Annotated in this window: 105 protein-coding genes, 2 tRNA genes and 1 pseudogene (2 of these 108 cut by a window edge); 70 read left to right on the top strand and 38 right to left on the bottom strand. The window is 67.3% G+C overall.

Translation table 11 applies throughout. The features are described 5' to 3' along the window. The 5 genes from C3E99_RS08995 to C3E99_RS08975 all read left to right on the top strand — a co-directional run. On the top strand, positions 1-198 hold the end of the coding sequence (locus tag C3E99_RS08995; RefSeq protein WP_076075064.1) for an MFS transporter. 1,425 nt of this gene lie to the left of the window's left edge; 198 of the gene's 1,623 nt are visible here — the last part of the coding sequence; the start codon falls outside the window, past its left edge; the stop codon is at positions 196-198. Between the two features lie 88 nt (positions 199-286). Further along, positions 287-823 carry a polyhydroxyalkanoate synthesis repressor PhaR gene (phaR, locus tag C3E99_RS08990; RefSeq protein ID WP_067112679.1) on the top strand — a complete coding sequence of 179 codons (537 nt, stop codon included), beginning with the start codon at positions 287-289 and terminating at the stop codon, positions 821-823. 40 nt (positions 824-863) lie between these two features. After that, positions 864-2,390 (top strand): aminoacyl--tRNA ligase-related protein, encoded by a 1,527-nt coding sequence (locus C3E99_RS08985; RefSeq protein ID WP_076075067.1) that lies wholly within the window; start codon positions 864-866, stop codon positions 2,388-2,390. Positions 2,391-2,562: 172 nt separating this feature from the next. Continuing rightward, the gene (locus C3E99_RS08980) at positions 2,563-4,968 is read left to right on the top strand and encodes a ribonuclease R family protein (protein ID WP_104959706.1); all 2,406 of its coding nucleotides are present in this window, start codon (positions 2,563-2,565) and stop codon (positions 4,966-4,968) included. Between the two features lie 89 nt (positions 4,969-5,057). Then, complete coding sequence (locus C3E99_RS08975; RefSeq protein WP_076075070.1) at positions 5,058-7,001, top strand: CocE/NonD family hydrolase; 1,944 nt, start codon at positions 5,058-5,060, stop codon at positions 6,999-7,001. Positions 7,002-7,425: 424 nt separating this feature from the next. Here C3E99_RS08975 and C3E99_RS08970 read toward each other — a convergent pair whose 3' ends face one another. Next, entirely contained in the window at positions 7,426-7,881 is a 456-nt protein-coding gene (locus C3E99_RS08970; protein WP_067113297.1) for a universal stress protein, read from the bottom strand. A gap of 159 nt (positions 7,882-8,040) precedes the next feature. On the opposite strand from C3E99_RS08970, the gene C3E99_RS08965 reads away from it, so the two are divergent. From C3E99_RS08965 to C3E99_RS08950, 4 genes are read left to right on the top strand one after another with little or no spacing between them, the layout of a single operon-like run. Further along, positions 8,041-9,366, top strand: a complete 1,326-nt coding sequence (locus C3E99_RS08965; protein WP_104959705.1) for a pyruvate dehydrogenase complex dihydrolipoamide acetyltransferase — start codon at positions 8,041-8,043, stop codon at positions 9,364-9,366. A 1-nt stretch (position 9,367) separates the two neighbouring features. Then, positions 9,368-10,783: a dihydrolipoyl dehydrogenase gene (lpdA, locus tag C3E99_RS08960; protein WP_076075074.1), complete on the top strand. Its 1,416-nt coding sequence runs from the start codon at positions 9,368-9,370 to the stop codon at positions 10,781-10,783. A 54-nt stretch (positions 10,784-10,837) separates the two neighbouring features. Beyond that, positions 10,838-11,509 (top strand): hypothetical protein, encoded by a 672-nt coding sequence (locus C3E99_RS08955; protein ID WP_104959704.1) that lies wholly within the window; start codon positions 10,838-10,840, stop codon positions 11,507-11,509. A gap of 43 nt (positions 11,510-11,552) precedes the next feature. Continuing rightward, a complete protein-coding gene (locus tag C3E99_RS08950; protein WP_104959703.1) occupies positions 11,553-12,155 on the top strand; it encodes a phosphatase PAP2 family protein in 603 nt (200 codons plus the stop codon). Here C3E99_RS08950 and C3E99_RS08945 read toward each other — a convergent pair. After that, positions 12,145-13,014 carry a DMT family transporter gene (locus tag C3E99_RS08945; protein ID WP_104959702.1) on the bottom strand — a complete coding sequence of 290 codons (870 nt, stop codon included), beginning with the start codon at positions 13,012-13,014 and terminating at the stop codon, positions 12,145-12,147. The genes C3E99_RS08950 and C3E99_RS08945 overlap by 11 nt on opposite strands. A gap of 83 nt (positions 13,015-13,097) precedes the next feature. On the opposite strand from C3E99_RS08945, the gene C3E99_RS08940 reads away from it, so the two are divergent. The 3 genes from C3E99_RS08940 (at position 13,098) to C3E99_RS08930 (ending at position 16,124) form a co-directional block, all read left to right on the top strand. Then, positions 13,098-14,018 (top strand): aminotransferase class IV, encoded by a 921-nt coding sequence (locus C3E99_RS08940; RefSeq protein WP_076075081.1) that lies wholly within the window; start codon positions 13,098-13,100, stop codon positions 14,016-14,018. Beyond that, on the top strand, positions 14,015-14,746 hold the full coding sequence (locus C3E99_RS08935; protein ID WP_234002649.1) for a sulfotransferase: 732 nt from the start codon (positions 14,015-14,017) through the stop codon (positions 14,744-14,746). Before C3E99_RS08940 ends, C3E99_RS08935 begins: the two co-directional genes overlap by 4 nt. A 70-nt stretch (positions 14,747-14,816) precedes the next feature. Beyond that, positions 14,817-16,124, top strand: coding sequence for a Xaa-Pro dipeptidase (locus C3E99_RS08930; protein ID WP_083675071.1), 1,308 nt, complete (start codon positions 14,817-14,819; stop codon positions 16,122-16,124). A 754-nt stretch (positions 16,125-16,878) separates the two neighbouring features. Here the strand turns inward: C3E99_RS08930 and C3E99_RS08920 are convergent. The 7 genes from C3E99_RS08920 to C3E99_RS08890 all read right to left on the bottom strand — a co-directional run bounded on the left by C3E99_RS08920 (position 16,879) and on the right by C3E99_RS08890 (position 24,222). After that, entirely contained in the window at positions 16,879-17,658 is a 780-nt protein-coding gene (locus C3E99_RS08920; RefSeq protein ID WP_067113146.1) for a tyrosine-protein phosphatase, read from the bottom strand. 2 nt (positions 17,659-17,660) lie between these two features. Further along, complete coding sequence (locus C3E99_RS08915) at positions 17,661-18,464, bottom strand: crotonase/enoyl-CoA hydratase family protein (protein WP_067113149.1); 804 nt, start codon at positions 18,462-18,464, stop codon at positions 17,661-17,663. Positions 18,465-18,650: 186 nt separating this feature from the next. Continuing rightward, complete coding sequence (locus C3E99_RS08910; protein ID WP_076075087.1) at positions 18,651-19,781, bottom strand: CaiB/BaiF CoA transferase family protein; 1,131 nt, start codon at positions 19,779-19,781, stop codon at positions 18,651-18,653. A 69-nt stretch (positions 19,782-19,850) separates the two neighbouring features. Beyond that, complete coding sequence (locus C3E99_RS08905) at positions 19,851-21,101, bottom strand: acetyl-CoA C-acetyltransferase (protein ID WP_076075090.1); 1,251 nt, start codon at positions 21,099-21,101, stop codon at positions 19,851-19,853. Positions 21,102-21,129: 28 nt separating this feature from the next. Then, positions 21,130-21,912: an SDR family NAD(P)-dependent oxidoreductase gene (locus C3E99_RS08900; RefSeq protein ID WP_076075092.1), complete on the bottom strand. Its 783-nt coding sequence runs from the start codon at positions 21,910-21,912 to the stop codon at positions 21,130-21,132. Between the two features lie 13 nt (positions 21,913-21,925). Further along, entirely contained in the window at positions 21,926-23,131 is a 1,206-nt protein-coding gene (locus C3E99_RS08895) for an acyl-CoA dehydrogenase family protein (RefSeq protein WP_076075095.1), read from the bottom strand. Beyond that, positions 23,128-24,222 carry an acyl-CoA dehydrogenase family protein gene (locus C3E99_RS08890; protein WP_076075097.1) on the bottom strand — a complete coding sequence of 365 codons (1,095 nt, stop codon included), beginning with the start codon at positions 24,220-24,222 and terminating at the stop codon, positions 23,128-23,130. Before C3E99_RS08890 ends, C3E99_RS08895 begins: the two co-directional genes overlap by 4 nt. Before the next feature lie 132 nt (positions 24,223-24,354). Between C3E99_RS08890 and C3E99_RS08885 the strand changes: the two genes are divergently transcribed. The 3 genes from C3E99_RS08885 (at position 24,355) to C3E99_RS08875 (ending at position 27,487) form a co-directional block, all read left to right on the top strand. Further along, complete coding sequence (locus C3E99_RS08885) at positions 24,355-25,335, top strand: NAD(P)H-dependent flavin oxidoreductase (protein WP_067113170.1); 981 nt, start codon at positions 24,355-24,357, stop codon at positions 25,333-25,335. Between the two features lie 563 nt (positions 25,336-25,898). Continuing rightward, on the top strand, positions 25,899-27,125 hold the full coding sequence (locus tag C3E99_RS08880) for an alpha/beta fold hydrolase (protein WP_076075100.1): 1,227 nt from the start codon (positions 25,899-25,901) through the stop codon (positions 27,123-27,125). Positions 27,126-27,247: 122 nt separating this feature from the next. After that, a complete protein-coding gene (locus C3E99_RS08875; RefSeq protein WP_158682223.1) occupies positions 27,248-27,487 on the top strand; it encodes a hypothetical protein in 240 nt (79 codons plus the stop codon). A 58-nt stretch (positions 27,488-27,545) separates the two neighbouring features. Here the strand turns inward: C3E99_RS08875 and C3E99_RS08870 are convergent, their stop codons facing one another. Continuing rightward, on the bottom strand, positions 27,546-28,253 hold the full coding sequence (locus C3E99_RS08870) for an endonuclease III domain-containing protein (RefSeq protein ID WP_199775083.1): 708 nt from the start codon (positions 28,251-28,253) through the stop codon (positions 27,546-27,548). Positions 28,254-28,366: 113 nt separating this feature from the next. Then, a tRNA-Ser gene (locus C3E99_RS08865) sits at positions 28,367-28,457 on the bottom strand. Positions 28,458-28,531: 74 nt separating this feature from the next. On the opposite strand from C3E99_RS08865, the gene C3E99_RS08860 reads away from it, so the two are divergent. Together C3E99_RS08860 and C3E99_RS08855 are read left to right on the top strand one after the other, a co-directional pair. Continuing rightward, positions 28,532-29,467: a peptidylprolyl isomerase gene (locus C3E99_RS08860; protein ID WP_067110793.1), complete on the top strand. Its 936-nt coding sequence runs from the start codon at positions 28,532-28,534 to the stop codon at positions 29,465-29,467. A gap of 5 nt (positions 29,468-29,472) precedes the next feature. Then, positions 29,473-29,787: a DUF1905 domain-containing protein gene (locus C3E99_RS08855; protein ID WP_082797145.1), complete on the top strand. Its 315-nt coding sequence runs from the start codon at positions 29,473-29,475 to the stop codon at positions 29,785-29,787. On the opposite strand, the gene C3E99_RS20230 is transcribed toward C3E99_RS08855, so the two are convergent. Beyond that, on the bottom strand, positions 29,777-29,905 hold the full coding sequence (locus C3E99_RS20230; RefSeq protein ID WP_255211480.1) for a hypothetical protein: 129 nt from the start codon (positions 29,903-29,905) through the stop codon (positions 29,777-29,779). The genes C3E99_RS08855 and C3E99_RS20230 overlap by 11 nt on opposite strands. Before the next feature lie 115 nt (positions 29,906-30,020). Here C3E99_RS20230 and C3E99_RS08850 point away from each other — a divergent pair. Beyond that, positions 30,021-30,095, top strand: a tRNA-Thr gene (locus C3E99_RS08850). Between the two features lie 6 nt (positions 30,096-30,101). On the opposite strand, the gene C3E99_RS08845 is transcribed toward C3E99_RS08850, so the two are convergent. Then, on the bottom strand, positions 30,102-30,980 hold the full coding sequence (locus C3E99_RS08845; RefSeq protein WP_067110853.1) for a LysR substrate-binding domain-containing protein: 879 nt from the start codon (positions 30,978-30,980) through the stop codon (positions 30,102-30,104). A 149-nt stretch (positions 30,981-31,129) separates the two neighbouring features. Between C3E99_RS08845 and C3E99_RS08840 the strand changes: the two genes are divergently transcribed. Then, complete coding sequence (locus C3E99_RS08840; RefSeq protein WP_067110801.1) at positions 31,130-33,460, top strand: CDC48 family AAA ATPase; 2,331 nt, start codon at positions 31,130-31,132, stop codon at positions 33,458-33,460. Between the two features lies 1 nt (position 33,461). On the opposite strand, the gene C3E99_RS08835 is transcribed toward C3E99_RS08840, so the two are convergent. After that, positions 33,462-34,766 carry an MFS transporter gene (locus C3E99_RS08835; RefSeq protein ID WP_067110855.1) on the bottom strand — a complete coding sequence of 435 codons (1,305 nt, stop codon included), beginning with the start codon at positions 34,764-34,766 and terminating at the stop codon, positions 33,462-33,464. Between the two features lie 138 nt (positions 34,767-34,904). Here C3E99_RS08835 and C3E99_RS08830 point away from each other — a divergent pair, with 138 nt between their 5' ends. Continuing rightward, a complete protein-coding gene (locus tag C3E99_RS08830; protein WP_067110804.1) occupies positions 34,905-35,543 on the top strand; it encodes a class I SAM-dependent methyltransferase in 639 nt (212 codons plus the stop codon). Between the two features lie 5 nt (positions 35,544-35,548). Here C3E99_RS08830 and C3E99_RS08825 read toward each other — a convergent pair whose 3' ends face one another. Then, on the bottom strand, positions 35,549-36,739 hold the full coding sequence (locus tag C3E99_RS08825) for a phospholipase D-like domain-containing protein (RefSeq protein WP_076075108.1): 1,191 nt from the start codon (positions 36,737-36,739) through the stop codon (positions 35,549-35,551). Between the two features lie 71 nt (positions 36,740-36,810). Further along, positions 36,811-37,047, bottom strand: a complete 237-nt coding sequence (locus tag C3E99_RS08820; protein ID WP_067183305.1) for a helix-turn-helix domain-containing protein — start codon at positions 37,045-37,047, stop codon at positions 36,811-36,813. 103 nt (positions 37,048-37,150) lie between these two features. Between C3E99_RS08820 and C3E99_RS08815 the strand changes: the two genes are divergently transcribed. Further along, complete coding sequence (locus tag C3E99_RS08815; RefSeq protein WP_158682221.1) at positions 37,151-37,801, top strand: hypothetical protein; 651 nt, start codon at positions 37,151-37,153, stop codon at positions 37,799-37,801. Between the two features lie 172 nt (positions 37,802-37,973). Next, positions 37,974-38,318: a DNA-directed RNA polymerase subunit omega gene (gene rpoZ / locus C3E99_RS08810; RefSeq protein ID WP_067110812.1), complete on the top strand. Its 345-nt coding sequence runs from the start codon at positions 37,974-37,976 to the stop codon at positions 38,316-38,318. A gap of 66 nt (positions 38,319-38,384) precedes the next feature. Here the strand turns inward: rpoZ and C3E99_RS08805 are convergent, their stop codons facing one another. From C3E99_RS08805 to ypfJ, 9 genes are all read right to left on the bottom strand, one after another. Continuing rightward, positions 38,385-38,990, bottom strand: a complete 606-nt coding sequence (locus C3E99_RS08805; protein WP_067110815.1) for a DUF3800 domain-containing protein — start codon at positions 38,988-38,990, stop codon at positions 38,385-38,387. A gap of 97 nt (positions 38,991-39,087) precedes the next feature. Next, on the bottom strand, positions 39,088-39,396 hold the full coding sequence (locus C3E99_RS08800) for a hypothetical protein (RefSeq protein ID WP_234002648.1): 309 nt from the start codon (positions 39,394-39,396) through the stop codon (positions 39,088-39,090). A gap of 122 nt (positions 39,397-39,518) precedes the next feature. Further along, complete coding sequence (gene ftsH, locus C3E99_RS08795; RefSeq protein ID WP_067110822.1) at positions 39,519-41,462, bottom strand: ATP-dependent zinc metalloprotease FtsH; 1,944 nt, start codon at positions 41,460-41,462, stop codon at positions 39,519-39,521. Between the two features lie 142 nt (positions 41,463-41,604). Then, entirely contained in the window at positions 41,605-42,594 is a 990-nt protein-coding gene (gene tilS, locus C3E99_RS08790) for a tRNA lysidine(34) synthetase TilS (protein ID WP_076077801.1), read from the bottom strand. Continuing rightward, on the bottom strand, positions 42,557-43,501 hold the full coding sequence (locus C3E99_RS08785) for a YbgF trimerization domain-containing protein (protein ID WP_199775082.1): 945 nt from the start codon (positions 43,499-43,501) through the stop codon (positions 42,557-42,559). The genes tilS and C3E99_RS08785 overlap by 38 nt, the downstream gene beginning before the upstream one ends. A 115-nt stretch (positions 43,502-43,616) precedes the next feature. Continuing rightward, positions 43,617-44,465 carry a helix-turn-helix domain-containing protein gene (locus tag C3E99_RS08780; protein WP_076075116.1) on the bottom strand — a complete coding sequence of 283 codons (849 nt, stop codon included), beginning with the start codon at positions 44,463-44,465 and terminating at the stop codon, positions 43,617-43,619. Positions 44,466-44,605: 140 nt separating this feature from the next. Further along, complete coding sequence (gene hslU / locus C3E99_RS08775) at positions 44,606-45,907, bottom strand: ATP-dependent protease ATPase subunit HslU (RefSeq protein ID WP_076075118.1); 1,302 nt, start codon at positions 45,905-45,907, stop codon at positions 44,606-44,608. 6 nt (positions 45,908-45,913) lie between these two features. Continuing rightward, entirely contained in the window at positions 45,914-46,480 is a 567-nt protein-coding gene (gene hslV / locus C3E99_RS08770; protein ID WP_067110833.1) for an ATP-dependent protease subunit HslV, read from the bottom strand. A gap of 52 nt (positions 46,481-46,532) precedes the next feature. Continuing rightward, a complete protein-coding gene (ypfJ, locus tag C3E99_RS08765) occupies positions 46,533-47,444 on the bottom strand; it encodes a KPN_02809 family neutral zinc metallopeptidase (RefSeq protein WP_104959697.1) in 912 nt (303 codons plus the stop codon). Positions 47,445-47,606: 162 nt separating this feature from the next. On the opposite strand from ypfJ, the gene C3E99_RS08760 reads away from it, so the two are divergent. The 6 genes from C3E99_RS08760 to C3E99_RS08735 all read left to right on the top strand — a co-directional run bounded on the left by C3E99_RS08760 (position 47,607) and on the right by C3E99_RS08735 (position 53,371). Then, entirely contained in the window at positions 47,607-48,788 is a 1,182-nt protein-coding gene (locus tag C3E99_RS08760; RefSeq protein WP_076075121.1) for a patatin-like phospholipase family protein, read from the top strand. Between the two features lie 4 nt (positions 48,789-48,792). Further along, positions 48,793-49,578: a 3-hydroxybutyrate dehydrogenase gene (locus C3E99_RS08755; RefSeq protein WP_076075123.1), complete on the top strand. Its 786-nt coding sequence runs from the start codon at positions 48,793-48,795 to the stop codon at positions 49,576-49,578. Between the two features lie 94 nt (positions 49,579-49,672). Then, positions 49,673-50,326 (top strand): DUF4893 domain-containing protein, encoded by a 654-nt coding sequence (locus tag C3E99_RS08750; protein WP_067110844.1) that lies wholly within the window; start codon positions 49,673-49,675, stop codon positions 50,324-50,326. A 21-nt stretch (positions 50,327-50,347) separates the two neighbouring features. Further along, complete coding sequence (locus tag C3E99_RS08745; RefSeq protein ID WP_104959696.1) at positions 50,348-51,679, top strand: amidohydrolase; 1,332 nt, start codon at positions 50,348-50,350, stop codon at positions 51,677-51,679. 459 nt (positions 51,680-52,138) lie between these two features. Beyond that, positions 52,139-52,321: a DUF465 domain-containing protein gene (locus C3E99_RS08740; protein WP_076075128.1), complete on the top strand. Its 183-nt coding sequence runs from the start codon at positions 52,139-52,141 to the stop codon at positions 52,319-52,321. 66 nt (positions 52,322-52,387) lie between these two features. Continuing rightward, complete coding sequence (locus tag C3E99_RS08735) at positions 52,388-53,371, top strand: TerC family protein (protein WP_076075130.1); 984 nt, start codon at positions 52,388-52,390, stop codon at positions 53,369-53,371. A 25-nt stretch (positions 53,372-53,396) separates the two neighbouring features. Here the strand turns inward: C3E99_RS08735 and C3E99_RS08730 are convergent, their stop codons facing one another. Beyond that, positions 53,397-53,675, bottom strand: a complete 279-nt coding sequence (locus C3E99_RS08730; protein ID WP_311880701.1) for a WYL domain-containing protein — start codon at positions 53,673-53,675, stop codon at positions 53,397-53,399. Positions 53,676-53,863: 188 nt separating this feature from the next. Between C3E99_RS08730 and C3E99_RS08725 the strand changes: the two genes are divergently transcribed. Beyond that, entirely contained in the window at positions 53,864-55,837 is a 1,974-nt protein-coding gene (locus tag C3E99_RS08725) for an LTA synthase family protein (RefSeq protein WP_076075132.1), read from the top strand. A gap of 304 nt (positions 55,838-56,141) precedes the next feature. Here the strand turns inward: C3E99_RS08725 and C3E99_RS08720 are convergent, their stop codons facing one another. Then, entirely contained in the window at positions 56,142-57,734 is a 1,593-nt protein-coding gene (locus C3E99_RS08720) for an isocitrate lyase (protein ID WP_076075135.1), read from the bottom strand. A 152-nt stretch (positions 57,735-57,886) separates the two neighbouring features. Here C3E99_RS08720 and C3E99_RS08715 point away from each other — a divergent pair, with 152 nt between their 5' ends. Then, entirely contained in the window at positions 57,887-59,275 is a 1,389-nt protein-coding gene (locus C3E99_RS08715) for a helix-turn-helix domain-containing protein (RefSeq protein WP_076075138.1), read from the top strand. A gap of 430 nt (positions 59,276-59,705) precedes the next feature. Here the strand turns inward: C3E99_RS08715 and C3E99_RS08710 are convergent, their stop codons facing one another. Both C3E99_RS08710 and C3E99_RS08705 read right to left on the bottom strand, forming a co-directional pair. Further along, positions 59,706-61,541 carry a DUF885 domain-containing protein gene (locus tag C3E99_RS08710; RefSeq protein ID WP_076075140.1) on the bottom strand — a complete coding sequence of 612 codons (1,836 nt, stop codon included), beginning with the start codon at positions 61,539-61,541 and terminating at the stop codon, positions 59,706-59,708. Between the two features lie 49 nt (positions 61,542-61,590). Next, the gene (locus tag C3E99_RS08705) at positions 61,591-62,301 is read right to left on the bottom strand and encodes a helix-turn-helix domain-containing protein (RefSeq protein WP_083675073.1); all 711 of its coding nucleotides are present in this window, start codon (positions 62,299-62,301) and stop codon (positions 61,591-61,593) included. A gap of 124 nt (positions 62,302-62,425) precedes the next feature. On the opposite strand from C3E99_RS08705, the gene C3E99_RS08700 reads away from it, so the two are divergent. Genes C3E99_RS08700 through C3E99_RS08685 form a run of 4 tightly spaced genes read left to right on the top strand, consistent with a single transcriptional unit; the run spans position 62,426 to position 69,148 of the window. Further along, positions 62,426-63,814 carry a TIGR03013 family XrtA/PEP-CTERM system glycosyltransferase gene (locus C3E99_RS08700; RefSeq protein WP_067107056.1) on the top strand — a complete coding sequence of 463 codons (1,389 nt, stop codon included), beginning with the start codon at positions 62,426-62,428 and terminating at the stop codon, positions 63,812-63,814. A gap of 1 nt (position 63,815) precedes the next feature. Further along, the gene (prsK, locus tag C3E99_RS08695; RefSeq protein WP_076075146.1) at positions 63,816-65,930 is read left to right on the top strand and encodes an XrtA/PEP-CTERM system histidine kinase PrsK; all 2,115 of its coding nucleotides are present in this window, start codon (positions 63,816-63,818) and stop codon (positions 65,928-65,930) included. Beyond that, positions 65,927-67,303, top strand: a complete 1,377-nt coding sequence (prsR, locus tag C3E99_RS08690) for a PEP-CTERM-box response regulator transcription factor (RefSeq protein ID WP_076075148.1) — start codon at positions 65,927-65,929, stop codon at positions 67,301-67,303. Before prsK ends, prsR begins: the two co-directional genes overlap by 4 nt. Then, positions 67,304-69,148: a tetratricopeptide repeat protein gene (locus C3E99_RS08685; protein ID WP_076075151.1), complete on the top strand. Its 1,845-nt coding sequence runs from the start codon at positions 67,304-67,306 to the stop codon at positions 69,146-69,148. 30 nt (positions 69,149-69,178) lie between these two features. Here the strand turns inward: C3E99_RS08685 and C3E99_RS08680 are convergent, their stop codons facing one another. Together C3E99_RS08680 and C3E99_RS08675 are read right to left on the bottom strand one after the other, a co-directional pair. Beyond that, the gene (locus C3E99_RS08680) at positions 69,179-69,526 is read right to left on the bottom strand and encodes a GntR family transcriptional regulator (protein ID WP_067183371.1); all 348 of its coding nucleotides are present in this window, start codon (positions 69,524-69,526) and stop codon (positions 69,179-69,181) included. Between the two features lie 71 nt (positions 69,527-69,597). Next, positions 69,598-70,179 (bottom strand): nitroreductase family protein, encoded by a 582-nt coding sequence (locus C3E99_RS08675; protein WP_076075154.1) that lies wholly within the window; start codon positions 70,177-70,179, stop codon positions 69,598-69,600. Positions 70,180-70,346: 167 nt separating this feature from the next. On the opposite strand from C3E99_RS08675, the gene C3E99_RS08670 reads away from it, so the two are divergent. The 5 genes from C3E99_RS08670 to C3E99_RS08650 are packed head-to-tail and all read left to right on the top strand — an operon-like array spanning position 70,347 to position 76,017. Next, complete coding sequence (locus C3E99_RS08670) at positions 70,347-71,996, top strand: peptide MFS transporter (RefSeq protein ID WP_067107034.1); 1,650 nt, start codon at positions 70,347-70,349, stop codon at positions 71,994-71,996. 1 nt (position 71,997) lies between these two features. Then, positions 71,998-73,410 (top strand): amidohydrolase, encoded by a 1,413-nt coding sequence (locus C3E99_RS08665; RefSeq protein WP_083675074.1) that lies wholly within the window; start codon positions 71,998-72,000, stop codon positions 73,408-73,410. Beyond that, positions 73,407-74,708, top strand: coding sequence for an amidohydrolase family protein (locus C3E99_RS08660; protein WP_076075159.1), 1,302 nt, complete (start codon positions 73,407-73,409; stop codon positions 74,706-74,708). Before C3E99_RS08665 ends, C3E99_RS08660 begins: the two co-directional genes overlap by 4 nt. 39 nt (positions 74,709-74,747) lie before the next feature. Continuing rightward, a complete protein-coding gene (locus C3E99_RS08655) occupies positions 74,748-75,449 on the top strand; it encodes an NnrU family protein (RefSeq protein WP_083675076.1) in 702 nt (233 codons plus the stop codon). Positions 75,450-75,474: 25 nt separating this feature from the next. Next, a complete protein-coding gene (locus C3E99_RS08650; RefSeq protein WP_076077809.1) occupies positions 75,475-76,017 on the top strand; it encodes a DUF1003 domain-containing protein in 543 nt (180 codons plus the stop codon). Here C3E99_RS08650 and C3E99_RS08645 read toward each other — a convergent pair. Together C3E99_RS08645 and C3E99_RS08640 are read right to left on the bottom strand one after the other, a co-directional pair. Next, positions 76,014-77,009, bottom strand: coding sequence for an aldo/keto reductase (locus C3E99_RS08645; protein WP_076075162.1), 996 nt, complete (start codon positions 77,007-77,009; stop codon positions 76,014-76,016). The genes C3E99_RS08650 and C3E99_RS08645 overlap by 4 nt on opposite strands. Beyond that, the gene (locus tag C3E99_RS08640; protein WP_067107073.1) at positions 77,006-78,256 is read right to left on the bottom strand and encodes a dicarboxylate/amino acid:cation symporter; all 1,251 of its coding nucleotides are present in this window, start codon (positions 78,254-78,256) and stop codon (positions 77,006-77,008) included. The genes C3E99_RS08645 and C3E99_RS08640 overlap by 4 nt, the downstream gene beginning before the upstream one ends. A 109-nt stretch (positions 78,257-78,365) precedes the next feature. Here C3E99_RS08640 and glmM point away from each other — a divergent pair, with 109 nt between their 5' ends. The 5 genes from glmM (at position 78,366) to C3E99_RS08615 (ending at position 82,824) form a co-directional block, all read left to right on the top strand. Then, the gene (gene glmM / locus C3E99_RS08635; RefSeq protein ID WP_076075164.1) at positions 78,366-79,703 is read left to right on the top strand and encodes a phosphoglucosamine mutase; all 1,338 of its coding nucleotides are present in this window, start codon (positions 78,366-78,368) and stop codon (positions 79,701-79,703) included. Between the two features lie 122 nt (positions 79,704-79,825). Continuing rightward, positions 79,826-80,056 carry a DUF1272 domain-containing protein gene (locus C3E99_RS08630; protein WP_067107017.1) on the top strand — a complete coding sequence of 77 codons (231 nt, stop codon included), beginning with the start codon at positions 79,826-79,828 and terminating at the stop codon, positions 80,054-80,056. Between the two features lie 22 nt (positions 80,057-80,078). Continuing rightward, positions 80,079-81,224: a bifunctional hydroxymethylpyrimidine kinase/phosphomethylpyrimidine kinase gene (thiD, locus tag C3E99_RS08625; RefSeq protein WP_076075167.1), complete on the top strand. Its 1,146-nt coding sequence runs from the start codon at positions 80,079-80,081 to the stop codon at positions 81,222-81,224. 130 nt (positions 81,225-81,354) lie between these two features. Next, positions 81,355-81,912, top strand: coding sequence for a ribonuclease HII (locus C3E99_RS08620; protein ID WP_076075169.1), 558 nt, complete (start codon positions 81,355-81,357; stop codon positions 81,910-81,912). A gap of 15 nt (positions 81,913-81,927) precedes the next feature. Next, positions 81,928-82,824 (top strand): oxidoreductase, encoded by an 897-nt coding sequence (locus C3E99_RS08615; RefSeq protein WP_076075172.1) that lies wholly within the window; start codon positions 81,928-81,930, stop codon positions 82,822-82,824. Between the two features lie 279 nt (positions 82,825-83,103). Here C3E99_RS08615 and C3E99_RS08605 read toward each other — a convergent pair. Next, a pseudogene (locus C3E99_RS08605) lies at positions 83,104-83,876 on the bottom strand (IS5 family transposase). Between the two features lie 80 nt (positions 83,877-83,956). Between C3E99_RS08605 and C3E99_RS08600 the strand changes: the two are divergent. The 3 genes from C3E99_RS08600 (at position 83,957) to folP (ending at position 87,588) form a co-directional block, all read left to right on the top strand. After that, positions 83,957-84,982 (top strand): DUF2804 domain-containing protein, encoded by a 1,026-nt coding sequence (locus C3E99_RS08600; protein ID WP_234002647.1) that lies wholly within the window; start codon positions 83,957-83,959, stop codon positions 84,980-84,982. 221 nt (positions 84,983-85,203) lie between these two features. Then, the gene (locus C3E99_RS08595) at positions 85,204-86,343 is read left to right on the top strand and encodes a site-specific DNA-methyltransferase (RefSeq protein WP_076075175.1); all 1,140 of its coding nucleotides are present in this window, start codon (positions 85,204-85,206) and stop codon (positions 86,341-86,343) included. Positions 86,344-86,457: 114 nt separating this feature from the next. Continuing rightward, positions 86,458-87,588 carry a dihydropteroate synthase gene (gene folP, locus C3E99_RS08590; RefSeq protein WP_076075177.1) on the top strand — a complete coding sequence of 377 codons (1,131 nt, stop codon included), beginning with the start codon at positions 86,458-86,460 and terminating at the stop codon, positions 87,586-87,588. Positions 87,589-87,595: 7 nt separating this feature from the next. Here folP and C3E99_RS19715 read toward each other — a convergent pair whose 3' ends face one another. Together C3E99_RS19715 and C3E99_RS08580 are read right to left on the bottom strand one after the other, a co-directional pair. Next, entirely contained in the window at positions 87,596-88,105 is a 510-nt protein-coding gene (locus tag C3E99_RS19715) for a hypothetical protein (protein WP_158682220.1), read from the bottom strand. A gap of 10 nt (positions 88,106-88,115) precedes the next feature. Continuing rightward, positions 88,116-89,546, bottom strand: a complete 1,431-nt coding sequence (locus tag C3E99_RS08580) for a sigma-54-dependent transcriptional regulator (RefSeq protein WP_067106997.1) — start codon at positions 89,544-89,546, stop codon at positions 88,116-88,118. A 365-nt stretch (positions 89,547-89,911) separates the two neighbouring features. Here C3E99_RS08580 and C3E99_RS08570 point away from each other — a divergent pair, with 365 nt between their 5' ends. The 14 genes from C3E99_RS08570 to C3E99_RS08505 all read left to right on the top strand — a co-directional run bounded on the left by C3E99_RS08570 (position 89,912) and on the right by C3E99_RS08505 (position 103,263). Continuing rightward, entirely contained in the window at positions 89,912-91,033 is a 1,122-nt protein-coding gene (locus C3E99_RS08570) for an NAD(P) transhydrogenase subunit alpha (protein WP_076075180.1), read from the top strand. Positions 91,034-91,057: 24 nt separating this feature from the next. After that, the gene (locus C3E99_RS08565) at positions 91,058-91,339 is read left to right on the top strand and encodes a proton-translocating transhydrogenase family protein (protein WP_067106989.1); all 282 of its coding nucleotides are present in this window, start codon (positions 91,058-91,060) and stop codon (positions 91,337-91,339) included. A 62-nt stretch (positions 91,340-91,401) separates the two neighbouring features. Beyond that, on the top strand, positions 91,402-92,826 hold the full coding sequence (locus C3E99_RS08560; RefSeq protein WP_076075184.1) for an NAD(P)(+) transhydrogenase (Re/Si-specific) subunit beta: 1,425 nt from the start codon (positions 91,402-91,404) through the stop codon (positions 92,824-92,826). 98 nt (positions 92,827-92,924) lie between these two features. After that, positions 92,925-93,623, top strand: a complete 699-nt coding sequence (locus C3E99_RS08555; RefSeq protein ID WP_067106984.1) for an aspartate/glutamate racemase family protein — start codon at positions 92,925-92,927, stop codon at positions 93,621-93,623. A gap of 190 nt (positions 93,624-93,813) precedes the next feature. Beyond that, positions 93,814-94,512, top strand: a complete 699-nt coding sequence (locus C3E99_RS08550; RefSeq protein ID WP_076075187.1) for a GDSL-type esterase/lipase family protein — start codon at positions 93,814-93,816, stop codon at positions 94,510-94,512. Then, on the top strand, positions 94,509-95,552 hold the full coding sequence (locus tag C3E99_RS08545) for an acyltransferase family protein (RefSeq protein ID WP_076075189.1): 1,044 nt from the start codon (positions 94,509-94,511) through the stop codon (positions 95,550-95,552). The genes C3E99_RS08550 and C3E99_RS08545 overlap by 4 nt, the downstream gene beginning before the upstream one ends. A 70-nt stretch (positions 95,553-95,622) precedes the next feature. Then, positions 95,623-96,843 carry a parallel beta-helix domain-containing protein gene (locus tag C3E99_RS08540; protein ID WP_076075193.1) on the top strand — a complete coding sequence of 407 codons (1,221 nt, stop codon included), beginning with the start codon at positions 95,623-95,625 and terminating at the stop codon, positions 96,841-96,843. Continuing rightward, positions 96,840-97,862: an SO2930 family diheme c-type cytochrome gene (locus C3E99_RS08535; protein ID WP_076075196.1), complete on the top strand. Its 1,023-nt coding sequence runs from the start codon at positions 96,840-96,842 to the stop codon at positions 97,860-97,862. The genes C3E99_RS08540 and C3E99_RS08535 overlap by 4 nt, the downstream gene beginning before the upstream one ends. Positions 97,863-97,934: 72 nt before the next feature. Continuing rightward, positions 97,935-98,567 carry a maleylacetoacetate isomerase gene (gene maiA / locus C3E99_RS08530; RefSeq protein ID WP_076075198.1) on the top strand — a complete coding sequence of 211 codons (633 nt, stop codon included), beginning with the start codon at positions 97,935-97,937 and terminating at the stop codon, positions 98,565-98,567. Next, complete coding sequence (locus tag C3E99_RS08525) at positions 98,564-100,612, top strand: TonB-dependent receptor (RefSeq protein WP_076075201.1); 2,049 nt, start codon at positions 98,564-98,566, stop codon at positions 100,610-100,612. The genes maiA and C3E99_RS08525 overlap by 4 nt, the downstream gene beginning before the upstream one ends. A 54-nt stretch (positions 100,613-100,666) precedes the next feature. Further along, complete coding sequence (locus tag C3E99_RS08520; protein ID WP_076075203.1) at positions 100,667-101,113, top strand: MarR family winged helix-turn-helix transcriptional regulator; 447 nt, start codon at positions 100,667-100,669, stop codon at positions 101,111-101,113. Continuing rightward, positions 101,106-101,387, top strand: a complete 282-nt coding sequence (locus C3E99_RS08515; RefSeq protein WP_083675078.1) for an HPr-rel-A system PqqD family peptide chaperone — start codon at positions 101,106-101,108, stop codon at positions 101,385-101,387. Before C3E99_RS08520 ends, C3E99_RS08515 begins: the two co-directional genes overlap by 8 nt. Beyond that, positions 101,384-102,250: an HprK-related kinase A gene (locus tag C3E99_RS08510; protein WP_076075210.1), complete on the top strand. Its 867-nt coding sequence runs from the start codon at positions 101,384-101,386 to the stop codon at positions 102,248-102,250. Before C3E99_RS08515 ends, C3E99_RS08510 begins: the two co-directional genes overlap by 4 nt. Next, on the top strand, positions 102,247-103,263 hold the full coding sequence (locus C3E99_RS08505) for a nucleotidyltransferase domain-containing protein (protein WP_083675211.1): 1,017 nt from the start codon (positions 102,247-102,249) through the stop codon (positions 103,261-103,263). Before C3E99_RS08510 ends, C3E99_RS08505 begins: the two co-directional genes overlap by 4 nt. A gap of 13 nt (positions 103,264-103,276) precedes the next feature. Here C3E99_RS08505 and C3E99_RS08500 read toward each other — a convergent pair whose 3' ends face one another. Next, entirely contained in the window at positions 103,277-103,948 is a 672-nt protein-coding gene (locus C3E99_RS08500; protein ID WP_076075213.1) for an HAD-IA family hydrolase, read from the bottom strand. A 48-nt stretch (positions 103,949-103,996) separates the two neighbouring features. Here C3E99_RS08500 and glmU point away from each other — a divergent pair, with 48 nt between their 5' ends. From glmU to C3E99_RS08460, 8 genes are all read left to right on the top strand, one after another. Continuing rightward, positions 103,997-105,376, top strand: a complete 1,380-nt coding sequence (gene glmU / locus C3E99_RS08495; protein WP_076075215.1) for a bifunctional UDP-N-acetylglucosamine diphosphorylase/glucosamine-1-phosphate N-acetyltransferase GlmU — start codon at positions 103,997-103,999, stop codon at positions 105,374-105,376. Continuing rightward, on the top strand, positions 105,373-105,696 hold the full coding sequence (locus C3E99_RS08490) for a hypothetical protein (RefSeq protein WP_076075218.1): 324 nt from the start codon (positions 105,373-105,375) through the stop codon (positions 105,694-105,696). The genes glmU and C3E99_RS08490 overlap by 4 nt, the downstream gene beginning before the upstream one ends. Positions 105,697-105,726: 30 nt before the next feature. Beyond that, positions 105,727-106,155, top strand: coding sequence for a ribbon-helix-helix domain-containing protein (locus C3E99_RS08485; RefSeq protein WP_083675079.1), 429 nt, complete (start codon positions 105,727-105,729; stop codon positions 106,153-106,155). After that, positions 106,152-106,529, top strand: a complete 378-nt coding sequence (locus tag C3E99_RS08480) for a type II toxin-antitoxin system VapC family toxin (RefSeq protein ID WP_067106948.1) — start codon at positions 106,152-106,154, stop codon at positions 106,527-106,529. Before C3E99_RS08485 ends, C3E99_RS08480 begins: the two co-directional genes overlap by 4 nt. A 14-nt stretch (positions 106,530-106,543) precedes the next feature. Continuing rightward, a complete protein-coding gene (gene glmS / locus C3E99_RS08475) occupies positions 106,544-108,367 on the top strand; it encodes a glutamine--fructose-6-phosphate transaminase (isomerizing) (RefSeq protein ID WP_076075220.1) in 1,824 nt (607 codons plus the stop codon). After that, positions 108,364-108,912, top strand: coding sequence for an STM3941 family protein (locus C3E99_RS08470; RefSeq protein WP_104959692.1), 549 nt, complete (start codon positions 108,364-108,366; stop codon positions 108,910-108,912). Before glmS ends, C3E99_RS08470 begins: the two co-directional genes overlap by 4 nt. Continuing rightward, positions 108,905-109,561 (top strand): HAD family hydrolase, encoded by a 657-nt coding sequence (locus C3E99_RS08465; RefSeq protein ID WP_158682217.1) that lies wholly within the window; start codon positions 108,905-108,907, stop codon positions 109,559-109,561. The genes C3E99_RS08470 and C3E99_RS08465 overlap by 8 nt, the downstream gene beginning before the upstream one ends. A gap of 217 nt (positions 109,562-109,778) precedes the next feature. After that, the gene (locus C3E99_RS08460) at positions 109,779-110,648 is read left to right on the top strand and encodes a dienelactone hydrolase family protein (protein WP_076075224.1); all 870 of its coding nucleotides are present in this window, start codon (positions 109,779-109,781) and stop codon (positions 110,646-110,648) included. Positions 110,649-110,759: 111 nt separating this feature from the next. Here C3E99_RS08460 and C3E99_RS08455 read toward each other — a convergent pair whose 3' ends face one another. After that, positions 110,760-111,776 (bottom strand): aldo/keto reductase, encoded by a 1,017-nt coding sequence (locus tag C3E99_RS08455; protein WP_076075226.1) that lies wholly within the window; start codon positions 111,774-111,776, stop codon positions 110,760-110,762. A gap of 243 nt (positions 111,777-112,019) precedes the next feature. Between C3E99_RS08455 and C3E99_RS08450 the strand changes: the two genes are divergently transcribed. Next, positions 112,020-112,726 carry the 5' portion of an LLM class flavin-dependent oxidoreductase gene (locus C3E99_RS08450; protein WP_076075227.1) on the top strand. The gene runs 280 nt beyond the window's last position, so only the first 707 of its 987 coding nucleotides appear in the window; the start codon lies at positions 112,020-112,022; its stop codon lies beyond the right edge, outside the window.

Below are 112,726 nucleotides of genomic sequence, written 5' to 3'. Positions count from 1 at the left end.
TCGCTGTCGATCCCCTATCATATCGGGACCGGCTATTTCGGCGGCTTCCTGCCGCTGATCGCGAGCTATATCATCGCCCGGACCGGCGATGCCTATGCCGGGCTCTGGTATACGTGGGGGGTCGTGCTCGTCGCCTTCATCGTCTCTGCCGTCTGGCTGAAGGAACCCGACAAGGCGCAATGGGACAAGCCCGGCTGATACCGGCCCGTGCGCATGTTGCGATGCATCATAATTTGGTGCTAATGCCCGTCCTTACCCCTTTGACCCCTCAGGAGCGCGAGGCATCATGGCGAAGTCCAAGACGGCGGCGGACGGCGATGTCGTCACGATCAAGAAATATGCGAACCGCCGCCTCTACGATACCGAGCGGAGCTGCTACATCACGCTCGACGACCTCGGCGCCATGGTGCGCGACGGCCGCGATTTCCGCGTCGTCGATGCCAAGAGCGGGGACGACATCACGCACAATGTGCTGACGCAGATCATCATGGACACCGAAACGCGCGGCGAGACGCTGTTGCCGGTGAATTTCCTGCGCCACCTGATCGGTCTTTACGGCGACAAGATGCAGGGCGTCGTCCCGCAATATCTCGAAGCCTCGATGGCGGCCTTCCGCAAGAATCAGCAGGACGTGCGCTCGGCTTTCGAGGGGGCGCTGGGGTCGAAGAACCCGCTCGCCGAACTGACGCGCCGCAATCTCGAAATGTTCCAGCAGGCGGCGGGTGCGTTCATACCCGGCGCCGGCAAGGCGAGGGATGCGGAGATCGCGGCGCTGAAGGCCGAGATCGCCGAGCTCAAGGCCGAACTCGCCAGGAAGAAATAATCGGGGGCCTCTTGCCCCGCCAGGAACGAAAACAGGAACGATGATCAAGCATGCGCTCAGCGTAACCCGCCAGGCCGACTTCGCGGGCTGGTATCAGGATGTGATTGCGGAGGCTGACCTCGCCGAGGAATCGGGCGTGCGCGGCTGCATGGTCATCAAGCCGTGGGGCTATGGCATCTGGGAACGCATCCAGAAAGTGATGGACGCGGCGATCAAGGATGCCGGGGTCCAGAACTGCTATTTCCCGCTGTTCATCCCGCTGTCCTTCTTCGAGAAGGAGGCCGATCATGTCGACGGCTTCGCCAAGGAGATGGCGGTCGTCACGCATCATCGCCTGATCGCGGACGGTAAGGGCAAGCTCGTTCCCGACCCCGAGGCGAAGCTGGAGGAGCCGCTGATCGTCCGCCCGACGTCGGAGACGGTGATCGGCTCGGCGATGAGCCGCTGGGTGCAAAGCTGGCGCGACCTGCCGCTGATGGTCAACCAGTGGGCCAATGTCGTGCGCTGGGAAATGCGCACCCGCATGTTCTTGCGCACCAGCGAATTCCTCTGGCAGGAAGGCCATACCGCGCACGCGACGCGCGAGGACGCGATGGCGGAGACGCTGCGCGCGCTCGAAATGTATCGCGCCTTTGCCGAGGAGGTGCTGGCGATGCCGGTGATCGCCGGAGAGAAGCCGGAGAACGAGCGCTTCCCCGGCGCGGTCGCGACCTATTCGATCGAGGCGATGATGCAGGACGGCAAGGCGCTGCAGGCCGGCACCTCGCACTATCTGGGCACCGGCTTCGCGGAGGCGGCGAACATCCGCTATCAGGACAAGGACGGCGGCCACAGCCTCTGCCACACGACGAGCTGGGGCACCTCGACGCGCATGATCGGCGGCGTCATCATGACGCACGGCGACGACGACGGGCTGCGCTGCCCGCCGCGCATCGCGCCCTATCAGATCGTCATCGTCCCGATGCTGCGCGACAATGACGAGGACGCCGCGATCCTCGATTATTGCCGCGCGCTCGAAACCGAACTCCGGGCGCTCGACGCCTTCCGCGAGCCGGTGCGCGTGCTGCTCGACGCGAGCGCGAACAAGGCGCAGGCCAAGCGCTGGGGCTGGGTCAAGAAGGGCGCGCCGGTCGTGCTGGAGATCGGCCCGCGCGACGTCGCCGGCGGCAATGTCGCGGTGATCCGCCGCGACCGCCTCTATCAGGACAGCGGCAAGCTCAACACGGCCTTCGTCGCGAAGGGTGATTTCGTCGCGGGCGCCGTGGCGATGCTCGAAGATATTCAGGCGAGCCTCCATGCCGAGGCAAAGCAGCGGCTCGACGCGAACATCCGCCGCGACGTCACCGACCTTGCCGCGCATTTCGGCGGCGACGACAAGTTCACCGGCTGGGTCGAAGTCCAATGGTCGCGGCCGACGGGCGCGGTGCTCGAAGGGATCGTCGAGCAGTTGAAGGCGCTCAAACTGACGATGCGCAACACGCCGCTGGACGCGGCGCCTGCCGACGGCGCCTGCTTCTTCACGGGCGAGCCCGCAGTCGAGCGTGTGCTGATCGGACGGACCTATTGATTTATTTCACGCGAAGACGCGAAGTCGCGAAGAGGTCGTGCTTGCCGCGAGGCGGCTTTCTCTTTCCGGCGCCGCGCCATGCCGCATCGAGGACGATGGGTAGGGGGCTGTCGGCCCGAGCGATCTTCTTCGCGTCTTCGCGTCTTCGCGTGAATCCATTGGACGACCCGCGATGAAAAAGCCCAAACCGCAACCCGGCCTGCCTTCTCGCGAGCAGATCCTCCGCTTCATCGAGGAAAGCGAGGCGGCGGTCGGCAAGCGGGAGATCGCGAAGCATTTCGCGGTGCGCGGCGCCGACAAGATCGCGCTGAAGGCGCTGCTCAAGGACATGACCGACGAAGGGCTCGTCGACATGGCGCCCGGCCGCGCCTTTCACAAGCATGGCGGGCTGCCCCGCGTCACCGTCTTCCGCATCGCGGCGGTGGAGGGTGATGCCGTCTGGGCGGTGCCCGAGCGGTGGGAAGCGAGCGGCCCGCCGCCGCGCGTGCGGGTGATGGAGAAGGGACGGCGCGGCGCGCTCGGCGTCGGCGACCGCATCCTTGCGCGCACCGAGGAGCGCGGCAGCGGCCATGTCGCGCATCCGATGAAAAAGCTCCAGTCGGGCGGCGAGAGCATCATCGGGGTGCTCGTGTCCGACATGGGACCGGGCGGCAAGCCGATGACCTGGCTGCGCCCCGCGGACAAGCGCGCGCGTTTCGATTTCGCGGTCGCCGAGATGGGCGACGCCGCGATCGGCGACCTCGTCCGCGCCGAACTGTCGGGGCGCGGCGCCGCGACGAAGGCGAAGGTGATCGAGCGCATCGGCGATCCGTTCGCGCCGCGCTCGCTGAGCATGATCGCCATCGCCCGGCACGAAATCCCGCATGTGTTCGGGGAGGAGACGCTGGCGGAAGCCGGGCGCGCGGCGAAGCTGCCGCTCACCCCCGACGGCCGCGAGGATCTGCGCGACCTGCCGATCGTCGCGATCGACCCGCGCGACGCGCGCGACTATGACGACGCGGTCTGGGCCGCGCCCGACAGCGACGAAACGAACAAGGGCGGCTGGCGCGCGATCGTCGCGATCGCCGATGTCAGCTATTATGTCCGTCCCGACGGTGCGCTCGACCGCGAAGCGCGGCGGCGCGGCAACAGCGTCTATTTCCCCGACCGCGTCGTGTCGATGCTGCCCGAAGCGCTGTCGGCGGGCGTCTGCTCGCTGAAGGCGGGCGAGGATCGCGCCGCGATGGCGTGCCATCTGACCGTCGACCGGCACGGCAAGGTGACGGCGTGGCGCTTCGCCCGCGCGCTGGTGCGGCTGCGCGCCAACATCGCCTATGAGGATGCGCAGGCGATGATCGATGCCGACAAGATCCTCCCCGGAACGGGGAGGGGGACCGCCGGCGAAGCCGGTGGTGGAGGGGGCAGGCGGCCAGACGCGCCGCCGCTTGATCCCGCTACCCCCCTCCACCATCCTGCGGATGGTCCCCCTCCCCGTTCCGGGGAGGAAATACTGCCCGCTCTGAAAAATCTCTGGGGCTGCTGGGCTCTGCTCGCGAAGGCGCGCGCTGCCCGCGCGCCGCTCGACCTCGATCTGCCCGAGCGGCAGGTGATCCTCGACGAGCAGGGCGGCATCGCGGAGATTCGCGTGCGCGAGCGGCTCGATGCGCACCGGCTGATCGAGGATTATATGATCGCGGCGAACGTCGCGGCGGCCAGGGCGCTCGAAGCGAAGAAATCGCTGGTCATGTACCGCATCCACGAGCCGCCGAGCCGCGAGAAGCTGGTCAGCCTCAAGGATTATCTCGACACCTTCGACCAGAGCTTCGCGCTGGGGCAGGTGATCACCCCCGCGGTGTTCAACCGGCTGATCGACGGCTTCTCGGGCGACGACCGCCTGCCCGAGATCATGGAGGCGATCCTGCGCAGTCAGACGCAGGCCTATTACGGCCCCGCCAACGCCGGCCATTTCGGCCTCGCGCTCGGCAGCTATGCGCATTTCACCTCGCCGATCCGCCGCTATGCCGACCTGATCGTTCACCGCGCGCTCGTCGATGCCTGGCGGCTCGAGACGCCGGGCAAGCCGAAGGACCTGCCCGCGCGCACCGGGCTGGGCGAGGCCGACCGCAAGGGACTGTCGCGGATCGGCGAGGCGATCAGCGCGCTCGAACGCCGCGCGATGGAGGCCGAGCGCGAGACCGTCGACCGCTATGTCGCAGCATGGCTGGCGACGAAGGTCGGGGAGATCGTGCCGGCGCGGATCACCGGAGTGCAGCCCTTCGGCTTCTTCGCGACGGTCGACGGGCTCGGCGGCGACGGGCTGGTGCCGGTGTCGACGCTGGGCAGCGAGCGCTTCTTCTATGACGAAGCGGCGCGGACGCTCGACAGCGAGCATGGCCGGGTGAGCTATGGCGTCGGCCAGCGGCTCGACCTGCGCCTGATGGAGGCGAACCCGATCAGCGGCGCGCTGCGCTTCGAACTGCCCGACGCCGAGGATCGCCCGCCGGCGAAACGCCCGCCGCGCCGCGACGGCAAGGGTCGGCATCCGGTCGGCCGCCGCGGGCGCCCGGCGAACATCCGGCATCAGGGGCGGCGGCGCTGAGGCGCAAGATCGTTACGCCGAAAGGTTGCAAAGCATCGCGGCCGCGCGCACGATCCTGCGCGGAAGACATCGACATCAAGGGGGTTCGCATGGTCCGCTCGTTCCTGTTCATGACCTTGTCGGCGGTCGCGCTGGCCGGCGCGTCACTGACCGGCGCGGCCGAGGCGCCCAGGTCGACACCGACCGCGAGCGACATTCCGGACAGCTTCACGATCCCCAGCGACCACGCCGATTACGACAAGCGCGTCGAGATGATCCCGATGCGCGACGGTACGCGCCTCTATACCGTCATCGTCGTGCCCAAGGGGGCGAAGGACGCCCCGATCGTCCTCACCCGCACCCCCTATAACGCCAAGGGCCGCGCGAACCGCATGGACAGCGCCAGCATGCTGTCGACCCTGCCGCTCGCCGACGAGATGTTCGTGAAGGACGGCTATATCCGCGTCTATCAGGACGTCCGCGGCAAATATGGGTCGGAGGGCGATTATATCGTCAACCGCCCGCCGGTCGGCCCGCTCAATCCGACCAGGGTCGATCACATCACCGACGCGTGGGACACGATCGACTGGCTGGTGAACCGCAGGAACCTGCCCGAATCGAACGGCCGCGTCGGCATGATCGGATCGTCCTACGAAGGCTTCACCGTCGTCATGGCGCTGCTGAACCCGCATCCGGCGCTGAAGGTCGCGGCGCCCGAAAGCCCGATGATCGACGGCTGGATGGGCGACGACTGGTTCCATCACGGCGCCTTCCGCCTCGCCAACATCGCGTGGATCGGCGGCCAGACGGGCTACAAGGCGGAGGGCAAGGTGCCGTCCACCGGCGGCTATGACGACTATGACAATTTCCGTCGCGGCTCGGCGAACGATTGGGCGAAGGCGGTCGGATACGACCAGCTGCCCTTCTGGCAGAAGATGCTGAAGCACGTCGCCTATGACGATTTCTGGCAGCAGCAGGCGCTCGACAAGCTCGTCGCCGCGAACCCGTCGAACGTCCCGACGCTGTGGGAGCAGGGATTGTGGGACCAGGAGGACATGTATGGCGCGATCACGACGTGGGAGGCGCTGAAGGCGAAGGGCCGGATGGGGAATAATTTCCTCGTCATGGGCCCGTGGCGCCACAGCCAGGTCAATCGCGAGGGGCGCTCGCTCGGCCCCTTCCAGTGGGACGGCGACACCGCGGCGCAGTTCCGCGAGGACATGGTGCTGCCCTTCTTCAACCATTATCTGAAGGACGGTCCGCCGGTCGCGATGCCCGCCGCCGCGATCTACAACACCGGCGAGAATCGCTGGGACCGTTTCCGCACCTGGCCGCTTGCCTGCGAAAGCGGATGCCAGGCGCCGCTGACTCCCATCTATGTCGGCCCCGACGGAACGCTCGGCTTCGCGCCGCCGCAGCCGGGCAGCACCAGCTATATCGCCGACCCGGCGAAGCCCGTGCCGCACCTGCCGCGCCCGGTGAACTTTCGCGACGGCCGCTGGGGCGACTGGCTGGTCAGCGACCAGCGCCACGTCGACGGCCGCCCCGACGTGCTGACCTGGCAGACCGACGTGCTGACGGCGCCGGTGCGCGTTTCGGGCGCGCCGCTGGCGAACATCTTCGCGCAGATCACGGGTTCGGACGTCGATTTCATCGTCAAGCTGATCGACGTCTATCCGGCCGAGGTCGCGGCGAAGCCCGAAATGGGCGGCTATCAGCTCGCGATCAGCCAGGACATCTTCCGCGGCCGCTATCGCGACAGCTTCGCGCAGCCGACCGCCATCCCCTCGGGCGTCACCCAGACGTACAAATTCCGCCTGCCGACCGTGAACCATGTGTTCCAGCCCGGGCATCGCATCATGGTGCAGATCCAGTCGAGCCAGTTCCCGCTCTACGACCGCAATCCGCAGACCTTCGTCCCCAACATCTTCCTCGCGCGGCCCGAGGATTACCGGAAGCAGGAGGTGACGATCCTGCAGGGCGGCGACACCGCGAGCGGCGTGCTGCTGCCCGTGGTGCCGGTTGATCAGTCGGCGGCCAAAGTGGCGCGATAGGGGCGATCGGCTCGCGCCCGGAACCCGGTCGGAAGCATTCTCCAGCCGTTCCACGGCGAAAGCCGGGGGCCACGCGGAGCGGCGCCATGCCATCTACGCCCCGGCTTCTTTACATCCGAAAAACGCCAGACTCTGATGATTTTGGATTGACCCGCTTCGTCATTGCGACCCCGGACCTGATCCGGGGGAAGCAATCCAGAGCGGTTACCGCCCACTCTGGATTGCCGCGCGGCTTCGCCGCTCGCAATGACGAGGCCATCTGATGTCATCCGAGTCTAGAGTATCGAGCCTTTAATCTGAATCCCTGTTCCGTTCGTGTCGTGCGAAGTCGAGACACCCATCGACCTTGCTCCACGCCGATGGGTGTCTCGACTTCGCTCGACACGAACGGATTGTGAGGGATGCGGATTTACCGTTCGACGCTCTAGCTCAGCGCGTCGAGCCGCGCGATGTCGATGCCGCCCGGGACCAGCATCACCGGGCAGGGCAGGGTACCCGCATCGTGCCCGGTGAAATGGGTGACGAGCGGGCCCGGCGCGCCGCTGGCGGCGGTTGCGAGCACCAGCGCCGCGACCTCGTCGCTTTCGCCGATCACCTCGCGCACCACCTCGGCGGGCTTGCCCGATTTGATCAGGATCTGCGGCGAGATATTGGCTTCCTGCGCGATCGCGGCGGCGGCGGACGATGCCAGCGCTTCCGCCTGTTCGCGCGCCTCTGCCTCGATCGTCGCCTGCGCGCTGCCGAAGGCGAGGAAATCCTGCGGCGGCACGATGGCCAGCACCATCACCCCGCCGCCCGTCCGCGCCGCGCGCCGCGCCGCAAAGCGCAGCGCCAGCGTCGCTTCGGGGCTATCGTCGATCACCACCAGATAGGTCCGCATACCCCCGACCCCTTATGCCTTTTGCCACTGGAAGAGTGCGGCACATTCGTATGAAACGCAAGTTCCACCCGCTGGACCTTGACCCGGCGAATGCGTATGGCGAGGGGGAAAGCCGTTACGGCAGGCTTCGCCTCCCAAGTGACAGGAACCAGAACAACGATGCCCATCGAACTCAAAATGCCCGCCCTTTCGCCGACGATGGAGGAGGGGACGCTTGCCAAATGGCTGGTCAAGGAGGGCGACACGGTCCAGTCGGGCGACCTGCTCGCCGAGATCGAGACCGACAAGGCGACGATGGAATTCGAAGCGATCGACGAGGGCACGATCGCGCAGATTCTCGTTCCCGAAGGCGCCGACAATGTGAAGGTCGGAACGGTGATCGCGGTGATCGCGGGCGAGGGCGAGGATGCGGGCACGGCGAAGGCCGCGCCGGCGCCGGCACCTGCCGCTGCTGCTTCCGCACCCACCCCTGAACCCGTTCGCGCTGAGCCTGTCGAAGCGCCGTCCTCCTCTTCGGCGACCGCCGCGAAAAAGGACGGTCCTTCCCCCGGACGCGATCCGGGGTCAGGACAAATGGAGAAGGGGGAGAGGATCAAGGCCAGCCCGCTCGCCAGGCGTATCGCCGCTGAAAAGGGCATCGACCTGTCGGCGGTCAATGGCAGCGGCCCCGGCGGCCGCATCGTCAAGGCCGACCTCGAGGGCGCGCCCGCCACCGCCGCCGCTCCGGCGCAAGCCGCCGCGGCGACTCCGGCCCCAGCCGCTGCGCCGCAGCAGGCGGCACCGTTCGAAACCGATATCCCGCATACCGCCGACAAGCTCAGCAACATGCGCAAGACGATCGCGCGCCGCCTGACCGAGGCGAAGCAGACGATCCCGCACATCTACCTGACCGTCGATATCCAGCTCGACCGGCTGCTCAAACTGCGCGGCGAGCTCAACGCGGCGCTGGAACCGCAGGGGATCAAGCTCAGCGTCAACGACCTGCTCATCAAGGCGCTCGCCAAGGCGCTGGTTCAGGTGCCCAAGTGCAACGTCAGCTTCGCCGGCGACCAGCTCATCAGCTACAGCCGCGCCGACATCTCGGTCGCGGTCAGCGTCCCCGCCGGCCTCATCACCCCGATCATCGTCGGCGCCGACGAGAAATCGGTGAGCAAGATCTCGACCGAGATGAAGGAACTCGCGGGCCGCGCCAAGGAGGGCAAGCTCCAGCCCCACGAATATCAGGGCGGCACCGCGAGCATCAGCAACATGGGCATGTTCGGCATCAGCCAGTTCGACGCGGTGATCAACCCGCCGCAGGGCATGATCATGGCGATCGGCGCAGGCGAGAAACGGCCGTGGATCGTCGACGACGCGCTGGCCATCGCCACGGTGATGTCGGCAACCGGCAGCTTCGACCACCGCGCCATCGACGGCGCCGACGGCGCGCAACTGATGCAGGCGTTCAAGCAGATCGTCGAAAACCCGCTCGGACTGGTGGCGTAACATGGCTGACACCAACTACGATCTCATCGTCCTCGGTTCGGGGCCCGGCGGCTATGTCGCGGCGATCCGCGCGGCGCAGCTGGGCCTGAAGACCGCGATCGTCGAGCGCGAGAATCTCGGCGGCATCTGCCTCAACTGGGGCTGCATTCCGACCAAGGCGCTGCTGCGCTCGGCCGAAATCTATCATTATATGCAGCACGCCAAGGATTACGGCCTCGCCGCGGCGAGCATCAGCGCCGATCTCGACGCGGTGGTGAAGCGCAGCCGCGGGGTCGCGAAGCAGCTCAACCAGGGCGTCACGCACCTGATGAAGAAGAACAAGATCACCGTCCATATGGGCGACGGCAAGCTCACCGCGCCCGGGAAACTGGAAGTGAAGGGCGAGAAGGGAACCGAAACCCTGACCGCCAAGCATATCATCGTCGCGACCGGCGCCCGCGCGCGCGATCTGCCCTTCGCGCCCGCCGACGGCAAGCGCATCTGGACCTATCGCCACGCGATGACGCCGGCCGAAATGCCGAAGAAGCTGCTCGTCATCGGGTCGGGCGCGATCGGGATAGAGTTTGCGAGCTTCTACAACGACATGGGCGCCGAAGTGACCGTGGTCGAGATGCTCGACCGCATCGTCCCCGTCGAGGATGCCGACGTGTCGAGCTTCCTCGAAAAATCGCTGAAGAAACAGGGCATGACGATCCTGACCGGTGCCGGGGTCGAGGAGCTGAAGGCGACCGGCAACGGCGTCTCGGCAAAGATCAAGACGAAGGACGGCAAGGTCCAGGCGGGTGATTACAGCCATGCGATCGTCGCGATCGGCATCCTGCCCAATACCGAGGGCGTCGGGCTCGACACGCTCGGCGTGAAGACCACCAAGGGGCATATCGACACCGACCCTTATTGCCGCACCAATGTGAAGGGGCTGTGGGCGATCGGCGACGTCACCGCGCCGCCGTGGCTCGCGCACAAGGCGAGCCACGAAGGCGTGATCGCGGCCGAAGCGATCGCGCAGGAACTGGGCAACAAGGATGTCCACCCGCATCCGATGGACGCGCGCAACATCCCCGGCTGTACCTACTGCCACCCGCAGATTGCGTCGGTCGGCCTGACCGAGGCGAAGGCGAAGGAAGCGGGGCACGAGGTGAAGGTCGGCAACTTCCCCTTCGTCGGCAACGGCAAGGCGATCGCGTTGGGCGAGGTCGACGGCTTCGTGAAGACGGTCTTCGACGCGAAGACGGGCGAACTGCTCGGCGCGCATATGGTCGGCGCCGAGGTGACCGAGATGATCCAGGGCTATACCGTCGGCAAGACAGCCGAACTGGTCGAGGCGGATTTCATGCACACGGTCTTTCCGCACCCGACGATCAGCGAGACGATGCACGAAGCCGTGCTCGGCGCCTGGGGCCGCGCGCTGCACATCTGAGGTCGCCGATTTCTTAAGCTTTGCGCGCTATGCCGGCCGGTGAAGGGGACGGCCATGCGCACGATCAGGTTCGGGACCGGAAAGCTCGTCATCGGAACGCTGGCGGGGATCGTCCTGCCGGCGATGGGGTTGCCGATGCTGTTCGGCGGCGGTCTGCTCGCCGTTCTCGGCGTCGTCCTGATCGTTGCGGGGCCGCTCGCTTCGGCGTCGAGCATCAAGCGGCTGCTCGGTGATGGCGTGGCGCTCGAATATGACGCCGCCGGGGTGCGCGTCGCGACGAGTTGGTCGTCGGAGCGCCTCCGCTGGTCGCAGGTCCGCAGCATCGGCCGCAGCCAGCTCGTCACCCGCATGTATGGCTTCATTCCGGTGAGCCGGCAGAATTTCATCGACTTCAAGGTCGAAGGCGGCGTGTTCGGAACGCGGACGATCCGCCTTGCCGCATCGGTGCTCGACGTGAAGAAGCGCGATCTCGATTCGCTCGTCGGCGACCTGCAGGCGGCGCATGCCGGGCAGGTCCCCGCGGCCGCAATGGAACCGACAGCGTCCGCGACCGCGAGGCTGGAGCGCGGTCGCGATCCGCTCGAAGGCGCCCCGCGCGGCGACGCGTTCGACGCCGACGCGGCGCTCGCGCGCTATCTCGCCCATCGCCCGGCGCCCCGGCCCGAGGCGCCTGCCGCGACGCCCGGCCTGCGTCCCCGCCCGACGTTCGGCCGCAAGGTCGCCTGACCGCCCGCTTGCGCGGCGCTTCGCGGTCGCTTAGGCGCCGGAGATGACCGCGCGCAGTTCGCTTTTTTGGGCCGCATTGCTGGTCGCCGCCGCGCTGCTGCTCGGCTTCGCGACCGGCGCTCTGACCCCTGTCGATGAACGCCTGTCGAAGGCATTGGCGCTGCGCGAGGGCATAGCGGCGCCCGCACTGATCGCTTTTCTGCAAGGCGTGAGCTGGTTCGGCGGCGGCGTCGCGCGCTGGGCTCTCGTCCTCATCCTGTGCCTTTCGCTCTGGCGCTGGGTGGACAGGCAGGCGGCGCTGCGGCTGTTCGGCGCGGCGCTCGTCGCCAATCTGGCGTCGAGCCTGCTGAAGACTGTCTACGGCCGGCCGCGCCCCGACCTTGTCCCGCACCTCGATCAGGTGTCGAACTGGTCCTATCCCAGCGGTCATGCGACGAGCGTCGCGGCGATCGTGATCGCGCTCGCGCTGCTCGTCCCGCCGCGCTGGCGTCCGGCGGCGGCCGGTTTCGCGGCGCTCGCGATCCTGCTGACCGCGCTGTCGCGGGTGATGCTCGGCGTGCACTGGACGAGCGATGTCGTGGGCGGCACGCTGCTCGGCGCGGGATGCGCGCTCGCGGTTGCGGGGAGCGGGCGCGTCAGCCGCTGAGCAGCACGACGCCGACGACGAGCAGCAGGCAGCCCGCGAGCCGCCAGCGCCCGACCGCCTCGCCCAGGAAGATCATCCCGAACAGCGCGCCGGCCATCATCGACATTTCGCGCGTCGGCGCGACGACATGGACCGGCGCGCCCATCCGCAGCGCCGTCAGCACGAGGATATAGGAAGCGGGCGACAGCAGCCCGACCGCGATCGCGAGGCGCCAATGCCCGCGCATCCGCGCCATGTTCCCCCGCGGGTCGCGCAGGATCACCGGCAGCAGGAAGAAGAAGCGCAGCGTGTTCGACAGCCAGTCGAGCACGACGGGAAGCACGCCGAGCCGCTTCACCGCCCAGCCGTCGACGACCGTATAGGCGGCGATCAGCGCGCCGGTGCCGAGCCCCCAGCGCACGCCGCGGTGCGCCTCCGCGCTGCGGAAGGCGGCGAAGTGGCCCTGCGTCGCGATCAGTCCTATGCCGGCGACGACGAGCAGCAGCCCCGCCAGCCCCGGCGCGCTGATCGCTTCGCCGAGCAGCACGACGGCGCCGACCGACGCGAGCATCGGCCCGGTGCCGCGCGCGATCGGATAGACGACCGACAGATCGGCGACCTGATAGCCGCGCTGGAGGCACAGGCTGTAGGCGAGATGGATAAGCGCCGACAGCAGGATGACGCCCGCGACGGGCAGGCTCCACGCCATGCCGTCGCTCAGCAAGATCCACGCGACCCACGGCGCATAGGCGATACCCGCGACCAGATTATAGGCGAAGACGAACGCGACGCCGGCGTGCGCCGCGCGCTTCGCGAGCAGGTTCCACGTCGCATGGATCAGGGCGGCGAGAACGACGAGGCCGAGCGAGAGAAAGGTCATGGGAAGCCCGGACCTTCCTATCCGATTGCCAGCGCCGATCAATCACCCTCGACAGTCGCGCCGAACGGACTAACGTCGCGTGCATGGCACATGGCACCCACGACTTCGCCCCCGACCCGCGCAACGATGCGATCCTGATCAACGTCAACGGCGCGCTCGTCCCGCGCGCCGAGGCGAGCGTGTCGGTGTTCGACAGCGGTTTCATGCTCGGCGACGGCGTGTGGGAAGGGATTCGCGTCCACAAGGGGCGCATGGCCTTCCTCGACCAGCATCTCGACCGCTTGTGGGAAGGCGCGAAGGCGATCGCGATGGATATCGGCCTGTCGCGCGCGGAACTGGAGCGACGGCTCTACGACACGATCGACGCCAACGGCATGGACGGCTGCCACATCCGGCTGATGGTGACGCGCGGCATCCGCTCGACACCCTATCAGGACCCGCGCGTCGTCATCTCGCCCGCGACGATCGTCATCATCGCCGAGCACAAGGACCCGCTGCCCGCGACGGTGGAAACGGGGCTTTCGCTCTTCACAGTCCACGTCCGCCGCGGCGACCCCGCGGTGCAGGACCCCAAGCTCAATTCGCATTCGAAGCTCAACTGCATCACCGCCTGCATCCAGGCGGCGCAGGCGGGCGCCGACGAGGCGCTGATGCTCGACCCGCACGGCTTCGTCGCGACGTGCAATTCGACCCATTTCTTCATCGTCCGCAAGGGCGAGGTGTGGACGTCGAGCGGCGACTATTGCCTCGGCGGCATCACGCGCGGCAACGTTATCCGCATCTGCCGCGAAAACGGCATCCCGGTGTTCGAGAAGAATTTCTCGCTCACCGACGTCTATGGCGCCGACGAGGCGTTCGTCACCGGCACCTTCGCCGGCGTCGTCCCGGCGCACACGATCGACGGCCGCCGGCTGACCGAGGGCAGGGGCCCGATGGTCGAGCGGCTGCAGGGGCTCTACAAGCAGTTGATCGAGCGCGACATCGCGGAGCGGGGGCGGCCGTGACGACCGTCCGCATCGCCATGTGGTCGGGGCCGCGCAACCTGTCGACCGCGATGATGCGCAGCTTCGGCAGCCGCGCCGACACCTTCGTCACCGACGAGCCCTTCTATGGTGCCTATCTGAAGGCGACGGGCGATCCGCAGCCGATGGCCGACGCGGTGATCGCCGACATGGATTGCGACTGGACCGGCGTCGCGCGCAGCATGACCGGGCCGTGCCCCGCCGGGAAGGCCGTCTGGTACCAGAAGCATATGGCGCATCACATGGTCGGCCCGGTCGCGCACCACGACCTGCCGGGGCTGCGCCATGCCTTCCTGATCCGCGACCCGGCGCGCGTCGTCGCGAGCTATGCCGCAAAGCGCGAGGCGGTGCGGCCTGAGCATCTCGGCACCGCGAAGCAGGTCGAATATTTCGACCGCGAGGCCGACCGGCTCGGCCACGCGCCGCCGGTTGTCGACAGCGCTGACATCCTGCGCGACCCCGCCAATATGCTCGCCCGGCTGTGCGAAGCGCTCGGCATCGCCTGGGACCCGGCGATGCTGCATTGGCGGGCGGGGCTGCGCGACACCGACGGCATCTGGGCGTCGCACTGGTACGACGCGGTCGCGGCGAGCACCGGCTTCGGCGCGCCCGACAAGCCGATGCCCGATCTCGACCCCGCGGCGCGCGCGGTCGCCGATGCGTGCCGCGCCGATTATGATTATCTGGCGCGCCACAAGATTTCGATCTGAGACCTTTTCCGCTGTCCTGCCGCGCCGCTTTTTGCCATCAGGGTCGCGGGCACCAACAACGGGGGCGGATATGCAATCCAGTGTGAAGTTCGGCGGTTTCCTGCGCGCAATCGCCTTGGGCGCGGGCGCATTCTTCGCCGCGAACGCGGCGCAGGCCGATGGCGGGCAGACGGTGATCACCGCCTCGCGCTATGTCGACGTGCTGACCGGCAAGACGGTCGAGCATCCGGCGATCTTCGTCGGGGCCGACGGCCGCATCGCGAACATTGCCGACGCGCGCACCGTGCGCTGGGGCAGCGACGTGAAGCAGATCGACCTCGGCGACCGCACGCTGCTGCCCGGGCTGATCGACATGCACGTCCACCTGACCTCGCTGGCGGAAGTCGGCGGCTATCAGGGACTGCGCTACACCGACAGCTTCTGGACCGTCGTCGGCGTCGCCAATGCAAAGAAGATACTCGACGCCGGCTTCACCACCGTCCGCAACCTCGGCTCGGCCGATTTCGGCGACGTCGGGCTCAAGCAGGCGATCGAGGGCGGTCATATCGCCGGGCCGCGGATCATCCCCGCGGGCTGGGCGCTGGGCGCGACCGGCGGACATTGCGACAGCGGCGGGCTGCCGCCGTCGATGGACCGCAAGCAGCCGTCGATCGTCGACAGTCCCGAGGAAGCGCGCGCCAAGGTGCGCTGGCTGCACAAATATGGCGCCCGCGCGATCAAGATCTGCGCGACCGGCGGCGTCTTTTCGCTCGGCGACAGCGTCGGCGCGCAGCAACTCACCTTCGACGAGATGAAGGCGATCGCCGACGAGGCGCATATGCTGGGGCTGAAGGTCGCGGCGCACGCGCATGGCGACGACGGGATCAAGACCGCGATCCGCGCCGGAATCGACACGATCGAACATTGCAGCCTGGCGAGCGACGAGGCGATCCGACTCGCGGTCGAGCACAAGACCTGGTTCGACATGGATATCTACAACGACGATTATATCCTCGCGACCGGCACCGCCAACGGCACCGAGCAGGAAAGCCTCGACAAGGAAAAGGCGATCGGCCTCGCGCAGCGCCAGACCTTCCAGCGCGCGGTCAAGGCGGGGGTGCGGATGATCTTCGGCACCGACGCCGGCGTCTACCCCCACGGCGACAATGGCAAGCAGTTCGCGAAAATGGTCGAATGGGGCATGACCCCGCTGCAGGCGATCCGCGCCGCGACCGTCAACGGCGCCGAGGCGCTGGGAATGACCGGCGACGTCGGCGCGATTGCGGTCGGCCGCTATGCCGACATCATCGCGGTCGACGGCGACCCGCTGGCCGACGTGACGCGGCTGGAGCATGTCGCGGCGGTGGTGAAGGGCGGGGCGCTGGTAAAGAGCGAATAGACGTCGCCCGGCGAAAACAGGGAAACGTCATCCCCGCGAAAGCTAGAATCCGATGACTTTGGATTGACCCACTTCGTCATTGCGACCCCGGACCTGATCGGCAATTATCCCCTTCCGACAGGTGAGCGTTCCCCGGCGAAAGCCGGGGTCCAGCTACGTGCGCCTGCCTCGCATGGACCCCGGCTTTCGCCGGGGATCACCAGCGTCCCTGTCTCAAGGGTATAAACGCCGACCTGATCCGGAGGAAGCAATCCAGGGCGGTTTGCGCACGCTCTGGATTGCCGCGCGGCTTCGCCGCTCGCAATGACGATTCCATTCGATGTCATCACGGCCTAGGACGGATCGACATTCAGAGGATGGCGAGCCGGAGTCGAAGACGACCACAGGTCAAAATGGTGGATTTGCGAGACCCGGAGCGCAGCGTGCTGATGGCACGTGAGCACCGGAAACTCGCAAAGCCGCTATTTGCAGGCCGCCAGAGCTGAATGTCGATCCGTCCTAAGGTCTGTGGGGATTCAGAGTCTATCGCCGCGATATTGTATAAAGCCGTGTTCCCCCGCGAAGGCGGGGGTCCATCTTCGGCCGGTTCCATCTCGAAACCACCGCAGATGGGTCCCCGCCTTCGCGGGGACACACGATAAAGGACAGTCGCAAGATGAATCCCCACACGCCTTAGGACGGATCGCCATTACAGACCGCCAGCGGCTCCAGCTTTCGCCGCGTCGAAACGGTCGCCGGTCCGGGAAACCGCCGTTCAGACGACCAGCTTGTCGACCATCGCCTCGCGCATTTCGGGAGTGACGTTCAGCACCGCCTCGGCATAGCCCGCGATGTCGCCATGATCGCGCCGCACCGTGGCCAGCGCGGCGTCGAGGTAGGCGGGGTTGACCGACATCAGCGCGCGAACCGCGTCGTCCTTGATCTCGCCCCCATAGCGCTGGCGGATATGCGCGGCACCCTGGGCGATCCGCTCCTCGATCTTGCCCGCCGTGTTGGTGAGCAGATAGTCGTGCATCAGGTCGTCCTCGTGCACGCCGAGCAGGCGGTGGACGATCGCGACCGCAAAGCCGGTGCGGTCCTTGCCAGCGACGCAATGGACGAGGCTCGGCGCATCATATTCGGCGAGCGCCGACAGATAGAGGCGCAGCGTCGCGACGAGCGCGGGGCGATAGGGCATGGCGGCATAGGTGTCGATCATCCGCGCCCGCGCCGTCTCGACGTCGATCGCGCCGCCCGCCGCCTGAAGGTGCGGGGCGAGGCCCGCGGTGATGCCGCCCGCGAACAGCACGCGCGCCGCGAACCGATCCGATCGGCGGCACGGATGCAGTTCGCGCTCGTCGTCGCCGCGCAGGTCGACGACCGTTTCGAGGCCCAGCGCGTCGAGCGCGGCGAGGTCGTCGTCGGTCGCCGCCTCGTGCTGCGCCGACCGCCACAGCACGCCGCTGCGCAGCTGCCCGCCGCCCTCGACGCCATAGCCGCCGTAATCGCGGAAATTGTGGACGCCCGAAAGCGGCAGGACGCGGTCGGCGGCCATGGTCAGTCTCCCGTGAACACCGGCGCGCGCTTTTCGACGAAGGCGTTGATCGCTTCGCGGTTGTCGGCGGTTTCGTGGACGATCGCCTGATAAGCGGCGCTGAGTTCGAGGATGTCGCTCATCCGGCTGTGCTGCGCCTCGCGCATCAGCCGCTTGGTCAGCCGCAGCGCGCGCGGCGGGTTGCAGACGATGCGCTCGGCGATCGCGACGGCGCGGTCGAGCAGGTCGGCATCGGGCACGACCTCGGTGACGAGGCCATAGTCCTTCGCCGTCGCCGCGTCGAAACGGTCGCCGGTCAGGAACAGCTCGGCGGCGCGCGGATAGCCGAGCACGCGCTGGAGCAGCCAGGCGCCGCCGTCGCCGGGGACGATCCCGACCTTGATGAAGCTGCACGCGAATTTGGCGCTCTCGGCCGCGATGCGGATATCGCAGGTGCAGGCAAGATCGCAGCCGAGCCCGATGGCGTGGCCGTTCACCGCCGCGATCATCGGCACCTCGCAGTCCATCAGCGCGCGGATCACCGCCTGCACGCCGCGGCGATAGTTGGCGCGGGTCGAATCGGGCTGGTCGAGCACCCCGATCCCCTGCCGTTCCTGCATGCTCTTCAGGTTGCCGCCGGCGCTGAACGCCTTGCCGCTGCCGGTCAGGATGATCGCGCTGACGCCGCGATCCTCGCCCAGCGCGCGCAGCGTGTCGATGATGTCGTCGCAATCCGCATGCGTTCCGATCGCGTTCATGCTTTCGGGCTTGCTCATCGTCAGGATGGCAATCTTGCCCCGCCGTTCGACACTCAGAAATTCACCCACGCCCTTATCTCCTCTAGAATCCCGACTCTGGAGCATCGAGACATCAAATTGTACCCGTTCGTGCTGAGCTTGTCGAAGCACCGTCCTTTCTCTGACTCCGTAAGAGAAAGGACGGTGCTTCGACAAGCTCGGAGCCTGCCCCCGCGAAAGCGGGGGGCAAATGGTTCAGGTTTAACCCGCGGTGCTCTAGCGAACCGCGCCGCCCTCGCGCAGCGCTTTGATCCGGTCGGCGTCATAGCCGAGCCCGGCCAGCAGCGCATCGCCGTCGCCGCCGACCTGCGGCGCCGCCCGCGGCATGTCGTTCACCGTCGCCGAATAGCGCGGCGCCGGGGCGGGCTGGGTCGCGCCGCCGATGGTGACGAAGGTTTCGCGCTCGACATTGTGCGGATGCTTCGGCGCCTCGTCGAGCGAGAGCACGGGCGCGAAGCAGACGTCGGTCATCTCCATCAGCGCGCACCATTCATCGCGGGTCTTCGTCGCGAACAGCGCGGTCAGCCTGTCCTTGAGCGGGCCCCATTGCGCGGGGTCCATCTGCGCGTCGAAGGCGGGGTCCTTGTCGAGCCCCGTCTTCTCGCGCAGCAGCGCATAGAATTGCGGCTCGATCGATCCGATCGAGATGAACTTGCCGTCGGCGCAGCGATAGGTGTCATAGAAATGGGCGCCGCTGTCGAGCATGTTGACCCCCGCCTCGTCGTGCAGCCGGCCCATGGCGCGGAAGCCCCAGGTCATGCCCGCGAGCAGCGCCGACCCGTCGGTCATCGCGCAGTCGATGACCTGGCCTTCGCCGGTCTTCGCCGCGTGGAGCAGCGCGCTGGCCATGCCGAAGGCGAGCATCATGCCGCCGCCGCCGAAATCGCCGACATAGTTGACGGGCGGCGTCGGCTTCTCGCCGGCGCGGCCGACCGTGTGCAGCACGCCCGACAGCGCGATATAGTTGATGTCGTGCCCCGCCGACTGGGCATAGGGACCGAACTGGCCCCAGCCGGTCATGCGGCCATAGACGAGCTTCGGATTGTCGGCGAGCAGCACCTCGGGCCCGAGCCCCAGCCGCTCCATCACGCCGGGGCGATAGCCCTCGATGATGCCGTCGGCGCTTTTGCACAGGTCGCGCGCGATCTCGACCGCCTGCGGGTTCTTCATGTCGAGCGCGATCGAGGTGCGCCCGCGCGACAGCGGATCGCGGGGGTCCATGAACCCGCCCGGACGGTCGATGCGGATCACCTCGGCGCCATGGTCCGCGAGCATCATGCCGCAGAAGGGGCCGGGGCCGATGCCGGCGAACTCGATGATCCTGACGCCCCTGAGCGGTCCGGTCATGTCGTGTCTCCTGTCCGTTCGTCGCCACCCGCGAGCGGAGCGAAGCGCTCGCGGGTGGCGATAATCGCCTCAGATGCGTTCGATGATGATCGCCGGCGCCATGCCGCCCGCGGCGCACATGGTGACGAGGCCGTAGCGGCCGCCCGAACGCTCGAGCTCGTCGAGCGCGGTGCCGATCAGCATCGAGCCGGTGGCGCCGATCGGGTGGCCGAGCGCCATCGCGCCGCCGTTGATGTTCACCTTCCCGCGATCGAGGTCGAGGTCGCGGATGAACTTTTCGGCGACCACCGCGAAGGCCTCGTTGATTTCCCAGACGTCGATGTCCTCCTTCCCGAGGCCCGCCTTTTCGAGCACCTTCTTCGCCGCCGGGACCGGGGCGTTGAGCATCAGCGTCGGATCGTCGCCGATATTGGCATAGGCGACGATGCGACCGCGCGGCTTCAGCCCGTGCTTGTCGGCATAATCCTTTGAGGTCAGCAGGACCGCCGCCGCGCCGTCGACGACGCCCGAGCTGTTGCCGGCATGGTGGAAATGCTGGATTTCGAGATCGGGATAGCGGCGGTTGATCTGCTTGCGGAAGGTCGTTCCATCACCGAGGTCGAAATCGGCGAGGGCGGTAAAGCTGGGCTTCAACGCCGCCAGCCCTTCGGCGGTGGTTTCGGGGCGCGGAAATTCCTCGCGGTCGAGCGCGACGCTGCCATCCGGGTTGTGAACGGGGACGACCGACCTGGCGAAGCGGCCTTCCTTGATCGCCTTGTCGGCGCGCTGCTGGCTGACGAGCGCGAGGGCGTCGAGCGCCTCGCGGCTGATCCCCTCCATCGTCGCGATCGCGTCGCCGCACACGCCCTGGTGCGATTGCGGGTGCAGCGCGTCGAGTTCGGGATTTCCCGATCCCATCATGCGCTGCGGCAGACCGGCGTTGGCGCGTTCGGCGGACAGTTGCTGCTGATAGCTCATCATCTCGGTGCCGCCGGCGATGACGCAATCCTCCATGCCGCTCATCACGCTGGCGGCGGCGAAGTTCACCGTGCTGATGCCGCCGCCGCAGAAGCGGTCGAGCGTCGTGCCGCTGGCCTTGATGTCGTAACCCGCGGCCAGCGCCGCCATGCGGCCAAGGTCGCCGCCCTGCTTGCCTTCCTGCGTCGAGGTCGACCAGACGATGTCGTCGACGGTCGCGGTGTCGAGATTGTTGCGGTCGCGGATCGCGGCGAGCACCGTCGCGGCCAGGTGCTGCGGGTGCAGGTGCGACAGCGCGCCCTTGCCGGGCTTGCCGATGCCGCGCGGGGTGCGGACGGCGTCGATGATATAGGCTTCGGACATGTATCTATTCCTTTCGTTGGGGAGAAAATCAGCGCGGCGCCATGCGGATCGCGCCGTCGAGGCGGACGCACTGGCCGTTGAAATAGGTGTTGCGGACCATCTCCATCGCCAGGCTCGCATATTCCTCGGCCTTGCCGAGGCGCTTGGGGAAGGGGACGGAGGCCTCCAGGCTTTCCTTGACCTTCGGGTTCATATTGCCGAGCAGCGGCGTGCCGAACACGCCCGGCATGATCGAATTGACCCGGATGCCCAGGTCCATCAGGTCGCGCGCCATAGGCAGGACGAGGCCGTTCACGCCCGCCTTGGCCGATCCGTAGATGACCTGCCCGATCTGCGCGTCCTGCGCCGCGACCGACGCGGTGAAGACGATCGCGCCGCGCTCGCCATCCTCCAGTTCGGGCAAGCTGGCCATGCCCTCGGCGGCGATCGAGCCGATGCGATAGCTGGCGGTCAATATGCCCGCGACGCCATATTCGTAATCGGCGGTCGGGGTGCGGCGATATTTGCCGGTTTCCTTGTCGAAGGCGAGCGTCTTGCCGCGGCGCGACGTCATCGCGCAGTGGACGGCGATGCGTTCCTGCCCATGCGCCGCGCGCGCCGTGGCAAAGCCGTCGACGACCGACTGCTCGTCGGTGATGTCGACATGGACGAACAGTCCGCCGATCGCCTTCGCGACCTCTTCGCCGAGCGCGTCGTTGATGTCGAATATCGCCACCTTGACCCCGGCGGCGGCGAGCGCTTCGGCGGTCGCGCGGCCCAGCCCCGATGCGCCGCCGGTGACAACGGCTGCGGTGGAGGAATCGATCTTCATGGGGAGGCTCCTGTCAGGCTGGTATCTCGTTGAAGGGCACGCCCTTGTCGGGGCGATGATCCTGCGGCAGGCCGAGGATGCGCTCGGCGATCGTGTTGAGCAGCGTCTCGTCCGACCCGCCGGCGATCCGGCCCGTCGGGGCGTTGATCCAGCTCGACGCCCAGTCGTCCTTGGGGGAGGCGTGCGCGTCGAACGCGAAGCCCGCCGCGCCCTGCAAATCGATCGCGAGTTCGGACAGCTTCTGGCGCGAGCGCACCGCGACCAGCTTGTTCAGCGATCCCTCCGGCCCCGGCGTCATCCCCGCCTGCATCATCAGCCGCGCGCGCACGTTGATCGAATCGAGCCCGGCGCGCATCGCATGGTTGCGCGCGATCTGCTGCCGGATGCGACCGTCCTCGATCGCCGGACGGCCGTTCAGCCGCACCTCTTTCGCCAGGTCGACGAACAGGTCGAGGTGCGGGCCGAAGCCGGCGCTGTCGGTCGCGACATAACGCTCGATCATCAGTGTCGCCATCGCGACCGCGAAGCCGCCGCCGACCGGCGACATGCGATGATCGTCGCCGATCCGCACATCGTCGAAGAACACCTCGTTGACATGGCTGTCGCCGCCCGCGAGCTTGATCGGGCGCACCGTGACGCCCGGCGCCTTCATGTCGACCCAGAAATAGGTCAGACCCTTGTGCTTGGCGACGGTCGGGTCGGTGCGCACGACGATGACGCCATAGTCGCTATATTGCGCCCAGCTCGTCCAGACCTTCTGCCCGTTGATCTTCCAGCCGTTGCCGTCGGTCTCGGCGCGGGTGCGCAGGCCGGCCAGGTCGGTGCCGCCCGACGGCTCGGAGAAAAGCTGGCACCAGATTTCCTCGCCCTGCAGCGCCTTCAGCACGCGTTCCTTCACGAAGTCGCGGTCGGTGCCGAACTGCATCAGCACCGGCACCGGCATCCCCAGCGAAATGCCGAAATAGACGTTCGGGAAACCGTGCTTCATCTCCTCGGCCTCGAAGGCGATCTTCTCGATATGGCCGAGCCCCTGTCCGCCCAGATCGGTCGGCCAGTTGATGCCGGCGAATCCCGCGTCGAACTTCGCCTTCTGATACCGGCGGCCGAGCGCGAGATCCTCTTCGACGGTCAGGCCCTTGCGCGCCGCCTTGCCGAATTGCGGCACCATCGACTCGCACCATGCGGCCGCCTTGGCGCGCCAGCCTTCCAGATCGCTCATGCACCTTCTCCCGCCAAACGGTCGACGAGGACATCCTCCCAGAACAGGGTGCTGCCCTGTTCGAGCGCCAGGCTGCGCGCGCGGCGCATGTGGAGGTGCAGGCCGATCTCCCACGTCACGCCGATGCCGCCGTGAATCTGGACGCAGTCGCGCGCCGCACTGTCATAGGCCTCGGTCGCCGACAGCCGCGCAGCGGCGGCGGCGGTGATGAAATCCTCCGCCCCATCGCGTGCCGCGGCATGGATGCAATTGGCGCGCGCCAGTTCGACGAGGCCGTAAAGCTCTGCGATGCGGTGCTTGATCGACTGGAACGCGCCGATCGGCTGGCCGAACGCCTTGCGCGTCACCGCATAGTCGCGCGCGATCTCCATCAGCGCTTCGGCGCCGCCCGTCTGTTCGTGCGCGGTGACGACGGCCTGGAGCGCAAGGATGTGCAGCGCCGCGTCGCGCGCCGCGCCGTCCGTTTCCAGACGCTCGGCGGGCGTGCCCGCGAAAACGAGGTCGGCGAGACAGCGACTGTTGTCGAAACTGGCGACCGTCCGCCGCTCGACCCCGGCCAGATCGGCGATCGCCAGCACCGGCCCGTCCGCTCCGGCGGCGAACAGGATCGCGACGTCGGCGGCGACGCCGCCCGACACGGCGGGCGCGATGCCGTCGAGCCGCCCGTCGGCGAATCGCACGCCGGGCTGCGCCGGCAGCGGATCGGCGCCCGATGCAAAGGCGATCGCCCCGATGCTGTCGCCGCTCGCAAGGCCCGGAAGCCAGCGCGCCTTCTGCGCGTCGGAGCCGTAGAGTTCGATCGCCTTGGCCGCGCCGAAGCCGGAGGTCAGGAAAGGCGCGCCGCTCAGCGTGCGCCCCGCCTGATGAGCGATCAGTCCCAGCTCGACGAGGCCGAGCGCCAGCCCGCCATGCGATTCGGGCAGCGCGAGGGCGGTCCAGCCCTGTTCCTTCGCGGTCGCCCAGAAACCTTCGTGATAGCGCCCCTCGACCTCGAGCAGCGGCAGAAGGTCTTCCTTGCGCATGCGGGCCTCCAGGACGCGCCGCGATTCGGTCGCGATCGCCTGCTGGCCCTCGTCGTGGAGGATCGTCATCGCCGCACCTGTCCTTCTCTCACCCTTCGCTCTTGCCAATGAACCGGACGTTGACGTAAACGTCAAGTCAATTCCGGCGCGGCGGCGACGTAGCGTCACCATGTGGGCAACGAACAGAGGGAAGGACAGCGAATGGCTTTCAAGACGCGGATCACCGAGATGCTGGGAATCGAGCATCCGATCGTGCAGGGCGGCATGCAGAGCGTCGGCTATGCCGAACTGGCGAGCGCGGTGTCGAACGCCGGCGGGCTCGGCATCCTGACGGCGCTGACCCAGCCGACTCCGCAGGCGCTGCGCGAAGAGATCGAGCGCTGCCGGTCGATGACCGACAAGCCGTTCGGCGTGAACATGACGGTGTTTCCGACGATCAACGCGCCCGACTACAAGGCCTATGCGCAGGCGATCATCGACGGCGGGGTGAAGATCGTCGAGACGGCCGGGACGCAGGCCGTGCGCGAAATCTGGGAAATGCTGAAGCCGCACGGCGTCACCATCCTCCACAAATGCACCGCGGTGCGCCATGCGCTGTCGGCCGAACGGGCGGGCTGCGACATCATCTCGATCGACGGCTTCGAATGCGCGGGGCACCCGGGCGAGGACGACATCCCCGGGCTGATCCTGATCCCGGCGGCCGCCGACAAGGTGAAGATTCCGATGCTCGCTTCGGGCGGCTTCGGCGACGGACGCGGCCTCGTCGCGGCGCTCAGCCTCGGCGCGGAGGGCATCAACATGGGCACGCGCTTCTGCGCGACGAAGGAAGCGCCGATCCACGACAATGTGAAGCAGGCCTATGTCGAGAATGACGAGCGCGGCAGCTTCCTGATCTTCCGCAATTTCAAGAACACCGCGCGCGTCGGCAAGAGCGCGGTCAGCGAAGAGGTGGTGCGCCGCCTGTCGCTGCCCGATGCGAAGTTCGAGGACGTCCAGCCGCTCGTCGCGGGCGCCGCGGGTCGCGAACTGCTCGAAACCGGCGACCTCAGCAAGGGCGTCTTCTGGGCCGGCATGGTGCAGGGACTGATCCACGACATCCCGAGCTGCCAGGACCTGATCGACCGCATCATCGGCCAGGCCGAAGCGATCATCGACCAGCGTCTGGCGGGCTTTCGCCGCTAGAGGCCGATGACGTTGGATTGACCTTGCGAGCGGCGCGAAGCGATCCGGGGCGGCTTGCGGCCGCTCTGGATTGCCGCGCGCAATGACGATTCCATCGAATGCGGCATCCGTGTGTCCCCGTGAGCGCGGGGATCCGAAGCGCCCTGACGCCGTCACCCCGGATCAAGTCGGCCTATATATCCTTCAGACACGCAACGGCCTGTTCCCCGGCGAAAGCCGGGGTCCAGATGGCATGGCGCCGCCCCGCATGGACCCCGGCTTTCGCCGGGGAACGGCACCTGTCGAAAAGGGATCATTATCGATCAGGTCCGGGGTGGCGGTCGACGGTGCAAAAAGAACGCCCCGCCGCAGGGCGACGGGGCAGTGGGGAGATGGTGCCGAGGAGCAGGCCGCCGCGACCGTGTCGCGTTGGCTACAGGCCGACACCGAACCTGCGTCCGGCAGAATAGGGTGGAAGCATGCCCTCGCGTTGATATGGATCAAGCGAAGCCATATTCTTTCGCGGGCTGGTCTTGCCCGGGAAAGCACGGCATGGCGCTGGGAGCTAAGGAAGACGGAATGGCATGACGACGGTCCAATATCGCGGCTTCGCGGGCGTTCGGCTCGAAGCGGACATCATCGGGTCGGAAAACGATCCCGCGGTGCTGCTGCTGCACGGGGCGGGGCAGACGCGCGCGGTCTGGGCGCGGCTCGCCGATGCGCTCGAACAGGCCGGGCGCCGTGTCATCAGCCTCGACCTGCGCGGGCATGGCGGCAGCGAATGGCCGGCCGACGGCCGCTATGATTTCGAAGCGATGGTCGAGGATCTCCGCGCCGTGCTCGCGCAGCTCGGTACGCGGCCGGTGGTCGTCGCCTCGACTTTCGGCGGCTGGATCGCCAGCGCGGCGCTGGCGCGCGATGCGGCACTGCTGGCCTCGGGGCTCGTGCTCGTCGACCTGCCTGTCGGCGACGACAGCGGCGCGGCGCTTCGGATCGGCGAATGGCTGCGCGATGCCGTCCGCCCCTGGCCGGAGCAGCCCGTCTGCGATCCGCGCCTCGCCGATGCGTTCGACACCGCGGCGCTGGCCGAACGCCTCGCGGATGTGGCCGGGACGATTGCGCTGCCGACGCTCTATATCCACGGTCTGACGAGCGATCTCGCCTCGCGCGACGATGCCGCGTCCTTCGTCGATCGGCTTCCCGACGGCGAACTCGTCGAGGTCGAGGATACGGCGCCGCGCTTCGCCGACGATCGCAGCGATACGCTCGGGGCCTATCTGATCGACTTCCTCGAGCGCCGCGTGCCGCGCGAATCGCCCGAATATCGCGCCGGGTCCGACGCGCGCACCTTTCGCGACGCGCTCGGCTGCTTCGCGACGGGCGTGACCGTGGTGACCGCGATCGACCCCGACGGCGTGCCGATCGGCCTGACGGCGAACAGCTTCACCTCGGTCTCGCTCGACCCGCCCTTGCTGCTCGTCTGCATCGCGAACAGTTCGGGCAGCGCGGCGATCCTGCGCGGCGCCGACCATTTCGCGGTCAACGTCCTCCAGATCGGGCAGCAGCCCACCTCGAACCGCTTTGCCGGCAAGGGGGAGGATCGCTTTGCCGCGACGCCGTGGGAAATCGGCGAGTTCGGCACGCCGGTGCTCGTGGGGTCGCTCGGCAGCTTCGAATGCGCGCGCGATGCGGTGCACGAGGGCGGCGATCATTTCATCCTCGTCGGACGGGTGCTGAAGGCGATCTTCGAGCCGCGCCGCGATCCGCTGCTCTATTTTCGCGGCAAGTATCGCAAGCTGCACTTCGCCTGATCCCCACCACGCGATTGCCCCCGGCCGTGCCGCTTTGTCGTCGAATCGATGCCGAAGCTGGATCGCGGCACGCCTTCGCGCGTTGATGTACGCGAAACACCGGCCCCAACATGGAGGACTTCATGAGATATCTGAGCAAAGCCGCCGTCTGTCTGGCGGCGTTTTCGATGGTGGCGGCACCAGTTGCGGTTTCGGCCGCCCCCGCATTCGACGGCGCGCGCGCGGTATCGTCGAGCGAGGAAAACAGCGAGTTCGCCGGCGGCGCAAGCTGGATCATCGGTCTGATCGGGCTTGCCGCGGGCATCGCGGTGATGATCGCGATCGCCGATGACAACGACGACGATTCACCCGTCAGTCCCTGACAGCCGGGTTCGCCTCTTATGGAATGAAGCGCTTGCGGTTTCGAAGTCGCAAGCGCTTCTATTTCTGGAGGGAGTTTCGGATTCCGAAAGTGGCAGCCCGGCAGCGCCGGCGGATCGGGCAGCTTCGACAATCGGCGCGATCGGCACGGCAGACCGTCTGACCCAGGCGTTTGATCAACACATGGAGTTCCGCAAGATCGGTCGCACACCAGTCGGACAATGCCGTCATGGTCAGATTATAGACGGTTTGCGTGTCGGCCTTGCCTCGAACGAATCCGAATCGACGCATGATCCTCAGTATATGCGTGTCCACTACGAAGGCCGGCATGCGCAACGTGCTGAAGTTGAGGGTAGACGCCGAAACCTTTCGGCCCACACCCGGCAGACGTTCCAGCCACGCGAGCGCGCTCTCCACGTCCAGCGCGCCGAGAAACGTCAGGTTGAAATCAGGGCGATCTGCGGCGACGAAGGTCAAGGCATCACGAAGGTATTGCGCTTTTACATCAGGAAAGGTCACATCGCCGATGACTTCCTCGACCTCAGCGGTCGTCGCTCGTGCGATGCTGAACCATTCGGGATAGATTTCGACGAGGCGGTGATAGGCGCCCAACGAGACGGCGTCGCGTGTGCGACCGCTGATCATCGACTTCACCAGCTGGCCGACGGGCGTTCGCACACGGACCGGTTCAGCAGGGCAGCCAAAGCGGCATCTTAGCCGATCCCGCACCCACTCCATATCTTCTGTAGCCCAGAAGCTAAACGCCATCTGCATAGTCTCATAATATGAACAAAAAGAGAACATTGCAAGGAAAAAAAGCGGCCGACGGGCTCTGCGGTTGTCCCGACACGTCGCACTATGGGATTAGATTCGGCGGAAAATGGCGGAGCGGGAGGGATTCGAACCCTCGATACGGTTTTGCCGTATACTCACTTTCCAGGCGAGCGCCTTCGACCACTCGGCCACCGCTCCGCATGCCTTGGACGAGCGCCCCTAATCGGTTGGCAAGGCTTTCGCAAGTCGCATGGACGTGGCAGACAGGCCCGATGAGACATCTGTTCCTGGCCGCAGTCGCCGCCTCGCTCGCCATTCCGTCGCACGCGCAGCAGGCGGAACCGCCGGCGCCGGGCGAGATCGTGGCGGCCGCTCCGGACGAAGCGTGGATCGCCATCGCGCCTACGGACCTGCTCGTGATGGACCTGGCCCCCGATGCGAAGGGGCAGCCTCGGCGCGTCATCATCCAACTTATGCCCGCGCCGTTCAGCCAGGGATGGATCGACAATATCCGCAAACTCGCCGCCGCGCATTGGTGGGACGGCACCGCCGTCACCCGCGTGCAGGACAATTATGTCGCGCAATGGGGCGATCCGACCGAAGCGAAACCGCTGCCGGAAGGGCTGACGGTGGTGCCGGAGAGCGAGTATGTCGTGGACGCGAAAACGGCCGCGGGTTGGTCGGCGGCACGGGCCATGCGCGTTTCGGCGTCGGTGACCGCCGATCCCTATGCCCCGAGCCAGGCGCTTTGGGGATGGCCTATTGCGCACGGTGAGAATGGAGAGATATGGCCCGTCCATTGCTATGCCATGGTCGGCGTCGGTCGCAACATGTCGCCCGATACCGGCTCCGGAGCCGAACTCTATACGGTGATCGGCCACGCGCCGCGCCATCTCGACCGCAACATCGCGCTCGTCGGACGCGTCGTGAGCGGGATCGAGCATCTGTCGAGCCTGCCGCGCGGGACGGGCCCGCTGGGCGTCTATGAGCGAGCGGAGGAGCGCGTGCCGATCCTGTCGATCCGGCTCGCCAGCGATCTGCCCGCAGTCCAGCGACCGCGGTTCGAATATCTGTCGACCGAGAGCGAAAGCTTCGCGCGCTATGCCGACGCGCGCGCCAATCGCCGCGATGCCTTTTTTATCCGGCCGGCGGGCGGCGCCGACATCTGCAATATCCCGATCCCGATCCGCCCCACCGCCCAGAAATAGTCGGCATGGAGGATTTCACTGTCACCGCGCCGCTCTGGCGTTGGCGATCGGCGACGGGGCCTGCCGTCTGGCATTTCCTTACGATCGGGGGCGAGGCGGCCGATGGCATCAGGCTGGCGGCGCTCGGCGGGCAATGGCTGGATGGGCGCCGCGGGTTCGGATCGGCGAAAGTGCGCGCGACGATCGGCGATACGCGTTGGAACACGTCGGTCTTTCCGCATCGCGAAAGCGGTGGCTGGCTGTTGCCGGTCAAGGCTACGGTGCGAAAGGCCGAAGAGCTGGCCGAGGGCGATGCGGTAACTGTGACGGTCAGTCTTTAGCCGGGCTTTCAGCCTTCGCCTCGCGCGCCTTTGCCTTGCGCTTGCGCAGGTTGGCGCGCAGCGCTTCGGCCAGACGGCGCTCGCGTTCGAGGTCGGCGGGGGAGGGCGGCTGACTCATGCACCGGCCATGCCCGCGAAATCCGCACGACGTCAAGCCTCGCAGCTTGACAGGCGCGGGACGCCCCGCCATAGGCCGCGCCTGCCCCGCGACGTCGTCGCCGCGGCCGGCCGGCGCTGCTGTAGCTCAGTGGTAGAGCACTCCCTTGGTAAGGGAGAGGTCGACAGTTCAATCCTGTCCAGCAGCACCATATTTTTCAGATTTTCGTCGCCAGCAGCCAGTCGTGGAACAGCTTCACGGCGGGCTGGCGCAGCGCGCGCGGGCGGCAGACGAACCAATAGCTGTAGCTGCTGTCGACGTCGAAATCGAACAGGCGCACGAGCCGCGGGTCCTGCGCGTCGTCGAAATGGTGCGCGTGCATGAAGGCGACGCCGATGCCCTGCGCCGCGGCTTCCAGGATCAGCGGCCCCGAATCGAAGAAATCGACCCCCGCCGGTTCCAGATAGGGCATGCCGATCGCCTGCCGCCATTCGCTGAAGGTTTCGGGCATCTCGCGATGCAGCAGGATGGTCATCCGCTGAAGCTGTTCAGGCACCGTGATCGGGCGGTCGCCGTCGGTCAGCGCGCGCGATGCGATGGGGAACACCTTGTTCTGATCGAGCCGGGCCGCGTAGAGTGCTGGATCGATCGCGCGCGCCAGAGCGATCGCCGCGTCGATCCCTTCGCCCAGCCGCGCCTCGGCGTGCGACATGGTGTCGATGTCGATATGCAGTTCGGGATGCTGCTGCCGTAGCGCGGGCAGTCGCGGGAAAAGCCGCTGCTGCGCAAAGAGCGGCAGGACGTTGAGATGCAGGCGGAGCGAAGCTTCCGGGCTGCCGGCGCGGACGAGCACCGACCGCAGATCATCGAGGATCGGGCCGAGCTGATCCTGCAACTGACGCCCGGTTTCGGTGAGCTTCAGGCCATGATGATGCCGATTGAACAGCGGGCGGCCGACCGCATGCTCGAGCGTCTGGATACGCCGCGACAGTGCTGGCATCGACAGGCCGAGTTCGCTCGCGGCGGCTTTCACCGTGCCGTGGCGCGCGACCTCCAGAAAAGCCTCCATGCTGCTGAGGGGGGGAAGGCGTTGCATCATCGTCTCCTGACGGCGCTGATGGCATGGCCTTGGCAAGCTTGCCAGAATTTTGTGCGGCGCGTCATCGATCGTTCCGCCGCGGGGGGTGAAATCGGGGAACGATCCTCCTATCTTCCCCGTTCTGACCATTTTGCGGGAGACGGGTATTGGCCGACGCACCGGTGAAGGAAAAGCAGGTCAAGCTGCAGGTCGCGACGCTGCGCGCGGAAGAGAGCGGCGCGGGCATCGCGCGCATTCCGCGGTCTGCGATGGCCGCGCTCGGCGTGACCGAGGGCGATGTGGTGCAGATCAGCGGCAAGCGTGACACTGCGTCGCGGATCGTCGCCCCCTATCCCGAGGATGAAGGGTTGGAAGTGATCCGCCTCGACGGCCTGCAACGCGCCAATGCGGGCGCCGGTGCCGGCGACGTGGTGATGCTGAGCCGGGTGGAGATGCGTCCGGCAACGCGCGTCGTCTTTGCCCCGGCGCAGGAGAATCTGCGGCTTCAGGGATCGGCGATGGCGCTCAAGCGCAGCTTTTTCGGGCGGCCGCTCGTCGCCGGCGACACGGTGGCGACCGCGGGGCAGCAGCGCCTGCCTTCGGGCGATATGCCGCCGCAGCTCCGCCAGATGCTGAACGCGCCCGCCTATGCACTGGCCGAGGTACGCCTGCTCGTCGTGTCGGCGACCCCGAAAGGCGTCGTTTTCATCGACGAAAACACCGAAGTCGAACTGCTCTCCGAATATCAGGAGCCGCAGGATGCGCGCCGCACCGACGTCACCTATGACGACCTCGGCGGGCTCGGCGAGACGATCGACCAGCTTCGCGAGATGGTCGAACTGCCGCTGCGATATCCCGAACTGTTCCGGCGGCTGGGCGTCGATCCGCCGCGCGGGGTGCTGCTCCACGGGCCGCCGGGTACCGGCAAGACGCGGCTGGCGCGCGCGGTTGCGAATGAAAGCGACGCGCAATTCTTCCTGATCAACGGCCCGGAGATCATGGGCAGCGCCTATGGCGAGTCCGAAAAGCGGCTGCGCGAGATTTTCGAGCAGGCGACCAAGGCGGCGCCGTCGATCCTGTTCATCGACGAGATCGATTCGATCGCGCCGAAGCGCGGGCAGGTGACGGGCGAGGCCGAGAAGCGGATCGTCGCGCAGCTCCTGACATTGATGGACGGACTCGAACCGCGGACGAACCTCGTCGTCATCGCGGCGACCAATCGTCCCGATGCGATCGACGAGGCGCTGCGCCGTCCGGGCCGCTTCGACCGCGAGATCGTGATCGGCGTTCCCGACGAAAAGGGGCGGCGCGAGATATTGGGCATCCACACTCGCGGCATGCCGCTGGGCGAGGATGTCGACCTCGACGAACTCGCGCGCACGACTTTCGGTTTCGTCGGCGCCGACATGGCGGCGCTGACCCGCGAGGCGGCGATCGAGGCGGTGCGGCGCATCATGCCCAAGCTCAACCTCGAGGACGGGACGATCCCGCCCGAGGTGCTGGAAGAGGTGCGGGTGACGCGCGACGATTTCCTGAACGCGCTGAAACGCGTGCAGCCGTCGGCGATGCGCGAGGTGATGGTGCAGGCGCCCCGGACGCGCTGGAGCGATATCGGCGGCCTCGACGCCGCGCGTGACAAGATGATCGAGGGCATCGAACTGCCGCTCAAGCATCCCGAGGCGTTCCGCCGGCTCGGTATCCGCCCTGCCAAGGGCTTTCTGCTCTATGGCCCGCCGGGCACAGGCAAGACGCTGCTTGCCAAGGCGGCGGCGCGCGAATCGGACGCGAATTTCATCGCGATCAAGTCGTCCGACCTGCTGTCAAAATGGTATGGCGAGAGCGAGCAGCAGATCGCGCGATTGTTCGCGCGGGCGCGGGCGGTGGCGCCGACGATCGTCTTCATCGACGAACTCGACAGCCTCGTTCCCGCGCGCGGTGGCGGCGGGGCGGGCGAGCCGCAGGTGACCGAACGCGTCGTCAACACGATCCTCGCCGAGATGGACGGGATAGAGGAGATGCAGTCGGTCGTTGTCATTGGCGCGACCAATCGCCCGACCCTGATCGACCCGGCGCTGCTGCGTCCTGGCCGGCTCGACGAACTGATCTATGTCTCGGTACCTAACGCCGAGGGGCGGCGACGCATCCTGGAAATCCATACCGGCCGGATGCCGCTCGCGGACGATGTATCGCTCGACACGCTCGCCGAGCGGACCGAGCGCTTCACCGGCGCGGATCTCGAGGATCTGGTGCGCCGCGCGGGGCTTGCGGCGCTCAAGCGCTCGCTCGACAGCGACATCGTGACGATGGCCGATTTCGAGGCCGCGCTGAAGGACACGCGCGCCTCGGTCACCGAGGCGATGGAGCGCGATTACGAAAAGATCCAGGGCGAGATCAAGCAGCAGGCGATGAGCGTCGATCCGATCGGCTTCTTCGCGCCGGGCATGCTCAAGCCGGTCCGCGAGCAGAAGCACGGCGGCGAGGCAGAGGCCAAGGATTGATTCAGGCCTGGGGCTGGTGGCCCTCCTGCTGGAGGGCCGACCAGCCCCACAGCACCAGCCAGCCGCAGAACAGCGCCATCAGGCCGTAGGACACCATCGCGTGCCAGTTGTAGAGCAGCACGCCGACCGCGGGTGAGACGATGTAGGCCGAGCCGTTGATCGACGCGGTCATGCCGGCGACGCTGCCCTGGTCGCGGCGTGAGACCGAGAGCGAGGCTCCCGCCGTGAAACCCGGCCGGAACAGCCCGAAGCCGAGCGAGGCGAGGGCGAAGCCGATGACGATCGCGTGCAGATCCTGCGCCAGCCCGGTCAGCAGGATGCCGGCCGCGCCGAGCGCCGCGCCGTACAGGACGGTGGTGCGCGGCGTCATCTTCAGCAGCGGGATCAGCCCCCATTGCGCGAGCAGGGTCGCAAAGGCGCCGGCCATCAGTACGATGCCGGTGATCGCCGCCCCCTCGTCGGGCTTGAGGCGAAGGTGCAGCCGGTCGAGGATCAGGAAGCCGATGACTCCCAGCATCATCGCTTGCGCCTGGCCGCCGAAGAAGCCGGCGAGCAGCCATGGCCGCACGCGCGGGTCGCGCCAGCCCAGCGCCTTTTGCGTCGAGGGATCGCGGTCGTTCTCGTCCTCCGCGGTCGGTTCGGCCGGGCCGGCGGACAGCGGGTAGGGGGCGATCGCACCGCGAGCGGCGAATCGCGGCGTGTCGTTGGGCAGGCGCCAGCGCAGCATCACCAGCACGATCAGGCCGATGAGCGCGAAGACGAGCAGCGGCCCCGCGAGTCCGACGAAGGGCAGGATGAAGAAGGGCGCAATCGCCGGTCCGATCACGGTGCCGAGCCCGAAGGAGGAGGAGACGAGCGATAGCGCCTGCGTGCGTTCCTCGGCATCGGTGCGCGCGGCGACATAGGCCTGCACCGCGGGCGGCGAGGCCGAACCGAGCCCGCCATAAAGGCTGCGAAACAGCGCGAAGAGGATGAAGGTCGTGCTCGCCGAGATCGCGCCGCTCAGCCCCGCCCACAGCGCAAGTCCGCACAGCGCCATTGAGGCGAGGAAGCCGACGATGCCGAGCGCCATCAGCGCCCGGCGCCCGCGCTTGTCCGACTGGCGCGCCCAGTGCGGTGCGGTCATCACCCACAGCAGCGCCGACCAGCTGAAGGCGAGGCTGACCCACACGTCGGGGATATGCAGCTTGGCGCCGATCGCCGGCAGGATCGACTGCATCGCGGTATTGCCGGCCGCGGCGACAAGCATGATAGCGAAAAGCACGGCCATGCGGTCGGAGGGAATCGAACGCGCTATCGCCGTCATGTCCGCCTCCTTTCGCCGCATGCCTGCCTCTCCCTACACGGGAAGCGCGCGCTGTCCAGCATCGGGCCAGACTCTTTCCTTGCGCCGGAGCCTCAACTTTGCCACGCAATTTCCGACCCTAACAATGCGAAAGCCATCATGACCAACCCCAGGGCGCAGGCCCATGAATCGAAGATCGCGCCGCTCAGCCGGATTCGCGAGCGGCTCAAGCGCGTATTCGGCCCGTGGGGCATGTTCATCCGAGGCTTCATCAAGCATCCGGTCATGGTGGGTTCGATCGTGCCGTCATCGCCGACGCTGATCCGCCACATGCTGCGGCCCGTCGACTGGAAGAACACGAAACTGTTCGTCGAATACGGCCCCGGCGTCGGCACCTTCTGTCGTCCGGTCCTCGAGCGGATGCCGGGCGACGCGACGTTGATCGCGATCGACACCAACGAGGATTTCATCGCCTATCTGCGCAAGGACATCCGCGACAGCCGCTTCATCGCGGTGCACGGGTCGGCCGCCGACGTCGAGGCGATCATCGCGGCGCACGGCTTCGACCAGGCCGATTATGTCCTGTCGGGTCTGCCCTTCTCGACGCTGCCCGCCGGAGTCGGTCCCGCGATAGCCGCCGCGACGCACCGCGTTCTGCGCCCCGGCGGCGCCTTCCTCGTCTATCAGTTCCGTGCCCGTGCGCGCGATTTCCTCGCCACGCATTTCCGGCGCATCGACAACGCCTTCGAATGGGTCAACGTCCCGCCCTGCTTCCTCTTCTGGGGCTGGAAGGACTGACCCTTTCAGATATCGGGGTCGGGATCGGCGAGACCGAAATTCAGCCGCCGCGATACCGTATAGTCGACGATGCCGACCACGAACCAGGCGAGCGTCCAGCGCAGCCGCGTCAGCCATCCGGCACGCGCCCGATGCGACAATCGGGTGACGATTGTGCAATCGGGTTCGAGGCCCGCTAGGAAATCGCGCATCCGCGCCGCGAATTTGGCATCGGCGATCCGCACCATGATTTCGACATTCAGGAACAGGCTGCGGACGTCGAAATTGGCCGATCCGATATAGACGACATTGTCGATGACGATCAGCTTCATGTGCAGCCGGCACGGCTGATATTCCCAGACCTCGGCTCGCCGGCGCAATAGATAGCCGTAGAGCAGCCGCGACGCGCCGATCGTCGCGGCATTGTCCGACCGCCCGGCCATGACGAAGCGCGCACGCCCCTGTCGCGCGACGCGTCCCAGCCGCCGCAGCATGCCTTGTCCCGGCGAAAAATAGGCCATCGCCATGTCGAGTCGCGCCGCGCCCTCCAGGTCGCTGCGCACTGCGCGCGCCCATGGCGACAGGCGCTGCGTCGGGCCGCCGACCAGCCAGGATATGGGGCCTTCCCGCTGCGGCCATGTGCGGATCAGGCGTCGCAGCATCAGCAGCTTGCCGTCGTGGTGCACGGTATAGGCGTGAAGCCGCTCGAACCATCGCGCCGCCTGGACGACGCTGGTCCCCTTGACGATCAGGCCGAGGTCGAACCAGCAATCGCGGTGCGGCTCGTCCAGATAGGTGTCGGCGATGTTAAATCCGCCGGTGACCGCGATGGCATCGTCGATCAGGATCAGCTTCTGGTGGTTGCGGATCAGATAGCTTGACCGCCAGCGTCGCGAGAAAAAGGTTACCTCGCCCCCCGCCGCGCGCAGCGGCGCGAACAGAGTGTCAGGCGTCGTCGCCGATCCGAAGCTGTCGATCACGGCGCGCACCCGAACCCCGCGCCGGGCCGCGGCGGTCAGGTCCGCGACCATCGCGCGTCCGGCGGAATCGTCGGCGAAGATATACATGACCAGGTCGATGTTCCGCACCGCCCCCGCGATCAGGTCGTGCAGTCGCTCGCGGCGCTCGCTGCCCGAGAAGAGCAGTTCGAGCCGATGGCCCGCGACGGCCGCGGTCAGCCGCCCCGGCATCGGGCTTTGATCGGCCGCTTCGGTCATCGCCCGGACATAGGCTGCGGGCGTCTCCGCGCAAGAGGGTCGCGACCACGAGGCGCTACGCTGCCGATGCCTCAGTCTTCCTGTCCGTAGCCCAGCGGCAGGCCGACCGTCAGCGTGGCTACATCGCACTTCATGGCCCGGCATAGCCTGATGAGCGCCACGAAGGTCAGATTATGCTCGCCGCGCTCGATTCGTCCGACATAGCTGCGATCAAGCCCCGCTTCGTGGGCAAGGCCTTCCTGCGACATGCCTAGCTCGCGCCTGCGAGCGCGAATGCGCTTGCCCAAGATGTCCAGATAGGGATCCACCCGCTCCAGTCACGGGATAGGTGACTATCGGTCCACGGAGTATTGATCCCTTTGTTAACCTTTGCGGCTTATTCGATTCGCAGTTTGACCGATGGAGGGTGAGATGAGGAATTGGAAAGCCGCTGCGGCCATCGCGGCATTCATGGTATATGGGACGGCGCAGGCGCAGACGGTCTTCCATTGGCCCGCGCCCGAAACGCAGCCGCTCGGGGAGGCCAAGCGTTACTATTTACCGATGGGAACGCCACTGATGTTGAAAACGCGCACGCAAATTTCGACCAAGGACAACAAGCCCGGCGATCGCGCGTATCTGGAGGTAGCCGAAAGCGTCAGTTTCCGCGGACAGATCATCGTCCCGATCGGTGCGCCTGTCGTTGCCGAGGTGTCGCGGGCGCAGCGTAACGGTCATGTCGGCAAAAAAGGAAAACTTGAGATCCGACTGCTTTATGCGGAAACGCCGAGCGGTCCCGTGCGCCTCACAGGAACATCCTATGACGAGGGCAAGAGCGGCACGGCGCTGTCGGTCGGCACGATGTTGTTCGCGTCGGCGCTGGGTGGTTTTTTCATTCATGGCCCAAGCGCCAGGATCGACGCGGGAACGCCCGTGGAGGCCTATCTCGCGGAACCGTTGCGATTCACCTGGTATCCGGAGCCGGGTCCCAAGATCGCGTTGATTCCGGCGCAGCCCGATTCATACGAAACGGCGCGCCCCGGCTTCTCTTCCTTGCAACAGCCGGTATCGCGAGCGGATTGACCTGCGATACGGGCGGGCCGTACGGGGCGGGGCGGTGGACCGGGCGCCTCATGTCGAACTCTACCGCCCCCCCCACGCCGCGCTCGATTGACATTTTGCCGGCTCCCTGCTAGCGCGCAGCGCTTGCCGCCACGCCTCTCCGGCTGGCCTCTCCTCAATCCAAGGAAACAACATGGCCCGCGTTACCGTCGAGGATTGCGTCGACAAAGTTCCCAACCGTTTCGATCTGGTCCTGCTGTCCGCGCACCGCGCGCGCGAGATTTCGGGCGGTTCGGAACTGACGATCGATCGCGACCGCGACAAGAATCCCGTCGTCGCGCTGCGCGAGATCGCCGAGCAGACCGTGCGTCCCGTCGACCTCAAGGACTCGCTCGTCGGCACGTTGCAGAAAGTGGTCGTCGATGATGACGATACGCCCGACGAAATCAGCTCGATCGCGCGCTCAGCCGAAGCGCTGCGCCTGACGGCCGCCGCGCCGCCGCGCAGCCCCGCTGGCGGCGGCGGCGACTTCGAATAAGCGCCGCGTCCGACGCATCGAAAAGGGCTCCGGGAAACCGGGGCCCTTTTTCGTTGCGCTATTGGATCACGGCAGCTGGATCAGTTCGGCGACGCGGATTGCGCGCGAGGCGAGCAAGGGTTCGAGGATGATGCCGATGCGGTGCGCCCGCTGCGACCGGGCGGTGATGTTGTAGAGGCTGTTCGCGACTACGTCGGCGATCTGCACGCCATCGGACCGCCGGCTGTCCGCAAGCGACGCGCGACCCCAGTGACCGAGCCCGGCCTGGATCGTGTCGCGCACGCGCGTCAGGATCGCGGGGTCATAGCGACCGTCGTCGATCACCACATCGGTGCACACGCCGCCCGTTTCGGGCAGCCAGTGGCCGACCGCGCTGTCGAGCAGCGCCGCGTAAAGGGCGAGGTCGCTCGGCGGGGTGCCGTTGGCATTCGGCAACAGCCGCTCGCGCTCGGCGACCGCGACCCAGGCGCGTCCACCGGCACGATCGAACAGTTCGAGCAGATAGGCACGCTCGGTCAGGCTGATCCGGCTGCCTTTCAGTTCGCCGCGCAGGCCCGTGACCGCACGAAAGCGCGCGTGGATCGCCGCCGCCGCCTCGGGGGTGAGCATCACCGCGGCAAAGGTCATCGCGCCGGCGTTGAGCCCGCCTGATTCGTCGCAATAAATCGTCATGATATGGCGAAGAGCATGGCCGGTCCGTCCGGTCCCGCCACGCTGCCCCCTTTTTCTCCGTGAACGCCCCGAGTCATCGTATCCGCATCATGGCGCATCAGGCGGGGCACGGATAGCGCTTCTTCATCAGGCCGTCGAAGGCGGCATAGACGCTTACCGACTTGCGCGTCTGCGGCGGGTAGGTGCGCAGATGCGCGAGCCATTCCTCGGGTGTCAGCGTGCCCGAAGCGGGAGGGCAACTTGTCGTCTTGCGCCCCGCCCGGCGTTCGGCGTCGATCCGCGCCTTGTAGCGCTTGCCGGCGGCGATCACCTCGCCCTTGAGCGCGCCCGCTTCGGGGGTGGCGAGCGCGAGAGGACCGAGGCGCAGCAGATTGTCGGCGCGCGCCAGAAAGGCTGCGACGCTCATGTCGCCGGGTGCCATGCCGCACAGCAACGCGGCGGTACCCAAGGCAACCGCCGCGCGTGCGCTTTGCCTCCGGATCACTCGCTGCACCCCGACATCATTTACCGAACGCCCCCAATCAGGGATCAGGCGCCCTGCGGATTGGCGTCGCCGAAGGGGCGCGGCTTGCGCTTGATCTGCGGCAGCGAACCGGCGTGACCCTGGATCGGCGTCCCGGGACGGCCCTGGTCATTCTCGCGGCCGATATCTTCGCCCTTGATCGCGCGGCGCGCTTCTTCGCCCGAAAGCGTCTCATATTCGAGCAGCGCCCCCGCGAGCAGGTGCAGTTCGTCGAGGTGATCGGTCAGCACCTGCCGCGCAACATTCTCGCCTTCCTCAACCAGTCGGCGGACCTCGGCGTCGATCAGCTTCGCGGTTTCTTCCGACATGTTCTGCGCCCGCGAAACGCTGTGGCCCAGGAACACCTCGTCCTGATTGTCGCGATAGCGCAGCCAGCCGAGCTTTTCCGACATGCCATATTCCATCACCATCGCGCGCGCCATGTCGGTCGCCTGCTGGATGTCGTTCGACGCGCCGGTGTTGAGTTCGTCCTTGCCATAGATGAGCTGTTCGGCGATGCGGCCGCCGAAGCAGAGCGCGAGCCGCGCCTTCATCTGCTTCATGTTCTGCGAATAGCGGTCGCGCTCGGGCAGGTTCCACGTCACGCCCAGCGCGCGGCCGCGCGGGATGATCGTCACCTTGTGCAGTGGATCGTTGCCCTCGACGTGCAGCGACACCAGCGCATGGCCGGCCTCGTGATAGGCGGTCGCCTTCTTCTCGTCCTCGGTCATCACCATCGAGCGGCGTTCGGCGCCCATCAGCACCTTGTCCTTGGCTTCCTCGAACTCGTCGCTGGCGATCAGGCGCTTGCCCTTGCGCGCGGCGAGCAGCGCCGCCTCGTTGGCGAGGTTGGCGAGGTCGGCGCCCGAGAATCCGGGGGTGCCGCGCGCGATCCGGCGCAGGTCGACGTCGGGCGCCAGCGGCTTCTTGCGCGTATGGACTTCCAGAATCTTGTGACGACCCTCGATGTCGGGGCGCGGCACGACGACCTGGCGGTCGAAGCGGCCGGGGCGCAGGAGGGCGGGATCGAGCACGTCGGGGCGGTTGGTCGCGGCGACGATAATGATCCCCTCGTTCGCTTCGAACCCGTCCATCTCGACGAGAAGCTGGTTCAGCGTCTGCTCGCGCTCGTCGTTGCCGTTGCCGAGGCCCGCGCCGCGATGGCGGCCGACCGCGTCGATCTCGTCGATGAAGACGATGCACGGTGCGTTGCGCTTCGCCTGTTCGAACATGTCGCGCACGCGGCTGGCGCCGACGCCGACGAACATCTCGACGAAGTCCGAGCCCGAAATGGTGAAGAAGGGGACGCCCGCCTCGCCCGCGATCGCGCGGGCGAGCAGCGTCTTGCCGGTGCCGGGCGAGCCGACGAGCAGCGCGCCCTTCGGAATCTGGCCGCCGAGCTTCGAGAATTTGCTCGGGTCTTTCAGGAACTCGACGATCTCCTGCAGTTCCTCGCGCGCCTCGTCGATGCCGGCGACGTCGTCGAAGGTGACGCGGCCCTGCTTTTCGGTAAGCATCTTGGCGCGCGACTTGCCGAAGCCCATCGCGCCCGACCCGTTGTTCTTCTGCACCTGGCGGAAGACGAAGAAGGCGACCGCGAGGATCAGCAGGAAGGGCAGCGACTGGACGAGTAGATACATCCAGAAGTTCGGCACTTCCTGCGGCTTGCCGTCATATTTGACGCCATTCTCGTTGAGCATCTTGAGCAGGTCGGGATCGCGGACGACATTGGCGGTGAAGCGGTCGCCGTTCGACATCGTGCCCGTCACCCGATCCTCGGACAGCACGACCTCCTTGACGGCACCTTCCTGCACCTTCTGCCGGAAATCGGAATAGGCGAGCGGGCTTCCCGCGGGCTGCGCGGCGCCGCCGAACATCGAGGCGACAAGGAGCATGGCGAGCAGGATGCCGCTCCAGATCATCACGCTCTTCATCCAGGGGTTGCCCTGCGGTTCCTTGTCGTCCTGCATGCGGAATCTTTCCAAAATCACATCGATCGCCGAAATCGCGCCAAAGGATGGTGTGCGATGCGATCAGGTTCCTAAGATAGGAGCATGGCGTTAAATGACAATGAGCCAATCGGTCCTATTGTCGCCTAGCGTAAAGCGGCGTTCAGCGGCGCGTTTTGCGGCGGGGCGCCGTGGAAATGCGCCAGGCGCGATGCTCGTCGGTCGCAATGGCGTCGATCAGCAGGCTGCCGACCATCGCCCGCCGGCCCGCGCGCATCGCCGCGATCACTCCATCGAGGGTGATACCGCGCAGCCCGAGGCGCGGGTCGTTCGCCTTCAGCCGTTGCTCGACGATGCGCCGGAACAGCTCGGGCGGATAGGCGCGGTCGCGGATGGTCGCGATGTCGTCGGCGTCGGGCCAGCACCCGATCGCGGCCGCGACCGCCCAATCGAGCGCCGCGTCGGCCTCCGCCAGCCAGCGCGCCGATCGCGCGGCGGCTTCGGCGTCGACGATGGTCTGCGAGGCGAGCGCCCGGCGAAGGCGCGCGCGGTCGAAGCGCGTGTCGGCGTTGGTCGAATCCTCGACGAACGGCAGGTCGGCCTCCAGCGCGACATGCGCCAGCTCGGCGCGGCGCCAGCCCAGCAGCGGGCGCAGCACCGCGCCGTTGCGCGCGCGGATCGCCGCCAGTCCGCCGACCCCGCTACTGCGGTTGAGCCGCATGATGATCGTTTCGAGCTGGTCGTCGGCGTGATGCGCGGTCAGCAGGAAGTCGATGCCGTTCGCCTCGCGCCACGCCTCGAGCAGCCGATAGCGTTCGGCGCGCGCCGCGGCCTGCAACGAACCGCGGATCGGGGCGGGGGGACGCAGCGTCGCGTGCGGAACATGTTCGCGCGCGCAGAAGCCCGCGACCATGCGCGCCTCGTCGGCGGATTCGCGGCGTAGCCCGTGATCGACCGTCGCGGCGTCGACCTGTCCGGGCAGCAGCGAGGTCGCGAGCCAGAGCAGCGCCATGCTGTCGGGCCCGCCCGAAACCGCGACGCCATAGTGACGTCTATGCCAATCGGGCCCCGCGACGAGCGCCAGATCCGACGCGAAACGCTCGACCGCGTCCGCGTCAGCAACCAGTTTTTGCTTTGGCGGCAGCTGCATCATCGCGGACATCCTTTGGCGCCTTGTCTCCATAGACTTCGTCGAGCTCGCGGAACGCCTTGCACGCGTCGGCCTTGCGTCCCAGCTTGTCGAGCGCGACCCCCATGTACATCAGACTGTGCGGTGCGCGGGCGCCGCTCGGCCGATCCTTGTAATTATTATAGAAAGCGACTGCGGCGAGGCTTGGCTTGCCTTCGTCGAGATAGGCGCGGCCGAGGAGGTTCTGCGCGTAGCTCGCGAGGCGGTGATTCGGCCATTTCGTGACCACCTGCTTCAACTGTGCTTCGGCCTCGGGGTAGAGCTTTGCCTCCCACAGGCGATAACCATAATTATAGCTGTCCTCGACCTCGTTGCCGGTCGCGGGAATCTCGACCTTCTTGACCAGCGCAAGCCGTGTGGCGTCGGGTGTGGTGGCTGCGGGTTTGGTCGTTGCCGGCTTCTTCGCCGGCGTCGCTGCGGCGGTGGTCGCGACCGTCGCGGGCGGCTTGACCGTGGGAGCCAGGCTGGCAGGTGTGCCCGTCACCTCGGACGCTTCGGGTGCTGCGAGGCGCTTGTCCGTTTCGGCCTTGTAGGCGTTGAATTTCTTTTCGAGTTCGCGAAGTTGGAAGGCGTTCTGCTCGGTTTGTCCGGTCAGGGTCTGGAGTTGCGCTTCGAGCGCATCGACGCGCGCGGCCAGGTCGATCACCGGCGCGCTGCTCTTGACCCGTTCGCCCGGCGTGTTGTCGGGTGCGATCTCGCCCTCGAAGAAGGCTGGGCTGCCGCCCGGGAACACCGACCGCTGGACGGCGCGCATTTCCTTCTCGAGCCGTTCGACCCGCTTGTCGATTCCGGCATCCTGCGCGAGCGTCGGCACCGAGGCCGAAAGCGCGATCGCGGCGGTTGCGAGAAAAGAGATATGACGCATCTTCATCTGCCGATAGGCCCCCACCAATTAACCTTGTTTGGCGTCCATAACGCGGCACGGGGCGGCGGCGCAAACCCATTTCGGTGCACCGCCATTCCGATCGGCCCGATTGTTGCGGAATTCAGCGCCGCGGCAAAGCCTTCGGCGCCGGTGCCGTGGCGCCGCCTTCGGCCCGCGCCAGAAGGTCGGCGGGCTTGAGCGAGATGCTCTTGACCAGCGTGTCGGCGGCGCCGAGCGACCCGATATCGCGCCCGCCGACGGTCACTTTGAGCGCTTGCGGTCGGCTGGTGCGCAGCGTGAACTGCTTGATATAGGCGGCGGGCACCTGATAGGTCTCGCCGGGATCGAGCGTGCGCCAGTTCTCGGTCTTGCCGTTTGCGTCGTCGAACCCGATCCACACCTCCGAAATGCCGGTGAGCACGACCGGCGCATCGGCAGGAACGGCGCCGTCGGCGGCGGCCTTGCCCGCTGCGGCCGGCGCGGTTGCGGCCGCGGGAGCTTCGGACGCGTCGGCATCGCGATTCTGCGCTGCGACCAGCGCCTCGTCGGGCTCGACCGACAGGAAGCGCCATACGCCATAGGCCGAGACGAGCACCGCGGCGACGATCACCAGCGTCCACGCCAGCCGCGCGGTCGGCAAGCGGGCGGGGTCGGTCGGTTCGTAAGCCTCGTAGATCGGCCGGGCGCCATATTGATCCTCGTCGAGTTCGCGGCGGATGTCGGCGGCGATCTCGGTTTCGGGCAGGTCGACCGCACGGGCATAGGCGCGCGCGAAGCCCGTGACATAAGTGCGCCCCGGCAGCTCCGAAAATTCGGATTTCTCTATGGCTTGAAGATGCCGCTGGGTGATGCGCGTGCGCGTCGCGACGTCGGCGAGCGACAATCCCGCCGCCTCCCGCGCCAGCCGCAGCCGGTCACCGGTGCGCGTGATCGCCAGTTCGCCCTGCGTGGCGACCTCTTCCTCTGCCATTGCTGTCTCCGTGCCGGTCGGTGCAACCCGGTTTGACCGTGGCGCCGTTCATCGCATTGGCGATGCGCGAAAGTCAAATGAAGTTCGGCGAAACGTCGGCGGCAAGCATGCGGATGGGGAGCGGTCCGAAGGGCAGGCGATCAGAGCACATATTTGCTGAGGTCGGTGTCGCCGACGACGTCGGCAAGCTGCCGGTCGACATAGGCGGCATCGATGGAGAGCGTGGTGCCCGTTCGGTCCTCGGCGGTGAAGCTCACCTCCTCGACGAGCCGTTCCATGATCGTCTGGAGGCGGCGGGCGCCGATATTCTCGACCTTCTCGTTGACGTCGGCCGCGAGCCGCGCGACGCGCGCGATCGCGTCGGGCGTGAAGGTCAGCGTCACGCCCTCGGTCGCGATCAGAGCCGAATATTGCTCGGGCAGGCCAGCCTTGGTCTCGGTCAGGATGCGGACGAAATCCTCCTCGCCGAGCGCGCCCAGTTCGACGCGGATCGGCAGGCGGCCCTGGAGTTCGGGCAGCAGGTCACTCGGCTTCGCGACGTGAAAGGCTCCCGAGGCGATGAACAGGACATGGTCGGTCTTCATCGGACCATATTTGGTGGCGACCGTCGTGCCCTCGATCAGCGGCAGCAGGTCGCGCTGCACGCCTTCTCGGCTCACCGAGCCGCCGCGCACGTCGCTGACCGCGATCTTGTCGATCTCATCGAGGAAGACGATGCCGTTCGCTTCCGCATCGGCCAGCGCGACGCGCGCGACGTCGTCCTGGTCGAGGCGCTTGTCCTGCTCCTCCTCGATCAGCCGCGTCGCAGCTTCCAGAACCGTCAGCTTGCGGCGCTTCTTCGGCAGGCCGCCCATCGCCTTGCCGAGCATGTCGGACAGGTTGATCATGCTCATCTGCCCCGGCTGGCCGGGAAGCTCGAACGGCATGTTCGGGGTGTCGGCGACCTCGATCTCGACCTCGCTGTCGTCGAGATGGCCTTCGCGGATGCGCTGGCGGAAGCTCTGGCGCGTAGCCTCGCTGGCGCCCTTGCCGGTCAAGGCATCGAGCAGCCGCTCCATCGCCGCCTCTTCGGCCGCCGCGCGCACCGCTTCGCGGCGACGGTCCTTCTCCAGCCGCACCGCTTCCTCGACCAGGTCGCGCGCGATTTGTTCGACGTCGCGGCCGACGTAGCCGACTTCGGTAAACTTGGTCGCTTCGACCTTGATGAAGGGCGCGTCGGCGAGCTTGGCGAGACGGCGCGAAATCTCGGTCTTGCCGCATCCCGTCGGGCCGATCATCAGGATATTCTTCGGGCTCACCTCGTCGCGCAGTTCGGGCGAGAGCTGCTGGCGGCGCCAGCGGTTGCGCAGCGCGACGGCGACCGCGCGCTTCGCGGCGTCCTGGCCGATGATATGCGTGTCAAGCGCGGCGACGATCGCCTTCGGGGTCAGATCCTTGTTCATGATCGCTTATGCCTGGATATCGATAATTTCGAGGGTGGTCTGGTCGTTGGTGTAGACGCAGATTTCGGCGGCGATCTGCATCGCCTTCTTTGCCAGCACCTCGGGATCCTTTTCGTAATCGACGAGCGCGCGCGCCGCGGACAGCGCGTAATTGCCACCCGATCCGATCGCCGCGATGCCGCCCTGCGGCTCCAGCACGTCGCCGTTGCCGGTGATGACGAGCGTCACCTCCTTGTCGGCGACGATCATCATCGCCTCCAGATTGCGCAGATATTTGTCGGTGCGCCAATCCTTGGCGAGTTCGACCGCGGCGCGCAGCAACTGGCCGTGGTGGCGCTCCAGCTTCGCCTCCAGCCGCTCGAACAGCGTGAACGCATCGGCCGTCGCCCCCGCGAAGCCGCCGATGACGCTGCCGTCGTGCAGGCGGCGCACCTTGCGGGCATTGGGCTTCATCACCGTCTGGCCCATCGACACCTGACCGTCGCCGATGACGACGACCTTTTCCGGGGTGCGGGCGGACAGGATGGTGGTTCCGTGCCAGGGCGCGGCACTGTGCGCATGAGGATCGGTCATGCGGCGCGATATGGGCAATCGGCGCCGGGGCTGCAAGGGGAGGGGACGGCGATCAGATCGCGTTGGCGGCGAACGTGTCGCACTGGCGCGGATCGCCGGTCTCCAGCCCGCGGCGGAGCCAGCGCATGCGCTGCTCGCTGGTGCCGTGGGTGAAGCTTTCGGGCACCGGTCGCTGGCCCGCCGAGCGCATCAGCGTATCGTCGCCGATCGCGTTGGCGGCGGTCATCGCCTCCTCCATGTCGCCCGGCTCCATCACCGTCTGCCCGTCCTTCGTTCGCGCCCGCGCGGCCCACACGCCGGCATAGCAGTCGGCCTGCAATTCCATGCGGACCTGGATCGCATTGCCCTCGGTCTGCGAAGCGCGGGCTTGCGCGCGGCGGACCTGATCCGATGTTCCGGTAATCGTCTGGATATGATGCCCGACTTCGTGCGCGACGACATAGGCTTGCGCAGCATCGCCGGCGGCGCCGAACTTCGTCTTCAACTCGTTGAAGAAGCTGGTGTCGAGATAGATGCCCTGGTCGGCGGGGCAATAGAAGGGTCCCATCGCCGCCTGCGCCGCGCCGCAGCCCGAGCTGTTGTGGTCGGTATAGAAACGCAGGCCGGGCGCGCGATAACCGTTGATCTGGCTTTCCCAGAAGCGGTTGGTCGAGCTGAACACTTGGCAGGCGAAGCGTTCGGCGGCGGTGTCGCAGGCGACGCCCTGCTGCGTGCCGCGGCTGTCTGCCATCGGGTCGGCGGTGCCGCCGCCCGTACTCAGCATCTGCGAACCGGGACCGAGGAAGACGAAAGCGAGTACGCCGAGCAGCAGGATCGTGCCGCAGCCCATCTTGCGCCCGAGCAGCATCGGCAGCAGTCCGAACAGCAGCCCGCCCATGCCACCGCCCCCGCCCCCGCCGAAACCGCCGCCGCCGCGACCGAGGTCGCGGATGTCGTCGCCGGGGTCGTAATCGTCGAGGCGCATGAGGGGGCTCCGCTGTTGAAGATCTGCTTGCTGCCTGTTTGTGGCAGCGGCGGGGGGCAATTGGAAGAGGCTTCGCGCGGGAACCGCCTCTTGCCAAGGGCGTTGCTGCGGTGCACCAACGGCTCCGGCCGTCCCGCCCCCCGAAAGGATCGCTTCGAGTCCATGCCCCGCCGCGCCGCCCGAGCCGCCTTGCCCTTGCCCGACCTCGTCGTGCTGGTCCTGCAGGGCGGCGGAGCGCTCGGCGCCTTTCAGGCCGGGGTCTACGAGGCGCTGATCGATCTCGGCGTCGAGCTCGACTGGGTCGCGGGCATATCGATCGGCGCGATCAACGCCGCGATCATCGCCGGCAATCCACGCGACGCGGCGGTCGGGAAGATGCGGGAGTTCTGGGAAGGCGTGTCGTCGGCGCTGCCCGTCCTGCCGGTGGCCGACAATGATCTGGCGCGCGAATGGGCGCATTGGGCGGCGGCCGGGCAGGTTGCGGCTTTCGGCGTTCCGGGCTTCTTCACGCCGCGTATCCCGCCGCCGATGTTCGCCGCGCCGCAGACGCCCGCCGCGATCAGCTTCTACGACACGGCGCCGCTGGTCGAGACGCTCGACCGCCTCGTCGACTGGGACCGCGTCAACGACGGCAAGGTGCGCCTGTCGGTCGGCGCGGTCGCGGTGGAAACGGGCAATTTCCGCTATTTCGACACGCGCACCGACCGCATCGACGCGCGCCATATCCTCGCGTCGGGCGCGCTGCCGCCGGGCCTGCCGCCGGTCGAGATCGACGGCACCTGGTATTGGGACGGCGGGCTCGTTTCGAACACCCCGCTCGAACATGTCGTCGAAAGCGCGGACGAGGCGATGCTGGTGTTCCAGGTCGACCTGTTCCCGGCGCGCGGCCCGCGCCCGCACGATCTGGAGGAAGCCTGGTCGCGCGAGAAGGATATCCGCTTTTCCAGTCGCACCCGCCGCATTTCGGACGGGCTGGTCCGGCGGCGCAAGGAACATCGGCTGATCGCCCGGATGCTCGACAAATTGCCCGGGGAGATGCGCGCGCTGCCCGAGGTGAAGGCGGTCGAGCGCATGGTCGACTGCAAGGCGCTGAACGTCGTTCAGCTCATCCACCAGCCGCCGGCATGGCAGACCGGCGCGCGCGACTTCGAATTCTCGCGCGCGACGATGGACGCCAACTGGGCGCTGGGCCGCGCAGCGGTCGAGGCGTCGCTGAAGGACGGACACCTGCTCGCCGAAAGCATCGCCGAAGGGCGGTCGGACAGTTTCGCCATCGAGGCGGGCGGCCTGCAGCCCAAATCGGCCCATGCCGTTTCCCCATCCCCTCGCGAGAAAAAGGATTGATCCCATGCATCTCAAAGGCAAGACCGCCCTCGTCACCGGCTCGACCTCCGGCATCGGACTCGGCATCGCCAAGGCGCTTGCCGCGGCGGGCGCGGACATCATCATCAACGGATTCGGCGACGAGGGCGCGATCGAGGCCGAGCGCGCGGCGCTCGCCGCGCTGAACGGCGGCAAGGCGGCCTATGACGGCGCCGACCTCACCAAGCCCGACGCGATCGCGGAAATGTTCGAGCGCGCCGACAGCGACATGGGCGGGGTCGACATCCTCGTGAACAATGCCGGCACTCAGTTCGTGTCGCCGGTCGAGGATTTCCCGGTCGAGAAATGGGACCTGATCCTCGCGCTCAACCTGTCGTCGGCCTTCCACACCATCCGCCACGCCGTGCCGGGGATGCGCAAGAAGGGATGGGGCCGCATCATCGGCACCGCCTCGGCGCATTCGCTCGTCGCCTCGCCGTTCAAATCGGCCTATGTCGCCGCGAAGCACGGGCTCGCCGGGCTGACCAAGACGGTCGCGCTCGAGGTCGCCGACGCGGGGATCACCGCCAATTGCATCAGCCCGGGCTATGTCTGGACGCCGCTGGTCGAGAATCAGATTCCCGACACGATGAAGGCGCGGAGCATGACGCGCGAACAGGTGATCAACGACGTTCTGCTCGCGGGGCAGCCGACCAAGCAGTTCGTGACGGTCGAGCAGGTCGCGGCGCTTGCCGCCTTCCTGACCCGCGACGAGGCGGCGAACATCACCGGGGCGAACCTGAGCGTCGACGGCGGCTGGACCGCCGCCTGACGTTGCGCGATCCTGCCTGCGGCGCGCTGCGTCCTTGAGCATTGCGTCATCCGCTCCTAAGGTTAACGGCGAACCGGACCAGGAGAGACGGACGATGTGGGGTCGCACCTTTCTATATTTGACATGCGCGGCGGGGCTGGGGCTCGCCGGATGCCGGACCGTGCCGGCGATGCCGCCCTCGGCGGCCGACGCCGCGCCGGCGGAGGCCGCGGGCACCTGGCGCGCCACCGCGACCGACCAGGACAAGGCGCGCATCCGCGGCTGGTATTCGAGCTGGACCGCGGCGCTCGCCGACGCGCGGGCAAAGGGCTATGGCGCCGACGTCGAGCGCGAAGGCGTGTTGCTGCAACCGACGGCGGCGCTGCCCAATCCGCACCTGCCCGCGGGCGAGTATCGCTGCCGCACGATCAAGCTGGGCACGCAGGGACGCGGTGCGATTGGCTTCATCGCCTATGACTGGTTCCGCTGCCGCGTGTCGGACGAGCAGGAACTCGCCAGCCTGACCAAGCTGACGGGGTCGCAGCGGCCGGTCGGCCTGATCTTTCCCGACAATCTCAAGCGCCAGATATTCCTCGGCACGCTGGTGCTGGGGGACGAGAAGATCCCGGTCAATTACGGCAGCGACCGGATGCGCGACATGGCGGGGCTGATCGAACGGATCGCCGACAATCGCTGGCGGCTGGTGCTGCCGGCGCCCGCCTATGAATCGCTGCTCGACGTGATCGAGCTGGTGCCGGCAAACGGATGATTTGAAAACAGGGGAGCAATAATGAAGATCAGCGGGCGGATTTTGGGACTGGGCGCCGCGGCGCTCGCGCTCGGGCTGGCGGCGCCGGTGGCGGCGCAGTCGCTGGGCGACCAGGTGCAGAAGCAGATGCCCTCGCTGATGGACATCTACAAGGATTTGCACGCGCATCCCGAACTCAGCTTCATGGAGGTCCGCTCGGCGGGCATCCTGGCCGCCGAGGCGCGCAAGCTGGGCTTCACGGTGACCGAGAAGGTCGGCGGGACGGGCATCGTCGCGGTGATGAAGAACGGCCCCGGCCCGGTGGTGCTGGTCCGCGCCGACATGGACGGGCTTCCCGTCACCGAGCAGACCGGCCTTCCCGGCGCGTCGACGGTGCGCGTGACGACCAAGGAAGGCGTCGAGACCGGCGTCATGCACGCCTGCGGCCACGACACGCACATGACCGCATGGATCGGCGTCGCGCGGCTGATGGCGGCGAACAAGAGGCAGTGGTCGGGGACGCTGGTGATGATCGGCCAGCCCGCCGAGGAGCGCGGCGCGGGTGCGCGAATGATGCTGGCGGACGGGCTCTACACCCGTTTTCCCAAGCCCGAATATGCGATCGCCTTTCACGACGCGGCGCAGTTTCCCGCGGGCATGATCGGCTATACGCCGGGCTATGCGCTCGCCAATGTCGACAGCGTCGACGTCACGGTGAAGGGGCTCGGCGGTCATGGCGCCTATCCGCAGGCGACCAAGGATCCGATCGTGCTCGCCAGCCGCATCGTCACCGCGCTCCAGACGCTCGTCGCGCGCGAGATCAGCCCGCTCGACAGCGGCGTCGTCACCGTCGGCAGCTTCCACGCCGGCGCCAAGCACAATATCATCCCCGACGAGGCGAAGCTGCAACTGACCGTGCGCAGCTATACCGACGAGGTGCGCACGCAACTGCTCGACGGCATCGCGCGCATCGCGAAGGGCGAAGCGATCGCGGCGGGCATGCCGGAAGACAGGATGCCGACGATCAGCGTCGCAAAGGACGAATATACGCCGTCGGTCTTCAACACCCCCGAGTTCACCGAAGAGATGGCGGCCTTCCTGAAGACCCGCTTCGGCGACCAGCGCGTCGTGCAGATGCCGCCGGTGATGGGCGGGGAGGATTTCAGCCGCTATGGCCGCGAGGACAAGTCGATCAAGAGCCTGATCCTGTGGGTCGGCGGCGTTCCGCAGGCCGAATATGACGCCGCGAAGAAGGAAGGCCGGACGCTGCCGAGCCTCCATTCTCCTTTCTGGGCACCCGATGCTCCCGCGGTCATCTCCACCGCGACCGAGGCGCTGGCGTCGATGGCGATGAAGCTGATGCCGAAGGGTTGAACATATTTGGCATTGGCAATTATCCCTTTTCGACAAGGAACTGTTCCCCGGCGAAAGCCGGGGTCCAGACGGCACAGCGCTGCTTCGCATGGACCCCGGCTTTCGCCGGGGAACAGCTCGTTTGCCTGAAGGATAATATGCCGTCATGTTTCGCGGCCGCCGTTATCAACCCTCGATGAACCCTCGTTGGCCTTGGAAGGGCTCGTCATTACGAGCGACGGGAACAGGGATTTCGCCCCGAAAGAAACAAACCCGGCAGCCGGGATTGAAAAGCCCGACCGCCGTTCCTATGTAACGGGAATGCGGGCCGGGCCCCTCTGGCGTCGGCGGGATCAACATCCCGCCACGTGATGTCGGACCGCATCGGGTGACACCGATGCACGGCGGCCAATTCTCCCCCCTGATCCAGGTCCCGGCATCGGCGTCGCCTGTTTTGAGTTCGCTCAATCAGGAGGCCATATGTCTGTGAATCCCCATATCTTTCACTTGACCGCGTTGCATCGGCGGCTCGACGAAGCGGTCCGGCGCGAGGCGCGCCGCCGCGGCGGCGACCCGTTCCGCGTGCTGCGGCTCAAGAAGCTGAAGCTGGCGGTCAAGGACCGCCTCGCATCACTGATGCGGCGCCCCGTTCGCGCCCGCTGAATCCGGCAATGAAGGCGAAGCGCGCTGCTTTCGGCGGCGCGTTTCGCCTGTCCAGGGATCGTCATCATGGAATTTCTCTTCACCGACTGGCTGGGAACCCCGGCCTGGTTCTGGCTGGCCTTTCTCGGCCTCGTCATCGCCCTCACGGCCTTCGACCTTGGCGTGTTGCACAAGGAGAACAAGGAGATGGGCATCGCGGAAAGCCTGAAGCTCTCCGCGCTCTACATCGGCATCGCGCTCGCGTTCGGCGCCTGGATCTGGGTCGAGAAGGGCGGCGATGCGGGCCTTCAATATTATACCGGCTTCTTCATCGAAAAAGCGCTGTCGATCGACAATATCTTCGTCATCTCGCTGATCTTCGCGACCTTCGCGATTCCGGCGCGCTATCAATATCGCGCGCTATTGTGGGGAATCATCGCGGTGATCGTGCTGCGCGGCCTGATGATCGCGGGCGGTGCGGCGCTGGTCGCCGAATATGGCTGGCTGCTCTACGTCTTTGCCGCCTTCCTGATCTTCACCGGTATCAGGATGCTGTTCGCGAGCGACAAGCCGATGGACGTCGCGGGCAATCCCGTCGTGCGCTGGCTGTCGCGCCGCATGCCGATCACCGCGGACCTGCATGGCGAGAAATTCTTCGTGCGCGTGCCCGACGCCAAGACGGGGAAGGTCGTGCTGGCGGCGACGCCGCTGTTCCTTGCGCTCGTCGTCATCAACCTCGCCGATCTGGTGTTCGCGGTCGACAGCGTGCCCGCGATCTTCGCGATCACGACCGACACCTTCATCGTCTATACCTCGAACATCATGGCGATCCTCGGCCTGCGCGCGCTCTATTTCGCGCTCGCGGCGATGGTGCATCGATTCCACTATCTGAAATATGCGCTGGCGCTGGTGCTCGTCTTCATCGGGTCGAAGATATTCGTGGCCGATTTCCTGCTCGGCAGCGCGAAATTCCCGCCGCTGGCGAGCCTGGGAGTCACCGTCGCGCTGATCGCCGGGGGCGTGCTGTGGTCGCTCGTCATCAGTCGCCCGTCCGACTCGGCCGTGCGGTGACGGGCCGGCTGTCGCGGCCCGCCGCTCATACGGCGAGGAGAAGCGTGTCCTTGTCGCTCGGCGCGGCGGGCTGGAACATCGGGAGCGGCTCGAACGCCTCGTCGGTGACCTCGGTCTCGCCAAGCCCGTCGAGCTTGAACTGACCGAGGCGCTTTTCCTCGTCCGACCGCCAGTTCTTGTTGAGATTCAGCGCGCTGACGAACAGCGCCCCGTGCCGCTCGAACATCTGGTGCGGGGCAAGGGTCATGGCGTCGCCATTGTAGCGCGTGGACACGATGCGTCGCCGTGCGATCGCTTCCATCATTTTCAGTCGTGTATCGTTCATCGGCCCAGGGAGAGGTGGTTTCGTTGTGCGGTGCACCATACACCCGCCGCGGCGGACCTGGCAAGCATCGCTTGATCGCTCGTCCGCCCGGTCGCCCGCAGTTGCGGACGAATGCCGTTCGGATTGGCTTAACACCATATTAGCAAGGCCATATTTATGACAATCCGATGACCAGGAAGGGGCAGGGGGACCTGCTGACGTTGCTGCTTGCGGCCGTCACGACATTGTTGATCGAAATGGCGCTCGTCGAACGCAAGTTCGCGCTGTTCGGCGGCGGCTTCGGCCAGTCGCAAACGCTGGATACGCCGGCCGAGACCGTCCTGTTCCTGCTCGGTGCCGTCGGTGCGCATGCGCTGCTTTTCGGCCTGTTCTTCCTGTTGCTGCGCCGGCTGCACGGACGCGAATACGACCCGCTGATTTTCCGGTTCAACCTGCTGTTTTTCGGCGTCGCCGGCTTTCTCGCCGCGCTGACCGCCAAGTTCGAGCTTTTGTCCTATTTCAGCGATGCGGTCAGCTTCCAGTTGATCCGCAATCTGGGCGGGGGAAGCCTGTTCGACGCTTTCCTGTTCGTGTTGAATGAAGGCGCGCTGATGCTGATCGGCCTCGGCGGCGCGCTGATCCTCTATGGGATCGTCGTGGTCCGCCTGCGCCGTCGCGGCAATCGGACCCTGCTGCCGGCGGGTCGCTCGCAGCTGCGCTGGGCGGTGCTGGCGCTGGCGGTCGCGATGCCGGCGATCGCCGCGCAGGCCAACGGGGTGCCCGACGCGCGCGACGGCCTGCGCCGGATGACCGCCTATGGGCTGGTCAACCGGCTACTCGAACAACTGACCGATTTCGACCGCGACGGATATAGCTGGTATTCGGCGCAGATCGACCGGCATCCCTTCGATGCGTCGCGCCATCCGCTGGCGCTCGACATTCCGGGGAACGGGATCGACGAAGACGGCTTCGGCGGCGATTTCGTCTTTGTCGGCGCCGATCCGGCGACGCCCGCGCCGAAACTGCCGGCGAAGCGGAAGCATCTTGTCATCATCGTGCTCGAAAGCACGCGCGCGGACGCGCTGACGCAACGGGTGAACGGGCGGCCGGTGGCGCCGAACCTCGCGGCGCTGGCGCGCGCGGGAAGCAGCTTTCCGCACGCCTACAGCCACGTCGGCTTCACGACGGCGTCGCTCAAGAGCCTGTTTTCGGGCGCGCTCGATCCGCGGGTGGGAGACCCCTCCTTATTCTCCGACCTCAAGGCCAATGGCTATCGCATCGGCGTCTTTTCGGGCCAGCCCGAAAGCTTCGGCAATATTTCGGCGGTGGTCGGGATGCGCAAGGCGGCCGACATATTCGTCGACGCCGAAACGCTGGCGCACGAACGCGCCTTCGGCTTCGCCGCCAAGGGCTCGCTGCTCGTCGACGAGACGAAGATACTGGCGGAATTCGATCGGCGGATGGGCGATCCGGGACCGTGGGCGCAGCCGACCTTCGTCTATTTCAATTTCCAGTCGCCGCATTTCCCCTATCATCATCCGGGCATGCCCGACATGCTGGGTGTCGACCCGCTGCCGCGCGGCGACATTTCCGCGGCCAACGCCCGCCGCGTTCAGCAGACCTACTGGAACGCCGTCGCCTATGCGGATTCGCAGATCGGCGCGATCGTGGCTCGCCTGAAGGCGCTGGGGACTTGGGACGACACCGTGCTGATGGTCACCGGCGATCATGGCGAGGCATTGTTCGAAAACGGATTCCTGGGACATGGCCACGTGATCGAGCCCGCGCAAACCCATATCCCGTTCGTACTGAACGTGCCGGGCCTCTCCAGCGACCGGCCGCTCGGCCTCAGCGACATGCGGTCGATCCTGCTCCAGGCACTGGGCGGTGCGCCCGCGCCCGACAACGACGCTCCGGTTTTCCTGCACATCGGAGCGGTCGATACGCCCGCCGCGATCGGTATCGTCGAACCGGGCGGCGTCTTCACGACGCTCGCGCTCGGGACCGAGGAGATATGGTTTTCCGACAGCGGTCGGCGTGCGCGCTACGGCGATCTGAACGGTGCGGACAAGGCCCGCGCCGACCGGCTGGTCAACGAATGGGCGCGACAACGCTGGATGCGCCATCTGGCGACCCGCAAGGCGGCGCGAAGCTCGCCATAGCCGCGTAGCGCCGGGAGCGGGCGCGCACGGAGAAAACAATCGCGTATCGCATAAAAATGCCCGCCGGAGGTCGAACGACTTCCGGCGGGCAGGCTTTCCTCCCCAGGAAAGCTCGGGAGGCGCGGGGCGTTTGTGCAAGGCACCCCGCGCCGAGAAGGGTGGCGCGGGGGGCAACGAAAACCCCCGCGCCTAGAGCGGTTATCGATCCGATTGCATCGGATCGGCCGCTCTAGATTCTTGTTTTTCCGCATTTTCTGAATCGTCAGGCGATTCCACCTGACTGGAAAATGCTCTAGCTCGATCGTCAGGCGGCGAACTGGTTCATCGTATTGTCCTTGCCGCCCGCCTTCAGCGCGGCTTCGCCGGCGAAATAATCCTTGTGATCGTCGCCGATGTCGCTGCCGGCCATGTTCTGGTGCTTCACGCAGGCGATGCCCTGGCGGATTTCCTGACGCTGGACGTTCTTGACATAGCCCAGCATCGCTTCCTCGCCGAAATATTCCTTCGCCAGATTGTCGGTCGACAGCGCGGCGGTGTGATAGGTCGGCAGGGTGATCAGATGGTGGAAGATGCCGGCCCGCTTCGCGGCGTCGCGCTGGAAGCTGCGGATGCGGTTGTCGGCCTCGACCGCCAGCTCGGTGCCGTCGTAATCGACGCTCATCAGCTTCGCCCGGTCATAGGCACCGACATCCTTGCCGTCCGTCTGCCACGCGTCGAACACCTGCTGGCGGAAATTCAGCGTCCAGTTGAAGCTGGGCGAGTTGTTGTAGGCGAGCTTCGCATTGGGAACCGCCTCGCGGATACGGTCGACCATGCCGGCGATCTGCTCGATATGCGGCTTTTCGGTCTCGATCCAGATCAGGTCGGCGCCGTTCTGCAGGGCGGTGATGCAGTCGAGAACACAGCGATCCTCGCCGGTTCCGGGGCGGAACTGATAGAGGTTCGAGGGCAGGCGCTTCGGGCGCAGCAGCTTGCCGCCGCGGTTGATCAGCACGTCGCCCGGATTGCCCGCGCCCGTCACTTCCTCGCAATCGAGGAAGGCGTTGTACTGATCGCCGAGGTCGCCCGGTTCGCGGGTGAAGGCGATCTGCTTGGTCAGCCCGGCGCCCAGGCTGTCGGTGCGCGCGACGATCACGCCGTCGTCGACCCCCAGCTCCATGAAGGCATAGCGCAGCGCGCGGATCTTCTGCAGGAAATCCTCGTGCGGCACGGTGACCTTGCCGTCCTGGTGGCCGCACTGCTTTTCGTCCGACACCTGATTCTCGATCTGCAGCGCACAGGCGCCGGCCTCGATCATCTTCTTGGCGAGCAGATAAGTCGCCTCGGCGTTGCCGAAGCCCGCGTCGATGTCGGCGATGATCGGCACGACATGCGTTTCATGGTTGTCGATCGCGTGCTGGATCTGCTTCGCCTTGACCTCGTCGCCGGCTTCGCGCGCCGCGTCGAGCTCGCGGAACAGGCCGCCCAGTTCGCGGGCGTCGGCCTGCCGCAGGAAGGTGTAGATTTCCTCGATCAGCGCCGGAACGCTGGTCTTTTCATGCATCGACTGGTCGGGCAGGGGGCCGAACTCGCTGCGCAGCGCGGCGACCATCCAGCCCGACAGATAGATGTAGCGGCCCTTGACGGTGCCGAAATGCTTCTTGATCGCGATCATCTTCTGCTGCGCGATGAAGCCGTGCCAGCAGCCGAGCGACTGGGTGTAGTTGGCGGGATCGGCGTCATAGGCCGCCATGTCGGCGCGCATGATCCGCGCGGTGTAGCGGGCGATGTCGAGGCCGTTGCGGAACTTGTTCTGGGCGCGCATGCGAGCGACGTTTTCGGCGCCGATCGCATCCCAGCGGCCGTCCTGATCGCGGATGAGGCGGCCGGCCTGCGCCATGTCTTCGGTATAGCTCATCTTCACTGTCCTCGGCTGCGCCCCGGTGGGCGATGAATATGCCGCCCTTGTGCCGACCCGCCGCCCGGATTGGAAAAGCTTTGTGAATATTTCTTGTGAATAAAGCGAATGAAGTGCATTGCAGCGTGTAAATCAGTAAAGAAAGTTACATCATGGCGGAGCGGCGGGTGTTCGCGGGACCGGCGGTGCGCAAGTTGCGGCGCGATGCCGGGTTGACGCAGGCGGCGATGGCCGAGGCGCTGGGCATCTCGCCGAGCTACCTCAATCTGATCGAGCACGGCCAGCGCCCGCTGAGCGCGACGGTGATCGTCCGGCTGGCCGAGCGTTTCGGCTTCGACGCGGCGAAATTGGGGGCGGAGACGGTGCCGGGCGGGCTCGCCGCGCTGCGCCGCCGTCTGGCCGACCCGCGCTTCGCCGATCTCGACATCGGGTCGCGCGAGGTCGAGGAATGGCTGGAGAGCGCGCCGGCGACCGCGACCGCCTTCGTCCGGCTGTTCGACGCGGCGGGCGATGCGACCGCCCCCGCCGCCGCCGAAGCGCCCGAGGTCGACGCGGTTCGCCGCGCGATCGAGAAATGGCGCAACCACTTTCCCGATCTCGATGCGCGCGCCGAGGAACTGGCCGACGAACTGCGGCTCGCGGGGGGCGACCTCTATGGCACCATCGCCGAGCGGCTGCGCACGCGTCACCAGCTTGGCATCCGCATCCTGCCCGCCGACGTCATGCCCGACCGGCTGCGCTGGCTCGACTGGCATGCGCGGCAGCTGATGCTGAACGAGCTGCTGCGCCCCGCCTCGCGCACCTTTCAGGCCGCGGCGACGCTGGCGCAGATGGAGGCGAAGGACGAGATTTCCGCCCTTGTCGCGGGCGCAGAGTTCGCCGAACCGGCCGCCGCGCGCCTGTTCGAGCGGCATCTGATCCAATATTTCGCGGCGGCGCTGATGATGCCCTATGGCCGCTTCCTGCGCGCCTGCGACGCGACGGGTTACGACCTGCTGCTGCTCCAGCGGCGTTTCGGCGCCGGGTTCGAGCAGGTCGCGCACCGGTTGACGACATTGCAGCGCGTCGGCGCACGCGGGCTGCCCTTCTTCATGCTCCGCATCGACCGCGCGGGGCAGGGGTCGAAACGCTATGCGGGCGCCAGCCAGTCGCCGCTCGTCGATGGCGATGCGCGCTGTCCGCTGTGGGGCGTCCACGAAGCCTTCGCGCGCCCCGGCGAGGTGATCGCCGACCTTGTCGAGCTGGAGGACGGGTCGCGCTGGTTCACGCAGAGCCGCTCGGTCGCGGCGCCCGGCGCGACGGGAGGGGGCACGCCCGCGCGCTTCGCGGTGTGCATCGGGGTCGACGCCAAGGTCGCCGCGCCGCTGGCCGCCGCGCGCGGCATCGACCTGATGCGCAGTCCCGCGACCCCGATCGGCCTCGGTTGCCGCCGCTGCACGCGCAGCGGCTGCGTCCAGCGCTCGATGCCGCCGCTCGGCCGTCCGCTGCGATTCAGAGAGGGCGAGCGCGGTGTCAGCGCCTTCGATTTCGCGGGGGATTAGAGCATCGAGTCTTAAAATCTGACCCATCGTCCCGAACGGATAGGGGTGTTGCAGGTTTATGCACGGTTTCTCTTTTCCGTCTCCCTGACCTTGTCTGGCAATGATCCCTTTTCGACAAGTCACCGTCCCCGGCGAAAGCCGGGGTCCATGCGAGGTAGCGCTGTGTCATCTGGACCCCGGCTTTCGCCGGGGAACGGCTCCTGACTTGTCCGAATGGTATATATGCCGACTTGTTTCAGAGCCCGCCCCGGACCCGATCGGGGTCCATGGTCCGCCCTCGCCTGAAAGGCGGCGCAAAAGGAGAGGTCCGCCCATGGATGCTGAAACGAGTTCAGCATGACGAAGGATGTGGCAGCACGCCAAACCCCGAATCCCCACAGGTCTCAGGTCACGAACCGATAGACACGAACGGCTGAGACCGTGCGGTTCTTCAGGCCTTTTGCGCCGCCACCCAGCGGTCGATCATCGATCCGAGGACGTCGATCGGCATCGCGCCCGCCGCCAGCGCGGTGTCGTGGAAGGCGCGGATGTCGAACTTGTCGCCCAGCGCCGCGCGCGCCCTTTCGCGCGTTGCGACCCAGCGCGTCTGTCCGACCATGTAGCTCGTCGCCTGACCGGGCCACACGCAATAGCGTTCGACTTCGGTGACGTTCGAGGGTTCGGGCGTGCCGAGCGCCTCGTTCATATAGGAGATCGCCTTCTCGCGGCTCCAGCGATAGTGGTGCAGGCCGGTGTCGACGACGAGCCGCGCGGCGCGGAACATATAGGATTGCAGGTAACCGAGACGGCCGAAGAGGTCGCCGTCATAGACCCCCATTTCGTCGGCAAGCTGCTCGGCGTAGAGACCCCAGCCCTCGGTATAGACCGAATAGACGGGCAGGCGGCGCAGGCGTGGGATACCCGTCGCTTCCTGCGCCAGCGCGATCTGGTGATGATGGCCTGGCGTCGCTTCGTGATAGGTCAGCGTCGGCAGCGTCCATGATGGATTCTCCGCGGTATCGCGCAGGTTGATGTAATAGGCGCCGGGGCGCGAGCCATCGAGCGCCGGAATCTGGTAATAGCCGCCGGCGGCGCCGTCCTCGATCTCCGCCGGGACGCGACGGATCTCGACCTTCGCCTTGGGCAGGCGGCCGAACATCTCGGGCAGGCGGCGCTGCATCTCCTCGATCTGTTCGTTGAGCTTGGCGATCAGTTCCGTCTTGCCGGCGTCGGTGTTCGGATAGATGAAGCGCTTGTCCTCGCCGAGCGCGCGCAGCCGCTCGGCGACCGTTCCACCGGTCATGCCCTGTTCGCGGAAGATCGCGTCGGCGCGCGCGGTCAGTTCGGTCATGCGTTCGAGCCCGAGCTGGTGGATGGCTTCGGCCGACATTTCGGTCGTCGTCGCGAAGTTCAGCGCATAGGCGTAATATGCGTCGCCCTTCGGCAGCCGCCAGACGCCCGCGTCGTGGGTCGCCCGGGGACGGACGCGCGCCAGCTCGGCCGCCTGGCGGCGCATCGCCGGATAGATTTTGCCTGCGACGATCGCGGCGCAGCGGCGTGTCCAGTCGCCGGGGATATGTTTTGCGTCGGTCCTGGCCTTGAGATTGGCGGTGAGGCCGTTGGCCTCCGCGGCAGGCGCCATGATCTTTTCGTAGAGGCCGAGGGTGCGGTCGATGACGAAATCGGGCGGAATGATCCCCGCCGCATGGTCGGTCTTCATCCGGTTCGTCTCGTTGTCGAGCTGGACCGCGAAATCCTCGCAACGCGCCAGATAGGCCTCGGCATCGGCCGCATCGGCGATGCTGTGCTGGTTGACGAGGAAGTCGGGGATCGAGCGGTAGGTGCCGCTGAGCTGGGTGACCGGGTGCGGCTCCGGCCAGCTGTGCAGACCATAGGTGAAACTGTCATAGGCCTTCACATAATGGTCCCACGGTCCACGGAAGGTCTCGTAATTGACGAGGTCCATCCCCGACAGCTTCGCCGCGTCGATCTTCTCGAGCGCGGCAAGGCCGAAGCGATAGAGGTCGTGGCTGCGCTCGATCCCGGCGGGCGAACGGTCGGCGAGGCGCGACTTGGCCGCGGCGTGCGCGCCCTTGTCGAGCCCCAGCGCGGTGGCGAACTCGGGGTCGTTCTCGACCAGCATGTCGAACAGGCGCTCGTAGAGGGCGTTCAGCCGTTCGCCCTCGCTTTGCGCCGGATCGGCGAGCATCGCGCGGGCGGGGGAACGCGCGGCGCCGAGCGCGGAGGCGGCGGCGAGCGTGGCGATGAGCGTGCGGCGATCGAGCATGGAAATCTCCGGGAGAAAAAAGCGTCGGAGATCGTTCTAGCCGCCCCGGTCAGCGCTGTATTGTAATCAGTTGACGCGCGCGCCACCGGCCGGGCGTGACGCCGCTGATGCGCGCAACGGCCCTGGTCATGTGCGCCTGATCGGTGAAATGCAGCCGGTGCGCGATGGCGGCGAAGGATTCGCCGCTCGCCCGGGCGGCGGCGAGCGCCGCGCGGGCGCGGACGTCGGCGCGATAGGCCTTGGGCGTGCAGCCATAGGCGACGCGGAACCCCCGGCTCAGCGTTTCGGCCCGCACGCCGTGCATCTCCGCCCAATCGGCGAGTGCAAAAGGGGTGAGTGCCCGCAGGTCGCGAGCGAGCAGGTCGGGCCAGTCGCGCGCGGCCGCCGGCAGGGCGGTGAAATCCTCGACGAGCAGTGCCGCTGCCGCCGCGGCGTCGCGGCTCGCGAAACGAACCAGTGCATCGGGATCGCGCACCCGTCCGCGGACGTGCGGCGCGCCAGCGAGCGTGGGCGGCAGGTCGAGGATCAGCACGCGCGCGCCTCGCGCCTCGACCCGGTCCAGATGCGATTCGAAGTCATGGTGGATCAGCGCGTCGCCCGGCCCCACGTCGAAACGACCCTCGTCGCCGGCTTCCTGATAGCCGCCTTCGAGGACGATCGCGACATAGGCCGTGTCGTGACAATGGCGGCCGCGCAGTTCGTTCGGTACGTGGGCGAGCAGGCCCAATGGTGCGGCGGCGAAGGATGGGCGCGCGATCATCGCTGCGGTCTATCGTTTGACGCATCGGCGGTCATCCCCGAATAGCCCGGCGACAAGTGTAAAATTAACCGACAGTTGACGCCTCTCCGCTAGAATCGCGCGACGAAAGGGTTCGCCGCACTCCATGTTCCGTCTGTTCAAGCATTATGTGCCGCATGCGGTCGTCTGGCTGGCGCTGATCGAGTTCCTGGCGCTGCTGGGATCGGCGGAGGCGGCGTGGCATCTCTATGCCCATTTCGCCGATTTTGACGCCGGGAGGCTGGCCGGACGGTGGCTGCCGCTGACGACCTTCGCGCTCGCCAACGCGCTCGCGCTGATGGCGACCGGGATGTACGGGTCGGAGGCGCTGCGATCGATGCGGTTCGCGACCGCGCGGCTGCTCGCGGCGATCTCGCTGGGGGTCATCTTCCTCTCGGTCGTCGGCTTCCTGCTGCCGACCGCGACGCTGTGGCGGGTGAACAGCCTGTATGCGATGGCGCTGGCGATCGCGGCGCTGTTCCTGATCCGCCTGGGCATGACGCGGGTGGCGGGCGCGGAGACCTTCAAGCGGCGCATCCTGGTGCTCGGCGCCGGCACTCGCGCGGCGCGGCTGCAGGCGCTGGCCGATGCGCCCGGCAGCGGCATCGCGATCGTCGGCTTCGTCGCCATGTCGGACATCGAGCGCAAGGTGAAGGACGCGGTGCCGCGCGAGGCGATCGACAATCTGTCGGAGCATGTCGTCGCGCTCGGCGCCGGAGAGGTCGTGCTGGCGATGGAGGAACGGCGCGGCGCGCTGCCGCTTGCCGACCTGCTGCGCGTCAAGACCGCGGGGGTCCATGTCAACGACATCGCGAGCTTCATCGAGCGCGAGACGGGGCGCGTCGATCTGGCGACGACCAACCCCAGCGCGCTGATCTTTTCCGACGGTTTTTCGGCGGGGCAGCGAATCTCGCGCGTCGGCAAGCGGATATTCGATATCATCGCTAGCATCGCGGTGCTGGTGGTCGGCCTGCCGCTGATCCTGATCGCGGCGATCGCGGTGAAGATCGACAGCCGCGGACCCGCCTTCTATGGCCAGTCGCGCGTCGGCCTGTTCGGCGAGCCGTACCGGATCTGGAAGATCCGGTCGATGCGCACCGATGCCGAGGCGGCGGGGCAGGCGGTCTGGGCGAGCGAGAACGACCCGCGCGTCACCCGCGTCGGGCATGTCATCCGCAAGCTGCGCATCGACGAACTGCCGCAGCTCTGGTGCGTGCTCAAGGGCGAGATGAGCATCGTCGGCCCGCGCCCCGAACGGCCGGGCTTCGTCGCCGAACTCGAACGCGAGCTGTCCTATTATGCCGAGCGGCACATGGTGAAGCCGGGGCTCACCGGCTGGGCGCAGATCAATTATCCCTATGGCGCGTCGGTCGAGGATGCGCGGGTGAAGCTCGAATACGACCTTTACTATGCCAAGAATTATTCGCCCTTCCTCGACCTGCTGATCCTGCTCCAGACGGTGCGCGTCGTGCTGTGGCCGGAGGGGGCCCGCTGACATGGGGGCGCTGTCGGCCCTGTCGGACCTGCTGGCGGGTCTGGCGCTGCTCGGCTTCGTCGGCGCGCTGATCTGGCTGCTGACGCGTCCGCGCGCGCGCATGGCGGTGCTGATGCCGGCGCCGGGGCGGCTGACGATCGCGGCGGCGGCGATGGCGCTCTGGTGCGCCGCGCTATATCTGTCGGGCGCGGGGTCGCCGCCGACGCTCGCGGCACAGGCGCTGCGCGACCTGGCGATCCTTGGCTGGCTCGCCGGGACGTTTCGGACCGCGGCGGCGCCGACCTCGCAAGCGCTGCGCCTGATCCAGCGGCTGCTTGCGGCGCTCTGTCTCGCGATGCTGGCGGGCGGCGCGGCCGCATGGCTCCACGACGGCGGCACCGCGGCGGCGTGGCTGAAGCCGACGCTGACGATCGTCGCGATGGTCGTGGCGTCGGGCGGGCTGCTGCTGATCGACGGCGGCGCCCGCCACGCCGGCGGCCGGATGCGGATGCCGACCCTTGCCGTCGCGGGGGGCTTCGCGATGCTGTGGGCCTATGAGCTCAATATCCAGTTGATCGGCACGCTGACCGGGCAGCGCGCCTCGACGCTGATCGCGCTCGTCCCGGCCGTAGCGCTGCTGATCCTGCCCACCTTCGTCATCGCCGCGATGGACATCGGGCGCGAGCGGATGCGGCTGTCGCGGCCCGCCGCGATGCGCGCCGTCCTGCTCGTCGGCGGCGCCGCCTATCTGATCCTGATCGCGCTGGCGGGCGCCGTGGCGCGGCTGGTCGGCGGGGATTATGGCGAGCTTGCGCAAAGCCTTTTCCTGCTCGTCGCGCTCGGCGCGGGCGGGCTGCTGTTCGCATCGGCGCGCGCGCGCGCGTGGCTGTCGGTCACGATCAGCAAGCATTTCTTCGAGCATCGCTACGACTATCGGTCCGAATGGATGCGCTTCACCGCGACGCTGGCGCAGGTCGAGGAGGGGGGCACCAGCCTGCATCGGCGCGTGGCCAAGGCGCTGGCCGAACTGACGGGAAGCCCGGCGGCGCTGCTGATGCTGCCCGACGCGCAGGGCGGCTTTCACGTCGCCGAGCATTGGGGCTGGCCCGTCGCGATCGACGAGGATGCACGGCTGCCGCTGCGCACCGCCTTCATGTTGCAGGAAACACAGCATATCGTCGACCTCGAAGCGGTGCGCCACGGGCGCGCCGACGATGCCGAGGCGCTGGCGATGCCCGACTGGCTGATCGCCGATGCGCGTGCCTGGGTCGTCGTCCCGCTGCTGCATTTTCAGCGCATGATCGCGGTCGCCGTGCTGCACCGCCCGCCCGCGCTGCGCGCGCTCGACTGGGAGGATTTCGACGTGCTGCGGATCGCGGGGCAGCAGGCGGCGAGCTACCTGGCCGAATCGCAGAGCCAGCAGGCGCTTTCCGAGGCGCGCCGCTTCGACGAGTTCAACCGCCGTTTCGCCTTCATCATGCACGACATCAAGAATCTGGCGAGCCAGCTTTCGCTGCTCGCGCGCAATGCCGAGCGCCACGCCGACAAGCCCGCGTTCCGCGCCGACATGGTCGAGACGCTGACAATCTCCGCGGGGCGGCTCAGCGATCTTCTGACCCGGCTGGCACCGCGCGAGCGCGCGCGGGCGGCGAGCGTCGAGCGCGTGCTGGTCGAGCCGATCCTGACCGATGTGGCGGCCGGGCTGCGGCCGCGCGGCGACCTGTTCGTGGGCTGCGATGCCGGGCTCGCCGCGCGCGGCGACGGCGCGGCGATCGCCCAGATCGTCGAGCAGCTCGCCGCCAATGCGCTCGACGCCTCGCCCAAGGGCGCCACCGTGCAGCTTGTCGCGGCGAGCGAGCAGGGGCGGGTGCGGATCGACGTGATCGACCGCGGCGCGGGGATGAGCCGCGCCTTCATCCGCGACGAACTGTTCAAGCCCTTCGTATCGACCAAGGAGGGCGGCTTCGGCCTCGGCGCGTTCGAGGCATTGCAGATCGCGCAGGCGATGGGGGGCATGATCGACGTTTCGAGCGAGCCGGGAGAGGGAAGCCGGTTCACGCTGTGGCTGCCGCTTGCCGGCGGCGCGGCGGCGGATGAAGCGACCGGAACGATGATGACGAAGGTGGCGACGCGATGAGCGACAGGGGGGGGGAGCCGCGTGCGCTGCTGGTGGTCGAGGACGATCCCGGCCTGCAGGCGCAGCTCAAATGGGCCTATGACGATTATCGCGTGCTGATCGCGGGCGATCATGACGCCGCGATCGACCTGCTGCGCGCCGAGGAGCCGGCGGTGGTCACGCTCGACCTGGGCCTGCCGCCCGACGCAGACGGCACGCGCGAGGGGTTTCGCCTGCTGAAAGCGATCCTCGAAATGAAACCCGATACGAAGGTGATCGTCGTGTCGGGGCACGGCGAACGCGCGAGCGCGCTGGCAGCGATTGCGAGCGGCGCCTGGGATTTCTATCAGAAGCCGATCGCCATAGAGGAACTGGGCCTGATCGTTCGCCGCGCCTTTCATGTCCACGATCTGGAGGCCGAGAATGCCCGGCTCGCGGGCGAGGGCGCGAACGACAACCGCGTCCTCGGCGGCATGATTACCGGCGCGCCCGAGATGCTGAAGGTCGCGCGCACGATCGAGCGCGTCGCCGGGCTCGACGTTTCGGTCATGCTGCTCGGCGCGAGCGGCACCGGCAAGGAGTTGCTGGCGCGCGGCCTGCACGAGGCGAGCCCGCGCCGCGACGGCGCCTTCGTCGCCATCAACTGCGCCGCGATTCCCGAGAATCTGCTTGAAAGCGAGCTGTTCGGGCATGAGAAGGGGGCCTTCACCGGCGCCGTCAAGACGACCGAGGGCAAGATCGAACTGGCGCACGGCGGCACCCTGTTTCTCGACGAGGTCGGCGACATCCCGCTGCCGTTGCAGGTCAAGCTGCTGCGCTTTCTGCAGGAGCGGACGATCGAGCGCATCGGCGGGCGCAAGCCGATCGCGGTCGACACGCGTATCGTCTGCGCGACGCACCGCGACCTCGACGCGATGATCGCCGCGGGCAGCTTTCGCGACGATCTCTATTACCGGCTGGCCGAGATGGTGGTGCGGATTCCCGCGCTCGCCGAACGTCCGGGCGACGCGGTGCTGCTCGCGCGGCATTTCCTCCACCAATATGCGCCGGCGATGAACTCGGGCGTCCGCGGCTTTGCGCCCGACGCGCTGCAGGCGATCGACGAGGGGCGGTGGCCGGGCAATGTCCGCGAGCTCGAAAACCGGATCAAGCGCGCCGTCATCATGGCCGACGGCAAGCTCGTCACCCGCGACGACCTTGACATGGCGGCGGCGGGCGACGGGGGCGAGGAGGCCTATCTGAACCTGCGCAGCGCGCGCGAGGCGGCGGACCGGGTCGCGATCCGCCGCGCGATGACGCAGAGCGAAGGCAATATTTCGCTGGCGGCGAAGCTGCTCGGGATCAGTCGTCCGACGCTCTACGACCTCCTCAAGCAATATCAGATGCAGGGGTGAATGCGCGTCCGGGGGGCCTGGATCGGCGCGCTGTGCGGGGCGGCGCTGCTCGCGGGGTGCGGGGGTCCGCGTCCGCAGGACCCGCGCGCGACGCTCGAGGAACGCCGCGCTGAGTTGCGCGATGCCATCGCCGATGACCCCGCCGCGCTCGACGCGCGGACCGAACTGGCGCGCGTCGCGATCGCGCTGCACGACGGCGTCGCCGCCGAAGCCGCGGTCAAGGCCGCACTCGCGGCGGGGGGCAATGCCGAGGTGCTGCGCCCGCTGCTCGCGCGCGCCTATGCGATGCAGGGCGACGGGCGGCGGGCGCTGCAGACGCTCGACGCCGGCCCGATCGCGCCCGAGGCGATCGGCGAGGCGGCGTGGGTGGCGGGCGACGTCCATCTCGACAATGGCGACCTGGGCGCGGCGCGCGATGCCTTCGACCGCGCGGTGCGCGAACTGCCGCGCGAATCGGCGCTGTGGGTCGACGTCGCGCGCTTTCGCGACGCCAATGCGGACACGCTCGGCGCGCGCGACGCGGTCGACTATGCGATCGAACTCGATCCGCAGAACAGCGGGGCGCTGGCGTTGAAGGCCAATCTGGTGCGCACGCAGCAGGGCCTGGTCGCCGCGCTGTCCTGGTACGACAAGGCGCTGGCGATCGACCCCGACAATGCCGGGGCGCTGATCGACCAGGCCGCGACCTTCGGCGATCTCGGGCGCTACCGCGACATGCTCGCGGCGCTGCGCCGCGCCGCGGCGGTCACGCCGGGCGATCCGCGCCTCTATTATCTGCAGGCGGTGCTGGCCGCGCGCGCCGACGATTACCAGTTGGCGCGCAGCCTGTTGCAGCGCACGCGCGGCGAGATGGACGATCAGCCCGGCTTCATGCTGCTCAGCGCGGTCGTCGAGTTGCAGCTCGGCGGCGAGGCGGTGGCGGCGAGCTGGGCCGAGCGCCTGCTGATGGCGCAGCCCGACAACGGGACGGCGCGGCGTATGCTGGCGGCGGCGAACTGGGCCGATGGTGATGCCGACGGCGCCGGCGAGGCGCTGGCGCCGCTGGTGGCGCGCGCCGATGCCGACAGCTGGTCGCTGCTGCTCGCGGCGCGCGTCGCCGCAGAGCAGGGCGCGCGCGCGGCATCGGCGGGCTATATGGCGCGCGCGGCCGCGCTGACGCGGGGCGATGCGGCGCCCTTTGCGGTCGACGACGACTATGGGCTCGTCGCGATGCGCGCCGACGCCGCGCCGCTCGACCCGGCGAAGGTGATCCCCGCCATCGGCGCGGACATCGAACGGGGGCGCGGCGGCGCGGCGATCAATCGCGCGCGGGCGCTCCGCGATGCGAATCGGGGGGTCGCCGACGCGCATATCCTGCTGGGCGACGCCGCGATGGCGGGCGGGCAATATGAGCTGGCGATCGAAGCCTATCGCAAGGCGCGCGACCTCGACGCGAGCGAGCGGACGACGCTGCGCCTCGCCAATGCGCTATACCGCGCGAACGATCCCGCGGGGTCGGGCGCCGCGATCCTCGCATTGCGCGACAGCCAGCCGTCGAGCATCGCCGCCGACCGGCTGGCCGGGCACCTTGCGATGGACCTCGAGCATTGGGACCAGGCGATCGCGCATTTCGAACGCGTCCGCCGGCGCATCGGCAATCGCGACGTCGTGATCCTGCGCGAGCTGGCGCGCGCGTGGGCCGCGAAGGACCGCGACGACCGCGCGCTGCCGCTGATCGCGCTCGCCTACCGGCTCCAGCCGCTGAACGGCGATATCATGCTGATCTATGCCGACCTGCTCAAACGCCAGGGCGACCGGCAGGCGGCGGAGGACCTGCGCGACAAGGCCGACCAGATCGGGCGCTGAGCATCGCGCCGCGACCGGCGAGCCGGCGAATCAGGCGTCGGTCAGGTCGAGCAGCGCGCGTGCGTCGAGGCCGATGCGGCGAATCTGCTGCGCGACCGGCGGCCAGATGTTGGTCAGGAAATCCTCGCGCATCAGGGTGCGCAGCCGGTCGGTCGCCCCCTCGGCGACGAACATGCCGACGCCGCGCTTCACCGTGACCAGCCCCTCGTCCTGAAAGGTCTGATAGGCCTTGGCGACGGTCAGCGGATTGGCGCCTTCCTCCGCCGCGAGCGAGCGGACCGACGGCAGCATGTCGCCATCGCGATAGGTGCCGTCAAGGATCGCGTTGGCGATGACATCGCGCAGCCGCTGGTAGACCGGTTTCGATTGATCGAGCATGCCGACTTAATGCCATAAGACAGCATCACAGTCAAATTGCGATCCTTGCGCGATGCTTTTCGATGGCGAAACTATATGTCCCAGTCGCGGACGACATCGCCATATTCCGGTCGCGGCCGTTCATCGAGCGGCCTGGCCGGCGTGCCCAGGAAGAAATAGCCGACGATCGTATCGCCCTCGCGCGCGCCGAACGCCGCCGCGACCGGCGGGGAATAGGCCGCCCAGCCGGTCAGCCAGCTTCCGACGAAGCCATGGGCATGCGCCGCGTGGAGCAGGTTCATGCCGACCGCGCCCGCCGACATCTGTTGTTCCCAGCGCGGAATCTTGCTGTCGGCGACCGGCGTGGAGAGCAGCACCAGCAACGTTGGCGCCTGATGCGCGAACTGGTCGAGCGCGGACAGGTCCATCCCCTCGGCGCCCGGATGCTCGTCGATCCACGCCCGCTTCAGCAGCGCCGCAAAGGCATCGCGCTGGCTGTCCGCCACGGTGACGATGCGCCACGGGGCGAGCTTGCCATGGTCGGGCGTGCGCAGGGCGAGCGACAGGATCGCGCGCAGTTGCGCGGCATCGGGACCCGGCGCGACCATGTCGCGCGCCTTGCCCGAACGGCGTGTCGAAAGATGGGCGAGCAGCGAGGAGGTGTCGTTGAACATGCCCGCGCATGTGGGCTTTTTGCGAAGCTTTCGCAAGAGCGCGCCACGGCCCGGACTGGTTACGCGCGCAATTAGATTCTTTCCATACGCAATTTTCGCGCTAGGTTGTCGCATTCGCGCGGCGGAGGGGCCGCGGTATACGAAACAGGGAAAAGGGACGCGCGCGCATGAAAGACATGGCCTTGTGGGACGAGGGGGACTGGATCGCGGTCATCGCGCTGGTCATCCTCGGCGTCTTCCTGAGCATCGGCGCGCTCATCGCGGGCAGCAGAAAGCCCGAGTTCGCCGGGCACCCGAAGGGCCTCTACATGCTCTTCTTCGCCGAGATGTGGGAGCGTTTCTCCTACTATGGCATGCGCGCGCTGCTGATCTTCTACCTGACGCAGCACTGGTTGTTCTCCGACGGCAAGTCGAACCTGATCTATGGCGCCTATACCGCGCTCGTCTATATCACCCCGGTGCTCGGCGGCTATCTCGCCGACCGCTATCTGGGGCAGCGCAAGGCGGTGCTGTTCGGCGGTGTCCTGCTCGCGCTCGGCCATCTCTTCATGGCGTTCGAAGGCGACCACGGCATCACCGACGCCGCGACGAAGCAGGCCGATTCCGCGATCAACATCTTCTGGCTCGCGCTCGCGCTGATCATCGTCGGCTCGGGTTTCCTGAAGGCCAATATCTCGGTGATGGTCGGCCAGCTCTATCGCCTGACCGACCTGCGCCGCGACGCGGCCTACACGATCTTCTATATGGGGATTAACGTCGGCGCCGCGCTCGGCACGATCCTCGTCGGCTATCTGGGGCAGAAGGTCGGCTGGTCCTATGGCTTCGGCCTCGCGGGCATCGGCATGATCGCCGGCCTGATCGTCTTCGTGCTCGGCAAGAAGGTGCTGCTCGGCGCCGGCGAGGCGTCCGCGCCGCTGTCGCGCCAGACCGAATGGACCGTCTATGGCGTCGGCCTCGCCGCGGTCGCGGTGATGTGGGCGCTCGTCCAGTATCAGGACGTCATTCAGACGCTGCTCGTCGTATCGGGCTTCTCGCTGCTCGGCTGGGTGCTGTTCCAGGCGTTCAAGCTCGACAAGGAACCGCGCGAACGCATCTTCGCCATCCTCTTCCTGATCGCGCTCAACCCGCTGTTCTGGGGCCTGTTCGAACAGGCGGGCGGCAGCTTCAACCTCTATACCGACCGCTATGTCGATACGGGCGGGGTGCCCGCGTCGGTGTTCCAGTCGATCAACCCGATCTACATCATCCTGTTCGCGCCGGTCTTTGCCGGGCTGTGGCAATGGCTCGGCAAGCGCGGGCTGGAGCCCTCGGCGCCCGCGAAGTTCGCGCTGGCGCTGGCGCAGGTCGGCGCGGGCTTCCTCGTCTTCGTCTGGGGCGCGAACAGCGTTGCGCCGGAAGTCGCGACCCCGGTGATCTTCGTCTTCCTGCTCTATCTTCTCCACACCACGGGCGAGCTTTGCCTGTCGCCGGTGGGGCTGAGCGCGATGAACCGGCTCGCGCCGTCGTTCATGGCGTCGCTGATCATGGGGGCGTGGTTCTACATGACTGCGGTGGGCAATTTCGTCGCGGGCAAGATCGGCGAGGCGACCGGCGGCGAAAGCGGCGACATGACCAAGGAAGCGACGCTCGGCATCTATTGGGAGATCGGCCTGATCACCATCGGCGCGAGCGTCGTCGTCCTCGCGCTGTCGCCGATCGTGAAGAAATGGATGCACCTCGACACGCTGCGCGATCGCGAAGGCGAACTGGCCGGCGCCGAGGAACTGGCCGAGCCGCAGGGCGCCGGCGTCCATCCTGTTACCAATCCGGGAGCATAATATGACAAGGGGCGTAAGGGGCAGCCTGCTGGCTGCGGTGTCGCTGGCGTTCGCGGGATGCGCGGCGTCGAACGGCACGGTGGAGTCGGCGAACGACAAGCCGGCGGCGACGGCGGACAAACCCGCCAAGTTCGACAAGGACCCCTATCCTTCGACCTACAAGCCCTATCCGGGGCAGGCGACCGCGGTGCGCAATGTCACGATCTTCGACGGCGAGGGCGGGCGGATCGACAACGGCACGGTGCTGCTGACCAACGGCAAGGTCGAGGCGATCGGCGGCGCCGACCTGCCGATTCCGGCCGACATCGCGGTCTATGACGGAACGGGCAAGTATCTGACCCCCGGCATCATCGACATCCACAGCCATCTTGGCGACTATCCCTCGCCCAGCGTTCCCGCGCATTCGGACGGCAACGAGGCGACCAGCCCGACGACGCCCGAGGTGTGGGCCGAGCACAGCGTCTGGCCGCAGGACCCGGGGTTCGGCCGCGCGCTCACCAACGGCGGCGTCACGACGCTCCAGATCCTGCCGGGCAGCGCCAACCTGATCGGCGGACGCTCGGTCGTGCTCAAGAACGTGCCCGCGCGGACCGTGCAGGGCATGAAATTCCCCGGCGCACCCTATGGGCTGAAGATGGCGTGCGGCGAGAATCCGAAGCGCGTTTATGGCGCCAAGGGCCGGATGCCGTCGACCCGCATGGGCAATATGGCGGTCGATCGCCAGACCTGGGCCAAGGCGGCGGCGTACAAGAAGAAGCTGGACGACGGCAAGACGGTCGACCGCGACCTGGCGATGGAAACGCTCGCGGGGGTGCTGTCGGGCGAGATCCGGGTACAGAACCACTGCTATCGTGCCGACGAGATGGCGCAGGTCATCGATATGAGCCACGAGTTCGGCTACAAGGTCGCGGCCTTCCACCACGCGGTCGAGGCCTACAAGATCGCCGACCTGCTGCAGCGCGAGGGAATCTGCGCCGCGCTGTGGGCCGACTGGTGGGGCTTCAAGATGGAAGCCTATGACAGCGTGCCGGAGAATATTCCGCTCGTATACAAGGCCGGCACCTGCACGATCGTCCATTCGGACGACGCGAACCAGATCCAGCGGCTCAACCAGGAAGCGGCGAAGGGCCTTGCCGCCGGGCGCCGCATGGGGATCGAGATCAGCGACGAGCAGGCGTGGACCTGGCTGTCCTACAACCCGGCGAAGGCGCTGGGCATCGAGGCGAAGACGGGCAGCCTGAAACCCGGCAAGATGGCCGATGTCGTGCTGTGGAACGGCAATCCGTTCAGCGTCTATACCCGCCCCGAAAAAGTGTGGGTCGACGGGGCGCTGCTGTACGACGCGATGGACCCCAAGCGGCGGCCGGTGAGCGATTTCGAGCTGGGCCAGCCGGGCGAGGGAGATGTGAAATGATGCGCGCGCTTCTGCTTTCCGTCGCCATCGTGGCGGCTTCGCCCGTCGCGGCGCAGGATGTCGCGATCACCAACGCCAAGCTCGTCGTCGGCGACGGCAGCGCGCCGATCGAGGGCGGCACCGTCGTCGTGCGCGCCGGCAAGGTCGTCGCGGCCGGCGCGGGTGTCGCCGTTCCCGCAGGGGTAGAGGCGGTCGACGCCGGCGGCCGCTATGTGACGCCGGGGATCGTCGCGGCGTTCAGCCGCGTCGGGCTGGTCGAGGTCGATGCCGTGCCGGGCACCAACGACCGCGCCGCGGCGCGCACGCGCTTTTCGGCCGGGCTCGACATTGCGCCCGCGCTCAACCCGATGGGCTCGCCGGTCGCGGTGAACCGCGCCGCGGGCGTCACCCGCGCGATCGTCGCGCCGAGCGGCAGCAGCAACCTGTTCGCGGGGCAGGGCGCCGTCGTCGACCTGGGCGATGACATGGCCATGGTGACGCGGCCCCGCGCCTTGCAGTTCGTCGCCTTCGGCGAGGATGGGTCGGCAAAGGCGGGCGGCAGCCGAGCCGCGACCTTCCTGCTGTTCCGCGAACAATTGCTCGCGGCGCGCAGCTATGCGCGCAATCCCGCGGCGCTCGCCGAATGGGGCAATGACGCGATGATCCAGCGCGCCGATGCCGATGCGCTGGTGCGGGTGATCGACGGCACGACGCCGCTGTTCGTGCGCGTCGACCGCGCCGCCGACATATTGAACGTGCTGGGGCTCAAGAGCGATTTCCCGGCGCTGAAGCTCGTCCTCGTCGGCGCGACCGAGGGATGGCTGGTGGCGCCGCAGATCGCCGCCACGAAGGTGCCGGTGATCCTGTCGCCGCTCAGCGACCTGCCCGACAGCTTCGAGCGGCTGGGCGCGACGCAGTCGAACGCCGGGCGGCTGAAGGCGGCGGGGATCGACGTGTCGGTCGGCGTGTTCGACGACGACGATGCGCACAAAATGGGGTATACGACGCAATATGCCGGCAATCTGGTGGCGCTCACCCGCCAGCCGGGAGCCAGCGGGCTGAGCTGGGACCAGGCCTTTGCCGCGATCAGCAGCGCCCCGGCGCGCGCGATCGGCATGGACGGCGCCATCGGGTCGCTGAAACCCGGCCGGGTCGGCGACGTGGTGATCTGGGACCGTGACCCGCTCGAACTCGGCAGCCGCCCGACGGCGATCTGGATCGACGGCAAGCGCCAGTCGTTGACGACGCGGCAGGACCGGTTGCGCGACCGCTATGCCACGCCGCAGGAAGGGGCGCTGCCCAAGGCCTACGATCGATGACGTAGCGCCGGCAGGGCGCGCAGGAGGGAGACCGACCCCGTGGAACCGATGTCGCTGTTGATCACGACCTGCGTGCTCTTCGTCGGTTCGCACCTCCTGCTCTCGCATCCGCTGCGCGACCCGCTGGCCGGGCGGCTCGGCCCGCGCGGTTTCCAGATCGTCTATTCGGTCGTCGCCTTCGCGACGCTGGCGATGGTCGTGCAGGCGTGGCGCGGCATGCCGCCCGAACCGCCGCTGTGGGCCGTCGACGATCCGCTGTGGGCGCTGGCGTCGCTGCTCGTGCTGTTCGCGAGCATCCTGTTTATGGGATCGCTGATCGGCAATCCGGCGCTGCCCGCGCCCGGCGCCGCCTTTGCCGCGCAGAAGGCGCCGCGCGGCGTCTTCGCGATCACCCGGCACCCGATGATGTGGGGCTTTGCACTGTGGGCGCTCGCCCATGCGCTCGTCATGCCGGCGCCGGGGCAACTCGTGCTGTCGGCGGCGATCGCCTTTCTCGCGCTCGTCGGTTCGGCGGGGCAGGATGTGAAGAAGGCGCGGCTGATGGGCGATGCGTGGCGGCACTGGGCGGCGCGCACCAGCTTCGTCCCCTTCGCGCGGCAGGTCGCGGGCGTCACCCCCTGGGGCGACGCGATCCCGCGCGCGCATGCGCTGGCCGGTGGCTTCGTGCTGTGGCTCGCCGCGACCTGGGCGCACGGCGCGCTCGGCTTCATGGCGGCGGGCATCTGGCGCTGGATCGGGTGAGGGCGCGGTGAACAGCGACGAAAGAATGTCCGACCTGTCGCTGCGCCTGCTCGGCTGCGCCTATGACGAACTCGACCGGGCCGAGCAGCGGGTGATCCGATCGATCGCCGAGCGCTCGCCGACGAGCCAGTCGATCGGCGAGGCCGACGACGGCGCGACGCGGCCGAGCTTCGGCGAACGGCTGGCCGACCGGGTCGCGGCGGTGGGCGGTTCGTGGCGCTTCATCATCGCCTTTTCATGCGTGCTGTTCGTATGGATGCTGATCAATTCGAAGGCGCTCGACCGGCTGGGGCTCGCCTTCGACCCCTATCCGTTCATCTTTCTCAACCTGATGCTGTCGATGCTCGCGGCGGTGCAGGCGCCGGTCATCATGATGAGCCAGAACCGGCAGGCGGCAAAGGACCGCCTCACCGAAAAGCTCGATTACGAGATCAACCTGCGCGCCGAGCTGGAGATCATGCGGCTGCACGAGAAGATCGACCAGATGCGCATCGCCGAGCTGATGGACAAGGTCGACGCGCTGACCGAACGGCTCGACACGCACCTGAAGGGGTTGGGGCGCTCCTAAAGCCGCACCATCCGCATGCCCTGTTCGCCGTAGCGCGGGCCGCTGGTGCCGCCGCGCGGCGCTGCTGCGGCGATGGCGGCGAGGTCGTCGGCGGTCAGCGTCAGGTCGGCCGCGCCGACGCTGTCCTCCATCGTCACGCGGCGCTTGGTGCCGGGGATCGGCACGATGTCGTCGCCCTGCGCGAGCAGCCAGGCGAGCGCGACCTGCGCGTTGGAGACGCCATGCCGCGCCGCGACCGCCGCGATCGCATCGACGATCCGCAGGTTCGCGGGCAGATTCTCGTCCGAATAGCGCGGGTCGTTGCGGCGCCAGTCCTGCTCGGGCAGGTCGTCGCGACTGCGCACGCTGCCGGTCAGGAAGCCGCGGCCGAGCGGCGAATAAGGGATGAAGCCGATGCCATGCTCACGGCAGATGGGCAGGATTTCCTCCTCCACGTCGCGCTCCCAGATCGAATATTCGCTCTGGAGGGCGGTGATCGGCGCGACCTTGGCGGCGCGGCGCAGCGTTTCGGGGCCGGCCTCGGACAAGGCGATGTGGCGGACCTTGCCTTCCGCCACCAGCTCCATCATGCCGCCGACGGTCTCCTCGATCGGCACGGCCGGATCGACGCGGTGCTGGTAGAAGAGGTCGATCGTGTCGATGCCGAGCCGTCGCAGCGATCCTTCGCAGGCGCGGCGGGCGTTGGCGGGGCTGCCGTCGACCCCGGTGATCCGCTGACCTTCGAAGCGGAAGCCGAACTTGGTCGCGATGACGAGTCCCTCGCGCTTGCCCCGGATCGCTTCGCCGAGCAGTTCCTCGTTGCTGAAGGGACCATAGATTTCGGCGGTGTCGAAGAAGGTCACGCCCAGGTCGATCGCGCGATGGATCGTCCGCGTCGATTCGTCGATGTCGGCATTCTCGCCGTAGAGGATGTTGCCGCCCTTGATCATCGGCATGCAGCCGATGCCGATGGCGGAGACGGTCAGGCCGTTGCCGAGCGTGCGGTATTTCATGGCGAAACTCCTTCTGCGGGTGCGTCGTCGACCCGGTCGGCGGCGAATTTGGTGGCGGCGACGTCGCCGACGACGTTGCCGATGGTGCGGAAGATGTCGGGGAAGGTCTCGACCGCGACGAGCAGCCCCAGCGGCGCGACGGGCACGCCCATCGACACCGCGATCGGGGCGATCGAGGTCACATAGCTGATCGACCCGGGCAGGCTGACCGACGACAGCGCCGCCGCCATCGCGACCGCAAGGCCGACCGCCATCGTCCACGGCGTCAGCCCGATCCCGAACAGCCAGGCGATATAGACGACGACCGCCAGGTTCATCGCGGTGCTGGTGAAGCGGAACAGCGCGACCGCGAGCGGCAGCACGATGTCGGCCTTTTTCGGCGGCACGCCCAGTTCGGCCGACGCCTGGAGCATCGCGGGCAGGCAGGCGAGCGAGCTTTGCGTGCTGATCGCCACCGCCAGCGTCGGCACCATCGCGCGGACGAAGCGCGGCAGCGGCACCCCGACGGCGAGCCAGGCGAGCAGCAGCCCCAGGACGACGCAGCATACCCCGATGCCCGACACGATCAGCACATAATGGACCAGCCCGCCGAACGCCGCGACCCCCGCCTTGACCGCGAGCGCATAGCCGAGTGCGAAGACGCCGAAGGGCGCGAGCGCGAGCACCCAGCCGATGACGACGAGCATCGCGTCGCCCAGCGCCTTGAACAGGTTCGACAGCAGGGCGCGCTGCGCTTCGCCGATGCGGGTGATCGCGAAGGCGAAGATGGTGGTGAAGACGATCAGCGGCAGCACCGCCGTCTCGGCCGCCGCCGCGATCGGGTTGGTCGGGATCAGCGACAGCAGGAAATCGCCGAAGGTCGGCGAGGGCGCGGTCTGCGCCGTGCCGCCGAGCCCGTGGCGAAGTGCCGCGGCGGCCTCTGCCGACAGCGGGAACAGCTCGATCAGCAACGGGGTCATGATCAGCGACATCAGCCCCGACAGGAAGATGGCGCCGAGGAAGGTCATCACCGCGCGCGCGGCGAGCGCCCCGGCGCGCGCGGCGTCGGCGGTCGCGGTGATGCCGGTGATCAGCAGCGCGACGATCAGCGGAATGATCGTCATTTTGAGCGCGTTGAGCCACAGCGTTCCGAACGGTTCGACGAACGGCAGCGACGCCTGCGCCGCCGACGGCGAAACGCCTTCGATGCCGATCCCCAGCAGCATCCCGGCGACCAGCGCCGAAAGGATGATCCATGCCGATTTCACGTTCAAACCCCCTGGCCCGCTTGCCAAGCAAAAATGGGTGACTTAGGGCCGTCCCGGTTGTGCGGGATGGGCTCGCATCTGATCCCGACGATTAGGAAGCGGAGGTGCCATGCGCAAGTTTTTCGGGACCGACGGCATTCGCGGGCTGACCAACCAGGTTCCGATGACCGTCGAGGTCGCGATGCGCGTCGGCATGGCGGCGGGGGCGCATTTCCTGCGCGGGACGCACAAGCACCGGGTGGTGATCGGCAAAGACACGCGCCTGTCGGGCTATATGCTGGAAAATGCGCTGGTCGCGGGATTCACCAGCGTCGGGATGGACGTGGTGCAGGTCGGGCCGATGCCGACGCCCGCGGTCGCGATGCTGACCCCGTCGATGCGCGCCGACCTGGGCGTGATGATCTCCGCCAGCCACAATCCGTTCCACGACAATGGCATCAAGCTGTTCGGCCCCGACGGCTACAAGCTGTCCGACGCCGACGAGGCGGCGATCGAACTGCTGCTCGCCAGCGAGCCGCCGCTCGCCGCGCCGGCGCACATCGGGCGCGCCAAGCGGATCGAGGACGCGCGGGGGCGCTATATCCACGCGGTAAAGAACAGTCTGCCGCCCGCGGTGCGCCTCGACGGGCTGAAGATCGTGCTCGATTGCGCCAATGGCGCGGCGTACAACAGCGCGCCGACGGTGTTCTGGGAGCTCGGCGCCGACGTGATCGCGGTCGGCGTCACCCCCAACGGCACGAATATCAACGACAAATGCGGTTCGACCGCGCCGGGTCTGTTGCAGGAAACGGTGGTGGCGAGCGGTGCCGACATCGGCATCGCGCTCGACGGGGACGCCGACCGGCTGATCGTCGTCGACGAAGCGGGCGCGATCGTCGACGGCGACCAGATCATGGCGCTGATCGGCGCGAGCTGGGCGCGGCAGGGGCGGCTGAAGGGCGGCGGCATCGTCGCGACGGTGATGTCCAACCTCGGCCTCGAGCGCTTCCTCGAAGGCGAGGGGCTGCGGCTCGACCGCACCAAGGTCGGCGACCGCTATGTCCTCGAAAGGATGCGCGAGGGCGGGTTCAACGTCGGCGGCGAGCAGTCGGGGCACATGATCCTGTCGGACCATGCGACGACCGGCGACGGCACGCTCGCCGCGCTTCAGGTGCTGGCGGAACTGGTCACGAGCGGCAAGCCGGCGAGCGCGCTGCTCCACCAGTTCGACCCGGTGCCGCAATTGCTGAAGAATGTGCGCTTCGCGGGTGGCAAACCGCTCGAGGATGCGCAGGTCGCGGCGGCGATCGCCGAGGGCGAGGCGATGTTGGTGGACAGGGGCCGGCTGGTGATCCGCGCCTCGGGCACCGAACCCGTCATCCGGGTGATGGCCGAGGGCGACGACGCCGGACAGGTGGAGCGAGTCGTCGACATGATCTGCGACGCGGTGCGCGTCGCGGCGGAATAGAAGCTTTTTTGTTTCCGTTCGTGCCGAGCTTGTCGAAGCACCGTTCTTCTCTCTAAGAGCAGGGAAGGAAAAATGGCCCCCTTCGACAAGCTCGGGGCAAACGGAAGTTAAGGAACAATCATATGCTGGAAATGCGCCCCGATTGCGAACGCTGCGGCCGCGACCTGCCCGCCGATATCCACGGCGCGTTCATCTGCTCGTTCGAATGCACATTCTGCGCGACCTGTGCCGATAAACTCGACGAGCGCTGTCCCAATTGCGGTGGCGACCTGCTCGACCGGCCGCTGCGCGAAGGGGCGGCACTGGCGAAGTTCCCGGCCTCGACCGAGCGGCGGCATCCGGGCGCAAGATGATTTCGATATTCGGGTTCGTCCGATGACCGCGCGCGTCCTGATCATCGCCGGTTCCGACAGCGGCGGCGGCGCCGGGATTCAGGCCGATATCAAGACGGTGACGATGCTCGGCGGCCATGCGATGACCGCGATCGCCGCGATCACCGCGCAAAACACGATGGGCGTGCAGGGCGTCCACGCGGTACCGGCCGAGATGGTGCTGATGCAGATCGACAGCGTCGCGGCCGACATCGGCGTCGATGCGGTCAAGATCGGCATGATCGGCAGCGCACAGACCGCGGCGGCGGTTGCCGACCGGCTTGCGCGGCCCGACCTCGCCGGTGCGGCGGTGGTCTTCGATCCGGTGATGGTCGCGACAAGTGGATCGGCGCTCGCCGATGCGGCGACGATTCGCGCCTTCGAGGCGCTGCTCGATCGCGCGACGGTCGCGACGCCGAACCGCGATGAACTGGCGGCGCTCGGCGGTGAGGCGGCGGTGCTCGCGCACGGTTGCGCGCTGCTCGCCAAGGGCGGTCATGGCGACGGCGACACCGTGACCGACCGCCTGATCGAACCCGACGCCGGCGAGGTCGCGCGCTGGGAGGCGCCGCGGATCGACACGCCGCACACCCATGGCACCGGCTGCACGCTGGCGAGCGCGATCGCGACGGGGCTGGCGCAGGGCATGCCGCTGGAGCCCGCGATCGCGCGCGCGCGCGATTTCGTGCGCCTGTCGCTGCTCGCCGCGCCCGGATTGGGCGAAGGCCATGGCCCGATGGGGCAGCAGGCGGTGCGCAACGACGGGCTGTTCACCGGCCCCGCGCTCAATCAGTTCATGCTGCCGGCGCGGGATTATGCGGCCTCGGTCGCCTTCTACAAGCTGATGGGCCTGACGCAGATCGTCGACAGTCCCGCGAACGGCTATGCACGCTTCGAGGCGGTGAACGGCGTTACCCTGTCGATCCATGTCGGGGAGACCGCGGCAGCGGGCGGCGCGACGGCCTATCTCGAAAGCGGCGCGCTCGACGCCTGGGTTGCCTATCTCGCGCGGCGCGGGGTGCGCTTCGACCACATGCCGCGCGACGAGGAATGGGGCTGGCGCGAGGCGCGGCTGACCGATCCCGCCGGTAATAGCCTGTGCCTCTATCAGGCGGGCGAGTATCGGAGGTATCCGCCGTGGCGGCTATGAGCCTCCTTTCCGCAAGCGGGCGGGGGTGGGTGCGAGCGAAGCGAGTTTTCGCCACCGAGATGGCCCACCCCGCTGCGACTGGCGAGCAAGCTCGCAAGTCTCGCTGCCCATCCCGCAAGCGGGAGGGGGCATGCTGATCGTCGGCGTCGACGAGGCCGGGCGCGGGCCGCTCGCGGGGCCGGTGGTCGCGGCGGCGGTGATCCTGTGCGACGGCGGCATCGTCGGGCTCGACGATTCGAAAAAGCTCAGCGCGAAGCGGCGTGGCGAGCTGGAGATCCAGATCAAGGCGCGCTGCCGCTGGGGCGTCGGCGAGGCGAGCGTCACCGAGATCGACGCGATCAATATCCTTCAGGCGACGCTCCTTGCGATGACGCGCGCGGTCGAATCGCTCGGCTGCGACCCGCACGAGGTGCTGGTCGACGGCAACCGGCTGCCGCGATGGCGCTATCGCGCGCACGCGGTGATCGGCGGCGATGCGCTGCATCCGTGCATCTCCGCCGCGAGCATCATCGCCAAGGAGCATCGCGACCGCATCATGGTCGCGGCGGCGCGCGACTTTCCCGGCTTTGGCTGGGAACGCAACATGGGTTATGGTACCGCGGAGCATCTCGCGGCGCTGCGCCGGCTGGGCGCGACGCCGCATCACCGCTCCAGTTTCGCGCCGGTCGCGCAACTGGCGCTGATCTGACGGCGGGAGAGGGCGATGGGCAGCGGATTCACGGCCGACAATGTGTCGGCCCAGACCGGGCGTGTCTTCCTGATCACCGGGGCCAATGCCGGAATCGGCTTCGAAACCGCAAAGCTGCTGGCCGCGCGCGGGGCGCATGTGATCCTCGCCTGCCGCGATGCTGCGCGCGCCGAGGCGGCGATGGCGCACATCCGTGCCGAGGTGCCGCAGGCCGACCTGACGTTCCAGCCGCTCGACCTCGCCGACCTCGACCGGGTGCGCGAGGCGGCGGCGGCGGTGCTGGACGGCCCGCGCCTGCACGGGCTGATCAACAACGCCGGGGTGATGATCCCGCCACGGACGCTGACGAAGCAGGGCTTCGAACTGCAATTCGGGGTGAACCATCTCGGCACCTTCGCCTTCACCGGCCTGCTCCATCGGCATGTCGACCACCGTATCGTCATCACCGCGAGCCTCGCGCACAAGGAAGGTCAGATCGATTTCAGCGACCTGTCTGCGACGCGCGGCTATTCTCGCTGGCCGCGCTACCAGATGAGCAAGCTTGCCAATCTGCTGACGATGTTCGAGCTCGACCGGCGGCTGCGCGCGGCGGGGCGGGCGACCGAGGCCGTCGGCTGCCATCCGGGCGTCGCGCTCACCGAATTGACGCGGCACCTGCCGTGGCCGCTGCGCTCGATGACGCCGCTGGCGACCCCTTTCTTCAACAGCGCCGCACGCGGTGCCTGGCCGACGCTGCAGGCGGCGACGGGCCCCAAGGTGCGCGGCGGCGATTATGTCGGGCCGCAGGGGCTGGGCGAGATTTCGGGGCCGTCGGGCGCGGCGCGCGCGACCGGCCGCGCGCGCGATCCCCGGCTCGCCCGCGAATTGTGGGACCGCTCGGTCGAACTGACTGGCGTCGATCCGGGGCTCTAGGTCACAGACCCATAATTTACGGGTTCGAGGTTTGAAGCGATTTTGCTCAGGGCGAGGAGGCAAGGCGCAGGAATATGTCGATATTTCAAGACTTGCCGACGAAGCCATGGGCAAAATCGGTCAAATCGCGAAGCGACGCCGAAATGGCTTCGATCTCAGGCTCGTGCGGCCTTGCGGGTAGCGATGCTACCCGCTGCATCCGCCCAAGCCCGATATCTTCGCCATTTCGACGCCTCGAACCCGTAAATTATGGGTCTGTGACCTAGGCGACGTTTACATTCACGCGGCACATTTGATGGCTGCGACGAGATTGAGGAAGCCAGCGTAGTTTCTGGCGAGCTTGTCGTATCGGGTTGCGATGCGTCGGAAGTGTTTGATCTTGTTGAAGAAGCGTTCGATGAGATTACGTTCTTTGTAGAGATGGGAGTCGAAGCTGCGCCATTGCGCGGTTGTTCGGCGCCGCGGGACGACTGGTTTTGCGCCGCTGGCGGCGATGGCGTCCATGGCGCGCTGCCCGTCATATCCCTTGTCCGCGAGAACATGTCTGGCCTGCAATCCGTCGAGCAGGCCTTCGATCTGGGTGATGTCGTTGCGCTCTCCGCCTGTCAGGAGGAAGCGGATCGGGTTACCCAAAGCGTCGGTAGCAGCATGGATTTTGGTGCTCAGGCCGCCTTTTGATCGGCCCAGCGCGTGAGCTTCAAACCGATCTTCGGATCGATCGCTTTTTTTGGGGCACCGGCACTATGCTGATGCGCCCGCACGATGGTGCTGTCGACGAGGATGTACTCGAAGTCGGCATCATCGCTCAGCGCCGCAAAAAGCCGTTCCCAGACCCCATTGCGGCACCAGCGGTTGAACCGCTGATACACCGTGTGCCAGCGCCCGAACTCCTTCGGCAGAACGCGCCAATGCGCTCCCGACCGCGCCAGCCACAAGACCGCCTCGACAAACAGCCGATTGTCTCGGCCCGTCCGGCCAGGATCGCCTGCCTTGCCCGGCAAATGAGGTTCAATCCGCTCCCAAAGCGCGTCGCTTACTTCCTGTCGATCCATCCATGCCGACCTCCAAACAGCCAGCAGCTTGAATCACAATCCTGCGCCAATGGAAATCCTGAATGTAAACGAAACCTAGGATGACGATGCAACACAGGATGGGCGAGGGCCCGCTCCACGATGCCGCGGGGCGGCTGATCGACCCCGGCTATGCGACGCGCGAGGTCCGCCGTTACGACCGCGCGGCGATCGGCGCGGAGCCGGTGCGGATCAAGGAATGGGACTATTATTGCGTGCTCGATGGCGAGTTCGGGCTCGCGCTGACCGTTGCAGACAATGGCTATGCGGGTTTTCTGGGCGTGTCGTGGATGGATTTGCGCGGGCGGCGCTTCGTCAACCACGGCGCCCTGATCGCCGAGCCGATGGGCAGCATGGCGCTTCCCGCCAGCGCCGACCGCGGCGACATCGTCCAGGCGCAGGACGGTCTCGAACTCGCCTTTCGCCACGAACCGGGCGGGCGGCGGCTGACGGTCCATGCGCCGGGCTTCGACGATGGGCGCGGACTGTCGGGCGAGGTCTGGCTCGACCAGCCGCCCATGGACCGGATGGTGATCGCGACGCCCTTCGCCGACGATCCGCACGCCTTCTATTATAACCAGAAGATCAACTGCATGCCGGCGCGAGGCCGAGTGAGGGTCGGAACGGAAAGCCATGATTTCGTTCCCGAAAGCGCCTTCGCGGTGCTCGACTGGGGGCGCGGCGTCTGGACCTATGACAATGTCTGGTACTGGGGATCGGCGTCGGGACTGGTCGACGGCCGGCCGTTCGGCTTCAACATCGGCTATGGCTTCGGCGACACCTCGGCGGCGAGCGAGAATATGCTGTTCGTCGATGGCCGCGCGCACAAGCTCGACCGGGTGACGTTCCACATGCCCGACGGCGCGCCCGACAGCGCGCCGTGGCGCTTCACCAGCAATGACGGGCGCTTCGAGATGGATTTCGCGCCGGCGGTCAACCGCTGGGCAAAGGTCGATGCGGGGATGGTCAAGACCGAGCAGGACCAGGTGTTCGGCTGGTTCTCGGGCCGCGTGATCCTCGACGACGGCACGCCGATGACGGTGCGCGACCTGCCCGGCTTCGCGGAGAAGGTCTGGAACCGCTGGTAGCGCCGCGCCATTCGAAAAAATTTTTTGCAGGTGAGTCCGCGCGGCCACACCACCAGTGGTTGAGTCTGCGAGTCGCGGCGGACTCCATATGTCGTGGCAGACTCCTTTCGTTCTCGTCACGCCGCGCCGCGCCGATGGCGGATTCCTCGGAATCCCGGGCTTGACGGCGGACTCCGCGGGACTCATCAAGGCCTTCTTTCGAACGGAAGCAGGGGCGGATCATGGGTGTGATGGAACGGGTCGAGGGTCCGGTCGCGAAGCAGCGTGCGGCAGCGAAGGCCGTCGCGGACCTGCCGCTCGACAGCATCCTGCAGGGCGATTGCATCGCGATGATGCGTTCGCTGCCCGCCGCGTCGATCGACATGATCTTCGCCGACCCGCCGTACAACCTCCAACTCGGCGGCGACCTCCATCGCCCCGACGGCAGCCAGGTCGATGCGGTCGACGACGATTGGGACAAGTTCGACAGCCTCGGCACCTATGACCGCTTCACCCGCGCCTGGCTCGCGGAGGCGCGCCGCATCCTGAAGCCCAATGGCAGCGTCTGGGTGATCGGCAGCTACCACAACATCTTCCGCGTCGGCACCGCGCTGCAGGATCAGGGTTATTGGATCCTCAACGACATCGTCTGGCGCAAGGCAAACCCGATGCCCAATTTCAAGGGTACGCGCTTTACCAACGCGCACGAAACGCTGATCTGGGCGTCGATGGGCGAAAAGGCGCGCTATACCTTCAATTATCGCGCGATGAAGACGCTCAACGACGAATTGCAGATGCGGTCGGACTGGCTGATCCCGATCTGCGGCGGCCAGGAACGGCTCAAGAAGGGCGGGCACAAGGTGCACCCGACGCAGAAGCCGGAGGCGCTGCTCTATCGCATCCTGCTCGCCTGCTCGAACCCCGGCGACGTCGTTCTCGACCCCTTCTTCGGCACCGGGACGACGGGCGCGGTCGCGAAACGCCTCGGCCGCCATTTCATCGGCATCGAGCGCGAGGACGGCTATATCGCCGCGGCGAAGGAGCGCATCGAAATGGCGCTGCCGCTCGACGAAAGCACGGTGCGGACGATGATGGCGCCCAAGGCGGCGACGCGCGTCGCCTTCGGGACGCTCGTCGAATGCGGGATGATCGCGCCAGGTTCGCGGCTCACCGATGCCAAGCGGCGCTGGAAGGCGACCGTCCGCGTCGACGGCAGCCTCGATTGCGACGGCCAGCCCGCGGGCTCGATTCACAAGGTCGGCGCGGCGGTGCAGGGCGCGCCGAGCTGCAACGGCTGGACCTTCTGGCACCTCGACAATGGCCGGGAACTGCGCGTGATCGACGCGGTGCGGCAGGACTGGCTGCTCGCAAACGAGGCGTAGCCATCCTCCAAATCCGTTCGCCCTGAGCTTGTCGAAGGGCGGTCCTTCTCTTCAACCCCACAAAGGAAGAACGGTGCTTCGACAAGCTCAGCACGAACGGAGAAGGGGAGGCGGATGTTCGCTCCATTGACCAAGCCCGACCTCGGCGCGACGGGGGAGGGCGCTCGCATCTATCTGCGCCCCGCCTGCTTCATCGACCGGCCGCACGAACTCGGCGACGGCTGTCTGCGCATCGCCGACACGATGCTGTGGTTCGCCGCGTGGCATGTCAGCCTGCGCGACGGCGATGCCGTCCGGTCGGCGATCGTTCCGGTCCCCGAACTGGACGACTGGATCGCCGCGATGCCCGACCGCCTGGCCGAGGCGGCGACCGCGCAGCGCGCCGCCACCTGTCGGCCCCGCGCCGTGCTGGCGCTCGGCGAACGCACGGTGCGGCTGAACGAGCCGCAGATCGTCGGCATCCTCAACGTCACCCCCGACAGCTTTTCCGACGGCGGCAAGCATGTCGATGCCGCCGCCGCGACCGATGCCGGTTTCGCCATGGCGTCGGCAGGCGCCGCGATCGTCGACGTCGGCGGCGAATCGACGCGCCCAGGCGCGCCGCTCGTCTGGGAAGGCGACGAGATCGGGCGCATCGAGGGCGTCGTCGCCGCGCTGGCGAAGGGCGGTGTCGCGGTATCGATCGACACGCGCAAGGCCGCGGTGATGGAGGCGGCGCTCGCCGCGGGTGCCGGCATCGTCAACGATATTTCGGCGCTGCGCTACGACGACCGCGCGATGGAGGTCGTCGCGCGCGCCGGCTGCCCGGTGGTGCTGATGCACGCGCCCTCGGCGAAGAGCGACCCGCACGAGGGCGCCCGCTATGACCACGTCCTGCTCGACGTCTACGACATGCTCGCCGACCGCGTCGCGGCGTGCCGTGCGGCGGGGATCGACCCCGCGAGGATCATCGTCGATCCGGGCATCGGCTTCGGCAAGGGGGTCGCCGACAATCTGGCGCTGGTGGGCGGGCTGGCGCTGTTCCACACGCTCGGCTGTCCGATCCTGTTCGGCGCCAGCCGCAAGCGGATGATCGGCGCGCTCGACAATGAAGCCGCCGTCGATCAGCGGCTCGGCGGCAGCATCGCGCTCCACTATCAGGCGGCGGCGCTAGGCGCGCAGTTGCTGCGCGTCCATGACGTTGCGGAAACCCGGCAGGCGCTGCGCGTCTGGCGCGGGCTCAGGGATGCGGCGCTGACGGGGTGACGGTTCGCTAAAATGCGCTCCAGCGGATGCGCTTCTTGCCTTGCTTCTTGCGAAGAGATTTGCGTTCGATCAGCTTTGAATGAATTTTAAAATTCTCATCGATTTTGACGATGAGAACCTTGCTGAAATTTCGGCTGAAATTCAATTCGATAACATTCGTCGATTTGATTGGGCTAATGGTCTTGATCTCGATCAGGTCATTTCCCAATCGACCATCTGAACCCTGCGCATAGTTCCGGTGAAGCCGGATTCCATATTTTATTGCGCCATGTAGCTCGCCGAGATCGCCATAAACTTGCAGATGCTTACCGGTGAGGTTGTGATAATCCCTTGCCGTATCGAGTAATTGGTCGAAGATTTCTATGAGACGGGGATCGGGATCAGAAAGTGCTTCGCGCGCTTCAGATTGTTCAAGATCTTCGTCGAATTCTTCATCTTCGCCGAAGTCTTCCCAACTCATCCACTCGCCATCGCCCAGATATAAGGCGTCGCTGCTCGGCGGATTGTCATATCTCATCTCTGGTTTCTCACGCCGCCGTGTCGATCCCCAGATCGCTCAGCTTGCGATAGAGCGTCGAGCGCCCGATCCCGAGCCGACGGGCGACTTCGCTCATCCGGCCGCGGTAGTGGCCGATGGCGAGGCGGATGACGTCGGCCTCGATTTCTTCGAGCGGGCGCAGGTTGCCGTCGGGCAGATAGAGGGTGATGCCGATTGCCTCGCCGTTGATCGCGACGTCGCTGCCGCTTGACGCGCTGCCGCCGAGCGCCGCCTCGATCGCCTTGAAATCGGCGCTTGTCAGCACGTCGGTCTCGCTGGCGACCGCGGCGCGGAACAGCACGTCCTGCAACTGGCGGACGTTGCCCGGCCACGCATAGGCGGCGAGCAGGCGCAGCGCGTCGTCGGTGACGCCGATCGGCCCCATGCCGGGCAGGCCGCCAATGCGGGCGAGCAGGTGGCGGGCAAGCGGCCCGACGTCGCCGCGCCGCTCGGACAGTGCGGGCAGGGTGAATTGCGCCGCCGACAGCGCATAGAACAGGTCCTCGCGGAAATGCCCCGCCTCGATCAGCTTGTCGAGCGGGCTCGCGCTGGTCGAAATGATGCGCACATCGACGCTCTGGCGGATCGAGCCGCCGATCATCTGCACTTCGCCGCTGTTCAGGAACTCGACGAGCTTCGCCTGCGTCTCGAGCGGGATGCATTCGACATGATCGATGATCAGGCTGCCGCCGTCGGCCTGGACCAGCCGGCCGACCTGACGGTCGAACGCGCCGGGAAAGGCGCCGCGCTCGTGCCCGAACAGGCCCGATCCGATCAGCCCTGGCGATACCGCCGAGCAGTCGACCATGACGAGCGGGCCGCGGGCGCGCGGCGAGGCGCCGTGGATCGCGCGGGCGAACACTTCCTTGCCGGTCCCGGTGCGGCCGTTGATCATCACCGGCACGCGCGCGCGCGCCGCCTTGGCGGCGATGGCGAGCGCGCTGCGGAAATTGGGCGCCGAGCCGATGATTTCCTCGAACGCCAGCGGCGCGCGCAGCTTTTCGGTGAGCGGACGAAGCTCGCCCTGCGGACCGCCGGGCGAGGCGATGCGGTCGAGCGCGCCGAGCAGGCGGTCGGGGGCGATCGGCTTCTGCACGAAATCGCTCGCGCCCGCGCGCATCGCGGTGACCGCCGCTTCGACTCCGTTGCGCATCGTGATGACGATCAGCGGCAGCGCGGGCCGCCAGCGGCGCAGTTCGCCGACGAACTCGCCGAGCGGCAGGCCGGGCACGCCCTGATCGACGAGCACCGCGTCGAGCGCCATCCCGTCCTGCGTGCCGAGCCGGGCGAGCGCGGTGTCGGTATCGGCGGCGATGACGCTGCGCCAGCCGCCGCGCGACGCCAGCGCCGACAGAAAGCGCTGTTGCGCCGGCTCGCTGTCGACGATCATCACCGTTCGCGTGTCGCGCGTGCTTGCCATCGCCCTCGAATCCGTCCTTTGCCGCCGGTCCCCGCGGAAGTGTTCCGCTTTGATGCAGGCTTGTAGCGGACAGGAGTAAAGGGGCGATTAAGGGCTTTCGGGCGTGCCGCAAGGTGCCATGATGGCAAAGCGGGCCTTGAGCATCGCGAAAGGCGTGGCTAAGACCGGCGCGAGACCCGATTCTGGGCCGCATTTCCGCGCGCCTTCGACGGGGAAGAGGCAAGGGGAAAAGCCATGGCGGAACAGCAAATGCAGGCGGCGAACGAAACCTATTCGGGCTTCCTCAGCCTGTTCAAGGTCGGCGCGATCGCCACCGGCATCGTGGCCATCGTCGTCGTCCTGCTGATCTCCTGACGCACGACCGCATGCGCATTGCTGTCCTGAGGGAGCTCGCCCCCGGCGAGTCCCGTGTCGCCGCGACCCCGGAAACCGTGAAGAAATTCATCGGCCTGGGCGCTGAAGTTGCCGTCGAGACCGGGGCAGGGGAACGGGCTTCGATCGCCGACGCCGACTATGCCGCCGCCGGTGCGAGCGTCGCATCGCGTGCCGACGTGTTGAAGGGCGCGGGGATCATCCTCGCCATCCAGGGGCCCGATCCGCAGGGTCTGTCGGGTTTCGCCGATGGCGCGTGGCTCGCCGCCGGGCTGAACCCGTTCGGCGAGCGGGCGCGGGTCGACGAATATGCCAGGCTCGGACTCGAGGCGCTGGCGATGGAGTTCATGCCGCGCATCACCCGCGCGCAGTCGATGGACATCCTTTCCAGCCAGGCGAACCTTTCCGGTTACAAGGCGGTGCTGATGGCGGCGAACGCCTATGGCCGCGCCTTTCCGATGATGATGACCGCCGCTGGCACGGTCAGCGCCGCCAAGGCCTTCATCATGGGCGTCGGCGTCGCGGGGCTTCAGGCGATCGCGACCGCGCGCCGCCTGGGCGCGCAGGTCAGCGCGACCGACGTGCGCTCGGCGACGAAGGAACAGATCCTCTCGCTCGGCGCCAAACCGATCTTCGTCGAAAGCGTGGCGGGGATCGAGGGCGAAGGCGCGGGCGGCTATGCGACCGAAATGTCCGACGAATATAAGGCGGCGCAGGCCGAACTGGTGTCGTCGCATATCGCCAAGCAGGACATCGTCATCACCACCGCGCTGATCCCGGGACGCCCGGCGCCGCGCCTGATCAGCGACGCGCAGCTCGCGACGATGCGCACGGGCAGCGTGATCGTCGACATGGCGGCCGAAAGCGGCGGCAATGTCGAAGGATCGGTGTCGGGCGAGACGAAGCGGATTCACGGGGTCACGGTGATCGGCGCGCAGAATATCGCCGCGCTGATGCCCGCCGACACCAGCGCGCTGTTCAGCCGCAACCTGTTCAACTTCCTTTCCGCCTTCTGGGACAAGGAACAGGGAAGGCCGGTACTCGACGAAGAGATCGGCAATGCCGTCCGCTTGACGCAGGGCGGCAAGGTCGTGAACGAGCGGTTGCTCGGGTAGTCAAGGAAGATCGGGAGATATAACATGGATTTCATTGCGATTTTCTCGATTTTCATCCTGGCCTGCTTCGTCGGTTATTTCGTGGTCTGGTCGGTGACGCCGGCGCTGCACACGCCGCTGATGAGCGTCACCAACGCGATTTCCTCGGTCATCATCGTCGGCGCGCTGATCGCCAGCGCCGCGGCGGGATCGCCGCTGTCGAAATGGCTGGGCCTTGCCGCGGTGGTGATGGCGAGCATCAATATCTTCGGCGGCTTCGCGGTCACCGGGCGCATGCTTGCGATGTACAAGAAGAAGGAGCGCTAAGGCGCTGCAATCCATGGATTTGATGACGAGGCGGGGACGGCCGGCTCGGCAGGGGAATTAGCATGCACGAACTCGCACCGATCAATCCCTGGGTGGCGCTGGCCTATCTGGTTTCCGGGGTCTTCTTCATCCTTGCGCTGCGCGGCCTGTCGTCGCCGGCTTCGGCACGGCGCGGCAATCGTTTCGGCATGGCGGGCATGACGATCGCGGTCGTCACCACGCTGGTGACGCACGAACTCGCCAACCCGGTCGAGGTGCTCGGCGCGATCGCGATCGGCGCCGTCATCGGCATCGTGATGGCGCGCAAGATCGCGATGACCGCGATGCCGCAGCTCGTCGCGGCGTTCCACAGCCTCGTCGGCCTCGCCGCGGTGGCGGTGGCCGCCGCCGCCTATCTGAACCCGGGCGCGTTCGGCATCGCCGACGAACTGGGCCAAATCTTCACCGTCAGCCGGGTCGAGATGGGGCTGGGTGTCGCGATCGGCGCGATCACCTTTTCGGGATCGGTGATCGCCTTCCTGAAGCTCAACGGCAATATGTCGGGCGCGCCGATCATGCTGCCGCTGCGCCATCTGATCAACCTTGGCACGCTCGCCGCGATCCTCGGCCTGATCGGCTATTTCCTGACCGACCAGTCGGGCTGGGTGTTCTGGACGATCACGGGCCTGAGCTTCCTGATCGGCTTCCTGCTCATCATCCCGATCGGCGGCGCCGACATGCCGGTCGTCGTCTCGATGCTCAACAGCTATTCGGGCTGGGCGGCGGCGGCGATGGGCTTCACGCTCGGCAACACCGCGATGATCATCACCGGCGCGCTCGTCGGCTCGTCGGGCGCGATCCTGTCCTACATCATGTGCCGCGCGATGAACCGCAGCTTCATCAGCGTGATCGCCGGCGGCTTCGGCGCCGACACCTCCTCGGCGGGCGGCGCCGCGAAGGAACAGCGGCCGTGGAAGCCGGGCAGCGCCGACGACGCGGCCTTCCTGATGAGCCAGGCCGACAATGTCATCATCGTCCCCGGCTACGGCATGGCGGTCGCGCAGGCGCAGCACGCACTGCGCGAGATGGCCGACCTGCTCAAGAAGGAAGGCGTCAACGTCAAATATGCGATCCACCCGGTCGCGGGGCGCATGCCGGGCCACATGAACGTCCTGCTCGCCGAGGCGAACGTCCCCTATGACGAGGTGTTCGAACTGGAGGACATCAACAACGAATTCGCCCAGTGCGACGTCGCCTTCGTCATCGGCGCCAACGACGTGACCAACCCGGCGGCGAAGACCGACAAGACGTCGCCGATCTACGGCATGCCGGTGCTCGACGTCGAGAAGGCGAAGACGGTGCTGTTCGTCAAGCGCTCGATGGGCGGCGTCGGCTATGCCGGGGTCGACAACGACGTTTTCTACATGGACCAGACGATGATGCTGCTCGGCGATGCGAAGAAGATGGCCGACGATATCGTCAAGGCGCTCAGCGGCAGCGGCCATTGACCTCGACCGTCGCGGCGGCGAAAGCGGGATCGTTATCGGTTTGAAACCGTTATCGATCCCGGCGTCGCCAGGATGACGAAAGAGGGACAATATTCACGATGCGCAAGATCGGCCTGATCGGTGGAATGAGCTGGGCCTCCACCGAGCTCTATTATCGCCACCTCAACAAGGGACTGCAGAAACGCATCGGATCGAGCTGTTCGGCGCCAATCCTGTTGGAGAGCCTCAACTATTGCGACCTGTCGCGGCTGACGACGCCCGAACAGTGGGCGCACGCGCAGGAGGTGCTGATCGCCTCGGCGCGGCGGCTGGAAAAGGCGGGAGCGACGGCGCTGATGATCGCCGCCAATTCGATGCACAAGGTCGCCGAAGAGGTCGCGGCGGCGATCGCCATCCCGCTGATCCACATCGTCGACGAAACGGGCGCGAAGATGCGCGCCGACGGCATCCGGACCGCGGCGGTGATCGGCACGCGCAACGTGATGACCGAGCCGTGGTTCCGCCAGCGGCTGGTGCGGCACGGGCTGACGCTCGCGCCCTATGACGCGGACAGCGCCGACGCGGTCGACCGCATCATCTATGACGAACTGATGCAGGGCCGCGTGACCGAGGATTCGCGGCGGACGATGCGCACCATCATCACCGACATTGCGAAGCAGGACGTGCAGGCGCTGGTGCTCGCCTGCACCGAACTGGTCATGCTCGTCGATCCCGACGCCAATGTGCTGCCGATCTACGACACGACGCGCATCCACGTCGCCGCCGGCATCGACTGGATTCTGGGCGACGAACCGTAGGCCGCCGCCGCGCGACAGTATCGGATTCTTAAGGCCGGACCGCTAGAGTGTTTTCAAGTCAGGCGGAACCGCCTGACGGCTCGGAAAACGCGGCAAGACAAGAATCTGGAGTGCCGGTTTTGATTCCATCAAAACCGAACGCACTCCAGGGCCGATCGGGACCGGTTGTGGGTGGGGGTGTTTCGAACGCGTGCGGGTTGCTCTGGCTCTTGTCTACATCGCGGTCCTGCACGGGATCGTGGCGCTCGCGCTGCTGCGCCCCGACCTGATCGACGCGCAGCGCTGGCGCGCGTCGTGGCTCCAGCCCGAACCGAGCGCCTATGGCGCGCAAAGCCACCGCCTGTTCCGTGCCATCGACGCCGACGCGGCGCCGGGCCGGTTGCTGCTGGCCGGCGACAGCCAGTTGCAGCGGCTCGACACCGCGGCGCTCGATATGCCCGCCTATAATTTCGCCGCGGGCGGCGACACGATGCGCGACGTCGCGCGGCGCATCGCCGACTATCGCCAGCCGGGCGAGGCGAAGGCGGTGGTGCTGTGGGCCGGCGTTAACGACCTGCTGCGCGGCCGCGACCCCGAAGCGGTGCGCGCGGCGTTCGAGCAGGCGGAGGCCGCCATCCCGGCCCCGACTCCGATCCGGCTCGTATCGATCGCACCTGTTGGAGCGAAGCCGCCCCGGCACGACCTGCAGCGCGCCATTGCGCGGACCAATGCGCTGCTGGCGCAGGCGTGCCGCGCGCGCTGCCGCTTCGTCGACGTGACCGCCGGGCTTGCCGGTGCCGACGGCGCACTCCGGCCGGCCTACGACAGCGGCGACGGCCTGCACCTGAACCGTGCCGGCGGACTGGTGGTGGCGGCTGCGATCAACGGCCTGCCGGTGGCGGCGCGATGAGCGGTGAGGCGCCGAAAATCCGGCTCCAGAGCCTCGACATCATGCGCGGCCTCGCCGCGCTCGCGGTGCTGCTGTTCCACTACAGCGTCATCCTGCCGCGCTTCGCCCCGGCAGCGCGGCCGATCCCCATCGCCTTCGAAGCGGGCGGCTATGGCGTCCACCTGTTCTTCGTCGTGTCGGGCTTCGTCATCCTGATGTCGCTCGAACGCAGCAGTGCGTCGCAATTCCTGATCTCGCGCTTCACGCGGCTCTATCCCGTCTATTGGCTCGCCTGCCTGCTGACCTTCGCGGTGCTGACCTCGTCGCACTGGATTGCCTACAGCGTCAGTGCGGGCGAATTCCTGATCAACCTGACGATGATGCAGTCCTTCGTGCGGGTCGGGGCGGTCGACGGCGTCTACTGGAGCCTTGCCTATGAGCTGGGTTTCTATGCCTTTCTCTTCACCGCCCTGCGGCTCGGCGGCGCGCGGATCGTTTCGATCCTGCCGCATTACATGGTGGCGGGGGCGGCGCTGTTTTCGGTCGCCGCGCCCTATATCCCGCATCCGCTGCACCTGTTGCTGATGCTCAACCAATATGCCGACCTGTTCGGCTGCGGTCTGGCACTCTACCTGCTGCGCACGCGCGGCTTTTCGCTCGCGCAGGCGGCGATCCTGCCCGCGACGCCGCTGGTCGAGGCGCTTTACGATGGCTGGCACGGGCTGATCGTCGTCGGCCTGATCGTGCTGGCGATGAGCTTCGCCTGCCTGACCCGCTGGCAGCCCGGACGCCTCGCGAGACCGCTGACCTGGCTCGGCGGCATTTCCTATGCGCTCTATCTGACGCACCAGATGCTCGGATACGCGCTGATCGCGCACCTGCAGGAGCTGGGGGTCGGACCCTGGGTGTCGTTCGCGGTCGCGCTGGGCTGTGCGCTGCTGCTCGCGCATCTGCTGACCCATTATTGGGAGCGCCCGGTGTCGGCGTGGATGAAGCGCCGGCTGACGGCGTGGGCCGCGCGCGTCCGCACTCCGCTTGCCGCGCGGGCGCCGTCCGGCTGATCCGCCGCCACCGGGCTTGGCAGCGCCGCGCGATTGTCCCATGATCGGCGTGAGAGGATGGGAGAAAGAGATGCGAGTCCACCAGCTGCCGCACGCCCTTGGCCTTGGGATCGCCGCCGTGGCGATGCTCGCGGCCTTCCCCGCGGGGGCAAAGACCATATCCGTCGCGCCCGGCGGCCCCGACGCCAACGAGGCTTTGCAGGAAGCGCTGATCCTGGCCGAGCCCGGCGACATCGTCGAACTGGGCGCCGGGGTGTGGAAGCTGACCGACGGGCTCTCGCTCGATGTCGACAAGGTCACGCTGCGCGGCGCGGGGACGAAGGAGGGCACCGGCTCGATCCTCGATTTCTCCGACCAGCAGGGGGCGGGCGAGGGGCTGCTCGTCACTTCCGACGACGTGTATCTGACGAATTTCGCGGTGCTCAACACCAAGGGCGACGGAATCAAGTCGAAGGGCGCCGACCGCATCGTCTATCACCGGCTGCGCGTCGAATGGACCGCGGGGCCGAAGGAGACCAACGGCGCCTATGGCATCTATCCGGTCGAGAGCAGCGACGTGCTGATCGACAGCGTCTATGTCCGCGGCGCGTCGGACGCGGGCATCTATGTCGGCCAGTCGCGCAATATCGTCGTGCGCGATTCGATCGCGACCGAGAATGTCGCGGGGATCGAGATCGAGAACAGCTTCGACGCCGACGTCCACGACAATGTCGCGACGAAGAACACCGGCGGCATCCTTGTCTTCGACCTGCCCAGCCTGCCGCAGCAGGGTGGGCACAATGTCCGCGTCTTCGACAATGTCGTCAACGACAACAGCACCCCCAATTTCGCACCGAAGGGCAATATCGTCGCGAGCGTCCCCACCGGCACCGGCGTGCTGGTGATGGCGAACAGCCGGGTCGAGATATTCGACAATGTGTTCGAGAACAACGGCACCGCCAATGTGATGATCGTCGGCTATCGCTATCCCTATCAGGACGACAAATATCAGCCGCTGCCCCGCGACATCGCCGCGTGGAACAACGAGCATGGCAAGGCCGGGTTCGCACCGGCGTTTCCGGGCGGGGCGGAGATCGCGGCGGCGATGGGCGGCGCGATCCCCCCGGTGCTGTGGGACGGTGCGGGGAGCGCGATCGTCAACGACGACGTCGCCGTGCTGTCGCTGAACCTGCCCGACGTATCGACGCCGCAGAGCGAGGCGAAGCCGTCGCCCGCCGACCTGAAAGGCGAGGCGCCGACGCCGCTTCCCGGCATCACGCTGCCCGCGGCGATGGAGGCGAAGGTCCGGTGAGGCGCGTCGCCGCCGCGCTGGCCGCCGCGCTGCTGTGTGCGAGCGGCGCGGTCGCGGTGTCCGAACCGGGGCCGCAGCAGGCGGTGATCGACGGCGATACGATGCCGCGCAAACTGTCCGAATTCGGCCTGTTTCGCGTCGGCACCAGCGAGCCGGTCGGCGGTCTGCTGCCCTATACGCTGCACACCCCGCTGTTCAGCGACTATGCCGAGAAGCACCGGCTGATCTGGATCCCGCCGGGCCAGCATGCCGAGGTGGCCGACGATGGCGCGATCGCCTTTCCGCTCGGCACCGTGATCGTCAAGAGTTTCGGCTGGCCCGACCGGGCGGGCGGCGCTCCGCTCGAGACGCGGCTGCTGATCCACCGTGCGGACGGCTGGGCGGCGCTGCCCTATATCTGGGACGCCGATGGGAAGGACGCGACGCTGGCGCTGGCCGGGCGGCGGGTTCCGGTGACGTTCCGGAGCCCCGACGGCGAGGCGCACAGCATCCGGTACGCGGTGCCCAACAAGAATCAGTGCAAGGAATGCCACAGCAAGGCGGGCGCGATCGTCCCGATCGGGCCGAAGGCGGCGAACATCGATTTCGGCGCGGCGGCGGCGCGCGGCGATGTCGCGCGGTTCCTGACCGGCCCGGCGCGGCCGGTCGCGCCGATGCCGCGCTGGGACGATCCGGCGAGCGGATCGCTCCATGACCGCGCGCGCGCCTATCTCGACGCCAATTGCAGCTATTGCCACAACCCCGAGGGTAGCGCGTCGAACAGCGGGCTGTTCCTGCGCTGGACCGACCCGGTGGGCGTCAATTACGGCGTCGGCAAGCGCCCGACCGCCGCGGGACGCGGCAGCGGCGGGATGGAGTTCGCGATAAAGCCCGGCGATCCCGACCACAGCTTCCTCATCTACCGCCTCGAAAGCCTCGACCCCGGCATCGCGATGCCCGAGATCGGGCGCTCGACCGTGCACAGGGAAGGCGTGGCGCTGCTGCGGCAATGGATAGCGGAGATGCCGAAAGGCGAGTGATGGCCGGACATACCGTCCGCTGCTTTTCGCCGGATGCTTGCCAAGAGCGCCAAACTGACCCTAGGTCGGGCCATGACCTCGCTCGTCCTCCACGATTATTTCCGCTCCTCGGCCAGCTATCGCGTCCGCATCGCGCTGAATCTGAAGGGACTCGCCTATGAGCGCGTCGAGATCAGCCTGATCGCGGGCGAGCAGAAGAGCGACTCCTATCTCGCGCAGAATGCGCAGGGCTTCGTGCCGCTGCTCGTCGCCGACGGGCAGACGATCATCCAGAGCCTCGCGATCATCGACTGGCTCGACCGCGCCTTTCCCGAACCGCGGCTGATCCCCGATGACGCGATGCCGCGCGCGGTCGCGCTCGCGCAGGCGCAGGTCGTCGCCTGCGACATCCACCCGCTCAACAATCTGCGCGTGCTCAAATATCTGAAGCGCGACCTCGGGCTCAACGAGCAGACCAAGGACCGCTGGTATCGCCACTGGATCATCGAGGGCTTCGACGCGCTCGAGGCGATGGCGGGCGACGGCCGCTATCTTGGCGGCGAAACGCCCGGAATCGCCGACTGCTGCCTGGTGCCGCAAATGTACAATGCGCGGCGGTTCGATGTGCCGCTCGATGCCTATCCGCGGCTCGTCGCCATCGACGCGGCGTGCACGGGGCTGGACGCGTTCCAGCGGGCGCACCCCGACGCGGTGAAGGCGGCATGATCCGGCTCCTCGCGGGGGTCGCGGCGCTGGCGCTGCCGGTGACGGCGCTGGCCGAGGAGACCGGCGACCAGGACATCGTCGTCACCGGCGCGGGATTGCTGCGACCGGCGCCGGGCGACGGGGCGCAGGGCGTGGCGGTGCTGCGCGATCTCGACCCCGGCCTCGGCTCGCGCATCGAAAACCGGCTGCGCGACGAGGCGGGGATCGTCCAGTTCCGGCGCTCCGACGGACGCACCGCGCATCCGACGAGCCAGGGCGTGACGCTGCGCGGGCTCGGCGGCAATGCGTCGAGCCGCGCGCTGGTGACGCTCGACGGCGTGCCGCAGGCCGACCCCTTCGGCGCCTGGGTCGCGTGGAGCGCCTATGACGCGATCCGGCTCGGCGGCATCGTCGTCGCGCGCGGCGGCGGCAGCGGCGCCGACGGGCCCGGCGCGCTCGCCGGCACGATCGGCCTCTATTCCGAAATGGCGGACGGCATCGAGGCGAGCTTCGCCCACGGCAGCCGCGACGGCTGGGACGCGACGCTCAGCGCCGGAGCGCGGCTCGGCGCCGGGCAGGTCGCGATCGACGGGCGCTACAGCCGCGGCGACGGCTTCGTGCCCGTAACGGCGGGACAGCGCGGCGCGGTCGATCGGGCGGCGCCTTATGAGCAGGGTGGGCTCGGCGTGCGGCTGCGGTTCGACGCGGGCGCCGACAGCCGGGTCGAGGCGAGCCTGCGCGGCTTTTCCGACCGGCGCGACCGCGGCGTCGATTTCACCACCAGCCGGATCGATGGGGTCGATGCCAGCCTGCGCTTCGTCCACGACCCGGCGGGCGCGACCCAGTGGCTGGCGCTCGCCTATGTCCAGCAGCGCGATTTCGACAGCGGTTTCGCCAGCGTCGCGGCGGATCGGAACAGCGTCGCGCCGGCGCTGTTCCAGCGCGTGCCCGCGACCGGACTCGGCGGGCGCGTCGAATTGCGCCCGGCGATCGGCGACGCCAATCCGCTGCGGGTCGGCGTCGACTGGCGTCGGACCGTCGGACGTACCGAGGAGGATTATTTCTTCACCGGCCTCGTCCCCGGCCGCCATCGCGTCGCGGGCGGCAGCAGCGACACGCTCGGCACATTCGCCGAATGGACCTCCGGCGATCCGCACGAAGCTTTCCTGTGGACCGTCAGCGGACGCCTCGACCGCTGGTGGCTCGCGGCGGGCTATCGGCACGAGTATAATTTCGGCGGCCCGCCGATCAGCGATGCGACCTTCGCGGCGCGACAGGGATGGGAAGGCAGCGGGCGCATCGGGCTGCGCTGGACCGCGAACGGCTTTTCGCTGCGCGCCGCGGGTTATCGCGGCTGGCGCCTGCCGACGCTTAACGAGCTCTATCGCCCCTTCCGCGTCGGCGCCGACGCGACCGCTGCGAACGAACTGTTGAAGCCCGAGCGATTGTGGGGCGGCGAAGTCGGCGCCGATTGGCAGGGCGGTGGAACGAAGCTGTCGGCGACGCTGTTCGCGAACCGGCTGTCGAATGCGATCGCCAACGTCACGCTCGCCACCGGTCCCGGCAATTTCCCCGGCGTCGGCTTCGTCGCGGCGGGGGCGACTTACAGCCAGCGGCAGAATCTCGACGCAATCGACAGCAAGGGGGTCGAGGTCAGCGCCGAGCAGGCGATCGGCCCCGCGGTGCTGCGCGCAACCTGGGCCTATACCGACGCGCGCGTCGATGCTTCCGGAGCAGCCGCGGCGCTCGACGGACGGCGCCCGGCGCAGATCGCGAGGCACGGCGCCAGCCTGTCGCTGCGCGACAATGGCGGCGGCCCCTTCGGCGGCTTTGCGACACTGCGCTATATCGGCGCGCAGAATGAGGACGACCTCGGCCTCCAGCGGCTGGGCGACGCGCTGACGCTCGACGCCGGGCTGTCGTGGCGGCTTTCCGGCGTGATCGGGATCGAGGCGCGCGGCGAGAATCTGTTCGACGAGCCGGTGCCCGCCGCCATCTCCTCCTCGGGGATCGTCGAGCGCGCGACGCCGCGCACCTTGTGGATCGGCACGCGCATCAACTTCTGATCGTCACGGTAACTTCGGACCTTCACAGCGCCGGGTTTGGCGATAAGAAAGGGCATGCCACCCAAGACCCTCAACCTCGACCAGTTCCTGCCGTATCGGCTGTCGATCGCGTCCAATTCGCTGTCGAGCCGGATCGCGGCCGAATATCAGAGCCGGTTCGGCCTCAAGATTCCCGAATGGCGGCTGATGGCCGTGCTCGGCGAAGGGCGGCCCAAGACGCAGCGCGAGCTGGTCGCGGCGACGCGGATGGACAAGGTGACGGTCAACCGGGCGGCAAAGGCGCTCGCCGATCGCAACCTGATCGCGCGGCAGGCGCACGAGGCCGACCGGCGCTCGCATCATCTGGAACTGACCGAGACCGGCCGCTCGCTTTACGATGCGATCGTTCCCGCGGCGCTGGCGACCGAGGCGCGGCTCGAATCGCATATCAGCGCCGCCGAGCGCGCGACGCTGATGACGATCCTCGCCAAGCTGACCGCCGCCGCCGAAGATTATGGCTGATCGGACCTATCGCGCCGCGCCTCCCGACGCGCTGCGCGTCGAACCGCTCGGCGACCTCACCCTGATCTTCGACCGGCGCTCGACGCAGACGCATATCGTGGTTTCGCCGATGCCTGAGATATTGGCGGCGATGGGTGCCGACGGCTGCAACGCCGCCGCGGTCGCCGCGCGGCTGGCAGCAGCATTCGACCTCGGCGACGCGGACGGCGCGCAGGCGCTCGTCGCCGAACGGCTCGTCGAACTGGCGGAACTGGGGCTGGTGGCGCCGGTGTGAGATATGGAACGCGCCTCGCGGTCGGCCCGGTGCAGTTCCGCATCGGCAGCGACTGGGCGGCGCCGATCGCCGCGCTGAACCGTCTCTACGCCGGCTATCCCGGCGACGAAGACCGCCCTGCCGACGCCACCGTGCGGCTGTTCGCGGCGCGGCCGTGGCGGCGCTGGCTGCGCCCATCGGTGCAGATCGGCGGCGACTTCACCGTTCCCGATGCGCTGCCGCTGCCCCTGTCGATGGGGCTGCTCGCGGCGGAGATGGGGATGAACCTGCAGGTCGCGCTCGGCTGGCGCCGCCACCTGCTGCTCCATGCGAGCGCGGTGGCGAAGGACGGACGCGCGGCGATCCTGTCGGGCGAATCGGGATCGGGCAAATCGACGCTCGCGGCGCTGCTCGGCGAGGACGGTTGGCGGCTGATGGGTGATGAATTCACACTGGTCGATCCCGCGAGCGGCGACGCGCTGGCGTTCCCGCGCGCCGTCAGCCTGAAGAACGCGGCGATCGCCGAGGTTGCGGCGCGGGTCGATCGCGCGCGCCTCGGCCCGTTGCTCGCGGGCACCCCGAAGGGCGACATCCGCCACCTGATACCGCGTGCCGACGCCGTCGCGGCGATGCACGATCCGGTGCGCCCGGCGCTGCTCCTCTTCCCGCGCTTCGGCGGCGAGGCGGCGGTCGAGCCGATGGGCGAGGGGGAGGCCTTCGTGCGCCTGACCGAAGCCTCGACCAACTATGTCGCGCTCGGCGAAACCGGTTTTGCCGCGCTGCTGCGGCTGGTGCGCGAGACGCCGGCCTTTGCCGTCTCCTATCCCGACAGCGCCACCGGCATGGCGCTCGTCGACCGGCTGTGGGCGGAGGCGGCGCGGTGAGCGCGGTGCGCGATCTCGTCGCGTTGCTTGCCGGGCGGCAGGACCCGGCGGCGCTGGCGCCGCGCGCGTGGGACGGGGTGATCTCGGTGGCGCGGGCAGAGGCCTTGCTGGGCACGCTGGCCTGCCGGCTCGCCGATGCGCCGCTGCCGCCGCCGGTCGCCGCGCTCTTTGCCGACCAGCGCGCGGCCGTCGCGGTCGCGCAGGCCCAGGCATTGTGGGAAGCCGAAATGGCGCGCCGGGCGCTGACGTCCGAACGGCTCGAATTCGTGCTGCTCAAGGGTACCGCCTATGCGGCGGCGGGGCTGTCGTGCAGCGAGGGGCGGCAGATCGGCGACCTCGACATATTGATCCCGTGGCACGAGGTCGGACGAGTCGAGAACGAACTGCTCGAATCGGGGTGGGAATGGGTGAAGTCGGACCCCTATGACGATGCCTATTATCGCGAGCATATGCACGAACTGCCGCCGATGATCCATCGCAGCCGCGACCGCATGATCGACGTCCACCACACCATCCTGCCGCGCACGCACCGCCGGACGCCCGATCCGCTGGTGCTGGTCAGCGAGGCGGTCGCCACGGCGGACGGTTTCACGGTGCTGTGTCCGGTCGACATGGTGTGTCACTGCGCCGCGCACTTGCTGGCCGACGGCGACCTGCAGGGCGGTCTGCGCAACCTGTGGGATTTCCACTGCCTGACGCGCGATTTCGCGGCCGCCGATCCGGATTTCTGGGACCGGCTCGCGGCGCGCGCGGACAAACACGAACTGGGGCCCGAGGTCGCCCGCGCGGCGCGGCTGGCGCATGCGCTTTACGGCGCGACGCTTCCGGCCGGGTGGAGCCAGCCGCGCGCGGCGGACCGCCTCTATGTGCGCCGCCTGCTCGCGCGCGACGATTGGGGACGCCCCACCGACTTTCTATTGCAGCAGGCCTTCTATATCCGCTCGCACTGGATGCGCATGCCGCCGGTCCTGCTCGCGCGGCACCTGTGGACCAAGTGGCGCCGCAATCAATAGGGTCTGTCCCTGTTCATCGGATGCCGGCGAGCAGCGGCACCAGTTCGGCATAGTCGTCGATCACATGATCGGCGCCCAGTTCCTCGACCGGCTGGTGCAGGAAGCCGAAGCTGACCGCGACGCTGGTCGCGCCCGCGCCGCGCGCCGCCATGACGTCGAAGATGCTGTCGCCGACAAAGGCGGTGCGCCCGCCGCCGCATGCTTCGATCATCGCGCGGATCGGTTCGGGCGACGGCTTGCGCTTTCCGGGCCCCAGCGTGTCGCCGCCGATGATCGTCGCCATGCGATCGGCGAGCCCCAGGTCCCCGAGCAGTTGGCGTGCGAGGTCTTCGGCCTTGTTAGTCATCACCGCGGTCCGGACGCCGAGCGCGTCGAGGCGGTCGAGCGCCGCGAGCAGGCCGGGGAAGGGACGGCTGTGGACCGCGATGTGCGCCCGGTAATAGGCGATCAATTCGTCGTAGAGGCGCGGTGAGGCATCGGCGGGGACGCCACCGGTCGCCGCGAGTCCCTGTTCGAGCATATGCGCCGCGCCCAGCCCGACCATCGGCCGCACCGCCGCGACATCCTGCGGCGGCCGCCCCGCGACGCCCAGCGCGTGGTTGAGCGCGGCGGTCAGGTCGGCCAGCGTGTCGATCAACGTGCCGTCGAGATCGAAGCCGACGATGCGAAAGGGAAAGTCGCTCATGCGCGCTGCCATGGCGCGACGGTCTGGAAACCGCAATGATTTGCTGGCATGGCGGGGCGCATGAGCAACGCCTCCCTCCCGCCCGTCGCCGCCGTCATCCTTGCCGCCGGCAAGGGCACCCGCATGAAGTCCGACCTTCACAAGGTGCTCCACCCGATCGCGGGGCGGCCGATGCTGCTTCACCTGATGGACAGCTTTGCCGCGCTGGCCCCGGCGGCGACCGTGGTCGTCGTCGGCGACAAGCGCGAACAGGTCGAATCCGCGCTGGCCGGCACCGGTGCGGTGACGGTCGTTCAGGATCCCCAATTGGGGACCGCGCACGCGGCGCTACAGGCGCGTGAGGCGCTTTCCGGGTTCGGCGGCATGATTCTCGTCTGTTTCGGCGATTGTCCGATGCTGGCCGCCGATACCGTGCTGCGCTTGTGCGCGGCGCTCGACGCGGGCGCGCGGGTCGCGGTGCTCGGGTTCCGGCCCGCCGATGCCGCGGCCTATGGACGCATCATCGCCGATGCCGACGGAACGGTCCGCAAGATGGTCGAATATAAGGACGCCACCGCCGAGGAGCGCGCGGTCGATCTGTGCAATTCGGGAGTCATCGTCGCGCGTGCGCCCGATATGTGGCGCCTTCTCGACGCCGTCGGCAACGACAACGCGCAGGGCGAATATTATCTGCCCGACGTGGCGACGGGCGCGATCGCCGAAGGAGCCCGTGTCGTCGCGATCGAGACCGGCGCCGACGAAGTCGCCGGCATCAACAGCCGCGCCGAACTCGCCGCCGCCGAGGCGCAGTGGCAGGCGTTCAAACGGGAGGAGGCGATGGCGGCTGGCGTGTCGCTCAAGGCGCCCGACACCGTCTGGTTCTCGTGGGATACCGAAATCGGCCGCGACGTGACGGTCGAACCCAATGTCTTCTTCGGCCCCGGCGTGCGGATCGCCGACGGCGCGACGATCCGCGGCTTCAGTCATATCGAGGGCGCGGAGATCGGCGCGGGCTGCGAGGTCGGGCCGTTCGCACGGCTGCGCCCCGGAACCGTGCTCGACGAAAAGGCGAAGATCGGCAATTTTGTTGAGACCAAGAAGACGCATCTGGGCAAGGGCGCCAAGGCGAATCATCTGACCTATCTGGGCGATGCGACGGTCGGCGCGGGGGCCAATATCGGCGCGGGCACGATCACCTGCAACTATGACGGCTATTTCAAATATCGTACCGAGATCGGCGAGCGCGCCTTTATCGGATCGAACAGCGCGCTGGTCGCGCCGGTGCGGGTTGGTGCCGACGCGATCGTCGGTGCGGGCAGCACGGTGACGCGTGACGTCGGTGACGGTGAACTGCGCTTGGTGCGCGCCGAACAGTCGGTCAAGCCCGGCTGGGCCGACCGCTTCCACGACGCGATGCGCAAGAAGAAGGCGGCGGAGCAGAAAACATGAGCGACCGGTACGAGAACAAGCCCTTCCTGCGCTTCGTCGACGCCTGGGTGCTGAAGGCGATCGGCCACCTCGACCAGGCGACCGAAGCCTATTGCACCGCGATGGAGCCGCAGCTTCATCAGAGTTTCAACACCACCGGCCGCTGGCCGGAGATCGTCGCGAAGCAGATGAACTTCACCCCCGAGCTTCCGGCGCAGATCCGCAAGATATGGACCGACGGCAAGGCGCGCTTCGAGGCGGGAAACGGCGAGGCGGCCGACCCCGTGCAGTTCGCGATGATTTTCGTCGACCGGACCATGGGCGGCGGAGCGCAGGGTTGACATGATATCATGATATGATATCAGTATATCATGACTCGCATACTCGCCGATTTGCCTGATGAGGATATCAAATGGCTCGACCAGCTTGCTGTCGAGCAGGGGAAGTCCCGCGCGGCGATCCTGCGCGAAGCGGTGGCGGCTTATCGACCGCAAACGCCGCTGGACTGGATCGAGGCCGGTTTCGGGGCGTGGAAGGATCGGACCGACATCGGCGACGCCGTTGAGTGGCAGCGGCGTGAGCGCGCCGGATCGACACGACCTTGGGACCCGGATTATCCGGAAGTGCGGGCGGAATTTCCCGATCTGTTCGACGAGCAGGATGATCGCGAATATGAAATTCACACAGCCTGGCTGGCCGAACAGGGAATAAAGCCCGGCGAAACCCATCCCGATCCGGCAAAGGCGATGCAGACCCGGCTGGGCACCAAAGCGAAACCGAAGAAGCGCGCGAAGAAGTGAGCGGCTTTGCTTTCGACAGCAATATCGTCATCGACTTGCTGCGCGGGTTTCCCCAGGCGCGCGCCGAGTTGGAACGCGCCGCGCAAAGGGGGCGGGTCTGGATCAGCCGGGCGGTGTGGATCGAGGTCATGTCCAAAGGCGAGGGCGACGGTCTGCGGCGCGCGGAAATCCTGCTGTCCGGTTTCGGGGTTGATGAAATCGACGCCGAAATCGGGGAGCGCGCCGCTGCGCTGCGGCGTGAGCGGTTTCGGCTCAAAGCCATGGATGCGATCATACTGGCGACCGCGCTTACGCGCGGTCGTGTTCTGGTCACGCGAAATATAAAGGATTTTCCGGCGGCGATGCCGGGCATCCGTGTCCCCTACACCCTATAGAAAGACTGTCGCCCATGTGCGGAATCATCGGAATTATTGGCAAGGCCCCCGTGGCGGACCGCCTTGTCGACGGACTCAGGCGGATGGAATATCGCGGTTATGACTCGGCGGGCGTCTGCACGGTCGAGGGCGGCGAACTGATCCGCCGCCGGGCCGAAGGCAAGCTGGGCGGACTCGTCAAGGAACTGGCCGCGCATCCGGCGCCGGGGACCGTCGGCATCGCCCACACACGCTGGGCGACGCACGGCGCGCCGACGACGAACAACGCCCACCCGCACGCGACGGGCGAGGTGGCGCTCGTCCACAACGGCATCATCGAGAATTTCCGGCCGCTGCGCGAGGCGCTGACCGCGCGCGGGCGCCGCTTCGAGAGCGATACCGATACCGAGGTCGTCGCGCATCTGGTCTCCGAGCGGATCGAGGCGGGGCAATCGCCCGAAGAGGCGGTGAAGGCGGTGCTCCCCGAACTGCGCGGCGCCTTCGCGCTCGCCATCGCATTCCGCAACCATCCCGACCTGCTGATCGGCGCGCGGCTCGGCTCGCCGCTCGTCGTCGGCTATGGCGACGGCGAGACCTATCTCGGTTCCGACGCGCTGGCGCTGGCGCCGCTCACGCAGAAGATCGCCTATCTGGAGGAAGGCGACTGGGTCGTCATCACGCGCGACGGCGCGCGGATTTTCGACCGCGACAACAACCCCGTCGAGCGCGACATCACCACATCGGGCGTCACCGCGACGGCGATCGAGAAGGGCAACTACCGCCACTTCATGCAAAAGGAGATTTTCGAGCAGCCGACCGTCGTCGCGCAGACGCTCGCTTCCTATATCCGCCCGCTCGAACAGACGGTGGCGCTGCCGCAGATGGATTTCGACCTGTCGCGGATCGACCGCATCACCATCGTCGCCTGCGGCACCAGCTTCTACGCCGGCATGGTCGCCAAATACTGGTTCGAGCAGTTCGCGCGTGTGCCCGTCGACATCGATGTCGCGTCGGAGTTTCGCTATCGCGACCCGGTGCTCCAGCCCGGCGGGCTCGCGCTCTTCATCTCGCAGTCGGGCGAGACAGCCGACACGCTCGCGGCGCTGCGCCATTGCAAGGCGCAGGGGCAGACGATCGCGGTCGTCGTCAACGTCCCGACCAGCAGCATGGCGCGCGAGGCAGACCTGCTCCTCCCGACCCATGCGGGGCCGGAGATCGGGGTCGCGTCGACCAAGGCCTTCACCTGCCAGCTCGCGGTGCTTGCCGCGCTCGCGGCGCATCTCGCGCTGCGCAAGGGGAAGCTCGACGCTGCGCAGGAACGCGAGATCGTCCGGCATCTGATCGAGGCGCCCGCCGCGCTCAACGCCGCGCTCGCCCACGACGAGGAGATCGCAGAAATGGCGCCGCTCGTCGCGCCGGCGCGCGACGTGCTCTACCTCGGCCGCGGCCCTGACTATCCGCTCGCGCTCGAGGGCGCGCTCAAGCTCAAGGAAATCAGCTATATCCACGCCGAAGGCTATGCCTCGGGCGAGATGAAGCACGGGCCTATCGCGCTCATCGACGAAGCGGTGCCGGTGATCGTCCTCGCCCCCTCCGGCCCGCTGTTCGAAAAGACCGTCAGCAACATGCAGGAGGTGATGGCGCGCGGCGGCAAGGTCGTGCTGATCAGTGACGCCGAAGGCCTGGCCGAAGCGGGCGAGGGCTGCATGGCGACGATCGAGATGCCCAAGGTCCACCCGCTGATCGCACCGCTCGTCTACGCCGTGCCGGTGCAATTGCTGGCCTATCACGTCGCGGTCGCCAAGGGGACGGACGTGGACCAGCCGCGTAATCTGGCGAAATCGGTCACGGTGGAGTGACGGGAGTTTTCGTCGCCCGCAATTCGCGATGGCGGCTCCTGCTGCTGCTCTTGGGGGGCGTCGCGTTTGTCGTCCTCGGCATCTGGCTGGCGGGGATCGCGAGGCAACCGCTCAAGCCGGGCGTGGAATGGATCGGCTGGCTGTCGGTCCTGTTTTTCGGTGCCTGCTCAATTCTGATATTCACGCGGTTGTTCGACAATCGCGACCAGATCAGAATTTCGTCCAGTGGCCTCTATTATCGCCAATGGTCCGAACAGACGATTCCGTGGGAGGAGATCGTCGAGATTTCCGTCTGGCAGTTCCGGCGTCAGAGGTTCATCGTTCTCCGCCTCGTCCGGCCGGATCGATATCCGTCGACCAATTTCACCGGAAAGATGGCGGGAGCGAACCGAATGCTCACCGGCGGTGACATCACCGTTAATCTGACCGGGCTGGATCGCGGGTTCGACGAGGCTTGGGCCGCGATCGAATATTATCGCGGCGCATGCCGTCGCCCCGCTTCCCCACCATTGGCCTTGGAGGGCTTCGGACGCCACCGTGTATAGCGCCGTCATCTTCGATTTCGACGGCGTCATCGCCGACAGCGAGGTGCGCGCGAACCGGACGCTTGCCGAAAGCCTGACCGCCATCGGGCTGCCAACGACCTATGAAGAATGCCTGCGCGACTATTGCGGGCATAATTGGCAGGAGACCGAGCGCCGGATCGTCGTGCGGCTCGGGCGGCCGTTGCCGCACGATTTCCGCGAGAGGCATCGCGAGCGGGCGCAGAAGCGTTTTGCCGAAGGTTTCGCGCCGGTGCCGGGGGCGCCCGAATTCCTCGAATCGCTGGGCTGCCTGCCGCGCGCTATCGCTTCGTCGAGCAGCCCCGCCTATATCGCCGCGTCGCTCGATCGCTTCGGACTCGCGCGCCATTTCGGACACCACGTCTACAGCGCCGACGGCTGGGCCCGCGGCAAGCCGCATCCCGACATCTATCTCGCCGCCGCGAACGGGCTGGGCATAGATCCCGCGGCCTGCCTCGCAATCGAGGATTCGCCGACCGGTGCGCGGGCGGCGCTCGCGGCGGGGATGACGGTGATCGGCTTCTGCGGCGGCGGCCATATCCTCGACCGCGCGGCGCACGGGGACGTGCTGCGCGGCGTGGGCGTGCATCATGTCGCGCATGGCTATGACGAGGTGCTGTTGCACGCCTGATGCCTGCTCCCTTCGGGGGGAGGGTATTCGCACCACCCTTTCCTATTATCCGTGGCCGTGCTTAGCTGCCCGTGTAACCATTGGCCTCCGCCACGCGATTTCAGAGCGAAGTTGCGCAGTTTTTCGCGCCTTTCGGAGAATCGCTTTACGCGGCCGCAGCCTTTGGCGCTCCGGCGCGTATCGGCGCCGGGGAAGAGAGAGGGAAGAGGAGAGAGCCATGTGCGACGAATTCACCGAAGCCGATCTCGACCGCGCCGGGCTTCCCGTCCGGCGGCGCGCGTTCGGCGCCCTGATCGGGGCGGGAGCGGTGGCCTCGATGCTGCCGGCGGCCGCCTGTGCCGCGGGGTCCGTGAAGGGGCGCGACGTGACGATTGCGACCGACGACGGCACCGCCGATGCCTATTTTACCGCGCCCGGAGAGGGCCGGCATCCGGGCGTGCTGATCTGGCCCGACATTCGCGGCCTGCGCCCGGCTTTTCGCCAGATGGCCGACCGATTGGCGGGCGAAGGCTATGCGGTGCTGTGCGTGAATCCCTTCTATCGCTGGGCCAAGGCGCCGGTCGTCTATCCCGGCCATGATTTCGACGACCCCGGCGTGCGCGACGCGCTGTTCGGCTATCTGAGACGGTTCGATCGTGCGACGGTGCAAACGGATGCGAAGGCGCATCTCGCCTTTCTCGATGCGCAGGCCGAGGTCGATACGGGGCGGGGCATCGGCACCGCGGGCTATTGCATGGGTGGGCCGATGGTCATCTACACCGCGGCGCTGAACCCGGGGCGCGTCAAGGCAGCAGCCAGCTTCCACGGCGCCTCGGTCGGGACCGACAAGCCCGACAGCCCGCATCTGCTGATTCCCGAAACGCAGGCCGGCTTCCTGTTCGCGATCGCCGACAATGACGATCAGAAGGACCCGGAAGAAAAGGTCCGGCTGAACGCGGTGCTCGATCCGCGCCCCCAATGGCACGAGGTCGAGGTCTACAAGGGCGCGATGCACGGCTGGTGCCCGCCCGACGGCCGCGCCTATGACGAAGCGGCGGCGGAGAAGGCGTGGGGACGGATGCTCGAACTGTTCAAGGCCGCGCTATAGTTTTTGATCACGGCATTGCGACCCCGGACCTGATCCGGGGGAAGCAATCCAGGGCGGGTTTACGCCAGCTCTGGATTGCCGCGTCGCCTTCGGCTCCTCGCAATGACGAGGTTACCCCATCGGGTATAGGATGTCCTTGCCGACCTTGTTCAGCGCCTTCATCACATCGTCACCCAGCACAAGGTCGATCGCATCGAGGATCGGGTCGACCTGGTCATAAGCGCTCACGCCTACGATCGTCGAGGCGACGAAATCATGCTGCTTCGACCAGGCGGTCGCCATCGTCACCGGATGCAGCCCCGCCTCTTCGGCGATGGCGAGGTAGCGTTCGGTCGCGGCGAGACTCCGGTCGTTCACGAAACGCCGCCCCATCGCGGCCTGCCGGCCCTCCATCGCCAGATAGCGCGAGAAGCGCGCGCCCTCCGGCCGTGCACCGTCCTGATATTTCCCCGACAGCACGCCGCCGGCGAGCGGCGAATAGGGGATCAGGCTGACGCCTTCCTGTCGGCAGACCTGCGCGAGCTCGTCCTCGAAGCGGCGGTTGTTGAGGCTGAAATTGTTCTGGATCGTATGATAGCGCGCGCCGCCCAGCCGCTCGGACGCCGCGAGCGCCTTCATCAGGCCCCAACTCGTCTCGTTCGAACAGCCGAGGATGCGCACCTTGCCCTCGCGCACCAGTTCGTCGAGCGCGTCCATCATCTCGTCATAAGGGGCGTCATGATCGGGCCAGTGCGTCTGGTAGAGGTCGATATAGTCGGTCTGGAGCCGCGTCAGGCTGCCCTCGATCGCCGCGCGGATATGGTGACGGTCGAGCGCGGTGGTGCCGCCGCGGCACGGCGATTTGAACCAGACGTGGCTCGGCCCGGACACCTTGGTCGCGAGAATGATCGCGTCGCGCGGCTTCGTCTTCATCCAGCGGCCGACGATCTCCTCGGTGCGGCCGACCCATTTGATGTCGGGCGGCACCGGATATCCCTCTGCCGTGTCGAAGAAATTGATGCCCGCCTCGAAGCAGCGGTCGAGTACCCGGAACGCGGTCGCTTCGTCGGCCTGGCTGCCGAAGGTCATCGTGCCCATGCAGATGTCGGTGACGTGGATGGCGCTCTGGCCGAGGCGGCGGGTCTTCATGGGCTGGGGTCTCCATCATTGTTCGGGGCCGAGGCGACTTGGAACGTCGGACATTAATTTGGTGCCACCCCTCTTCCGTTCGTGTCGAGCGAAGTCGAGACACCTATCGACCTTGCGCTCTGTCGTTGGGTGTCTCGACTTCGCTCGACACGAACGGGAAAGATAATTCGGATATGACGGACGACGCTGTAGGTTGCGAAACGCAACGTTGCAATCGGAGGGGCGGGCACCCAATTAGGGCCGATGCTGAAACTCGCCTTCCTCGACCTCGTCCCCGTCACCGACAATGGGACGGTCGCGCAATCGCTCGCCAACGCCGCCGATCTGGCCGGCCATGCGGAAGAACTCGGCTATTCGCGCTATTGGGTCGCCGAGCATCACGGCATGGCGGGGATTGCGAGCGCCGCGACCTCGGTCGTTCTGGCGCATATCGGCCATGCGACGCGGACGATCCGCATCGGTGCGGGCGGCATCATGCTGCCGAACCATGCGCCGATGGTGATCGCTGAGCAGTTCGGGACGCTCGAGGCGCTGTTTCCCGGCCGCGTCGACCTGGGGCTCGGCCGTGCGCCGGGGTCGGACCAGCGCGTCGCGCAGGCGCTGCGGCGCAACCTTGCGAGCGACGAGCGCCAGTTCCCGCAGGACGTCGTCGAGTTGCAGGCCTTCCTCGCGGGCGACGAACGGCTCGGTATCCGCGCGGTGCCGGGAGAGGGAACGCACATCCCGCTGTGGATATTGGGGTCGAGCCTGTTCGGCGCGCAACTCGCGGCGATGCTGGGCCTGCCCTATGCCTTTGCCAGCCATTTCGCGCCCGACGCGCTCGACGAGGCCCTGGCGCTCTATCGCCGCCAGTTCAAGCCGTCGGCGCAGCTTTCCGAACCCTATGCCATGGCGGCGTTCAACGTCTTCGCGGCCGACACGCGCGAGGAGGCCGAATATCTCGCCTCGTC

The organism is Sphingopyxis sp. MG, assembly GCF_002953155.1.
Taxonomy (GTDB): domain Bacteria; phylum Pseudomonadota; class Alphaproteobacteria; order Sphingomonadales; family Sphingomonadaceae; genus Sphingopyxis; species Sphingopyxis granuli.
This window is presented reverse-complemented; position numbering and strand designations above follow the sequence as displayed.

What these genes read in the sequence shown, in the direction of transcription:
- C3E99_RS08560 (WP_076075184.1), top strand. Translation starts at nt 91,402, where the DNA reads ATGCACGAACTCGCACCGATCAATCCCTGGGTGGCGCTGGCCTATCTG.
- C3E99_RS08455 (WP_076075226.1), bottom strand. Translation starts at nt 111,776, where the DNA reads ATGAAGACCCGCCGCCTCGGCCAGAGCGCCATCCACGTCACCGACATC.
- C3E99_RS08805 (WP_067110815.1), bottom strand. Translation starts at nt 38,990, where the DNA reads ATGACGATTTATTGCGACGAATCAGGCGGGCTCAACGCCGGCGCGATG.
- C3E99_RS08705 (WP_083675073.1), bottom strand. Translation starts at nt 62,301, where the DNA reads ATGATCGCGCGCCCATCCTTCGCCGCCGCACCATTGGGCCTGCTCGCC.
- C3E99_RS08975 (WP_076075070.1), top strand. Translation starts at nt 5,058, where the DNA reads ATGGTCCGCTCGTTCCTGTTCATGACCTTGTCGGCGGTCGCGCTGGCC.
- C3E99_RS08780 (WP_076075116.1), bottom strand. Translation starts at nt 44,465, where the DNA reads ATGGCAGAGGAAGAGGTCGCCACGCAGGGCGAACTGGCGATCACGCGC.
- C3E99_RS08665 (WP_083675074.1), top strand. Translation starts at nt 71,998, where the DNA reads ATGACAAGGGGCGTAAGGGGCAGCCTGCTGGCTGCGGTGTCGCTGGCG.
- C3E99_RS08855 (WP_082797145.1), top strand. Translation starts at nt 29,473, where the DNA reads ATGGAGGATTTCACTGTCACCGCGCCGCTCTGGCGTTGGCGATCGGCG.
- C3E99_RS08755 (WP_076075123.1), top strand. Translation starts at nt 48,793, where the DNA reads ATGCATCTCAAAGGCAAGACCGCCCTCGTCACCGGCTCGACCTCCGGC.
- C3E99_RS08630 (WP_067107017.1), top strand. Translation starts at nt 79,826, where the DNA reads ATGCTGGAAATGCGCCCCGATTGCGAACGCTGCGGCCGCGACCTGCCC.
- C3E99_RS08930 (WP_083675071.1), top strand. Translation starts at nt 14,817, where the DNA reads ATGCAATCCAGTGTGAAGTTCGGCGGTTTCCTGCGCGCAATCGCCTTG.
- C3E99_RS08740 (WP_076075128.1), top strand. Translation starts at nt 52,139, where the DNA reads ATGTCTGTGAATCCCCATATCTTTCACTTGACCGCGTTGCATCGGCGG.
- C3E99_RS08720 (WP_076075135.1), bottom strand. Translation starts at nt 57,734, where the DNA reads ATGAGCTATACCGAAGACATGGCGCAGGCCGGCCGCCTCATCCGCGAT.
- C3E99_RS08875 (WP_158682223.1), top strand. Translation starts at nt 27,248, where the DNA reads ATGAGATATCTGAGCAAAGCCGCCGTCTGTCTGGCGGCGTTTTCGATG.
- C3E99_RS08745 (WP_104959696.1), top strand. Translation starts at nt 50,348, where the DNA reads ATGAAGATCAGCGGGCGGATTTTGGGACTGGGCGCCGCGGCGCTCGCG.
- C3E99_RS08675 (WP_076075154.1), bottom strand. Translation starts at nt 70,179, where the DNA reads ATGTTCAACGACACCTCCTCGCTGCTCGCCCATCTTTCGACACGCCGT.
- ypfJ (WP_104959697.1), bottom strand. Translation starts at nt 47,444, where the DNA reads ATGCGCCTCGACGATTACGACCCCGGCGACGACATCCGCGACCTCGGT.
- C3E99_RS08980 (WP_104959706.1), top strand. Translation starts at nt 2,563, where the DNA reads ATGAAAAAGCCCAAACCGCAACCCGGCCTGCCTTCTCGCGAGCAGATC.
- C3E99_RS08880 (WP_076075100.1), top strand. Translation starts at nt 25,899, where the DNA reads ATGACGACGGTCCAATATCGCGGCTTCGCGGGCGTTCGGCTCGAAGCG.
- hslU (WP_076075118.1), bottom strand. Translation starts at nt 45,907, where the DNA reads ATGAACAAGGATCTGACCCCGAAGGCGATCGTCGCCGCGCTTGACACG.
- C3E99_RS08700 (WP_067107056.1), top strand. Translation starts at nt 62,426, where the DNA reads ATGTTCCGTCTGTTCAAGCATTATGTGCCGCATGCGGTCGTCTGGCTG.
- C3E99_RS08985 (WP_076075067.1), top strand. Translation starts at nt 864, where the DNA reads ATGATCAAGCATGCGCTCAGCGTAACCCGCCAGGCCGACTTCGCGGGC.
- C3E99_RS08800 (WP_234002648.1), bottom strand. Translation starts at nt 39,396, where the DNA reads ATGAGCGTCGCAGCCTTTCTGGCGCGCGCCGACAATCTGCTGCGCCTC.
- C3E99_RS08570 (WP_076075180.1), top strand. Translation starts at nt 89,912, where the DNA reads ATGCGCATTGCTGTCCTGAGGGAGCTCGCCCCCGGCGAGTCCCGTGTC.
- rpoZ (WP_067110812.1), top strand. Translation starts at nt 37,974, where the DNA reads ATGGCCCGCGTTACCGTCGAGGATTGCGTCGACAAAGTTCCCAACCGT.
- prsR (WP_076075148.1), top strand. Translation starts at nt 65,927, where the DNA reads ATGAGCGACAGGGGGGGGGAGCCGCGTGCGCTGCTGGTGGTCGAGGAC.
- C3E99_RS08970 (WP_067113297.1), bottom strand. Translation starts at nt 7,881, where the DNA reads ATGCGGACCTATCTGGTGGTGATCGACGATAGCCCCGAAGCGACGCTG.
- C3E99_RS08710 (WP_076075140.1), bottom strand. Translation starts at nt 61,541, where the DNA reads ATGCTCGATCGCCGCACGCTCATCGCCACGCTCGCCGCCGCCTCCGCG.
- C3E99_RS08845 (WP_067110853.1), bottom strand. Translation starts at nt 30,980, where the DNA reads ATGCAACGCCTTCCCCCCCTCAGCAGCATGGAGGCTTTTCTGGAGGTC.
- C3E99_RS08620 (WP_076075169.1), top strand. Translation starts at nt 81,355, where the DNA reads ATGCTGATCGTCGGCGTCGACGAGGCCGGGCGCGGGCCGCTCGCGGGG.
- thiD (WP_076075167.1), top strand. Translation starts at nt 80,079, where the DNA reads ATGACCGCGCGCGTCCTGATCATCGCCGGTTCCGACAGCGGCGGCGGC.
- C3E99_RS08940 (WP_076075081.1), top strand. Translation starts at nt 13,098, where the DNA reads ATGGCACATGGCACCCACGACTTCGCCCCCGACCCGCGCAACGATGCG.
- C3E99_RS08555 (WP_067106984.1), top strand. Translation starts at nt 92,925, where the DNA reads ATGCGCAAGATCGGCCTGATCGGTGGAATGAGCTGGGCCTCCACCGAG.
- C3E99_RS08885 (WP_067113170.1), top strand. Translation starts at nt 24,355, where the DNA reads ATGGCTTTCAAGACGCGGATCACCGAGATGCTGGGAATCGAGCATCCG.
- C3E99_RS08965 (WP_104959705.1), top strand. Translation starts at nt 8,041, where the DNA reads ATGCCCATCGAACTCAAAATGCCCGCCCTTTCGCCGACGATGGAGGAG.
- C3E99_RS08715 (WP_076075138.1), top strand. Translation starts at nt 57,887, where the DNA reads ATGGCGGAGCGGCGGGTGTTCGCGGGACCGGCGGTGCGCAAGTTGCGG.
- C3E99_RS08730 (WP_311880701.1), bottom strand. Translation starts at nt 53,675, where the DNA reads ATGATGGAAGCGATCGCACGGCGACGCATCGTGTCCACGCGCTACAAT.
- C3E99_RS08660 (WP_076075159.1), top strand. Translation starts at nt 73,407, where the DNA reads ATGATGCGCGCGCTTCTGCTTTCCGTCGCCATCGTGGCGGCTTCGCCC.
- C3E99_RS08785 (WP_199775082.1), bottom strand. Translation starts at nt 43,501, where the DNA reads ATGAAGATGCGTCATATCTCTTTTCTCGCAACCGCCGCGATCGCGCTT.
- C3E99_RS08615 (WP_076075172.1), top strand. Translation starts at nt 81,928, where the DNA reads ATGGGCAGCGGATTCACGGCCGACAATGTGTCGGCCCAGACCGGGCGT.
- C3E99_RS08815 (WP_158682221.1), top strand. Translation starts at nt 37,151, where the DNA reads ATGAGGAATTGGAAAGCCGCTGCGGCCATCGCGGCATTCATGGTATAT.
- tilS (WP_076077801.1), bottom strand. Translation starts at nt 42,594, where the DNA reads ATGATGCAGCTGCCGCCAAAGCAAAAACTGGTTGCTGACGCGGACGCG.
- C3E99_RS08515 (WP_083675078.1), top strand. Translation starts at nt 101,106, where the DNA reads ATGGCTGATCGGACCTATCGCGCCGCGCCTCCCGACGCGCTGCGCGTC.
- C3E99_RS08540 (WP_076075193.1), top strand. Translation starts at nt 95,623, where the DNA reads ATGCGAGTCCACCAGCTGCCGCACGCCCTTGGCCTTGGGATCGCCGCC.
- C3E99_RS08835 (WP_067110855.1), bottom strand. Translation starts at nt 34,766, where the DNA reads ATGACGGCGATAGCGCGTTCGATTCCCTCCGACCGCATGGCCGTGCTT.
- C3E99_RS08830 (WP_067110804.1), top strand. Translation starts at nt 34,905, where the DNA reads ATGACCAACCCCAGGGCGCAGGCCCATGAATCGAAGATCGCGCCGCTC.
- C3E99_RS08950 (WP_104959703.1), top strand. Translation starts at nt 11,553, where the DNA reads ATGACCGCGCGCAGTTCGCTTTTTTGGGCCGCATTGCTGGTCGCCGCC.
- C3E99_RS08600 (WP_234002647.1), top strand. Translation starts at nt 83,957, where the DNA reads ATGACGATGCAACACAGGATGGGCGAGGGCCCGCTCCACGATGCCGCG.
- C3E99_RS08460 (WP_076075224.1), top strand. Translation starts at nt 109,779, where the DNA reads ATGTGCGACGAATTCACCGAAGCCGATCTCGACCGCGCCGGGCTTCCC.
- C3E99_RS08525 (WP_076075201.1), top strand. Translation starts at nt 98,564, where the DNA reads ATGATCCGGCTCCTCGCGGGGGTCGCGGCGCTGGCGCTGCCGGTGACG.
- C3E99_RS08580 (WP_067106997.1), bottom strand. Translation starts at nt 89,546, where the DNA reads ATGGCAAGCACGCGCGACACGCGAACGGTGATGATCGTCGACAGCGAG.
- C3E99_RS08955 (WP_104959704.1), top strand. Translation starts at nt 10,838, where the DNA reads ATGCGCACGATCAGGTTCGGGACCGGAAAGCTCGTCATCGGAACGCTG.
- C3E99_RS08750 (WP_067110844.1), top strand. Translation starts at nt 49,673, where the DNA reads ATGTGGGGTCGCACCTTTCTATATTTGACATGCGCGGCGGGGCTGGGG.
- C3E99_RS08685 (WP_076075151.1), top strand. Translation starts at nt 67,304, where the DNA reads ATGCGCGTCCGGGGGGCCTGGATCGGCGCGCTGTGCGGGGCGGCGCTG.
- glmU (WP_076075215.1), top strand. Translation starts at nt 103,997, where the DNA reads ATGGCGGGGCGCATGAGCAACGCCTCCCTCCCGCCCGTCGCCGCCGTC.
- C3E99_RS08545 (WP_076075189.1), top strand. Translation starts at nt 94,509, where the DNA reads ATGAGCGGTGAGGCGCCGAAAATCCGGCTCCAGAGCCTCGACATCATG.
- C3E99_RS20230 (WP_255211480.1), bottom strand. Translation starts at nt 29,905, where the DNA reads ATGAGTCAGCCGCCCTCCCCCGCCGACCTCGAACGCGAGCGCCGTCTG.
- C3E99_RS19715 (WP_158682220.1), bottom strand. Translation starts at nt 88,105, where the DNA reads ATGAGATATGACAATCCGCCGAGCAGCGACGCCTTATATCTGGGCGAT.
- C3E99_RS08595 (WP_076075175.1), top strand. Translation starts at nt 85,204, where the DNA reads ATGGGTGTGATGGAACGGGTCGAGGGTCCGGTCGCGAAGCAGCGTGCG.
- C3E99_RS08670 (WP_067107034.1), top strand. Translation starts at nt 70,347, where the DNA reads ATGAAAGACATGGCCTTGTGGGACGAGGGGGACTGGATCGCGGTCATC.
- prsK (WP_076075146.1), top strand. Translation starts at nt 63,816, where the DNA reads ATGGGGGCGCTGTCGGCCCTGTCGGACCTGCTGGCGGGTCTGGCGCTG.
- C3E99_RS08645 (WP_076075162.1), bottom strand. Translation starts at nt 77,009, where the DNA reads ATGAAATACCGCACGCTCGGCAACGGCCTGACCGTCTCCGCCATCGGC.
- C3E99_RS08490 (WP_076075218.1), top strand. Translation starts at nt 105,373, where the DNA reads ATGAGCGACCGGTACGAGAACAAGCCCTTCCTGCGCTTCGTCGACGCC.
- C3E99_RS08890 (WP_076075097.1), bottom strand. Translation starts at nt 24,222, where the DNA reads ATGACGATCCTCCACGACGAGGGCCAGCAGGCGATCGCGACCGAATCG.
- C3E99_RS08910 (WP_076075087.1), bottom strand. Translation starts at nt 19,781, where the DNA reads ATGACCGGACCGCTCAGGGGCGTCAGGATCATCGAGTTCGCCGGCATC.
- C3E99_RS08735 (WP_076075130.1), top strand. Translation starts at nt 52,388, where the DNA reads ATGGAATTTCTCTTCACCGACTGGCTGGGAACCCCGGCCTGGTTCTGG.
- C3E99_RS08500 (WP_076075213.1), bottom strand. Translation starts at nt 103,948, where the DNA reads ATGAGCGACTTTCCCTTTCGCATCGTCGGCTTCGATCTCGACGGCACG.
- C3E99_RS08760 (WP_076075121.1), top strand. Translation starts at nt 47,607, where the DNA reads ATGCCCCGCCGCGCCGCCCGAGCCGCCTTGCCCTTGCCCGACCTCGTC.
- maiA (WP_076075198.1), top strand. Translation starts at nt 97,935, where the DNA reads ATGACCTCGCTCGTCCTCCACGATTATTTCCGCTCCTCGGCCAGCTAT.
- C3E99_RS08680 (WP_067183371.1), bottom strand. Translation starts at nt 69,526, where the DNA reads ATGCTCGATCAATCGAAACCGGTCTACCAGCGGCTGCGCGATGTCATC.
- C3E99_RS08860 (WP_067110793.1), top strand. Translation starts at nt 28,532, where the DNA reads ATGAGACATCTGTTCCTGGCCGCAGTCGCCGCCTCGCTCGCCATTCCG.
- phaR (WP_067112679.1), top strand. Translation starts at nt 287, where the DNA reads ATGGCGAAGTCCAAGACGGCGGCGGACGGCGATGTCGTCACGATCAAG.
- C3E99_RS08870 (WP_199775083.1), bottom strand. Translation starts at nt 28,253, where the DNA reads ATGGCGTTTAGCTTCTGGGCTACAGAAGATATGGAGTGGGTGCGGGAT.
- folP (WP_076075177.1), top strand. Translation starts at nt 86,458, where the DNA reads ATGTTCGCTCCATTGACCAAGCCCGACCTCGGCGCGACGGGGGAGGGC.
- hslV (WP_067110833.1), bottom strand. Translation starts at nt 46,480, where the DNA reads ATGACCGATCCTCATGCGCACAGTGCCGCGCCCTGGCACGGAACCACC.
- lpdA (WP_076075074.1), top strand. Translation starts at nt 9,368, where the DNA reads ATGGCTGACACCAACTACGATCTCATCGTCCTCGGTTCGGGGCCCGGC.
- C3E99_RS08905 (WP_076075090.1), bottom strand. Translation starts at nt 21,101, where the DNA reads ATGTCCGAAGCCTATATCATCGACGCCGTCCGCACCCCGCGCGGCATC.
- C3E99_RS08900 (WP_076075092.1), bottom strand. Translation starts at nt 21,912, where the DNA reads ATGAAGATCGATTCCTCCACCGCAGCCGTTGTCACCGGCGGCGCATCG.
- C3E99_RS08485 (WP_083675079.1), top strand. Translation starts at nt 105,727, where the DNA reads ATGACTCGCATACTCGCCGATTTGCCTGATGAGGATATCAAATGGCTC.
- C3E99_RS08825 (WP_076075108.1), bottom strand. Translation starts at nt 36,739, where the DNA reads ATGACCGAAGCGGCCGATCAAAGCCCGATGCCGGGGCGGCTGACCGCG.
- C3E99_RS08725 (WP_076075132.1), top strand. Translation starts at nt 53,864, where the DNA reads ATGACCAGGAAGGGGCAGGGGGACCTGCTGACGTTGCTGCTTGCGGCC.
- C3E99_RS08520 (WP_076075203.1), top strand. Translation starts at nt 100,667, where the DNA reads ATGCCACCCAAGACCCTCAACCTCGACCAGTTCCTGCCGTATCGGCTG.
- glmS (WP_076075220.1), top strand. Translation starts at nt 106,544, where the DNA reads ATGTGCGGAATCATCGGAATTATTGGCAAGGCCCCCGTGGCGGACCGC.
- C3E99_RS08565 (WP_067106989.1), top strand. Translation starts at nt 91,058, where the DNA reads ATGGATTTCATTGCGATTTTCTCGATTTTCATCCTGGCCTGCTTCGTC.
- C3E99_RS08895 (WP_076075095.1), bottom strand. Translation starts at nt 23,131, where the DNA reads ATGAGCGATCTGGAAGGCTGGCGCGCCAAGGCGGCCGCATGGTGCGAG.
- C3E99_RS08920 (WP_067113146.1), bottom strand. Translation starts at nt 17,658, where the DNA reads ATGGCCGCCGACCGCGTCCTGCCGCTTTCGGGCGTCCACAATTTCCGC.
- glmM (WP_076075164.1), top strand. Translation starts at nt 78,366, where the DNA reads ATGCGCAAGTTTTTCGGGACCGACGGCATTCGCGGGCTGACCAACCAG.
- ftsH (WP_067110822.1), bottom strand. Translation starts at nt 41,462, where the DNA reads ATGCAGGACGACAAGGAACCGCAGGGCAACCCCTGGATGAAGAGCGTG.
- C3E99_RS08945 (WP_104959702.1), bottom strand. Translation starts at nt 13,014, where the DNA reads ATGACCTTTCTCTCGCTCGGCCTCGTCGTTCTCGCCGCCCTGATCCAT.
- C3E99_RS08650 (WP_076077809.1), top strand. Translation starts at nt 75,475, where the DNA reads ATGTCCGACCTGTCGCTGCGCCTGCTCGGCTGCGCCTATGACGAACTC.